Origin of the sequence: Methylobacterium litchii (assembly GCF_038442315.1) — a bacterium.
GTDB classification, from domain to species: domain Bacteria; phylum Pseudomonadota; class Alphaproteobacteria; order Rhizobiales; family Beijerinckiaceae; genus Methylobacterium; species Methylobacterium litchii.
Genome location: NZ_JBBXMY010000005.1, coordinates 56,418 through 167,598, shown reverse-complemented (window position 1 = coordinate 167,598; position 111,181 = coordinate 56,418). Strand labels below are relative to the sequence as shown.

The following is a 111,181-nucleotide window of genomic DNA, read 5'->3' as shown; positions in this document are numbered from 1 at the left end:
CGGGTCTCGGACGCGGCCATCGACGTCTCGGCGGACGCGCCGCCCATCGTGAAGGGCACCGTCACCGGCCTGATCACCGGCCGCTCCACCGCGATCCGCAACGTGACCGCCGAGGTGCGCGGCGCCGACGGGCGCTCCGTCTCCCTCTCGGACGGCAGCTTCGTGATCGCGGATGCCAACCCCGACCACGTGGTGGCGCAGATCGGCCTTCGGCTCTCCGGCGGCGCGGACGGCCTCGCCAGCGTCCTCGAATCGAAGCTGTTCAAGAGCGTGCTCAGCGCCGAGGTCGAGCCGGCGACCGTGAAGGGCAATGTCGACCTGCGCGTCGACTTCCCCCTCGACCTCAAGCACATCCCCGACCTCGCGGACATGCCGATCACCCTGTCGGGCTCGCTCACCGACCTGTCCGTGGACAAGGTCGTCGGCAAGGACCGGCTGGAGGCGGGCCGCTTCGCGGTGAGCTACGACAAGGGCGCCGTCGCCGTGAAGGGCGAGGGCCGGGTCGGCGGCGCGCCGATCACCGTCGAGATGCATCAGGCCAAGATCGGGGCACCGGGCGAGGCGGTGGTGAGCCTCGCCCTCGACGACGCCCTGCGCGTGAAGAAGGGCCTGCCGGCCGCGCCGCAACTCACCGGCACCGTGCCGGTGAAGGCGGTGATCGCCTTCGGCAAGTCGGGCGCGACCAAGACCCCCGTGCGGATCGAGGCCGACCTCACCAAGGCGGGGATCGACGGGATCCTGCCGGGCTTCACCAAGCCGTCGGGCCGGGCGGGCAAGATGGCCATGACCCTCACCGAGCGCGAGGGCGGCTACGACCTGCGCGACATCGCCGTCGATGCCGGGCAGGCCTCGGTGCGGGGCAGCGCCACGCTCTCCACCGAGGGCGGCCTGGAGCGGGCCGAACTCACCAGCGTGAAGCTCTCGCCGGGGGACGATTTGCGCGTCGTGGTCGACCGCAGCGGCAGCACCTACAAGGTGGTGGTGCGCGGCGCAGTGCTGGATGCACGACCGTTCCTGAAATCCCTCTCCGGGCCGGACGGCAAGGGCGGCAAGGAGGCGGCGCCGAAGGATATCGAGGCCGACATCCAGGTGCCGATCGTCACCGGCTTCAACGACGAGGCGATCACCAGCGCCAACTTCAAGCTTTCCTTACGCGGCCACGACCTGCGCTCGGGCACGATCTCCGGCCGCTTCCGCTCGTCGCCGCTGGTGGCGAACGTGACGCGCGGCGAGCGCGGCGCACCGACCCTCGCCGTGGAATCGGCCGATGCGGGGGCGACGCTGCGCTTCCTCGACATCTACAAGAAGATGTATGGCGGGCGCCTCGCCGCCGGGATCGGGCTGAACGACGGGCCGCAGACGGGCGTGGTGCAGATCCGCGACTTCTCCCTGCGCAACGAGCCGGCCCTGTCGAGCATCATGGCCCAGGGGCCGGACCCGGCCGAAGCCGAGCCGCCGCCGCCGACCCCGCGCGGGCGCAAGGCGGCGCCGGCCCCGGCGCCCTCCACCGGCTCCGTCACCTTCGACCGGATGCGCGCGAACTTCGTGCGCACGGGGACGCGGGTGGACTTCACCGATGCGGCGATCTCGAACGCGGCGCTGGGCTTCACCCTGTCGGGCTGGCTCGACACGGGCCGGGAGCGCACGGACATCAATGGCACCTTCGTGCCGCTCTACGGGCTGAACAACGTCGCCGCGCAACTGCCGATCGTCGGGCCCCTCCTCGGGGGCGGAAACAACGAGGGGCTGTTCGCCGTGAATTTCCGCGTGTCCGGCCGGCTGTCGAGCCCGGACGTGACCGTGAACCCCCTCTCGGCCATCGCGCCGGGCTTCCTGCGCAAGCTGTTCAGCGCGGGCGGCGGCCCCTTCGCCGAGGGCATGCCCGGCGCACCGTCCGGCGATCGCTGACGAAAAAGCCCGGCGCGATTTCTCGCACCGGGCCCGGTTCCGTCAGCGCGGGGGGCTTACTTCTCGACGAAGGCCTTCTCGATCACGAAGTGACCGGCCTCGCCGTGGTTGCCTTCCTCGTAGCCGCCATCGGCCAGGAGCTGGCGCGTGTCGCGGATCATGTCCGGCGAGCCGCAGAGCATGAAGCGGTCGGCGTCCTTCGACATCGGCGGCAGGCCGATATCCTCGAACAGCTTGCCCGACACCATCAGGTCGGTGATCCGGCCGCGGTTTCGGAACGGCTCGCGGGTCACGGTGGGGTAGTAGATCAACTGCTGCGCGATCATCTCGCCCAGGAACTCGTGCTGCGGCAGGTCCTGCGTGATGGTCTCGCCATAGGCGAGTTCCTGCACCTGCCGGCAGCCATGGACCAGCACGACCTTCTCGAACCGGTCGTAGGTCTCGGGGTCCTTGATGATCGACAGGAAGGGCGCGAGGCCGGTGCCGGTGCCGAGGAGGTAGAGGTGCCGGCCGGGCAGCAGGTTGTCGAGCACCAGGGTGCCGGTGGGCTTCTTGCCGACGATGATCGGATCGCCGACCTTGAGATGCTGGAGCTTCGAGGTGAGCGGGCCGTTCGCCACCTTGATGGAGAAGAACTCCAGCTCGTCCTCGTAATTGGCCGAGACGACCGAATAGGCGCGCAGGAGCGGCCGCCCCTCGACCTCCATGCCGATCATCGTGAATTCGCCGTTGCGGAAGCGGAAAGCGGGATCCCGCGTGGTGCGGAACGAGAACAGTGTGTCGGTCCAGTGGTGCACCGACAGCACCCGCTCTTCGTAATACTTGCTCATCGCGGCATCAGTCCCCACAGCCTGGCATGGTCTGGCGATTTCGGATTTGGCTGGCTTTTCCCGCGCTGCGGCACGCGCGTCAAGGCACGCGACGCCACACCGCGCGCAGAAGTGAACCTCCTGGAATCGTTCGAATTTCTTAACGCCGCAGGGGCTTGAGCCCTGCTTCGATGGCGGCCCGGCGCGGTTCGAGGAACGGCGGCAGGGCGAGGCGTTCGCCAAGCGTCTCCAGGGGCTCGTCGGCGGCGAAGCCCGGCCCATCGGTGGCGATCTCGAACAGGATGCCGTTCGGCTCGCGAAAATACAGGCTGCGGAAGTAGTAACGGTCCACCGGCCCGCTCGACGGGACGCGGTTCGCCCGCAGCCGGTCGGCCCAGGCGTCGTACTCGGCATCGGGGATGCGGAAGGCGACATGGTGGACGCCGCCGGCCCCCGCCCGCGCCGGAGCGGAGGTGTCGCGCAGAAGCTGGATCTCCGCCGCCGGGCCGCCGGGACCCATGGCGAAAACCTCGACCCGCCCTTCCAGCGCATCGAAGCCCCGCTCCCGGCGCATGCCCAGAACGTCGGTCAGCACGGCGCCCGTGCGCTCCGGCTGGGCCACCGCGAGGCGGATCGGCCCGAGGCCGCGAATCTGTTCGGGAGCCGGGACCGGCGAGCGGTCCCAGGGATGGGCCTCGCCCGCGCCGCCGTCGTCCACCAGGGCGAGGCGCTGGCCCTCCGGATCCTCGAAGTCGAGGGTGAGGCGTCCGTCGCGGGTCTCGGGTGCGCTGCGCGTCACGCCGGCCCGGTCGAGGCGTTCGCACCAGCCGTCCAGGCCGCCCGCCACCCGGAGGTGCGTGCGGACGATGCTGTTCGCGCCCCGCCGCTCAGGGGGCGCCGGCCAGTCGAAGAAGGTGATGTCGCTGCCGGGGCTCGCGAGCCCGTCCGCGTAGAACAGGTGGTAGGCGGAGACGTCGTCCTGGTTCACCGTCTGCTTCACGAGCCGCAGGCCGAGCACCTCCGTGTAGAAGGCGAGGTTGTCCGCCGCGCAAGCGGTGACGGCCGTCAGATGGTGGATGCCGGTGAGGTTCATGGTCTCTCGGGGTCGTGCCGAACGTCCGCCACACATGGCGGCCCGAGGCGACCTTTGCGAGTCCGCCCTACAGGTCCCCGAAGACGAGCTGCCCCTGGTTGCGGCGTCCCGTCGGGGCGGATTTCTCCTTGGCCTTGACCGGCGGCTTGGTCGAGGCGGGCTTGCGCGGCTTCGGATCGCCGCGCAGCCGGGCGACGGCTCGGTCGCGGGCCACGGCCTCGGGGGCGTGCGGATCGTCGGTGAGCCACTTGCCCCGCTTGATGACCTCGTTCACGCGGCCCTGGTTCACGCCGACCTTGAAGGCGATCTCCTGCTGGGTCATGCCCGTGCTGGCGTGAAGCTCCAGGATCGAGCGGGCGAGTTCCGGGGTCATCTTCTGCCCCGAGAGGCGCCGGGCGGGCTTCACCGTGCGGGTCGCGCGGTCGCGCTCCCGCAGGCGCTCCAGCAGCGCCAGCGCCATGTTCATGCCGTGCTCGCGCAGGGCTTCCTCGAATTCCTTGAGCGTCGCCATGGGCGCCGTCCTCCGTCGGCCCAGCCTCGTCTCAGGGAGAGAACGTGCCGGGAACGGCGAAGTTGCGCAAGGACGCCGGTCATTCATCCACCGGAAACGGCCCTGGCCCGGCGGCGCGGGCCGGGCTACAGCCCCGCCGCAGCATGACCTTCGCCTGGATTCCCCTCATCGCCGCGCCGCTCGCCGCCGCCCTCTCGGCGGGGCTGATCCTGCGGCTGATGCCGCTGCTGCGCCGCTACGCCCTCGCCCGGCCGAACGCCCGGTCGAGCCACACCGAGCCGACGCCGCAGGGCGGGGGCATCGCGGTGGTGACGGCCCTCGTGACCGTCTCGGGGCTCCTGGCCGGGGCGCCGGAGGTCGGCCCGCGCGAGGCCTGGACCTGGCTCGCGGGCTGCACCCTGGCCCTCGCCGTCCTCGGGGCGGTGGACGACCTGCGCCCGCTCCCGGCCCTGCCCCGGCTGGCGGTGCAGGTCCTCGTCGTCGGGCTGCTGGTCTCCCATCTCGACGGGCGGCTCGTGCCGGAGATCCCCCTGTGGCTGGAACGCGCCCTCGCGACGCTGGCCGGCCTGTGGTTCGTGAACCTCACGAACTTCATGGACGGGCTCGACTGGATGACGGTGGCCGAGATCGTCCCCGTCTCGGCGGCCCTCGTCCTGTTCGGCCTCGCCGGAACCCTGCCCCTGCTGCCGACCCTGGTGGCGGCCTCCCTGCTCGGGGCGATGCTCGGCTTCGCACCGTTCAACCGGCCGGTGGCGGGCCTCTTCCTCGGGGATGTCGGCTCCCTGCCCGTGGGCCTCGTGACGGCGTGGCTGCTCTGGCACCTCGCGGCGACCGGCGGCTTCGCGGCGGCGCTCCTGCTGCCGCTCGTCTACCTCGCGGATGCGAGCCTCACCCTCGCCGCCCGCGCGAGGCGGCGGGAGCGCGTCTGGGAGGCGCATCGCTCCCATTTCTACCAGCGGGCGACGGTGAACGGCCTCACCGTCCGGGGCGTGGTGGGGCGGGTGTTCCTGGCGAACCTCGCGCTGGCGGGCCTCGCGGCCGCGAGCGTGGTATGGCCGTCCTGGCCGGTCTCGCTCGCCGCCCTCGCGGCGGGGTGCGGGATCGTCGCCCTCCTGCTGCGGCGCTTCGCGGGAATTGCCTCATGACCGGTCTCGTGGCGCTCACCGGGGCGACGGGCTTCATCGGCCGCCACCTCCTCGCGGCGCTGACGGCGCGGGGCTACCGGGTGCGGGTGCTGCTGCGCCGGCCGGTCGAGGTGCCGCCGGGGGCGGCGAGCGCGGTGGTGGGCGATCTCACCCGGCCGATCAACATGGCCGCCGCCCTGTCGGACGTGGACGCGGTGGTCCATTCCGCCGGCCTCGCCCACGCCATGTCCGGCGCGCCGGAGGACGATTACCGCACCCTCAACACCGAGGCGACGGCCCGCCTCGCCCAGGCCGCCGAGCGGGCAAAGGTGCGCCGCTTCGTGTTCCTGTCCTCGATCCGCGCCCAGACGGGGGCGACCGCCCCCGGCATCGTCACGGAGGCGGACGAGCCCCGCCCCACCGACCCCTATGGCCGCTCGAAGCGCGAGGCCGAAAAGGCGCTCGCCGCCACCGGGCTCGACTGGGCGGCGCTGCGGCCGGTCCTCGTCTACGGCCCCGGCGCGAAGGGCAATCTGGAGGCGCTGCTGCGGCTCGCCGGCTCGCCCTATCCCCTGCCGCTGGGAGGCTTGGGGGCCCAGCGCTCGCTGATCTCGGTGGAGAGCCTTGCGGCGGCGGTGGATACGCTGCTGCGGACGCCGGAGCCCCTGCGGGCGCCGTTCATCGCCGCCGACCCGGACCCGCTGACCCTGCCGGAGATGATCGCCGCCCTGCGCGACGGGCTCGGCCGGCGGCCGGGGCTGCTGCCGGTGCCGGAGCCGCTGATCGGCCTCGCCTGCCGCCTCACGGGGCGTGGGGAGCTGTTCGACCGGGTGGCGGGGGGCCTCGTCGCCCGCAGCGACGGCCTCGCGCGCCTCGGCTGGCAGCCGGCCATGCCGACGCGGGAGGGGTTGGCGCGGCTGGCGCGCTCAGCCTAGGGCCACGGGCTCGGCGGCGGCGGGGATCATCGGTGAGCCGGGCAGCGCGGCGGCCTCCGCCTTCGCCGCCCCGCGCTCGCGGAAATGCGGCACCGCCTCCTCGAACACCGCATCCGCCGCCGCCCGGTCGCCGCTCTCCACGGCGGCGCGCAGGCGGGCGATCCAGGCGTCGAGGCGGGGCCGGTCGGCGAAGATCGGCTGGGCCGCCATCACGCCCTCGATGCCGGGCAGGCCGATGCGCGGCTCCTCGCGGGCGAACAGGATCTCGTTCAGCCGCTCGCCGGGCCGGGCGCCGGTATAGGCGATCTCGATCTCGGTGCCGGGCTCGAACCCCGCGAGCCGGATCATCCGCTCGGCGAGTTCGGCGATGCGCACCGGCTGGCCCATCTTCAGCACGTAGACGGCGGCCTGCTCGCCCCCGTCCGCCCGCGCCTCGCCGTCGGCATGGGAGGCGGCGGTGAGCACGAGGTCGCAGGCCTCGCGCACGGTCATGAAGTAGCGGACCATGTCCGGGTGGGTCACGGTCAACGGGCCGCCCCGGGCGATCTGCGCCTTGAACACCGGCACCACCGAGCCCGCCGAGCCGAGCACGTTGCCGAAGCGCACGGCGATCAGCCGGGTCGGGTGGCCGGGCAGGCGGGCCTGCGCCGCGTCGAGGGACTGGGCGATCATCTCCGCGAAGCGCTTGGTGACGCCGAGTTGCGAGACCGGCTCGATGGCCTTGTCGGTGGAGATCATCACCAGGGCGCGGGCGCGGGCGGCCACGGCGGCCTCGGCCACGTTGAGGGAGCCGAAGACGTTGGTCTTAATGCCCTCCTGCCAGTCCCGTTCGAGGAACGGCACCTGTTTCAGGGCGGCGGCGTGCATCACGTAATCCGGCCGGAAGGCCGCGATCACCGCGAAGGTCCGCTCCCGGTCGCGGATGTCGGCGATGACGCCCGTCACCTCCGCCGGCGCGTCGATGATCGCCGGGTGGCTGAGGATGCCGTGCAGCGCCGGCTCCGAGGATTCGAGCACCAGCACGGCGGCGGCGCCGAAGGCCACCGCCCGCAGGCAGATCTCGGAGCCGATGGAGCCCCCGCCCCCCGTCACCACCACCCGGCGGCCGGTGAGGAAGCCCTCCAGCCGGGGCCGGTCGATGGCCACGGTCGGGCGCAGCAGCAGGTCCTCGATCTCCAGCGGTGCCAGTTCCGGCCCCTGCGTGCCTTCCCCCAGCCCGACCACGCGGGCGAGGGGCAGGCCGAGGCGCCGCGCGCGGGCGATGAGGTCGTCGGGGGCGGATTCGGGGGCGAGCGCGCTCGGCGCCGCCACCAGCCGGCGGATCGGCTCGCCGCGCGCGCCGCAATCCATCACCACCCGCTCCAGCTCGGTGAAATCGCCGAGGACGGGCACGCCGCGCATGTACTGCCCGGCCTCGTCCCGGCGGGGGGACAGGATGCCCCGCGGCGCGAGCTTCTTCACCGCGCCGGATTCGATGGCGCGCAGGAGCACGTCGATGTCGGAGCCGCGCCCGAGCAGTAGGGTCGGCACCGTGGCGGCCTTGGCGTTCGATTGCCGCGAGCGCGTGTATTTCAGGTAGCGGAACGCCGCCCGCGTCCCGCCCAGCAGGAAGATCTGCAACACCCAGTAGAGGGGAATGGCGATCTTGCCGAAGAAGTAGAAGCCGTAGAGATCGGCCGAGACCAGCACCCAATCGACGACGAGGAGCACCAGGGCCAGCACGCTCGCCGCGCGGACGATTCCCGCGAGGTCCGGCAGGGAGGCGAAGCGCCACTTGGTCCGGTAGAGCCGGAACCGGGCGTAGACGACTCCCGCGACGACGAGGAACGGCGGCAGCAGCAGCGGCAGGGCGTGCAGCCGCTCGGCGAGCATCGCCCCCTGGAAGCGGAACAGGAAGGTCAGCACCACGGCCGCGGCGGTCGCCGCGAGATCGTGGGCCACCATCACCGCGGTCTTGGCGAGGCGCTGCTGCATCGGATCGGCCGGGGGTATCCGCCTCGGGGCCGGGCCTGTCAACGGAGGCGGCCGCCGCAGCCGGGCTCAGGCCGGCGCGAAGTGCCCCCTGTAGCGCGCGCCGATGCGCTCCACCGGCAGCGCCACGAACACGTCCGTGGTGCCGAACTGGCGGTCCACCACGGCGCCGTCGCCGAAGGTGGCGCCGAGCCGCAGGTAGCCTTTGATCAGCGGCGGCAGGGCCTGCAGCGCGGCCTTCGGGTCCACCGCCTCCTTCGAGAGCCGGTCCATCCGCACCGCCCGCTCCGGCAGGGCGCAGGCGCGCCACGCCTCGGGGGCGCGGGCATGGTGGTGCAGGAAGGAGAGCGGCAGGGCGAGGCGATCCGGGTCCGTCCCCTCCAGGGAGGCGCAGCCGATCAGCGCGTCGATCCGGTGGTGCAGGACGTAGGCGTAAATGCCCTGCCACAGCAATTCGACGGTGCGCTTGCCCCGGTAGGGCTTCAGCACGCAGGAGCGCCCGAGTTCGAGAAGGCGGCGGCCGCCCTGCGCGGCCAGCACGGGGGAGAGGTCGTACTCGCCCTCGGAGTAGAAGCCGTGATGGCGCTCGGCCACCTCGCCGCGCAGCAGCCGGTAGGTGCCCACCACCTTGGGCCGGGGGGCGCGGAACGGCGTCTTGGCCGGCTTCAGGATGTCGTGGTCGAGCACCAGAAGGTGATCGCACAGGGTATCGTAGGCATCCGCGTCCCGCCGGGACAGGGAGGCGAGGCCGGTCGGCACCGCCGACATCTCCTCGTAGAACACCTTGAAGCGCAGGCGCTGCGCCCGGCGGATCTCCGAGCGGCGGGTGGCGAGGCGGACCTCGAGGTTGCCGATGCGCCCGAGGCTGCGGCCCTTGAGGCCGTCCGCGCCGGGCTCCGGCAGGCGGATCGCATCCGCCTCGGCCAGGACGTCGGCGATCTCGGCGGGGGTCGGCCGGCGCGTCAGCTTGGCGAGGGGCGCCGTGACGCCCCATTGCACGCCCCGGTGCAGCCCGGCACCCAGCGCGGCAACCGCCTCGCGGTGGAACAGATTCGCGGCCATCGCCCCCTCGCCCCGCACGCCCGACCGGACGCTGCGGGTTTCGACATCACCATGAGGTGAGCACGGCATTATGACAGTCCGGGCCGCATGAAAACGCCCCGGCCGATGGCCGGGGCGCTCCCTCACGCGGAGGTTGCGGGCGCGCTTACGCGGCCCGACGGTCGCCCTCGGAGACCTGACCCTCGATCACCGGCGCGGCGGGGCGGCGGCCCGAGGCGATTTCGATGCGGCGGGGCTTCTTGGCCTCCGGCACCTCACGGACGAGGTCGACGTGGAGCAGGCCGTTCTCGAGAACGGCGCCCGTCACCTGCACGTGGTCCGCGAGCTGAAAGCGGCGCTCGAAGGCCCGGGCAGCGATGCCCTGGTGCAGGAACTCGGCGCGCTTCTCGGCCTCGCCCTTGCGCTCGCCGCGCAGGGTCAGGGCATTCTCCCGAACCTCGATCGACAGGTCCTCATCGGTGAAGCCGGCCACCGCGACGGTGATGCGGTAGGCGTTCTCGCCCGTGCGCTCGATATTGTAGGGCGGATAGCTCGGAGCGGTTTCGGTGCTCGCGAACTGATCGAGGGCGGAGAACAGGCGGTCGAAACCGACGGTGGAGCGATAAAGGGGAGCAAGATCGAACTGACGCATGACATATCCTCTTGAAGAGCAACATGTTCGGTGGTCCGCCCAATGGGCCGGACCGGTCTCTCGTGCCGCCTAAGGGCCGGCACGGACTGGATATCGGGGCGCCGGATCGGGGTCGCAAGACCCTCCGGCGGGCCGGGAAAACGGATTTTTTCCGGGGCGTGGATCAGGCTGCCCCGGGGGCAGTGGCGGGGAGTCGGCGCGGGTGACACGGTTCGACGGCAAGGACGGGCCCAAGCCCGCGATGCTCAGCCTGCGCGACACGCCGGGCAACCCGGTCCCGCCGGGCGGGACCATCGTGGCGGTGGGTACGGGGGACGATTGCACCCTGCGCACGGCGACGTGGCGGCCGACCACGCGCAGCTGCCGGGGCACGGTCACACTGCTCCAGGGGCGGGCCGAGTTCATCGAGAAGTACTACGAGACGATCCGCGACCTGCGCGGGCGCGGCTTCGCGGTGGTGGCCTTCGACTGGCGCGGCCAGGGCGATTCCGACCGGCGGGTGGACGACCCACACAAGGGCCATGTCGACCGGTTCGACGATTACCGCCTCGACATCCTGGCCGTCGCGGATTCGGTGCTGACGACGATGCCCGGGCCGCATCTCTGCCTCGCCCATTCCATGGGCGGCTGCGTCGCCCTGACCGGCGCCCTCGACGGCTGGCTGCCGTTCAAGCGCCTCGTGACCGTGGCGCCGATGCTGTCGATCCGCATGATCCGCATGCCGCTCGCGGCCTCGATCCTGGCGCGGGGGCTGCACCGCCTCGGCTTCGGCCGCCGCTACATCCCGTTCGGCAAGCCGGTCTCGATCGCCACGAAGCCCTTCGCCGGCAATCGCCTGTGCCGGGATCCCGAGCGCTACGCCCGCAACGCCGAGGCCGCGCGGCAGGTGGGCGCCGGGGCGGTGGGCGATCCGACCATCGCGTGGCTCGCGGGGGCGTTCCGGGCCATGGCCCGCCTGCGCCATCCCCGCGCCGCGCCGCGCATCACCCTGCCGACGCTGATCGTCGCGGCGGGCGCCGACCCGGTCTGCGGCACGCCCGTCACCGAGCGCTTCGCCGCGCGGCTGAAGGCGGGCCACATCCTCGTTCTGCCGGATGCCCGCCACGAGATCCTGAGCGAGCGCGAGGCGATCCGGCAGGATTTCTGGGCGGCCTTCGACGCCTTCATGCCGGGCACCGACCTCCCGACCCATGCGGAGGTCGCGCAGCACGCGGCGCCGGTGCCGGTCTAGCCCGCGAGGGCGGGGTCGATGTCGCGGGGGCGGACGAAATGCTCCAGCCGGCCCCGGTTCGGGGCGACCCCGGCCCAGGTCTCGGCCTCGAAGTCGATCACCGCGAAGGCGGCGGTGGGGAATTCGCTCGCCAGCAGGGCGCGCAGGCCCCGGGGCCCCTGCCCCGCCAGCATCACCGCGAGGTCGCCGAGGCCGGGATTGTGGCCGACGACGATGAGCGTGCCCGCCTCGTCCGGCGCGGCGCGGATCGCGGCGAGGACGTCCTCGGCGGCGGCCTCGTAGATCTCCGGCACGGTCTCCTCGCGCGGATCGCCGAGGGCGCCCTTCACGGCGGCCCAGGTCTCGCGCGTGCGCTGTGCCGGCGAGACGAGGGCGAGGTCCGGGCGCAGGCCCTCCGCCGCGATCCGCTCGCCGACGACGGGCGCCGCCCGCTTGCCGCGCTTGTTCAGGGGCCGTTCGAGGTCCCGCACGCCCGCCGGCCGGTCGGACTTGGCATGGCGGAGGAGGATGAGGCGGCGCATCTCTCGTTTCCAATCGAGTTGTCTGACCCGTTCGTCTTCGCGAGCGGAGCGAAGCGATCCAGGGCAGCGCGAGGCTGGCGAGCGTGGCGCTGCTGGATTGCTTCGCTCCGCTCGCAATGACGACCAAATCCTTGGGGATATGTCTTAGCCGCAGCGCCCCTCGCGGCGGAGCTGGTCGAAGTCGAGCGTCCCATGGCGCCCGCTGGCCTTGCCGGCGTCCCAGCCCTGCTGCAGCCGTTCCAGCGCCTGACTGTCCCGATGCTGCGACCACAGGCGTACCGCGTCGCGAACCGCCTCGCTCGTGGACGCGTATTCACCCGCCTCGACTGCATCGCGCAGGCGTGCGGCCATCGGCTCGGGAAATACCACCGTCATCCGTCCGCGAACCGCCACTTCGAACCTCCTCCGGCCGCCGTAACAGGACGAACTAACCCTTCCGCCCCTCGCGCCGGGTCATGAAGGCGAGCTTCTCGAACAGGCTGACGTCCTGCTCGTTCTTCAACAGCGCCCCGTGCAGCGGCGGGATGAGCTTGCGGCCGTCCTGCTCGCGCAGGGTCTCGGGGGCGATGTCCTCGGAGACGAGGAGCTTCAGCCAGTCGAGCAGTTCCGAGGTCGAGGGCTTTTTCTTGAGGCCCGGCACCTCGCGGGTCTCCAGGAACACCCGCAGCGCCTCCTCCACGAGGCGGTGCTTGATGCCCGGGTAATGCACCTCGACGATGGCGCGCAGCGTGTCCGCGTCGGGGAAGCGGATGTAGTGGAAGAAGCAGCGGCGCAGGAACGCGTCCGGCAGCTCCTTCTCGTTGTTCGAGGTGATGATCACCACCGGCCGGCGGACGGCCTTCACCGTCTCACCGGTCTCGTAGACGTGGAACTCCATCCGGTCGAGTTCGGTGAGGAGATCGTTCGGGAACTCGATGTCGGCCTTGTCGACCTCGTCGATCAGCAGGACCGGCCGCTCGGGGGCGGTGAAGGCCTCCCACAGCTTGCCCCGGCGGATGTAGTTGGCGATGTCCGAGACCTTCGGGTCGCCGAGCTGCGAGTCGCGCAGGCGCGAGACCGCGTCGTACTCGTACAGCCCCTGCTGCGCCTTCGTCGTGGACTTCACGTTCCACACGATGAGCGGCGCGTTCAGCCCCTTGGCGATCTCCTCGGCGAGCACGGTCTTGCCGGTGCCGGGCTCGCCCTTCACGAGGAGCGGACGCTCCAGGGTGACGGCCGCGTTCACCGCCGCCGTCAGGTCGGGGGTGGCGACGTAGGTGTCGGTGCCGGAAAATCGCATCGCGGTCTCGAAGGCTGGCCTCGTTCCGGAGTTACGCGGCGCCCGCCGCCCCCGCAAGCGCTCAGCCCTTCTCGTGCCACACGCAGTTGCGCGACAGGATCTCGAGATTCACGTCCGACTTCTGCGGCTGCGGCAGGGTCTTGCCGTCCATGGCGAGGTCGATCTTCAGCTCGACCTGTCCCTTGCTCTCGTTGGAGCGGCGGGAGAAGTAGCAATATTGCTGGTAGGGCTGCTCGGCGCCGTCCTTGAAGTTCCAGCCGGTGACGATCTGGCCGTCGAGATAGGGTACCTGCTTGAACACCGTGAAGGTGGTGTTCACCTGCGCCTTCGAGGCTGGGCTCGCCTGCTCGCCGAGTTGCGCCTTGGTCGGCGTCGGCGGGCCGCCGGTGAGCTTGGGCAGGCCCTCCAGCTTCAGGGTGTTGTCGGTGAGCGTCACCTCGCCCTTGGTCTTCAGGGTCACGTCGGCCAACGCGGCCTGCATCGCGGCGGCGATCTTCTCGGCGGCGGTGTCGAACTGGTTCATCGTCGCCCAGCCATAGGCCGCCGCGCCGACGCCCGCGCCCGTCAGGCACAGGAAGGCGCCGAGGCCCAGCGCCCGGAACAGGAAGGCGCGGGCGGCGACGTAGCTCGCATCCGCGCGCAGCCGGGTGTTCACCTGCTGCGCGAGGGCGATGTTCTCAGGCGTGCCGGAGGCGACGTAGTTCATGCGCCGGCTCCAGCGGCAGGAAGGGTCGGGCCGGGCAGGCCTTGGTTCGCCGCGGCCTGGCCGGGAAGGGTCTGGCCCGGCAGGGCCTGCGCCGCCGGACGGTTCATCGGGATGACCGACGCCTGGGACGCGGGCGCCCGCACCACCGAGGGGTTGGAGCGCAGGGCGTCGGCGATGGCGTCGAGCATGTACGGCGCCGCCTCCGGGTTCACCGCCGCGCCGAGGTCGTCCTCATCCATGAAGGTCCGGCGGGTCGAGACCGCACAGAGGGCGAGGATGGTCGAGGCGAAGGCGGCACAGAGCGCCGGCAGGAACACGAAGATGCGCAGGAAGGCGTGGACCTGCTGCTCGGTCACATCGATGGGATCGACGCCGTAGACCATGGCCGTGAAGGAGTGCAGCTGCGAGCGGTTCACCGCGTTCCGGTAGGCCTGCTCGGTGTCGGCGACCTTGCGGTCGGCGGCGCCCCGGTCGAGGGCGGCGCGGTCCTTGCGGGCCACCTCGAGGTCCTTCACCAGCGCGGTGCGGTCGGCGCTGGCCTTCGTCACGCCCGCCGAGAGGGCGGCGACGCGCGGATCGGTCACGCATTTCAGGTTCTGGTAGCGCATGCCCTTCGAGTTGGTGCCGAACACCCGCTCGCAGCGCTGGGCCGGCAGGCCCGCGAGCTGCTGGGCGTTGTCGGCGGCGCGCTTCTCGATCTGGTCGAGTTCGGCGGTGTACGAGGCCACCCGGTCGTCGGCCGCCTTGATGCGGTCCTCGATCGTGGCGCGGTCGGCCTGGGCGTCCTTCAGGGCGGTCTTGGTGCGGGCCGCCTCCATCAGGCGGGGGTGGAACATCATCTCGCCGAGCTGCGAGACCGACTTCGTGGTGACGCCCGCCGCGAAGATGATGCCGAGGATCGCAAGACCCCGGATGAAATACGAGCGCTGGGTGCGCGCCAGGATGCCCAGCGGCACCCGGCACAGCTCCACCGCCGCGTAGACCAGCGGCGCCAGCAGCATGAAGTAGAAGGCGTGCCAGTCCCCGTCGCTGTAGACCCCCGCGAAGAGCCATGCGCCGGCGAGCGAGGCGCCGATCACCATGAACTCCACCAGATAGGCGATGGCGACGTAGCCCCACTTGATGCGGTAGCCCTTCTCGACGTGCCGCTGGTGGGTCCACCGGTCGGATTCGAGCCGCCACTCCCGGCGCTCGCGGGCGACCTCGCGGCTCGGCGGCCCGTTCGGGGACCGCCCGGCCCGTGAGAAGATCGACTTCAGCGAATTCATCGGCCTCGTCACTGTCAGGGCTCGGTCCGGGTCGAGCGTAAGGCTCTCTTAAATGTTTCCGTATCCCGGCATTGTGCCCATTTTACGCCTCCGCGCGGCTCTCCACCGGAACCTCGGGCGAGCGGGCGCAAATGTCTCAGGCGATAGCGCATCGGTCCCCGGCCCGGGTACGATTCAACCAGTATGACGGTTGCCGTATCGAGTCCGTGCCCTCATGATCGCGGCTCACCCGATTCCAAGATAGCGCGAGGTTAGAGCCGCCGCCGATGCCAGATGTCCATGCCGGCTCCTACAAGGAAGCGATCCTGTTCCTCGTGACGGCGGGGATCGTGGTCCCGCTCTTCCACCGGCTGCGAATCTCCCCGGTGCTCGGCTTCATCGGGGCGGGGGCCCTGCTCGGCCCGTTCGGACTGGGGCGCCTGGCCAACCAATGGCCGACCGTCCACCTCTTCACCATCGGCAACCGCACGGAGATCTCGCACCTCGCCGAGTTCGGCGTGATCTTCCTGATGTTCATGATCGGCATCGAGCTGTCGTGGGAGCGGCTGCGGACACTGCGGCGCCTCGTCTTCGGCCTCGGCTCCCTGCAGGTCGGCTGCTCGACCCTGATCCTCGGCGTCATCCTCTACGGGCTCGACGTGCCGTTGACCGGCGCGGTGATCGTCGGGATCGGCCTCGCCCTCTCCTCGACGGCGGTGGTGCTGCCGGTGCTCGCCGAGCAGCGGCGGCTCAACACGCCGACCGGGCGCGCGAGCTTCGCCGTGCTGCTGTTCCAGGATCTCGCGGTGGCCCCGGCCCTGTTCGCCATCGCCGTGCTCGGCCAGGACACGGGGGGCGACAAGGGCCTCGCCCTGGCGCTGGCCCTCGGGCAGGCGGCGGTGGCGCTGGTGCTGATCGTGGTGGCGGGGCGCCTCGCCCTGCGCCCGCTGTTCCAGCTCGTGGCGCGCACCCGCTCCACCGAACTCTTCATGGCGGCTTGCCTCCTCGTGATCGTCGGCACGGCGCTGACGGCGGCGGCGAGCGGCCTCTCGATGACGCTCGGCGCCTTCGTCGCCGGGCTGCTCCTGGCCGAGACCGAGTATCGCCGGGCGATCGAGGCGACGATCGACCCGTTCAAGGGCCTCCTGCTCGGGGTGTTCTTCGTCTCGGTGGGGATGAACCTCGATCCGGCGCAACTCATGGCCTCGCCCGGCGCGATCCTCGGCCTGTCGCTGGCCCTCGTCCTCATCAAGGCGGGCGTCGTGGTGATGGCCGGGCCGGTGCTCGGCCTGTCGCGGGCGGTGGCCCTGGAGACCGCGCTCCTCCTGGGGCCGGGGGGCGAGTTCGCCTTCGTGCTCATCGGCGGCGCCATGGTGACCGGGCTCGTGCCGGAGGAGGTCGGGGCCGCCGCGCTCATCGTCACCACGGTGACGATGATCCTCATCCCGGCGCTGGCCTCCCTCGGCCGCCGGATCGGCCGGCACGCGGCCACCACCGCCCGGGGGACGGTCACGGCCGAGCCCCTGCCGGAGAAGGTCGAGAACCGGGTCATCATTGCGGGCTACGGCCGGGTCGGGCGGCAGGTGGGCGAGATGCTGGCCCGCCACCGCATCCCCTATCTCGCCCTCGATTCCGACGCGGCCCGCGTCGCCGAGCAGCGCCGGACGGGAGCGCCCGTCTATTTCGGGGATTCCGGCAATGTCGAGATCCTGCGCCGCAGTGGAATCGACACGGCCCGCGCCCTGGTCGTGACCCTCGACACGCCGCGCTCCGTCGAGGAGGCGGTGATGGCGGCGCGCAGCGAGCGGCCGGACCTCACCATCGTCGCCCGCGCCCGCGACGCGCGGCACGCGACCGCGCTCTACGAACTCGGCGTGGACGACGCCGTGCCGGAGACGATCGAGGCCTCGCTGCAATTGTCGGAGGCCGTGCTGGTGGATGTCGGGGTGCCGATGGGCCTCGTGATCGCCTCGATCCACGAGCGGCGGGACGAGTACCGCACGTTGCTCAAGAAGCGCGAGAACGACGCGAAGCCGGTCTTCCGCGCCCGGCGGACCGTGGGGAAGGCCCCGCGATCCGAGCCGGAGAAGGTCCCCGCGCCGGCTCAACCGCAGGCGAGGGTCGGGAGCGCCTGAGGCGCCCCGGTCAGGGCGGCGGAGGGGCCGCCTCCTCGCGGGGAGCGGCGCCCCTGCGGGGCGCCCGCGCCCGGGCGACCGGCTCGTAGCCCTCCGCGAAGCTGCAGCGGTAGGTGATTTCGTCCGGGGCGCCGAGCCCCGTCACCAGGGGCACGGTGACGGTGTCGCCCTGGAAGCGCCAGCCGCGCGCGCCCTTGTCCCAGTAGAGCCAGACGGTGCCCGGATAGCCGCGCAGGCTGAACACCGCCGCCTTCTTCGACAGCGCTTGCACCGCCCGTGGCGCGTACATCCCCCGGTCCCGGTAGGCCGCCCGCGTCGCCTCGGGCTGCCGGTCCATGAAGGTGTTGCGCACCACTTGAATCGTCGCGCCCGGCTTCGCGAGAAACCGCTTGAACTCGGGTAAACTACGCAGGATGACCGCCACGGCAGGTCTCCTCAACACCGGCTCTCGCCCGCAGGATCGCGGACGCGCCACCGTTCGGGATGAGTTGGGGTGATTCCCGTGACGGTTTAAGTGACTGCGCGAGTCTCGCGAGGCAGGATATCAACAGGATTCGGGACTTATACCCAGATTCAGGCCTTATGAGCCGAGTCCAGCGCCGCGAAGCCCCCGCCGAAGTCTTCCGCAGCGCCGCATTCCACTTAACGCCAAGCCGTCAAGTCTCTGGCGCGATTCGCTCCGATTCGGCGATTGCGGCGCGGCGCATCGTGCGGCACCGCGGGATCGCCGGGCGCACTTGACCCCGGCGCGGGGCTCGCGCGTTGTCGCTCCATGCTGCTCCAGTTCTTCACGGCCCTGCGCGACGCGAAGGTGCCCGTCACCCTCAAGGAGTACCTCGTCCTGCTGGGCGCGCTCGAACGCGACCTGCCGGACAAGAGCGTCGAGGAATTCTATTTCCTGTCGCGCACCGCGCTCGTGAAGGACGAGGCCCATCTCGACCGGTTCGACCGGGTGTTCGGCACCGTGTTCAAGGGGCTGGAGACCGTCGGCGAGGCGGTGGAGGCGGTGCCGATCCCCGAGGAATGGCTGCGCAAGCTCGCGGAGAAGTACCTCACCGACGAGGAGAAGGCGCAGCTCAAGGCGCTGGGCTGGGACAAGCTGTTCGAAACCTTGAAGCAGCGCCTCGCCGAGCAGAAGGGCCGCCACCAGGGCGGCTCGAAATGGATCGGCACCGGGGGCACCTCCCCGTTCGGCGCCTACGGCTACAATCCGGAGGGGATCCGCATCGGGCAGGACGGCAACCGCAACTTCCGGGCGGTGAAGGTCTGGGACCGCCGCGAATTCCGCGATTTCGACGACGATGCCGAGATCGGCGCCCGCACCATGCGCCTCGCCCTGCGGCGCCTGCGCCGCTTCGCCCGCACCGGCGCAGCGGACGAGCTCGACCTCGACGGCACGATCCGGGAGAGCGCCCGCCAGGGCTATATCGACGTGCGGATGCGGCCCGAGCGGCGCAACGCGGTGAAGGTGCTGCTCTTCCTCGATGTCGGCGGCTCGATGGACTGGCACGTGGAGCAGGCGCAGGCGCTGTTCTCCGCCGCCCGGTCGGAGTTCAAGCACCTCGTCCACTTCTACTTCCACAATTGCGTCTACGAGGGCGTCTGGACGGAGAACGCGCGGCGCCACGACGGGCGCACGCCGCTCACCGACGTGATCCGCACCTACGGCAGCGACTACCGCGTCGTCTTCGTGGGCGACGCCTCCATGAGCCCCTACGAGATCGCCGCGCCGGGGGGCTCGGTGGAGCATTGGAACGAGGAGGCCGGTGCCGTGTGGCTCGGGCGGCTCCTCGACCATTTCCACAAGGCGGCGTGGCTCAACCCCGTGCCGGAGACGCACTGGGCCTACACGCCATCCATCGGGATGGTGCAGCGCCTGATGGCGGGGCGGATGTTCCCGATGACCCTCGACGGGCTCGATGCCGCCGCCCGCGCCCTGGTGCGCTGAGGGGCGGCCTCAGCCCTGCTGGGCGGGGGTCGCGACCTTCAGGCCGTCGAGGTCCGGCGTGATCTTGATCTGGCAGGACAGCCGGGAATTCTCGCGCACGTCGGTGGCGAAATCGAGCATGTCCTGCTCCATGTCCTGGGCCTTGCCCACGACGGCGATCCAGGCATCGTCGACATAGACGTGGCAGGTGGCGCAGGCGCAGGCGCCGCCGCATTCCGCGTCGATGCCGGGCACGTTGTTGCGCAGAGCCGTCTCCATCACGGTGGCGCCGACGCTGCCCTCGACGGTGCGTTCCGTCCCGGCGTGATCGACGTAGGTGATCTTGGGCATGCTCACAGGCTCCTCGTGCGCGCCGGGCCGCGTGGGGGCGGCTCGGCGGACGGCGGTGTCTGCTTGGCGGCTCGCCGACCGGAAAGCAAGCGGATCGAGGCCCCGGACGGCGACGCCGAGGGGCGACCTTTCGAAGCCTCAGGCTCCCTCGATCTCGGCCACGGCGTCCCGGATCGCCGCTGCCAGGACGGCCACGCTCTCCTCGGCCCCGGCCGTCCCCGCGCGGAGCGCCTGCTCCGCCTCCCCGGCGAGGCGCTGCACGCGGGCCGCGCCGAGCCCGGCCGCCGCGCCCCGCAGGGTGTGCGCGATATCGGCCCGCTGGATCGCCGGACGGGTCGGGTCGGTCAGCGCCGGAAGCAGGCGGCGGCACTCGCCCGCGAACAGGGCCAGCACCTCGCGGGCGAGGTCGGCATCCCCGCCGGTCTGGGCATCCAGGGCCGCGCGGTCGATTTCTGCCATCGGAGACCCCGCAATCCACATGGTATCGGCCGGGTGCCCCCACCCATCGCCTCGCGATTCCGCTCCGTCCCTGGCACGATGGCGTCGCCCCTCGGGCCGGTCGCGGTAACCATTCGGTTAATGTTACCTGGGGGCGGTCTCCCGCGCTCCTATCGAAGCAGGGTGCCGGACACTAGGCTCGGGTGGTAAACGGGAAGTTGCGTCTTCGGCATGCAAGTGCCGGACCCGTGCGTGCGAGGCGTTTCATGGCGACGGACAAGAAGCTGAAGGACCCGGCCGAGGCCGCTCTCTCAGCCATCGAGCAGGCACTGAGCCTGGACGCCCTGATGCGCGACGGCGGCGCCCGTTCGGAGCCCCGGCTCCCGGATGTCGGCGACACCGAACCGCTGCTCGAGGGCGGGCGCGACGCCTCCGGCCGCCTGCCCCCGCCCCGCCTCGACATCGAGCGCCCGCCGGGCGGCCCGATGCCCCTGACGCAGGATCCGCCCCTCGCCTCGGACCTGCCCTCCCCCGATCTCGACCGGCCCCGCCGGGAAGGCGGCCTGCTGCCGCCCGACCGTTCCCTGGTGGCCAACGACGACCGGCGCAACATCGGCATCCTGCAGCAGACCCTGCGGGTGCGTCCCTCGCGCAAGCCCTACATCGTCGCCTCGCTCGCCGGCCTCGCCTGGGTCGGGGCGCTCGGCGGCATCGTCTGGTCGCAATCGGGCGGCGACCTCGCCGGCTTCGTCGCCGGCCTGCCGCCGCTCCAGGCCATGGGCGCCGTCTCGGCGCTGCTCGGACCGGTGATCCTGTTCGTCGTCGCGGCGATGCTCGCCATGCGCGCCCAGGAGATGCGCCTCGTCGCCCGCGCCGTGGGCGAGGTCGCGGTGCGCCTCGCGGAGCCGGAGGGCTTCTCGACGGACGCCGTGCTGACCATGTCGCAGACCGTCCGCCGCGAGGTCGCGGCGGTGGGCGACGGCGTCGAGCGCGCCCTGGCCCGGGCGGGCGAACTGGAAACCCTGGTGCGCGGCGAGATCGCCACCCTGGAGCGCGCCTATTCCGACAACGAGATCCGCATCCGCTCCCTGGTCGATGAGCTGGTCGCGCAGCGCGAGGCCATCGTCACCAATGCCGAGCGGGTGCGCGGCGCCATCGCCGGCTCGCACACCAACCTCACCCAGGAACTCGACGGGGCGGCCCAGCGGATCGTCTCGGCCCTCGACGGGGCCGGCGAGCGCGTGACCGGCGCCCTCGACCAGCGGGGCCTCGCCATCACCGCCTCGCTGGGCGAGGTGGGCGAGCGCGTCACCGGCCTGATGAGCGAGCGCGGCGACACGCTGATCGAGCGCCTGTCGCAGACCGGCTTCGGCGTGCGCGAGAGCCTGGAAGGCGTCGGCGCCGACCTCGTCCGCACCTTCGAGGAGCGCACATCCGCCCTCACCGGCTCGTTCGAGGCGACGGGTCAGGCCCTCACCGGGCGGCTCGCCGAGAGCGCGGGCCAGGTCGCGGAATCCCTGGCCGAGACCGGGGCCGGCGTCGGCGCGGCCATCGCGCGGCAAGGCGAGGCGGTGCGGGAGAGCTTCGAGCGCTCCGCGTCGAGCCTGGAGAGCGCCTTCCTGAACCGGGGCACCGAACTCACCGAGCGCTTCGCCGCCACGGGCGCCGAGATTACCGGCCGCTTCTCCGAGGTCGGCGCGGCCTTCACGCAGGACCTGTCGGGCCGGGGCACGGCCCTGCGCACCGAGATCGAGACGGCGGGCCGCGACATCGTCGGCGCCATCGCCCAGAGCGGCCGGACGGCGCAGGACACCCTCGCCCAGGCGGCGGACGGCGCGGCGGCGACGCTGGCCGCCCGCGCCGACGCGGTGCGCGACGACATCGTCGCGGCCGCCGACCGGATCGGCGATGCCGTCAGCGGACGCGGCGGCGAACTCGCCGAGCGCATGGAGGGCATCGTCACCCGCCTGCACGAGACCATCGCCGTCGAGGGGGCGGGCCTGGAAAACCGCCTCGACGCGGCGGCCGAGCGGGCCAGCGGCCTCGTCGCCGGGCGGGCGCGGGAAGCCGCCGAGGGCCTGGAGGCGGCCTTCACGACCCTCGGCCGGGGCTTCGAGACCGGCGCGGGGGATGCCGTGCGCAGCCTGCGCACCAGCGTCGAGCACCTGTCGGGCGAGATCGACGGCCGCGCCAGCGAGGCGGCGGAGATCATCCGCGCGGCCGCCGCCAACGCGGGCGAGGCCGCGCAGACCCGCGTCGCCGAGGCCGCGACGCGCCTCACCGAGAGCCTGGGCCTGCTGCGCACCGCCTCGGCCGAGGTGACGGGGGCCATCGAGGCGGAATCCGCCATCCTGCTCACCCGCTTCCGCGAGGCCGCCGAGCGGGCGACCGAGGAACTGGGCGCGCGGGGCGGTGCCGCCGTCACGGAATTGCGGGTCGCCCTCGAAGGACTCGACCGGGAACTCGCCGCCCGCACCAGCGCCACGACCGGCGCCCTGGAGCGCGCTGCCGCGCAGGTCGCGTCCGACCTGTCGAACCGCCTCGGCGAGATCGAGTCCACCTTCGGCGCCCATGGCCGTGACGTGGCCGATCTGCTCTCCACCCACGCGGAGGAGACTCACGCCCGCATCGCCGGCACCGGCCGCGACATCGTGCTCGCCGTAGCCAGCCAGGGCGCGCGCATCGCCGACAGCCTCGGCCGCAGCGGCGACACCTTCGCCGAGACCGCCGACGGACGGGTCAAGGTCATCGAGGAGGTGCTGGGCAGCCGCCTCGCCGCCCTGCAGGAGACCATCGCCCGGGGCGACATCCTCGCCGACCGGATCGGCCGCGACACCGCCGCCCTCGGCGAGACCGTGGGCCACCAGCTGGACGAGGTCACGCGCCTCCTCTCCGACCGGGGCCAGGCCGTGGCCGAGACCATCGCGGGCCAGGCCCGCGAGGCCGGCAGCCTGATCGAGACTCATCTCGGCTCCCTGGAGGAGCGCTCCGCCCGGCACACGGCCGAGGTCGCCAAGCGCACCGCCGAGGTGGCCGAGGCCATGGCCACCCTGGTCGGCCAGCTCGACGGGAAGATCGGCAGCAGCGCCGCCGCCCTCACCGAGACCCTGGCCGCGCGCACCGCCGCCCTCACCGAGGCGCTGGCCACCCGCGCCGCCGCCCTGGACGAGACCTTCGCCAGCCGCGCCTCGACCCTGGACGAGTCCCTCGGCGCCCGCACCGCCGCCCTGGACGAGGCCCTGTCGGCCCGCACGGGCGAGATGGCCCGGATCGTCGAGGAAGGCGGTCGCGGCCTCGTGGAATCCGTGGATTCCCACCTCGCCGCCGCCGCCCGCGACTTCGAGGCCCGCTCCGTCGGTTTCGGGGCCGAGGTCGAGCGCCGCACCGGCGAGATCGCCCGCGCCCTGGATACCGGCGCCGAGCGGTTCGACGGCACCGTCCTGCGCCGCCTGGAGGAGATCGGCGCGACGCTGGAAGAGCGCGCCCGCCTCGTGGATGAGAGCTTCGGCTCGCAGGCCTTCGAGGCGATCCGCCTGATCGAGGCGCGCACCCGCGCCGTCGACGCGGAACTGACCCAGCGCACCCGCGACCTCGTGGAGGCGATCGAGACCCGCACCGGCGGCCTCGACGCGGCCATGGCCGAGCGCATCGCCGCCCTGACCGGCGCCGTCGAGGAGCGCACCCGCGCCCTCGACACCTCCCTCGCCGCCCGCGCGGAGGAGATCGCGGCCCTCGTGGACGAGCGCGCCACCGCCGCCGACACCGCCCTGTCGGCCCGCACCGACGCGGTGCGCGCCGCCTTCGCCGAACGCTCCGACCTGCTCGGGCGCCTCATCGACGAGCGCACCGAGGCGATGTCCAAGGAGCTGGACGAGAAGGGCCGGGCGGTGTTCGGCGTCATCGGCAACCGCATCACCGAACTCGCCCGCCTGTTCGACACCGGCAGCACCTCGCTCGCCGAACTCATCGACAACCGGGGCGAGGGCGTCCTCGCCAAGCTGCAGCAGACCATCGCCGACGCCGAGCGGATGCTCGAAGAGGGCGAGGGTCGCCTCGGCCACACGCTGGCGAGCCGCACGGGCGACATCAGCGGCCTGCTCGACGAGGGCGTGCGCACCGTGCACGGCCTGCTCGACGACCGCACCAACCAGATCCGCACCATGCTGGACGGGCATGCCCGCACCCTGGTCGAGACCCTGGACGGGCGCACGGGCCCCCTCAGCGAGGCCCTGGACGGCCGTGGCCGTGAACTCGTCACGGCGCTGGAAGGCGCGCTGACGGGAGCAGCCGGGGCGCTGGAGAGCCGCACCGAGGCCCTGGGCAACCTGTTCGACGCCCGCCTCGGCCGCCTGGAGGATCTGGTCGAGGGCCGGGGCAACCGCCTCGCCGAGACCCTGGACGCCCGCGCCGAGGGCCTTCGCAGCCTGTTCGAGGAGGCCCAGGCCACCCTCGACGCGGCGGTCGAAGGCGGCAGCGGCCGCTTCGCCGCCTCCGTGGACGAGCGCCTGCAGACCCTGCGCAGCCTGCTCGAGGAGGCCCCCGCCGCCGTGGCGGCCCTGGTCGAGACCCGCGAGCGCCAGCTCGCCGCGACCCTCGACAGCCGCACCCAGCGCCTGCGCGCCCTGTTCGAGGAGGCCCAGGACGGCCTGCGCGACCTCGTGGAGACCCGTGGCGGCGACATCGCCCAGGCGATCGCCACACAGACCGACGAGATCCGCAGCGTCCTCAACACGGCGCCCGCCGGCATGGCCGACCTGTTCGACGCCCGCCTCGCGGCCCTGCGCACCACCTTCGACGAGGCCCGCACGGCCATCGACGGGCTCCTCGACAGCCGCAGCCGCGGCCTGATCGAGGCCGCCGACGACCGGGTCGGCGCCCTCACCGAGGTGTTCGAGACCCGTCTGCGCGACCTCGACGGGGTCGTGGAAGGCCGCACGCAGGACCTCACCCGCGAGGTCGATGCCCGCGCGGATGCCTTCACCCAGCGGATCGACAGCCGCATCCAGCGCTTCGCGCATCTGGTCGGCCAGCGCGCCGACGCCCTCGCCACGGCCTTCGACGAGCGCCACGACGCCTTCGCCGGCCTCATGGACGAGCGCACCGCCGGCCTGGGCGCCGCCCTGGACGCCCGGGCGCAGGCCCATGCGGAACAGGTCGAGGCCCACACGGCGGCCCTGGCCGCGACGCTCGCCGCCCGCGAGGCGGCCCTGGCCGCCCTCATCGACCAGCGCGCCGAGGCGATGGGCATGGGCTTCGAGCGCCGGGCCAACGCCCTCGGCTCCCTGGTGGACGCCCGTGGCGAAGCCCTCGCCCGCCGCCTCGCCGAGAGCGCCGAGACCCTGGTTCGGGCCATCGAGGAGCGGGGCGGCGCCCTGCTCGACAGCCTCAACGCCAGCGGCGACAGCGTCGGCTCCGAACTCGAAGGCCACGTCTCGCGGTTCCGCGCGGCGGTGGACGGTCCGATGCGCGACCTCGCCGACGCCCTGTCCGACCGGGCGGGGACCATCGAGCGGGTTCTGGAGGAGACCGGCCTGCCGCTGGCCGAGACCCTGCGCACCAGCACCGAACGCCTCGCGATCCAGACCCGCGCCTCGGCCGACATCCTCCGCGCGGCGGTGGACGAGGGCGCGGCCCGGACGCTCGCCGACCTTGCGGAGACCAACGACCGGCTCACCCGTGAGCTGGGCGGCGTGATCGTCCGCGTCGAGAGCGCCAACGCGGCCCTGACCGGCCTCGTGGCGGGGGCGGATTCGAACCTCGGGGCCATCGAGCGCAACCTCTCCGGCCGGCTCTCGCAGATCCGCACCGAACTGGAGCGGGTCGCCGCCGAGACCAACCGGGCCGGGGCCGACGTCTCGACCCAGGTCGCGGCGCTGCGCGAGGCCTCGGAAGGGGCCCTGCGCGAGGCGAACGACCTCGCCCGCAACCTCGACGGGGCGGCGACCTCCCTCGACGCGGTCGAGACCCGTCTCTCCTCCGCCCTCACCGAGCGGGAGCGGGCGCTCGCCACCGCCATGGCCGAGTTCGAGGCCCGGGCCGAGACCCTGGAATCGCGCGGTTCGGCCTTCGCCGGCCAGATCGACAAGGTCCTGCGCGAGGCCGAGAACCGGGCGCGCGCGCTCACCGACGCCCTCGCCCGCTCCGCCGAGAGTGCGGGCGAGCAGGTAACGGGGGCCTTCGCCGGCCTGAAGGACGATGCCGGGGCGGAGGCCGAGAAGGCCGCCGCCGGGGTGCGCGAAGCCCTCGACGCCGCCTCTCGCGAGATGCGGAAAGGCCTGGAGGAGGCGCAGAGCCGGTTCGGGGAATCGGTGACGAACCTGCGCGAGATGGCCTCGTCCATCCGCAGCGAGCTCGAATCCACCCGCGCCGACCTCGCCCGCGGCGTCCTCGAACTGCCCCGCGAGACCCAGGACGCGGCCGGCGAGATGCGCCGGGTCGTGTCCGACCAGATCAAGGCCCTCAACGAGCTGTCGGCCCTGGTCGCCCGGACCGGCCGCACGGTGGACGTCGCGCAGCCCATCGCCCAGACGCAGCGGCGCGTCGCGGAGGGGGGAAGCCGCTCCCTCGCGGCGCCCGCCTCGCCGCTGCCGGCCCCGGCCGCGCCGGCTCCCACGGCCTCGGCGCCGAGCCCCGCCCCGGTGCAGGCGCCCGCGCCCGCCCCGGCGCCCCGCCCGGCCCCGGTGCGCAGCGAGACCCGTCCGGTCACGCCGCGTCCGGTCAACCCGGCCCCCGCCACGGGGGCGGGCGCCAACAAGAAGGGCTGGCTCTCCGACCTCCTCACCCGCGCCTCGCTGGATGACGACGAGGAGAACCCGGCCGCGACCGCTCCGGCCACCCCGGCCCGGACGGCACCGGCTCCGACCCCGGCGCCGGCCGCCTCCCCTGCCCCGCGCAATGGGAAGCCCGCCGCCGAGACCGGCCGGATCGCCCTCGACACGATCTCCACCGACATCGCGCGGATGATCGAGCACCGCACCGCCGTCGACCTGTGGGAGCGGTACCGCCGGGGCGAGCCGAACCTGTTCACGCCGCGCATCTACACGGCGCAGGGGCAGACGACCTTCACCGAGATCCAGCGGCGCTACCGCTCGGATCAGGAGTTCCGGCGCAGCGTGGACCGCTACGTGAGCGAGTTCGAGCGCCTGCTCGGCGACGTGGTGAAGAACGACCCCGACGCCAAGCGGACCGACGCCTACCTCACCTCCGAGACGGGCAAGGTCTACACGATGCTGGCCCATGCCAGCGGGCGCTTCGAGGGAGCCTGAGCGAGACGAGATCGCGCGCCTTCACGGGGCGCGCGATCCTAGAGAAGGCCGAGGGCGGCGAGTTCCCGGCGGAGCTTTTCCGGCATCTCGGCGACGTCGCCGCCGAGCCCCGCGCCGAGATCGGCCGGGGCGTCGCCCGGCGCGAGGTAGCGCCAGCCCTGGAACGGGCGGCAGGGCCGGGGGACCACCGGCACCAGGGGCGGCGCGAGCACGATGCGGCAGCGGGGAATGCCGTCCTCGCCGGTCAGGGGCTCGAGGGCGACGATCGCTTGGCGGCAGCACAGGCTGCCCCGGATCACCCAGTAGATCGAGCCCTTGCCCGCGATCTCCCGGTGCCGCTTGGGCAGGGTGCGCGTGACGTGGACCGGCTGGGCCGGCTGGCTCGCCTGTCGCGCGGCGAGATCGGCCATGGAGGCCGGGCCCACGCTGAGCTTGATGAGGTGCAGGGCCAAGGAACGATGGGGGCTGACGCGGTCGGGCGCCCCCTATATCGGCTCGCGCGGCCTCAAGCGAAGAGGGCGAGGCGCTTCTCGGTCGGCTCGGCATCGAGCCCGTCGAGGCTCATCGCCTCCGGCTCGGCGAGGGAGAATTCGAACAGGGCGTCGGCGGGCTCCTCTTCCGTCCAATGCGGCGGCGAGAGCTCCGGCACGGGCTCGGACTTTTGCTCCGGCTTGGGCTCCGCCTTGAGTTCCGGCGGGGTCGAGACCGGGACGAACACGATGTCCTCGTGCAGGGCCGGGCTGCCCGGCTGGGCGACGATGGCCGCCGCCGTCATGGCCGGCACCGACATGGCGATGTAGCGGTCCACGTCGATCTGGCAGAGATCCTCGTCGATGGGCAGGGCGCCCTCGGTGGTGCCCGGAGCGGGCGGGACCCGCGCGATCTCGCCGCCCCAGATCGCGATCATCGAGGCGATCCGGTCCTCCAGGTAGCGGAGGGTGTAGATGATCCGCGCGGTGCGCTGCGCGGTGAGGTCCTGGAAGGAGCAGGCCGTGTAGATCGCGGTCGCGTGGCGGTCGAGGGCTTCGCAGGTCTCCGGCTCGACGTTGCGCTCGCGCAGGGTCCAGGCCGCCTCCTGCACCGCCTCGGCGGCGCCGAGGATGTCGGAGGTCGCCTGCTCGGTGGCCCGCACGATGGCGTCGAGGGCCTGCGAGGCCGAGGTGAGGCGGGTCTGGTCGCCGTCCGGTACGCTGATCGCTGAGATCTCGGCCTTGGTCCGGCTGATCGCCTCGGCCATCTCCGCGAGGCCGCCGCGCAGGCTGCCCACCGCATCGACGGGACGCTCGGCGGTGACGCTGCGCTCCAGCCGCTCGATGGCGGTCAGCACCGTCGCCATCTCCTCGGCGCGGGCCCGGCGGGCATGCTCGGCGAGGAAGTGCTGGCCGCGCTCGCTGGCGCCGATCGTCGCCTCGATCGCCGCGTATTCCGCAGCATCGATCGCGTGGGCGCTGGGCAGACCGGACATCAACGGCGCTTCCGACAGGGGCGTCCGGCGGAGCGAAGACCCCGCGCCCGGCGCGTCCCGAACCCCTCAAGATTGACAGAAGTGGTTTAACGGGCGCTTACGACACCCTCCGTCCCACAGCCCCTTTCCCCCGTGCCCGCTTCCTCCGGCGCGCTGCGCCTGTCGCTGCTCTACGCCGTCGTCTTCACCGAGATCGGCATCGCCATGCCGTTCCTCCCCGTCTGGCTCGCCACGCTCGGGCTCGATGCCGGGGTGATCGGCCTGCTGCTGGCGCTGCCCATCGCCACGCGGATCGTCGCCACGGCGCCGCTGATGGGGCTGATCGACCGGGGGCTCGGGGCGCGGCGGCTGATCGTGGCGGGCAGCTTCGGCGTCGCGGCGACCTACGCCGCCATGGCCCCGGCCTCCGGGTTCGGCTGGCCCGCGCTCGCGGTGCTGACCGTGCTGAACGCGGTCGCCGCCGCGCCTCTCGTACCCTCCATCGACTACCTGACGCTCGCCGCCGCCCGGCGGGATCCCCGCCTCGCCTATTCGCGGATCCGCATGGCGGGCTCGATCGCGTTCCTCCTCGCCAACCTCGCGGGCGGGGCCCTGCTCGCGGCGCTCGGCGGGCGGCTCGCCGTGCCGATCCTGCTCACCGGCCTCGCCCTGATCGCCGGCTTCACCGCGCTCCTCGACCGCACACCGGCCGAGGCGCCCCGCCGCGCGGTCGGGGGCAAGGGCCCGCCCCTGCCCCGGCGGCTGTGGCTGTGCATCGGCGCCGCCGCCGCGATCCAGGCGGGGCACGCGGCGATCTACGGCTTCGGCAGCATCCACTGGACCGCGCACGGCCTCTCCGCGACGCAGGTCGGCGCCCTGTGGGCGACGGGCGTGCTGGCCGAGATCGTCCTGTTCGCGGCGGCCCCTCGCCTGCCCGCCTCCTGGCGCGGGCCGGTGCCGCTCCTCGTCCTCGGCGGGGCGGCAGGCATCCTGCGGGCGGTGGGGCTCTATCTGGTCGGGGACCGGATGGAGACGCTGGTGCCGCTGCAGGTCCTGCACGGCCTCACCTTCGGCGCGACGCAGCTCGGGGCGATGGAGGCGGTCTCGTCCCTGTCGCCGGAGGGCGCGCGGGGCCGGGCGCAGGGCACCCTCTCGGCGGTGAACGCGGGAATCGCTGTCACGGCGACGCTGGCGAGCGGACTCATCTACCGGGAGGCGGGGCCGCTGGTCTTCCTCGCCATGGCGCCGCTCTCGGCCTGCGGCGTCATTCTGGCGCTGGCCGCTGCACAAGAGAGAAAGCGTCAACCGTAATCTCGTCATAACCGTGGCGCAGCATAGCGTCTCGCGATGGCGTGTCCTCCCGCACGGACGGGGCGGGGCAAGCCTGGCCTTACGATCCGCTCCCGGCGCGGGAGCGGCAACGATCGTGCGACACGCGCCGGTGAAGGAGTACCCCCTGTTGCTGACCGAAGGGCTCGCGCCCGGCACCGCATCGCTGACGGAGGCGGCTGACGGGCGGTTGCGGCTCGGCGGTCGCTGGACCGCCGACCAGGCGCCGGCCGTGGAGGCCGCGGCCGCCCGGATCGCGGCGGGCGCGTCCTCGCGCCTTGTGGTCGACCTCGGGGAGATCGAACGGCTCGACACCCTGGGCGCCTGGGTGCTGGAACGAACCCGCGCGGAGGTCGAGGCGTCGGGCGGCGCCCTCGCCTATCTCGGCACGCGGCCCGAGCACCGGACGCTCCTCGGCGAGGTGGTGATAAGGGGCGAGCCGCCGGCCCCTGCCCCGCGCCTGCGCTTCCCCCTGTCGCTCCTCGACGGGACCGGCCGGCAGGTCGTGCGGGGGAGCAAGGAATTCGGCACCGGCATCGCCTTCCTCGGCGAGGTCGTAGCGGCCTGCGCCCGCGTCGCCCTGCGCCCGCGCAGCTTCCGGGGTACCGCCCTGGTCAACCAAGTCCAGCAGATGGCGCTGAACGGCGCGCCGATCATCGTGCTGATCTCGTTCCTCGTCGGCGGCATCGTCGCGCAGCAGGGCATCTTCCAGCTCCAACGGTTCGGAGCGCAGACCTTCGTCGTCAACCTGATCGGCCTGCTGATCCTGCGCGAACTCGGAGTGCTGCTCACGGCGATCATGGTGGCGGGCCGTTCCGGCTCGGCCATCACCGCCGAGATTGGCTCCATGCGGATGCGCGAGGAGGTCGATGCCCTGCGCGTCATGGGCCTCGACGCCACCGAAATCCTCATCGTCCCCCGCGTCCTGGCGCTGATGATCAGCCTGCCGATGCTGACCCTGCTCGGCGACCTCGCGGCGCTCGCCGGCGGCGGCCTGACGGCGATGCTCTACGGCGGGCTGACCCTCGACCAGTTCCTCGCCCGGCTGCAGGCGGCGGTGGGCGTGCACCACGTCATCGTCGGCCTCATCAAGGCGCCGTTCATGGCCCTGACCATCGGGCTCATCGCCACCATCGAGGGCTTCGCCGTCGAGGGCTCGGCCGAGTCCCTGGGGCGCCGCGTCACCGCCTCGGTGGTGAAGTCCATCTTCATGGTCATCGTCCTCGATGGCCTGTTCGCGGTGTTCTTCGCCGCCATCGACTTTTGAGTTCCGCCCGGTGAGCGACAGCCCCATCATCCGCGTGCGCGACCTCGTGGTCGGCTTCCGCGACAAGACCATCCTGAAGGGCCTCAACCTCGACATCCGCCGGGGGGAGATCCTGGGCTTCGTCGGCCCGTCCGGGCAGGGCAAATCCGTGCTCACCCGCACGATCCTCGGCCTCGTGCCGAAGCGCTCGGGCACGATCGAGGTGTTCGGCCAGGACGTGGACGGCCTCACCTATGCCGAGCGGCGGCGGATGGAGACCCGCTGGGGGGTGCTGTTCCAGCAGGGCGCCCTGTTCTCCGCCCTCACCGTGAAGCAGAACATCCAGGTGCCGATGCGCGAGCACCTGAAGCTCTCCGGCCGGCTCCTCGACGAGTTCGCCCGGCTCAAGATCGAGATGGTCGGCCTGAAGCCCGACGCCGCCGACAAGCTCCCCTCCGAACTCTCGGGCGGCATGATCAAGCGCGCCGCGCTGGCGCGCTCCCTGGCGCTGGACCCGGAGATCCTGTTCCTCGACGAGCCGACCTCGGGCCTCGACCCGATCGGCGCGGGCGAGTTCGACGACCTCGTCTCCACCCTCAAGGAGACGCTGGGCCTGACCGTGTTCATGGTCACGCACGACCTCGACAGCCTCTACACCGCCTGCGACCGCATCGCGGCGCTGGGCGACGGCCAGATCATCGCCGCCGGTACGGTGGAGGAGATGCTGGAAAACCCCCATCCCTGGTTGCGCTCATATTTCCACGGCAAGCGCGCCCGCGCCGTCGCGGGCGGGCCCTCGGCCGTGCGCGCGCCGCACCAGGACCCCCTCGTCGCAGCGACCGGAGGCTGACCTCATGGAAACCCGCGCGAACTACGCCCTGATCGGGGCCTTCACCCTCGCCGTCATCCTGGCGGGCTTCGGCTTCACCCTGTGGATCGCGGGCGGCTCGTCCCGGCAGGTGAGCGAGCAGGTGCGCATCGTCTTCTCCGGCTCGGTCGGTGGCCTGTCGCGCGGATCGAGCGTGACCTTCAACGGCATCAAGGTCGGCGAGGTGACGGACATCCATCTCGCCCCGCAGGACCCGCGCCGGGTGCTCGCCATGGTCAAGGTCGAGCCCTCGACGCCGCTCAAGTCCGACACCCGCGCGCGGCTCGATTCGGCGATGCTGACCGGCGTCTCGGTGATCGCGCTGACCGGCGGCGACGCCGACGCGCCGCCCCTGAAGCCCGGCGCCAACGGCGAGCCGGCGACGATCTTCGCCCAGACCTCCGACATGCAGGACATGATGGCGCTGGCTCGGCAGGTGGCGCAGCGGGCGGACGACATGCTCTCGCACCTCGACCGGCTGGTCGCGGGCAACGAGGGCGCGATCTCCCGGACGCTGGCCAACGTCGAGACCTTCTCGAAGACGCTCGCCGACGCGGCGCCGGCCATGTCGTCCCTGGTGAAGGCGGTGGACGGAAACCGCGTCGTCCGGGTGATCGACAACGCCGACAAGTTCTCCTCGGCGCTGGCCAATTCCGCCCCCGACATCCAGGCGGGCCTCCACGACGCCCGCTCGCTGGCGGCCAAGCTCGACGCCTCGGCCGACCGGATCGACGCCGTGCTGAAGGGCGCGGAGGGCTTCCTCGGCTCGGCCTCCGGCAAGGAGGGGACGAGCACCTTCGTAGAGATCCGCGAGGCGGCGATCTCCGTCCGCGACGCGGGCCGTGCCTTCCGCACCATGTCGGAGAACCTCGACAAGCGCACCGCCAGCATCTCCACGAGCTTCGGCCGCCTCTCGGGGAGCAGCCGCCGGGAGGTCGAGGCCCTGTCCGGCGACGGGCAGCGCACCCTCGGCACCCTCAACCGCACCGTGCGCAGCCTGGAGAAGGACCCGTCGCAGGTCATATTCGGCGGCAAGCCGTCGTTGCCCGAATACAACGGTGGTCGTTGACTTAGGCCTCAAGGCCACGTTTGTGCTGAGCCGCACTGCAGCCTTTCCCGTACGGCATAGTTTCGGTTGCATGGCTTTGGTGACCTGCCGGCTCTCGCCGGCCGGCTCGATTAGGTTGTGTGCATGATCCGTTCGGTCCTTCCGACCGCGACCCTGCTGGTGGCTGCCCTGCTCGGCGGCTGCGCCGGCGGCGCGGCGCCCCTCACCTTCGACCTCGCCGCCCTCCCGGCGGGCGGTCGGCCCGTGGCGTCGGGGCGGGCGATCGTGGTGTCGGAACCCGTGGGGATTCAGCCCTTCGAGGCGGACCGGATCATCGTGCGCCAGGGCGGCGGCTCCCTGTCCTTCCTTGGCGGCGGCCAATGGGCCGACCGCCTGCCGCGCCTTATCCAGACGCGGATCATCCAGAGCCTGGAGAATGCCGGCCGCCTTCGCTCGGTGAGCCGTCCGGGCGACAAGGTCACGGCCGATTACCAGTTGATCAGCGAGATCCGCGCCTTCGACATCCAGACCGCCACGGGCGAGGCGGTGGTGGACCTGTCGCTCAAGCTGGTGGCGGACGGCACGGGCCGCGTCGCGGCGGCGCGGATCTTCACGGCGCGCGTGCCGGTGGGATCGGTCGATGCGGGCTCCGGCGCCCGCGCCCTCGATCAGGCGCTGGTCATGGTCCTGGCCGACATCGTGCGCTGGGTGAACACCGGGCGGTAAGTCGCTGCCACTCCACGTCTTTGCGAGCGTAGCGAAGCAACCCAGGGATGCGCAATGTCCGGAAGCGGCCCGCCGCCCCTGGATTGCTTCGCTGCGCTCGCAATGACGGTGCGGGTGGGAGGAGGGTTAACCCTCACTCCATCACGGCGGCCTTCATGATCACTACCATGGTGGCCCGGCCAGGTCCCTCGGCGCAGCGCACGAGGTGCGGCCGGTCGCAGCGGTAGCGCAGGGTCTCGCCGGGCCGCGCCCGTTGGAGAGCACCGCCGACCTCGACCTCGAACACGCCTTCCGTCACCGACAGCGATTCCACCGAGCCGCGCTGGTGCGGGTCGGAATCGAGGACGCCGCCGGGATCGGCGCTGACCTCGTACCATTGCAGCCATTCGACAGTCTTGATCCAGCCGACGATGGCGAGCCGCACCTTGCCGTCCTCGGAGAGGAGGATCGGCGTGTCGGCGCGGGAGGTCTTCTCGATGAAGGGCTCCTCGTCGCCCGCCGCCAGGACGCGCTCGATGGACACGTCCAGCGCCTGGGACAGGCGCCAGATGGTGGCGAGCGTCGGGTTGGTCTCGTTGCGCTCGATCTGGCTGATGATCGACTTGGCGACGCCGGATTGCTCGGCGAGGTCCGACAGGGACAGGTTGTAGGCCTTGCGCAGGCGCTGGATCGTCTTGCCGAGCTGCCCCGACAGGACCTGTGCTCCGGTCAGCAGATCGCGCGTCCTGCCGGCCTTCTCCGGGCGGTCTGCTTGCCGTTCCACCTGATCCCGCATGGTCCTTCGATCCGCCCGGCCGTTCCGTTCATCGAACGATCGTACGCTTCTTCAAACGCAAACGGATGACGGGCGCAAGGTTTCGGCGGGGGCGATGCACATCAGCCGCGTTCGCCCCACCAGGCATGGAAGTGGTGGACCGGCCCGTGTCCGCCGCCGATGGCGAGCTCGTCGGCGGCCAGGATCGCGGCGGTAAGATAGTCCTTGGCGGCCGCGACGGCCTCCGGCAGGGGCAGGCCCCGGGCGAGGAGCGCGGCGATGGCCGCCGAGAGGGTGCAGCCGGTGCCGTGGGTGTTGCGGGTCTCGACGCGCGGCGCGGCGAGGCGCCGCTCGAAGCCCTCGGTGGTGGCGAGAAAATCCACGCTTTCCGGCCCGGTCCCGTGCCCGCCCTTCACCAGCACCGCCCGCGCCCCCAGGGCGACGAGCCGCTGCGCCAGGACGGCGCCGTCCTCCTCGCTGTCGTCGCCGAGGAGGACGGCGGCCTCGGGGAGGTTCGGCGTCACGAGATCGACCTGCGGCAGCAGCCGCTCGCGCAGCACGGCCACCGCCTCGTCGGCGATCAGCCGGTCGCCGCTGGTGGCGATCATCACCGGATCGAGCACCACCGGAATCCCGCTCGCGTGGCGCGCGAGCCCGTCGGCGACGGCGAGGATGACCTCCGGCCGGGACAGCATCCCGATCTTCACCGCGCCGATGGTCAGGTCGGAGAACACGCTCTCGATCTGCCGGGTGACGAACTCCGCCGGCACCTCGTGGATGGCCTGGACGCCGCGGGTGTTCTGCGCCGTCAGGGCGGTGACGACGCTGGCGCCGTAGACGCCGAGCGCCGAGAAGGTCTTGAGGTCGGCCTGGATGCCGGCGCCGCCGCCGGAATCCGAGCCTGCCAGGGTGACTGCGATGGCCGTCATCGGTGCGCTCCGCGCTCGGCGAGGGCGGCGTCGATCAGCCCGCGCAGGTGGCGGGCATTCTGGCGCACCGGCTCGACCCCGAACAGGGACGAGATCACGGCGACCCCGTCCGCCCCCGCCGCGATCACCTGCGCCGCGTTGTCGGCGTTGATGCCGGCGATGGCCCCGACCGGCAGGCCCGGCCCCCGCGCGAGCCGCGCCCGGAACAGGATGCGCGACAGCCCGTCGAGGCCGACCGGCGGGTCCGGGTTGTCCTTGCTCGTCGTGGCGAAGACCCCGCCGATGCAGGCGTAATCCACCGGGAGCCGGTAGAGCTCGTCCGCGTGGGCGGCCGTCTTCACGGTGAGGCCGATGATCGCCTGCGGCCCCAGCAGCCGCCGCGCGTCGGCCGGATGCAGGTCCGATTGGCCGAGATGCACCCCGTCCGCCCCCGCCGCCAGGGCGAGGTCGACGCGGTCGTTCACGAGGAGCGGCACCCGCCCGCCGATCGCGGCGCGGATCGCCCGCAGGCGCTCCACCGCCGCGCGGGCATCGGCGATGTCCTTTTCGCGGTACTGCAGCAGGGTGCAGCCGCCCGCCACCGCCTCGGCGCCGAGGCGGCCGAGCGCCGCGCTGTCGAAGCCGCTCACGCCGGTATCGAGGAGCCCGTAGAGCCGCAGGTCCACCGCCCGTGCCCCGGCCTGTGCCCTGCCCGTCATCCCGCCCGGTTCCATCCCCGCCTCCGCCAGCCCGGCCCCCGCCCCACGCGGGTGCCCTGCGGCCCGATGGTGTTTGGGTGCCGGAAGCCGGCTTGGCAAGCGGCCTTCGCCAACGGATCGGAAAGGTCGATTGCGCGCGACCGATTGCGCTCTATCATAGGTTGCGCACCGCCAATCCGGCGGGCGTCCCGCACGCCATGCGGGCGATGACAGGAGGAAGCATGGACACGCATGCGACCGGGGATCCCGGAGGCGGCGGCGCCTTCGGCCCCCACAACACGGTGACGGTGGTCGATCCGTCGCCGGTGAACTGGCTCTCCATCACCTGGAACACGATGGAGGAGGCCAACCGGGTCGATCACGAGGGGATCGGCCAGCCGAGCCTCGCCAAATCCTGGCGCTGGCTCGACGGGGAGACCCTCGAACTGACGATGCGCGAGGCCGTCTACCAGGATGGCGAGCGCTTCGATGCCGGCATGTTCAAGCTCGGCTTCGACAAGGTGCAGGAATGGACCAACCCGCATCCGCCGGGGGCCTTCCTGAATTTCGCCCGCGACGTGGCCTGCGAGGCGGTGGACGACCGCACGATCCGCATGCGCTTCCCCGGCGGCGATTCCGCCGCGCTGATGAAGCTGCGGGGCATGCACCTGCCCTCGACGCGGTTCTGGAACGAGTGGGGCTTCATCGACCCGAAGACGGGATCGGCCGAAGGCCATTGGTGAGTGATCGACGCGCCCGGTCCGTGGGGGACTGGCCCGTTCGTGCTCACCGAGGGTGTCTCGCTGATCGATTCCCGCTCCGACAGGGTCGTGATGGAGCCCAACCCGACCTACTGGAACCCGGCCCGCAGGCCGAGCGTCCGCATCGTCTACGACAACGTCATCGGCAAGGCGGAGGGCATCAAGTCGGTGGCGGCCGGTGACGGCCGCGTCGACGTGGTGTTCGACCTGACGCCGGACGAGGCGAAGGCCTTCCCGGCGAGCGACAAGGGGAAGATCCAGACCAAGAAAGCCAAGACGATCCTGACGGGCGTCTTCAACGAGAACCGGCCGGATTCGCCCTGGCGCGACCCGGCGGTGCGAAGGGCGCTCAACCTCGCCATCGACCGGCAGGCGGTGCTCGACCAGGGGGCGCACGGCTACGGCACGGTGATCCCGGCCTTCATCCAGCCCGGCCGCTACGGCGCGGATCCCGGCCTGAAACCGTTCCCGCACGATCCCCAGGCCGCGAAGGCGGTGCTGGAGAAGGCGGGGCTCGGGGGCCGGGCGCTCGTGTTCGTCGCGTCCCCCGCCTGGACGGGCGTGGTCGAGGCCATCGGCCGGAACCTCGCGGAGATCGGCCTCTCGGCGCGGTTCGTCAGCGACCGGGGCGACCTGCCGGAGGATTTCGACGTCAAGCTCGAATGGTATTTCGACTGGACGCCGCAATATCCGATCGCCTGCGTCCACCGGGAGTTCTTCGGCAAGGACGCGACCCTGCGCCAGGGCCCGGAGGATCCCGCCTTCGACGCCCTCTACGACAAGCTGCTGCACACCGCAGAGCCGGCGGCGCAAGAGGGCGTGGTGCGGGAGGTGGAGCGCTACCTGCAGGACGAGGCCAAGGCCCTGTTTCTGTACTCGCCCTTCACCCTGTTCGCGGTGTCGGACCGGGTCGAGTTCACGCCCTACGACACCTGCATGTCGGAACTGGCCGAGACCCGGATCAAGGCCTGACACGAGGCGGCGCGGGTTCGTCCCTGCGCCGCCCCTCCCATTCACGACGCGAAGTCCAAAGAAGAATGATCGTCGCGACGGCGGGGCATATCGACCACGGCAAGACGGCGCTGGTGAAGGCGCTGACCGGAATCGATGCCGACCGGTTGCCGGAGGAGAAGGCCCGAGGCATCACCCTCGATCTCGGCTTCGCCTATGCCCGCCGGGGCGCCCTCTCCCTCGGCTTCGTGGACGTGCCGGGGCACGAGCGGCTGGTGCGCACCATGGTGGCGGGGGCGACGGGGGTCGATTGCGCCCTCCTCGTGGTGGCCGCCGACGACGGCGTGATGCCCCAGACCCGCGAGCACGCCGCCATCCTCGACCTGCTGGGCCTCTCGCGCGGGATCGTCGCCCTCACCAAGGCCGACCGGGCCGGGCCGGAGCGGATCGCCGCCGTCACCGAGGCCGTGCGCGCCCTCCTCGCCGGCACCGGCCTCGCCGGAGCGCCGATCCTGCCCTGCTCCGCCCTCACCGGCGCCGGCATCCCGGAGGTGCTGGCCCGGCTGGAGGAGACCGGCGACGGGGCGGCCCCGCGCGGGGCCGAATCCGAGCGGGGCTTTCGCCTCGCCATCGACCGCTGCTTTACCCTGCCGGGCGCAGGCCTCGTGGTGACGGGGGCCGTCCATGCCGGCACGGTGCGGGTCGGCGACCGGGTGCTGGTCTCGGCAAAGGGCATCGAGGCGCGGGTGCGCGGCATCCATGCCCAGGGCGAGGTCGCGGCGGAGGGCCGGGCCGGCGAGCGCTGCGCCCTTAACCTCACCGGCCCGCGCCTGTCGCGCGACGACATCCATCGGGGCGAGTGGGCGCTCGCCCCCGCTTTGTCCGGCACGGCGACGCGCCTCGACGCGTGGATCCGCCTGCTGCCGGGGGAGGCCCGGCCCCTGCGCCACCGGGCGGCGGTGCAGGTCCATTGTGGCGCGGCCGGCGTGACCGGCCGGGTGCTCCTCGCCCCCGAGGCGCCCGCGATTCTTCCGGGGGGCGAGGCCTTCGCGCGGATCGCCCTCGACGCGCCGTTGCATGCCCTCACCGGAGACCGCCTCGTCCTACGCGAAGCCTCCGCCTCACGAACGATCGGCGGCGGCCGGGTGATCGACGCCGACGGGCCCCGCCGGGGAGCCTGGCTCCCCGCCCGCCGGGCCGTCCTCGCCGCCCTGGCCGAGCCCGAGGATGGAGCCGCCCTCGCCGCGCTGCTCGATGCGGAGCCGGCGGGGCTCGATGTCGGGCGCTTCGCCCGCCTGCGCAACATCCCGCCGCCGGCCCTCGACGGGCTGCTCACCCAGCACGCTGCGCGGGTCGTGGACACGGCGGCGGGGCGCCTCGCCTTCCCCGCCGCGCGGGTGGCGGATCTGGAGGCGCGGCTCGTCGCCCTGTTCGAGGCGCGCCACGCCGCCGAGCCCGACAATCCCGGCCTCTCGGCGGACGAGGTCGCGGCCGACCTGTCCGCCGCCGACCGGCCCCTCGCCCGCCTCGTCCTCGACGGGCTCACCCGCGCCGGGGCGCTCGCCCGGCGGGGCGCCCTGCACCACCGGCCCGGCCACGAGGCGCGCCTCGCCCCCGCCGACGCGGCGCTCTACGCGGAGATCCGCGCGGTGGTGGAGGCGGCCGGGCGCGACCAGCCGCGCCTGCATCTCCTGGCCGAACGCCTCGGGCGGGAGCCGGAGGCCGTGCGCGCCCTCCTCGACAAGGTGGGGCGCATCGGCTGGCTGCGGCGGGTCTCGAAGGCCTATTACCTCCCGCCGCCGCTGCTGGCCGACCTCGCCCGGATCGCCGAGGCGGTGGCGGGGGAGCATCCGGACGGGTTGCTCACCGTGGGGCGGTTTCGCGAGGCGGCCGGGATCGGCCGCAACATGACGATGCCGGTGCTCGAACATTTCGACGCGGTCGGCTTCACCGCCCGGATCGCGGACGGGCGGCGCCTGCGGACGGGCTGGCGCGACCTGTTCGGCGCGGATGCGCCCTGACGCGCACTGGATACCGCCGGCCCGCAGGCGTATCTCACGGGCCATCCTTGTGAACGGAAAGGTTTGGGACTCATGTCCGGCACCACCCGTACGAGCGCCGACCTCGACCCCCGCCGCCGCCGCACCCTGTTCCGGGCATGGCACCGGGGCATCCGCGAGATGGACCTGATCATGGGCCGCTTCGCCGATGCGGAGATCGGCGACCTGTCCGAGAGCGAACTCGACGAGTTCGAGGCGCTGATCGAGGTGCCCGACCGCGACCTGTTCAAGTGGCTGACCGGTGAGGCCGAGACGCCCTCGAACTACGACACGGCGGTGTGGCGGCGCCTGCGCGACTTCCACCGCCACGACGCGCCGATCCACTCGTGAGGGAGCCCGCGATGAGCGAGGAGAGCACCGTGCCGAAGGCCCCCTACGACCACCCGGCCCGCTCCATCGCCACCGAACTGGTGATGCGCGTGATGTTGGAGATGCTGGAACGCTCCGACCCGACGCTGCGCGCCGAGATCCTGCGCCAAGCCGGCAGCCGCGCCGCCGCCATGACGGAGGGCATGCCCAACGCGGAGTTCTTCCGCGGCCGGGTGGAGATGGCCCTGCAGGAGATCATGGCGAAGGAGTGAGGGCGCTCAGCCCGCGTTCTCGTTGGCCCGCATGTAATGCCGGAGGACGGCGTTGATGCGGGTCTGGTAGCCACGCCCGTCCCGGCGGAAGAAGCGCAGCACGTCGCTGTCGAGCTTGATCGAGATCGCCTCCTTCGCCGGCACCGGCGCCAGCGCCCCGTCCCAGAAATCGTTGTCCAGGGCAGGGTGGTCGGGATCCGAGGCCGCCAGGGATTCGATCTCCGCCTCGGTCAGGGCGGCGAGCTTGGCGTGATCGCTCCGGCCCTCCGTGGGCCGATAGGACCCGTCCGGCTGGCGCCGCAGCAGCGTGCCGTCCGACAGGCGGGTGAAGAGGATCTCAGAGGCGTTCGCCATAGCGTGCCCGCTCCTTCCGGTTGGCCGGCCAGGCGGTGACGAGCCACGTCACCGGCCCGCGCATCGTGTAGACGACCGTATAGACGCCGCCCAACGCCGCGCCGACCGTGACCCTTCGAACCTCGCCATAATCCCGCCGGGCATCGACCACGTCGAGCCGGTCGGGATCGGAAAACACTTCGGCCATGTCGAGCAGGTCGAGATGCCGCTCGCTCAGCAGAAGGTGGCGTTTGCCGGGATCGCAGCCGAACAGCCGTTCCATGAACACATCATCTATACCCGAATCTATACCCGCGCCAGCGATGTGGCCGCTGCGGCCCGCAGGCGCATCCGGAACCCTGGATCGGCGCGGCGCGATGGGCTAACGCCCGCCTGACCCGTGGACGCCGCCCCGGCGGACGAACATCCCGCGAACGAGCCCCGATGGCCAAGCCTCAACCGAAGCCGCAGCCGGCTGCCCCCAAACAGCAGACCGCCCGCTTCGCCCTGCCGAAATCCTCCGCCCTGGCCAAGGCCATGGACGCGCTCAAGCGCGGCGACAGCCCGACGCTCGCGGGCGTGCCGGAAGGGTTCGACGCCGTCGTGGCCGCCGACCTCGCCCGCGCCCTCGCGCCGGAGGCCAAGGGGCCGGCGGTGCTGGTCCACGTGGCGCGTGATTCGGGGCGCTCGGCCTCGTTCCAGGCGGCGCTCGGCTTCGCCGCCCCCGAACTCGACATCATGTCCCTGCCCGCCTGGGACTGCCAGCCCTACGACCGGGTCTCGCCGACGACCGGCGTCGCCGCCCAGCGGGTGACGGCGCTGGCGCGGCTCGCGCGGACGCGCTCGTCCGAAGAGCGGCCGCGCATCCTCTGCACCACCATCAACGCCCTGGTGCAGCGGGTGCCGCCCCAGTCGCACATCGCCCGCGAGACCTTCTCGGCGGCCATCGGCAACGTCGTGAAGATGGACGACATCGTCGCCTGGGTGGAGGCGAACGGCTTCCTGCGCACCGGCACCGTCCGCGATACCGGCGAATACGCCGTGCGCGGCGGCATCCTCGACCTGTCGCCGCCGGGCTTGGCCGCCCCGATCCGCCTCGACTTCTTTGGCGACACGCTGGAATCGATCCGCGCCTTCGATCCCGAGACGCAGCGCACCACCGGGCAGCTCCGCTCCCTCGACCTCGTGCCGATGAGCGAGGTGCAACTCACCACCGAGACGATCCGGCGCTTCCGGCAGAACTACATCCAGAGCTTCGGCGCGGCGACCCGCGACGACCGGCTCTACGAGACGGTGAGCGAGGGCCGCCGCTATGCCGGCCTCGAACACTGGATGCCGCTGTTCTACGACCGGCTCGACACCCTGTTCGACTATCTCGCCGGGGTGCCGCTCCTCCTCGACCCGCAGGTGGAGGAGGCGGCGGCCGAGCGCATCGCCCTGGTGCAGGATTACTTCCAGGCCCGCGAGACCGCGCTCAAGAACCCGCAGGCGGGCGTGGCGCCCTACAAGCCCCTGCCGCCCCGCGCCCTCTACCTGATGCAGAACGAACTGAAGGAGCGCTTCGCCACCGCCACGGTGGCGCGGATGACGCCCTTCGATCAGCCGGATTCGGAGGCGCGCGCCGTCATCGATTGCGGCGCCAAGCCCGGCCGGAGCTTCGCCCCCGAGCGGGCGGACGAACATGCCGCCGTTTTCGACGCGGCAGTCGCCCATATCCGCGACCTGCAGGGATCCGGTCATCACGTGATCCTGGGATCCTGGTCCGACGGCTCCCGCGACCGGCTCTGCGGCGTGCTCGCCGACCACGGCCTTAGGAAGCCCGTGGCGATCACCCGGCTCGCGGACGTCTACGCCCTCAAGCGCGGCACCGACACGGCGGTGGCGGTGTGGGGGCTGGAGGCTGGCTTCACCGTCGGTGAACTCGCGGTCGTGTCCGAGGGCGACATCCTCGGCGACCGGCTGGTGCGCCAGAAGCGCAAGGCCAAGCGCCCGCAGGACGTGATCCTGGAGGTCCAGGCCCTCCAGCCCGGCGATCTCGTCGTCCATGCCGACCACGGCATCGGCCGGTTCATCGGCCTCAAGACGATCCATGCGGCGGGCGCCCCGCACGATTGCCTCGAACTGCAATACAACGGCGGCCAATTGCTGCTGCCGGTGGAGAACATCGAGCTCCTGACCCGCTACGGCTCGGAGGATTCGGAAGTCGCCCTCGACCGGCTCGGCGGCGGCGCGTGGCAGGCCCGCAAGGCCAAGATGAAGCGCCGCATCCTCGAGATGGCGGGCGAGCTCATCAAGGTCGCGGCGCAGCGCTTCGTGAAGAAGGCCCCCGTCCTCCACGCACCGGAGGGGCTCTACGGCGAGTTCGCCGCGCGCTTCCCCTTCGAGGAGACCGAGGATCAGGCCAACGCCATCGACGCGGTGCTCGACGACCTCAATGCCGGCCGCCCGATGGACCGGCTGGTCTGCGGCGATGTCGGCTTCGGCAAGACCGAGGTCGCCCTGCGCGCCGCCTTCGCCTGCGCCATCGCCGGCAAGCAGGTGGCGGTGATCGTGCCGACGACGCTGCTCGCCCGCCAGCATTACCGGACCTTCGCCGAGCGCTTCAAAGGCCTGCCGGTGCAGGTGGCGCAGCTCTCGCGCTTCGTCTCATCGACCGACATGAAGCAGACCCGCGCCGGGCTCGCGGCGGGCACGGTCGACATCGTCGTCGGCACGCACGCGCTGCTCGCCAAGAACATCGCGTTCAAGGATCTCGGCCTGCTGATCGTGGACGAGGAGCAGCATTTCGGCGTCTCCCACAAGGAGCGGCTGAAGGCGCTGCAGGCGGACGTGCACGTCCTCACCCTCTCGGCGACGCCGATCCCGCGCACCCTGCAACTCGCCATGACCGGGGTGCGGGAACTGTCGATCATCGCGACCCCGCCGGTGGACCGGCTGGTGGTGCGCACCTTCATCACGCCGTTCGACCCGCTCTCGATCCGCGAGGCGCTGCTGCGCGAGCGGTATCGCGGCGGGCAGTCGTTCTACGTGGTGCCGCGGATCGAGGATCTGGCCGAAGTCAAGAAATTCCTCGACGCAGAGATGCCGGAGATCAAGGTCGCGGTGGCCCACGGCCAGATGGCGGCGGGGCAGCTCGAAGACGTCATGACCGCCTTCTACGAGGGCAAGTTCGACGTGCTGCTCTCGACGACCATCGTGGAATCCGGCCTCGACATCCCGACCGCCAACACGCTGATCGTGCACCGGGCAGACATGTTCGGCCTCGCCCAGCTCTACCAGTTGCGCGGGCGCGTCGGGCGCTCGAAGGCGCGGGCCTACGCCCTGTTCACGACGCCCGCCGGGCGGCAACTGACCCCGCAGGCCGAGCAGCGGCTGAAGGTGCTCCAGGGCCTCGACACGCTGGGCGCGGGCTTCCAGTTGGCGAGCCACGACCTCGACATCCGCGGCGCCGGCAACCTCTTGGGCGACGCGCAGTCCGGCCACATCAAGGAGGTCGGCTACGAACTCTACCAGCAGATGCTGGAGGATGCGGTCACGGCCCTCAAGGCGGGCATCGAGGACGTGCCGGAGGAGGCGTGGTCCCCGACCATCGCGCTCGGCGCCCCGGTCACGATCCCGGAGGAGTATGTCGAGGACCTGACGGTGCGCCTCGGCCTCTACCGGCGGCTCGCCACCATCCAGGACGATGCCGAGATGGAGGCCTTCGGCGCCGAGATGATCGACCGGTTCGGGCCGCTGCCGCCGGAGGTGGAGCAGTTGCTCAAGATCGGCACGATCAAGATCCTGTGCCTCAAGGCCAACGTGGAGAAGGTCGAGGCCGGGCCGAAGGGCGTGGTCGTCCACTTCCGCGACCGGTCCTACGCGAACCCGCAGGGCCTCGTGGCCTTCGTCGCGGAGCAGGCCTCCTTCGCGAAGGTGCGGCCGGACATGAGCGTGGTGTTCGTGCGCGACCTGCCGTCGGTCCCATCGCGGCTGAAGATCGCCACCGACGTGCTGCGCAACCTCGTGAAGATCGCCGGGCGGGGGAAGAAGGCGGCGTAGGGGACAGGGCGACGCAACGCTCTCCCCCACCCACTCCCCTCATCCTGAGGTGCCCGCGTCAGCGGGCCTCGAAGGAGGGCTCCAGGGATCGCAGTTCTGTCTGGAGGCCTCCTTCGAGGCGGCTTCGCCGCACCTCAGGATGAGGGGGTGGGTGGGAACGGGCCGAGAGACGGCGTGCTAAGCTTTTCGTCCTGTGATCGGACGAATCGGGCTATGAGCGCCTTCGTGTACATCCTGCGTTGTGCGGACGGCAGTTACTATGTCGGTTCGGCCCGTGGTGAGAGCCTTGATCGGCGCCTGAGCGAGCATCAGGCAGGGACGTACGAGGGTTACACAAGCAAACGCCGGCCTGTGACCCTCGTCTACGCCGAGCATTTCGACCGCATCACCGATGCCATTGCCGCAGAGCGGCGGCTCAAGGGATGGAGCCGCGCGAAGAAAGAGGCCCTGATCGCAGGCAATTGGGGCACTCTCCAAACGCTGGCCAAACGCTCAGCCGCACGACGCCATTCCCTAACACCCACCTCATCCTGAGGCGCAGCGCAGCAGCCTCGAAGGGCGAGGTGGGTGATGCAAGGCGCAATCTTTCCTCTTTTCTCCCCCGGCGCGACCGAACCTTCCCGGATTCGCGAGGTTCAACCCATGAGACCGGACGATACTCCCCCTGAGTATCGTCCGGGTCCGCTGCGCTTTCGCAGGGAGGAACCTCCATGTTCTATTTCGACAAGCGCCTTCAGTATCCCGTGAAGGTCGAAAACCCCGATCCGATCTACGCGCGCATGCTCCAGCAGGCGATCGGTGGAATCGAGGGTGAGATCCGGGTCTGCATGCAGTACTTCTTCCAGGGCTGGGGCGCCCGGGGGCCGTCGACCAAGTACCGCGACATGCTCCTCAACACCGCCACCGAGGAGATGGGCCATATCGAGATGCTGGCGACCGCCGTCGCCCTGAACCTCGAGAACGCCCCGACCGCCCTGCAGGAAGAGGGCGCGGCGGATGGCGTCGTCGGCGCCGTCATGGGCGGGGGCAACGCCCGCCACACCATCGAAGGCATGCTGCACCGGCACGTCCTCTCGACCGGCATGGCCGCCTTCCCCGCCAATTGCGAGGGCGTGCCCTTCGACATGAGCCACATCTACGCCAGCGGGAACCTCGCGGCGGACATGTACTGCAACGTCGCCGCCGAGAGCACCGGCCGCGTCCTGGCGGTGCGCCTCTACAACGCCGCCCACGATGCCGGCATGAAGGACATGCTGCATTACATGATCGCCCGGGACACGATGCACCAGCAGCAGTGGCTGGCGGTGATCGAGGAACTCGGCGGCCATCAGGGCGCCCTGCCGATCCCGAACTCCTTCCCGCAGGAGAAGGAGGACAGCGAGAACGCCTACAACTTCTACGTCAGTTCCGTCGACGGCACGACGCCGGAAGGACGCTGGACGCAGGGCCCGTCGCTGGACGGCAAGAGCACCTACAGCGTGTTCAAGAACAAGCCCCTGGGCGAAGAGCCCGTCCTCGGCCCGGCCCGGCCCGACAGCGGCGCCCAGACCGAGCAGATGTAAGCCCCACCCCGCCGCCCGGTGCGTGCCGGGCGGCGGCTCCGCGTCTTGTTTCAACCTATGATACGGAGGCTCGAACTTTCCGAACGGGGCGGGGATGTCGCGCGAGACCGTAGACGAGACTGTAAACGAGACCGGAGACGATATCCGGGGTGATGTGGTCGGCGACCGGATCCTGCTGAAGCGGGGCGCGGCGGCCAAGCGTCCCCTCATCCAGCGGTTGAACCGGATCGAGGGCCAGGTCCGGGGTCTGCGCAAGATGATCGAGGAGGACCGCTACTGCCTCGATGAAGTGCAGCAGATCAACGCCATGACGGCGGCGCTGCGCGAGGTCGCCATGGCGATCATCGCCCAGCATGTCACGGCCGGCGTGAAGATCGCCGCCGACCCCGAGACCTCCGAGGACGTGGCGCTCGCCGACGTCACCCGTGTCCTGCGGGCGGCGATGCGGCTCGACACTTAGCCTGACCGTTGCAACCGGAGCCTGAGTCTGGCTCTCTCCGCCCGGCGGGGGATGGTGCGATGGCGGATACGATGCGGGCCGGGACGGCGCCGGCCGACAAGCCGGGCCTGTTCGCGCCGCTCTTCACCGATATCCGCGTGGCGGCGGTGCTGGGCCTCGGCTTCGCGCAGGGGATGCCGTTCCTCCTCGTCTACGCGACGCAATCGGCGTGGCTCAGCGAGGCGAAGGTGCCGCTGGCGACCATCGGCCTGATGAGCGAACTGACCATCGCCTACAAGTTCAAGTTCCTTTGGGCCCCCTTCCTCGACCGCTACGATCCGCCCCTCCTCGGGCGCCTCCTCGGGCGGCGGCGGGGCTGGATCGTCGCCGCGCAGATCGCCGTGGCGGCCGCGCTCGCGGGCGTCGCGTTCGGGGACCCCGCCCATTGGCTCGCCTGGACGGTGGCCTTCTCCCTGGCGCTCGGCGTCGCGGGGGCGACGCAGGACATCGTGGTCGATGGCTGGCGCATCGCCGTGGCCCCGCTGGAGCGGCAGGCGCTGATGTCGTCCTGGGCCGAGATCGGCTTCCGCTGCGGCAACCTCGCGGCGGGCGCCGGGGCGCTCTACCTCGCCGATGCCTATGGCTGGCGCGTCGCCTATCTCTGCATGGCCGCGCTGATGGCGCCCGGCACCATCGCCGCGCTCCTGGCCCCCGAGCCCTCGACGGAGGGGCAGCCCACCCGCGCGGGGCTCGTCGAGACGATCTGGGCGCCGATCCGCGACCTCCTCGCCCGGCTCGGGCCGCTCGCCGTGCCGGTCCTGCTGCTGGTGGCCGGGTTCCGGATGCCCGGCTACGTCTCGAACGCCATGGCGATCCCGCTGTTCAAGCAGCTCGGCTACTCGAACACCGACATCGCCACCGTGACGAAGCTGTTCGGCTTCTGGATCGCGCTGGCCGGCACCTTCCTCGCCAGTGCGATCATCCAGCGGGTCGGGATGATGGCGAGCCTGCTGATCGGGACGGTGGCGGCCTCGGCCTCGCATCTCGCGCTGGCCTATCTCGCGTGGCACGGCGGCCATGGCGGCGCGGCCTTCTCGACCTTCGCGATGAGCGTCGGCATCGACGGGTTCGCCTACGCCTTCGCCTCCATCGTGCTCATCACCTACATGTCGCGCCTGTCGGATTCGCAGCACGCGGCGAGCCAATACGCCCTGCTCACCTCGCTCTGCGCCCTGCCCGGCAGCGTGCTCGCGGGTTTCTCGGGCTTCGTCATCGAGGAGACCGGCTTCCCGCTGTTCTTCGCGGGCACCTCGCTCATCGGCCTGCCGGTGGCCGCCCTCTGCGTGTACGTGGCGCGCCAGCACGGGCCGATGGAGGCCTGAGCGGATTCCGCTCCGGTCTTAGCCGGAGATTAACCCTGATCCCCGCTTAATCGCCACGGTTGAGTTTTCCCGAACGGGTGTTCCGGCCTGCCCGGCCGACGTGCGCGGATGCGTTCCGCGGCGACGGACGGCGGCTGCCCGACGGGGCGAGCAGGGCCCAGTCACGTCATGTCCAGCATCGCGTATGCCCGCCGCCCGCGTCATCGGCGTTCGAAGCTGCCGGCGCTCGCCTGCCTCGCCGCCGTGGCGGCGGCGGGCTGGACGGTCCTGAACCGCGCGGAGGGCGAGACCCGCCTCACCGTTCCGGCGCAGGAAGAAGCCCAAGTCCAGGCCCAGGCCCAAGCCCAGGCGCCGACGCCCGCCCCGGCCTTGCGGCTCCGGTCGGACCTCGCCTGGGTCTTCGCCCCGGCGCCGATCCTCGGAGCCGAGGCCGCCGCCGGCTTCGTCCGCGACCTGCCGGTCCTGGCCCTGAACACGAGCGCCCCGGCGAGCCTGCGCCCGTCCCTCGTTGCCGAGGCCGCGCCCGCCCGCCTCCCGACCCCCGCCGCCGTGACGCCGGTCCGCCGGGTCGCCTCAGCCGATCCGACCCTCGTGCCGCTGCCCGTCCGCCGCCCCGCCGCCCTTCCCGGTCCGGTGCAGACTCAGGCTCCAGTGCAGGCTCAGGCCCAGGCTCCGGTGCAGGCGGTCCCCCAGGCGCCGGTGCGGATCGCCGCCCGCCGCGCCCTGCCCCGCACCCGCGACGTGTTCCGGGCCGCCATCGCCGAGGAGCCCTCGTTCCTCGAACGCCTGTTCGGCGGCGGCAACGCGACTTCCTCCGGCCAGGGCGCGCCGCAGGCCCTCGCCTATGCCAACCCCGACGCGGTCGCCCCGTCGCGCGGCCGCCTCATCCCGAGCCCCTCCGTCAGCACTTCGGAGGGCACGGCGGTCTACGACATCAGCGCCAGCACGGTGACGCTGCCCAGCGGCGAGGTGCTGGAGGCCCATTCCGGCTACGGCAACCTGATGGACGACCCGCGCTACGTGCACGTGCGGATGCGCGGCGCCACGCCGCCCGGCACCTACGACATGCGGGAGCGCGAGGCACCGTTCCACGGCGTCCGGGCGATCCGCCTGACCCCCGTGGGCGGCAGCAGCGCGATCCACGGCCGCGACGGCATCCTCGCCCACACCTACATGCTGCGCGCCCAGCCCGGGGCCTCGAACGGCTGCGTCGTGTTCCGCGATTACGACCGCTTCCTGCGCGCCTACCTGCGCGGCGAAGTGCGCCGCCTCGTCGTGGTGGCCGGCAACCGCTCGCCCCGGATCGATCTCGCCGACCGGGGTCGTTAAGCCTTCTGCGCGACGCGAATGCTTAATGAATTGCGGAAACGATCAATAAAAATTCATTCCGTGCTGTGGATAGAGGTGATTTCTCACGTCATCGCACGTTCTGAGCGAAAAAGTGCTGGCCAATGTTGCCGCCGCGTTGCAGGAATGTTTCCGACGAACGCGGAAACGTGCCGTGAAGAAGATCATCCTCGCCACCGCCCTGTTCTCGCTTGCCGCCGCCGGGGCTTATGCCGAAGCGCGGATCTACGAGGGCGGGCGCACCCTCACGAGCACGGCCATCCGGCCGAAGGCCGCCACGTTCCAGCCTTCGCCGATCCCGGCGCAGTGGGTCGTGGCCGGCAACCCCGTCGCCGAGGCGGCGGAGGTGTCGCGTACCGAGGATGACGGCGCGCAGGTCTTCCTGTGGCGGGTGAGCGCCGGCACCTTCAACTGGACGCACAGGTCCGACGAGATCATCACGATCCTGAAGGGCGAGGTCTTCGTGACCGACGCGGACGGCACACGCCACCACCTGACCGTGGGGGACGTGGCGCATTTCCCGCAAGGCGCGGTGCAGACCTGGGAAGTGCCGCAGGAATTGCTGAAGTCGGCGATCCTCAAGCACCGCTCGCCCTCGACGGTCGAGGCGCCCATGCGCTGGCTGCGGCAGGTCCGCGCCCTGGTCCTCGGCTGAGGGACCGGAATCCCGCGAAGACGTGACCATTTGTAACGGCTTCGCGCCTCCGCAGGGAGATTCGGAGCCGTTTCCGCGTGGGCGGCACCGTTCATGCCGTTGCTTTCGGGAGGTCGCTGGCTATAGTCCGGCCGCTTTTCGCCGGGCCTCCCCCCTGCTCAGACGACCTCGCGTTCGGGGGCGGGCCGGCCTTCCAGACGCAGGAGATGCACGTTGATCACCCCCGCTTTCGCGCAAGGGGCCGGCGCGACCGCCGCCGGTGGAGCGGAGATCGCCTTCCAGGTGATCCCCTTCGTCCTGATCTTCGTGATCATGTACTTCCTGATCCTCCGGCCGCAGCAGAAGCGGGTCAAGGACCATCAGGCGCTGATCAAGGCCGTGCGCCGGGACGACACCGTCGTCACCAATGGCGGCCTCGTCGGCCGGGTGGTGAAGGCCCAGGACGACCAGCCCGAGATCGAGGTCGAGATCGCCCCGAACGTCCGCGTCCGGGTCGTGCGCTCGATGATCTCCGAGGTCCGCGCCAAGGGCGGCCCCGCCAAAGCTGCGTGAGGATGGCTGCGTGAGACGGGCCGCCTGAGGCGGCCGTTCCGTTCGGGCATCACATGAGGAGGCCGGTGCAAGCCGCCGGCCAATCAAGAGAAACGATTCGCCGATGTTGCGCTTCTCCCGTGCGAAGATCGCCGCGACCCTCGCGATCATCCTGGTGGGGCTGGCGCTCGCCGTGCCGAGCTTCTTCTCGCCGGAGCAGCGGAAGGGCTTCCTCGCGAGCCTGCCGCCGTGGTTCCCGCACTGGATCGTGCCGACCCGGGCCATCGTGCTCGGCCTCGACCTCCAGGGCGGTTCGCAGCTGCTCCTCGAAGTCGATCAGAACGACTTGGTCGCCTCGCAGGCCAAGTCCCTGCGCGACGACGTGCGCCGCGTCCTCCAGCAGGAGAGCGTCCGCGCCGACGGCGGCATCCAGCTGCTCCAGCGCGGCGTGCAGGTGAAGGTGACGGACGACGCGGCGCGGGCTAAGGTCCTGCCGAAGCTGCGCGACCTCGCCGCGCCCATCGCCACCGCCATCGGCCAGACCGGGGCCCGCACCCTCGACGTCACCGAGCAGCCGGGCGGCGTGGTGCGCCTGACCCTCACCGATGCCGGCATCGTCGACCGTACCCGCCGGGCCGTGAGCCAGGGCATCGAGGTCATCCGCCGCCGTCTCGATTCGACCGGCACGACCGAGCCCTCGATCCAGCAGCAGGGCGCCGAGCGCATCCTGATCCAGGTGCCGGGCGAGCAGAACCCGGAGCGGTTGGAGAAGCTCCTCGGCTCCACCGCCAAGCTCGAATTCCGCATGCTGGCCGACAGCCCCTCGGGCGACGTGGACATGCTGCCCTCCAAGGACGGCAAGGGCGCCAAGGTGCCGGTGGAGCGCCGGGTGATGGCCGACGGCAGCGAGCTGACCGACGCGCAGCCCGCCTTCGACCAGCAGAGCCACGAGCCGATGGTGAGCTTCAAGTTCAACCTGCGCGGCGCCCAGCGCTTCGGGCAGGCGACGAGCGAGAACATCGGCCGCCCGATGGCCATCGTCCTCGACAACGAGGTGGTCTCGGCCCCCGTCATCCGCTCGGCGATCACCGGCGGTTCGGGCCAGATCACCGGCAACTTCACCGTGCAGCAGGCCAACGACCTCGCGGTCCTGCTCCGGGCCGGCGCGCTGCCCGCCAAGTTCACCGTGGTGGAGCGCCGCGTCGTCGGGCCGGGGCTGGGCCGCGACTCGATCGAGGCGGGCAAGCTCGCGACGCTGGTCGCCGCCGGCCTCGTCGTCTGCTTCATGTTCGCGACCTACGGGACCTTCGGCTTCATCGCCAACATCGCCCTGATGGTCCACGTCGGGCTGATCCTCGGCCTGATGTCGGTGCTCGAGGCCACGATGACCCTGCCGGGCATCGCGGGCATCGTGCTCACCATCGGCACGGCGGTCGATTCGAACGTGCTGATCTACGAGCGCATGCGCGAGGAATCCCGCGCCGGCCGCTCGCTGATCTCGGCCCTCCAAGCCGGCTTCGACCGCGCCTTCGCGACGATCATCGACTCGAACTCGACCATGGCCATCGCGGCCCTGATCCTGTTCTTCATGGGCTCCGGCCCGGTGAAGGGCTTCGCCGTGGTGTTCATCCTCGGCATCCTCACCACCGTCATCACCGCCGTGACCCTCACGCGGATGATGATCGCCCTATGGTACAAGACGTTCAGGCCGAAGGCCCTGCCGTTCTGATTCTCGGGAAGAGGTCGCGCCCCGTGCCGGCTCGATGAGCCGGTGCCGCTGACATCCTCCGCACGTTAGGTCCGACACCATGCGCCTGCTTCGCCTCTGGCCCGATGAATCGCATTTCGACTTCATGCGATTCCGGCGCTTCACCTTCCCGCTCTCGGCGCTGCTGTCGCTGGCGACGGTGGTGCTGTTCCTCACCGTCGGTCTGAACTTCGGCATCGACTTCAAAGGCGGCACCCTGGTCGAGCTTCAGGCGAAGTCGGGCAAGGCGGATGTCGCCGCCATCCGCCACACGGCGGCCGCCTTCGGCTACGGCGAGCCCGAGGTGCAGGAACTGGGTAACCAGGGCACCGTGCTGGTGCGCCTGCCGCTGCAGAGCGGCGAGCAGGGCCAGACGGCGGTGATGAACAAGGCGCACGCCGCCTTCGACCAGGATTACGATTTCCGCCGCACCGAGACGGTCGGCCCCCGCGTCTCGGGCGAGCTCGTCCAGTCGGGCACGATCGGCGTCGTGCTCTCGGTCATCGCGGTGCTGCTCTACCTGTGGTTCCGGTTCGAGCGGGAGCTGGCGCTCGGCGCCATCGTCGGCACCCTGCACGACATCGTGCTGACGGTCGGCGTGTTCATCATCACCCGGATCGAGTTCAACATGACCTCGATCGCGGCGATCCTCACCATCGTCGGCTACTCCCTGAACGAGACGGTGGTGGTGTTCGACCGGACCCGCGAACTCATGCGGCGCTACAAGACCATCCCCACCGTCGAACTGCTCAACCTATCGATCAACTCGACCATGTCGCGCACGGTGATGACCTCGATCTCCTCGGCCCTGTCGCTGCTGGCGCTGGTGCTGTTCGGCGGCGAGGCGATCAACGGCTTCGCCGTGGTGATGCTCTGCGGCGTTCTGATCTGCACCTATTCGGCGATCTTCATCTCGACTCCGGTGTTGATCTATCTCGGGTTGATGCTGTCGGGCGCCCGGGCGGCTTCCGAGCGGTCCGGCCTCCCGCAACCGGCGGAGTAGTCCTCAAGGGCATGGCAGAGCAGGCGCCTCCGGCAAATTTCGATTCCGGCTTCGTGCCGGGGCGGCACATCATCGACACCTACGGCAATGGCGGCTTCCGCTTCGCCGGGATGTCGCATCGCGGCTCGATCCTGCTCCTGCCCTCCGGCGTGCGCGCGTGGCCCGTGGATGCCCCCCGCGAGATCGACCGGACGTCGCTCCGTCCGGTCCAGGCCGAGGCCGGGGACATCGAGCTGCTGCTCGTCGGCACGGGGCTCGATATCGCGGCGATCGACCCCGCCCTGCGCGGCTGGCTGAAGGATGCGGGTGTCGGCCTCGACGTGATGCAGACGGGGGCCGCCGCGCGGACCTACAACATCCTGGTGGCCGAGAACCGCAAGGTTGCCGCCGCGCTGATCGCGGTCGCCTGATGGCGGAGGCGGCGCGGGATCAGGCAACGACGGCCGAGACCGGGCTGCCCTTCGCGCAGAGCCATTGCGAGGCACTAGTGCGCGAGGGCGACCCTGATCGCTACCTCGCCACCCTCTTCGCGCCCGCCGCCGCCCGGCCGCATCTCTTCGCCCTCTATGCCTTCAGCCTCACCGTCGCGCGGGTGCGCGAGGCCGCCTCGAACCCGATGGCGGGGGAGATCCGCCTGCAATGGTGGCGCGACGCCCTGCAGGGCGAGGCGCGGGGCGACGTGAAGGCCAACCCCGTCGCGGCGGCGTTGGAGGAGGCGATCAAGGCCAACCGCCTGAGCCGCCAGCCCTTCGTCGACCTGATCGACGCCCGCGTCTTCGACCTCTACGAGGACCCGATGCCCCGGGTGAACGACCTTGAGGGCTATTGCGGCGAGACCGCTTCGGCGCTGTTCCGCATCGCGAGCCTGATCATCGGCGGCGGCGCCGAGCCCGGCGGCGCGGCGGCGGCCGGGCATGCCGGCGTCGCCTACGGCATCACCGGCCTGCTGCGCGCCCTGCCCTGGCATTCCCGCGCGGGGCAGGTCTACCTCCCCGCCGACATCCTCGGCCGCCACGGCGTGACCCGCGAGGACATCGTGACCGGACGCGGCGGCCCCGGCCTGCGCGGCGCCTGCGCGGACCTGCGCGACCTCGCCCGCCGACACCTCGCCGCCTACGAGGCCGGTCGCCCGACCATCGCCCCCGCCGCCCGCACGGCCTTCCTGCCCATGGCGCTGGTGGAGCCCTACCTCACGGCGATGGACCGGACCTCCTACGACCCTCTCAACACCGCCGTGGACCTGCCGCGCTGGCGCCGGGTGTGGCGCCTGTGGCGGGCCTCGCGGACGATCCGGTAAGGGGCCGCAGGGCGCTGCCCTGCACCCGCCAAAGGGCGCGGCCCTTTGGGAACCCCGGACTTTCAGAGCACCCGCGCCAGCCCCGGCATCAGGGTGGCGAGGCGCAGCGCCGGGCCGGTCTCACGCGTTCCGTCCGCCGCGACCACGGCGAGGCGGCATTGGCCGTCCACGGTCAGGCCGGTGACGAGGTGGCCGCCCGGTTCCAGGGCCGCGAGCCAGTGCTCCGGCACCGCCTCCACGCAGCCGTTGACGAGGATGCGGTCGAACCCGCCATCCGGCAGGGACGGCGCCAGGGCGTCGGCCTGGACGACATGGACCCCGGGCAGGTCCGCGAGGCGCGCGGCGGCATCCTCCGCGAGGGTGCGGTAGCGCTCCAGGCTCAGCACCGCCCCCGCCCCGAGGCGGTCGAGGAGCGCCGTGACGTAGCCGGAGCCCGCGCCGATCTCCATCACCCGCTGGCCGGGTTCGAGCTTGAGCCGCGTCAGCATCGCCGCCACCGACGAGGGGGCCGTCATGGTGGCGCCGCAGGGCAGCGGCAGGGCGATGTCCCACCGCGCCTGCTCCCGGTGCGCCGCCGGGGCGAAGGTCCCGCGCGGTACCCGCTCCATCGCCCGCAGCACGGCGATGTCCCGGAGGCCCTTCTCGCGCAGCGCGAGGACGAAGGCGGCGTCGCCGATGGAGCCCGCCTCGTCCCGCGCCGTGGTCATTCCGCGAAGGCCTGGGCGAAGCGGGTGAGCGTCGGCTCGTCGGTGAGGTCGAGGCGCAGCGGCGTCACCGAGATGCGCTTCTCCGCGATGGCCTTCAAATCCGAGCCGTGGCCCGGCTCGAACCGCGCCTTGGCGAAGGCCAGCCAGAAATACGGGTTGCCGCGCCCATCGACGCGGGCGTCGATGGAGAGCAGCGCCTGATTGCGGAAGCCCTGCGCGGCCACGGCGATGCCCTGCACCTCGTCCGGCTCGCAATCGGGGAAGTTCACGTTGACGAGGATGCCCGGCTCGATCCCCGTGTCGAGGATCTTGCGCACCACCTTCGCCCCGTGGCTCCTGGCGCAATCCCATTTCAGGGCCTGCCGCCCGCCCGCGCCGTAGGCCTGGCTCAGGGCGATGGAGCGCACGCCGAGGATCGTCCCCTCCATGGCCGCCGCGATGGTGCCTGAATAGGTCACGTCCTCGGCGACGTTCTGGCCCCGGTTCACGCCCGAGAGCACGAGGTCCGGCCCCTTCTCCGCCAGGATGTGGCGGATGCCGAGGATCACGCAATCGGAGGGCGTGCCCTTCACCGCGAAGCGCTGTTCCCCCGCCTGCCGCAGCCGGAGCGGGTCGTTCAGCGAGAGCGAGTGCGAGACGCCGGATTGGTCGCTCTCCGGCGCCACCACCCAGACGTCGTCCGAGAGTTCGCGGGCGATCTCCTCCAGGGTGGCGAGCCCCGGGGCGTGGATGCCGTCGTCGTTGGTGACGAGGATGCGCATCAGCGGGGTCCTTCGATCCGGTGGAGGCCGCCCATGTAGGGCACGAGCACGGACGGGACCGTGACGCTCCCGTCGGGGTTCTGGTAGTTCTCGAGGACGGCGATGAGCGCGCGGCCGACCGCCACGCCCGAGCCGTTGAGGGTGTGCACGAAGGCGGGCTTGCCGTCCTTGCCCCGGTAGCGGGCGTTCATCCGCCGGGCCTGGAAATCGCCGCAGACCGAGCAGGACGAGATCTCCCGGTAGGTCCGCTGGCCCGGCACCCAGACCTCGATGTCGTAGGTCTTCTGGGACGCGAAGCCCATGTCGCCGGTGCAGAGGGTCATCACCCGGTAGGGCAGATCGAGCTTCTTCAGGACCGCCTCGGCAGAGGTGAGCATCCGCTCGTGCTCGTCGGCGGAGTTTTCGGGGGTCGTGATCGAGACCAGCTCGACCTTGTTGAACTGGTGCTGGCGCAGCATCCCGCGCGTGTCCCGCCCCGCCGCCCCGGCCTCGGCCCGGAAGCACGGGGTGAGCGCGGTGAAGCGCAGGGGCAGTTCCTCCTCGCGCAGGATCGACTCGCGGACGAGGTTGGTCAGCGGGACTTCCGCCGTGGGGACGAGCCAGCGCCGGGGCTGCTCGCCGGTAGCGGCCCCACGCAGGGCCTCGCCATCGAGCACCGCGAACTGGTCGTCCTCGAACTTCGGCAGTTGCGCCGTGCCGAACATCGCCTCGTCGCGCACCATGATCGGCGGGGCGACCTCGGTGTAGCCGTGCTCCTGCGTGTGCAGGTCGAGCATGAACTGGCCGAGCGCCCGCTCCAGCCGGGCGAGCTGGCCCTTGAGCACCACGAAGCGCGAGCCGGAGAGCTTGGCAGCAGTCTCGAAATCCATGAGGCCCATGGCCTCGCCGAGTTCGAAATGCTCCTTGCCCTCGCTCAGCCGCTCGCGGGTCGAGGCGTGGCTGCGGTACTCGACGTTGCCGTGCTCGTCGGCGCCCTCCGGCACGTCCGCCTTGGGGCGGTTGGGGATGGCGGCGAGGCGCACGTCCAGCGCCTTGGCGGCCTCGCCCTGCGCGGCGTCGAGGTCCGGCCCGGCCTCCTTGAGGGCGGCGACCTCTGCCATCAGCGCGGCGGCGCGCGCCTCGTCCTTGGCCTTCTTGGCGCCGCCGATCTCCTTGGCCAGCGCGTTGCGGCGCTCCTGGTTCGCCTGGGCGGCTGAGACCGCACCCTTGCGCGCCTCGTCCAGGGCGATCAGCTCAGCCGAAAGGGGGCTCAGGCCCCGGCGGGCGAGGTCGCGGTCGAAGGCGTCCGGGTTCTCCCGGATGGCGCGGATGTCGTGCATCGGATCGGCTCGGGTGGGGTCACTGGAATGTGGCCCGCGCTGGCCCCGCTTTGCCGCATCGCGCCGGGCGGGACAAGCGGGCGTGCCTTTCGGTGGCCGCCGCCTTATGGAGGCGGGACCTCCGCACGATCCCGACCGACATCATGACAAGCCCTACCTCGCTCGACGCCCTGATGCCCCTGTTGGAGCGCATCGCCACCGCCCTGGAGCGCGCCGCGCCCCCTGCCCCGCCGGCCTTCGATCCGGACGCGGCGGATGCCTTCCTCTGGGGGCCGGAGCGGCGGCTGGTGCCGGTGCCGCAGGTGGCCCATGTCGACATGGCGCTGCTCACCGGCATCGACCGGGCGCGGGAGATCCTGGTCGAGAACACCGAGCGCTTCGCCCGGGGCCTGCCGGCCAACAACGCCCTCCTCTGGGGCGCGCGCGGCATGGGCAAGTCCTCCCTGGTGAAGGCGGCCCATGCCGACATCAACGCCCGCCGCCCGGCGGGCGCGCGGCCGATGAAGCTCGTGGAGATCCACCGGGAGGACATCGAGGCCCTGCCCGACCTGATGGCCCTACTCCGGCCCGATCCGCACCGCTGGCTGGTCTATTGCGACGACATGTCGTTCGATGCCGACGACACCTCCTACAAGTCCCTGAAGACCGCGCTCGACGGCGGCATCGAGGGCCGCCCGGCCAACGTGCTGTTCTACGCCACCTCGAACCGCCGCCACCTTCTGGCGCGGGACATGGTGGAGAACGAGCGCTCGACGGCGATCAACCCCGGCGAGGCGGTGGAGGAGAAGGTCTCCCTCTCCGACCGGTTCGGCCTCTGGCTCGGCTTCCACAAGTGCAGCCAGGACGAGTACCTCGCGATGATCGACGCCTATGTCGCCCGCTACGGCCTGGAGGTCGCCCCCGAGCGCCTGCGCGCCGAGGCGTTGGAATGGGCCACCACCCGGGGCCATCGCTCCGGCCGGACGGCGTTCCAGTACATCCAGGATCTGGCGGGGCGTCTCGGCCAGGCGCTGGACTGAGACGGGGCCGGAGGGCGAGCCCTCCGGCGGGTGCGGGGCTCAAGCCCTGCGTCTTCCAGGGGCTTTGCCCCTGGACCCCACCAAAGGACGGGGTCCTTTGGGATCCTCCTATCGGCCGCTCGAGCCGAAACCGCCGGTGCCGCGCCCGGAGCCCGACGTCTCGTCGCCGTCGAGCATCGTGAGGGCGGGGCGGGCGATGCGCGTGAAGACCAGTTGCGCGATGCGCTCGCCGGGTTCGATCCGCACCGGCGCGCCCGCGCGGTTCCAAGCCGAGACCATCAGCGGCCCCTCGTAATCGGCGTCGATCACCCCCGTGCCGTTGCCGAGGATCAGCCCGTCGCGGTGGCCCCGGCCGGAGCGGGGGAGCACGAGGCCGCACCAATCGGGGTCGCGGATCAGCACGGAAAAGCCCGCCGGGATCAGGGCGGCGGGGGCGCCGGGGTCGAGGGTGAGCGGCGCGTCGAGGCAGGCGTGCAGATCGAGGCCGGCGGCGCTGGCCGAGCCCCATCGCGGAAAGCCCCAGCCGGAGAGCCTGTCGTCGAGGAGGCGGATCCCGACGGAGGGCAGATCGCCCATCGGCTCAGGCGCCGAGCCGATCGATGGCCTCGGCCATGGCGATGAGCCGCCGCGCCGCCTCGACATGCAGCCGCTCGACCATCCGCCCCTCGATGGCGACGACGCCGAGCCCGTGGTTCTCCGGCGCGTCGAACACGGTGGCGATGCGGCGGGCCAGGGCCAATTCCTCCGGATCGGGGGCGAAGGCGGCGTTGGCCGGGCCGATCTGGCTCGGGTGGATCAGCATCTTGCCGTCGAAGCCCAGCTCCCGGCCCTGGCGGCACTCGGCTTCGAAGCCGGCCTCGTCCTTGAAGTTCGTGTAGACGCCGTCGATCGCCTCGATCTCGTAGGCGCGGGCGGCGGCGAGCACCTGCATCAGCCACGGCACCAGGGCGGCGCGGCCCGGCGGCGGGATGCGCCCGGCCTTCAGGAGGTCGTTCGGGCCCACCACCAGCGCCGAGAGCCGCGCATCCACGTCGCGGGCGGCGCTGGCGATCTCGGCGGCGTTCACCACCGCCATCGGCGTCTCGATCATCGCCCAGACGCGGGTGGAGGCCGGCGCCCCGAGCCGGCGCAGGCGTGAGCCCACCGCGATCAGCGCATCGGAGGTCTTCACCTTGGGCACCAGCACCGCGTCGGGCGCGGCGGCGGCAAGCGCGGCGAGGTCGGCTTCGCCGTCCTCCGTCTCGGGCGGGTTGATCCGCACCACCACCTCGCGGGCGCCGAAGCCCCGGGCGGCGACCGCTGCCGCCACCGATTCGCGCGCCGCCGCCTTCGCGGCGGGGGCGGTGCCGTCCTCCAGGTCGATCAGGATGACGTCGGCGGGGAGGGAGCGGGCCTTCTCCAGGGCCCGTGCGTTGGCGCCGGGCATGGCGAGGACGCTGCGGCGCGGACGGATCTCGCTCATGATGGATCTCCCCCGACGGACGGCCCCGTCCAGTCGGGCGCATAGCGGGCGCGTCCGCTTCGGGCAAGGAGGGGGCACCGGAATGGCGCGGTGGATCGCGGGTCTCGACGGGTGCCGGGGGGCCTGGGCGGGGGCGCTGATGGATTGCGACGACCCGGAGCGCTTCCGCTGCGGGCTGTTCGACTCGGTTGCGGCGCTCCTCGACGGGCCGGAGGTGCCCTGCATCGCCGGGATCGACGTGCCCATCGGCCTGCCGGAGCGCATCCTCGGCGGCGGGCGAGGCGCCGACCGCGCGGCCCGCGCCCGCCTCGGGCCCGCCCGCGCCTCGGTCTTCCCGATGCCGCCGCGCGTGGCGGTCTATGCGCCGGATTACGAGACCGCCAAGGCCCTGTCGCGGGCGGGCAGCGAGCCGCCCTTCGCCCCCTCGATCCAGGGCTGGAACATATTCCGCTATGTCCGCGAGGTGGATACGCTCCTGCGCGACCGGCCGGACCTGCGGGAGCGGCTGCACGAGGTCCACCCGGAGGTGGCCTTCCACGCCCTCAACGGCTTGCGCCCCCTCGGCCTGCCGAAGAAGGGGCCGCGCCGGCACGAGGGCCTCGCGCTCCGCCGCAGGCTCCTCGCGGAAGCCGGCCTGCCGGAGGTGCTGATCGCGGCGCGTTCGCCGGGCGTGCCCGCCGACGACCATCTCGATGCCCTCGCCAGCCTCGTCACCGCCCGCGACATCCTCCTCAGCCGGGCGCAGCCCCTCCCCGATCCGCCGGAACGCGATGCGTTCGGCCTGCCGGTGGTCATCTGGGCGCCGGCTCCGGTGACGGGGGCAAGCGTCGCCCTAGATCGTCCCGCATGAGCCTGCCCATCCGCCACATCGCCCGCGCCATCGTCCTCGATCCCGCCGACCGGGTGCTGCTGATCGAGTACGTCTCCGTCCACGCCAAGGGGCCGGACGGGGGGCCGCTCCATTTCTGGTTCATGCCCGGCGGCGGGCTGGAGCCGGGGGAGGACCACGTCACCGCCTGCGCCCGCGAACTCGGCGAGGAGATCGGCCGGGACGACGCCACGATCGGACCGCAGGTCGCCTCCTGCGACGGGCCGTTCCACCTGTTCAAGCAATCCCGCGACGCCCGGGAGCGCTACTTCGTCGTTCGCCTGCCCGATGACCGGGTCGACACGAGCCGGCTGGCCGAGACCGAGGACAATCCCCTGGTCGGCACCCGCTGGTGGACCCTCGCCGAACTCGAGGCCACCGACCAGCGGATCGAGCCGGCGGGCCTTGCGGGTGTCGTCGCGCACCTGGTGTCCGGGATGACTCCGCCGGTTTCGCGCGTTCTGAACTGGCACAACCGCTGATTTCGCAGTCGCAGCAAATTAACTCATGAGAAGAGGAGAGCCCATGTTCCCCCACAACCTCACCGAAGGTTACCGCTCGTTCCTGTCGGGTCGTTTCCCGGAGGAGCGCCGCCGCTTCAAGGAGCTGGCCACGAGCCAAGCCCCCGAGGTTCTGGTGATCAGCTGTTGCGACAGCCGCGTCGCCCCGGAGGCGGTCTTCGACGCCGGGCCGGGCGAATTGTTCGTCATCCGCAACGTGGCCAACATCGTGCCCGTCTACGAGACCGGCGGCGATTACCACGGCACCTCGGCGGCCATCGAGTTCGCGGTGGTGGGGCTGAAGGTGAAGCACATCGTCGTGCTCGGCCACGCCACCTGCGGTGGCATCAAAGCCTACGCCACGAAGGCGGAGCCGCTGTCGAAGGGCAACTTCATCGGCAAGTGGACCTCCCTCGTCGCCCCGGCCGAGGCCAAGGCCGGCGATTCGAGCGCGCCCGACTACCTCACCCGCCTGGAGCACGCGATGGTGAGCCAGAGCATCGAGAACCTGCTGACCTTCCCCTTCGTGAAGGAGGCGGTGGAGACCGGCGAGCTGACCCTCCACGGGGCGCATTTCGGCATCGCCAATGGCGTGCTGCTGGTGCGCGATCCGGAGACCGGCGATTTTGGCCCGGCGACCGACGGGACGGGCCGGGCGCTGCGCCCCTCCGACACCATCGCCTGCAACTGAGAGTACGAGAGAGGGGGGCGGCTTCGGCCGCTCCCCCGTTTTTGTGTCACGACGCAAAAAAAGGGCGGTGGGTCTTTCGACCCACCGCCCTCTCCTGGTCAGCCCTAGGCTGGATTACATGGCGCCCGGCATCCGCTGCAGCATGCCGTAATGCTCCTGCAGCGACGGCAGAACCTGCTGGGCGTAGGTGCGCAGCGCCGGGTTCGGGCCGCTCTGCGCGTAGGCCTGGGTCATGCCGATCGCCATCTGGTGCGACTGGACCTGCTGGCTGACGTAGAGGCGGTCGAAGCGCGGGCCGGCCGGGGTGGCCGAAAGCTCGGCGAGCATCGCCTGCTGCTGCTGGTTCGGGGGCACCATCGTGCCGGCGCCGGTGTTCTCCATCATCGCGCCGCCGCCGAAGCGGCTGCCCGCCGCCGCGCCCTGCGCCGCGCCGTTGCCCACGCCCTGGAGGCCGCCGACCGGGCCGCCCGACAGGGTGCCGCCCACGGCGCCCGTCGCGGCACCGAGACCCGCGCCGACCGCACCGCCGGCGACGGCGAGCGGAGCGCCGATCAGGCCACCGATCGGGCCGCCATCGGCCATCGCACCCATGGAGCCGGTCGCGCCGCCCGACAGGGCCACGTTGGCAGCCCGGTGGTCACGGAGCGCATCCTTGGCGTAGGTACGGATCCGCGCGTTGCGGGTCTTCTGCAGGGCGATCTGCGCCGACTGCACCTCGAAGGCGTTCGACTGCATCGACTCCATGCGGAAGTCGTTCATCTGGGCGAAGGCGGGGGTGGCCAGGGCCAGGACCATCGCGGAAGCGACAACGGTATTCTTCAGCATCTAGGAACCTCGTAGCAAGAGAACACTGACGCATGACGACGCCACCCGCGCCGGATCCTCACGGACCCCACGGCACTTGGCGACCCATCGTGCGCCGATTCAGTGGGTCAACCGAGACTTTCGGAGATTGTTCCAGATGTCGTTGCCTGGAATCAGGGCAGTGAACAGGCGCCGCGCGGGCTTTCCGTGGGAAAGACTGCTCTGATGCTGGTCTTCGTCCAAGTCCTGCGGGCTGTCGCGGCGACGATGGTGGTCTGGCATCATGCCCGGCACGAGACCGGACTGCTGGCCGCGCGCGGCGCCGGGGCGGCCCTGGCGCCGGAGACGCTGCTGCCGTGGTGGGCCGGCGTCGACCTGTTCTTCGTGATCTCGGGCCTCGTCATCGTGCTGGCGAGCCGGTCGCTCGCCGGGGCCCCGGGCGGGCGGGGGCGCTTCCTCGCGCACCGGATCGCGCGGGTGGTGCCGCTCTACTGGCTCACCACCGCGCTCTACCTCGCCCTGGCGCTGGCGGCGCCGGGACTGCTCGGTGAGGCGGGGGCGCTGGGGCGCGATCCGGCCTTCGTCGCCGCCTCCTTCCTCTTCTGGCCGATGGCACGGCCGGACGGCAGCCTCCAGCCCCTCTACGGGCTCGGCTGGACGCTCAACTACGAGATGGCCTTCTACGCCCTCTTCGCCCTCGGGCTCGGCTTCGGCCTGCGGGGGGCGGTGGCGTGGCTCGTTGGGGTGCTCGTCGCCCTGGTGGCCCTCGGCAGCCTCCTCGCGCCACCCCCGCCGCTCGCCTTCTGGGCGGACCCGATCGTCCTCGAATTCGCCCTCGGCGCGGGGCTCGGCCTCGCCCGCCTCGCGGGCCTGCGCCTGCCCGCCGGCGCGCGGATCGCCCTCGCGCTCCTCGGGCTCGCCGGGATGCTCGGCGCGGCGTGGCATCTCGGCGGCGAGGGCGAGGTGCCGGGCTTCGCGCGGCCCCTCCTCGTCGGGCTGCCGGCGGGGCTCCTCGTGGCGGGCGCCGCCCTCGGCCCCGGCCTCGGCCGGGGCGGGATCGCCGCCCTGCCGGCCCCTCTGCGCGCCCTCGCCGTCCTCGGGGATGCCTCCTACGCGCTCTATCTCACCCATCCCTTCGCCCTGCGCGCCGGGCGGGAGGCGCTGCTGCGGCTCGGCCTCGCCCCGGCCCTGCATCCCTGGGGCGCCATGGCCGCGATGACCGGCCTCGCCCTCCTCGCGGCGGTGGCGGTGCATCGCCTCGTGGAGCGTCCCCTCACCCGGCGCGTGCGCGGGTTCCTCGAAAACCGTGTGGGGGCGTCGCGCCGCCCGGTTTTCATAGGCCGAGAGGATCGCTAGCCTCCGCCCGATCCAAGACGTCAGCCCCGAGGACGGCACGATGAAGACCCTGCTCGTACCTGTGGCGATGCACGACGCCCTGCCCTCCGTGTTCGAGACGACGCGGCTGGCCGCCTCGCGCTTCGGCAGCCTGATCGAGGGCGTCTCTCTGCGCCCGGCGCTGGCCGAATACGTCCCCGTCGACATGGTCGGCGGCATGACGTGGCTGCGCGACGAGGAGGCCGACATCGCGGAGGCGGAGGAGGCGGGCTCGCGCTTCGTCGCCGCGATGGACGCCGCCGGCATCCCCCGCCATCCGCGCGACGGCCAGTGCAACCCCGCCAAGGTGATGGAGGCCGGGCCGCGCTACCGATGGCGCCCGGACGTGCCGACCGGCGACGCCTTCCTCGGCCAATATGCCCGGCTGTTCTCGGCCACCGTGGTGGGGCGGCCGGGGACCGGCGACAACGCCCCGCGCATGACCACCTTCGAGACCGCCCTGTTCGAGAGCGGCCGCCCGATCCTGCTGGCGCCCCCCGCCCCGCCCGCGAGCCTCGGCGAGGCGGTGCTGATCGCCTGGAACGGCTCCACCGAGACCGCCCGCGCGGTGGCCTTCGCCATGCCCTTCCTGCGCCGGGCGGCGCGGGTGCTGGTGCTGAGCGTCGAGGGCGGCATGGTGCCGGGGCCGAGCGCGCAGGATCTCGCCCAGGCGCTGGCCTGCGAGGGCGTCGAGGTCACCCACCGTGCCCTGCCCACGGGCCGGCGCACCCCCGGCGAGACCTTCCTGGCCGAGGCCAAGGAGTTCGGCTGCGACCTTCTCATCAAGGGCGCCTACACCCAGAGCCGCCTGCGCCAGATGATCTTCGGAGGTGTCACGAGTCACGTCCTCGCCCAGGCCGACATGCCAGTGTTGATGGCCCATTGACGGGAACCCCCGCCCCACGGCCACGTTCGGCCTGGGCCTTGTCTGTTTCGGCCGGAGGTATGCCTTGGTCCGCACCCTGACCGCCCTCGCCATGCTGCTCGCCGCCGCGCCCGCCCTGGCGCAGCCGGGCAAGCCCGACCCCTCGACCCACAGCTTCCGCGGCACGGTCGAGGCCCGCCACGGCGACGACCTGACGATCGTGCGGCCGGGCGGCAGCACCGTGACGGTGCGGATGGACGCGAAGACCCAGGTCTACACCGCGATCGGTGCCCGCCTGCGCGACATCAAGCCGGAGAGCTACATCACCGTCACCGCCGCCCCCGATTCGTCGAAGGCCACGGCAGTGACGATCTATTCCCCCTCCGAGCGCGGCTTCGCCGCCGGCAGCCGCCCCTGGGACACGCAGCCCGGCGCCACCCTCACGGGAGGGTGGATCGCCGACGTGAGCGGCACGGACACGCGGCAGGTCACCCTCACCCACGGCGAAGGGCGCAGCGACTTCACGATTCCCCCCGACACGCGGGTGACGCAGGTCGCGCCGGGGGAGAAGGCCCTGCTCGTGCCCGGCGCCGCCGTCACGGTGCTCACCCAGGCGGGGCCGGATGGGGCGCACGATGCCGGCACGGTCATCGTCGGCCGCGCCGGGGCCGTGCCCACCCTGTGAACCGCCGACGGCGCGGGGACGCACGCGCCTGTTCGGCCCCGACGGCCGCGCTATAGAGACGGGATGACCGCGCCCGATTTCGTCCCCGATCCGCGCCTTTCGGCCGACACCGTGCATCTCGGCGACCTCGCCCTGTCGCGGGTGCTGCTGATGGACGATGCCCGCTTCCCCTGGCTGATCCTCGTGCCGAGGCGGGAGGGGGTGAGCGAGATCACCGACCTCGACGAGGCCGACGCGCAGACGCTCTGGCAGGAGATCCGCCTCGCCACCGGGGTGATGCGGGACCTCGCCAAGCCGGACAAGATCAACGTCGCGGCGCTCGGCAACGTCGTCGCGCAGCTCCACGTCCACGTGGTCGGGCGCTTCCGCTCCGATCCGGCCTGGCCCGGCCCCGTCTGGGGCTTCGGCACCCGCACCCCCTACCCGCTCCATGCCCGCGCCCAGCTCGCCGAGCGGGCCGGCGCCCTGTTCGCGGCGGCCTGACCCGATGCACGATCCGATCTCGACCCTGGGCTTCGTCTGCAACCGCCTGGACCGGCATTCCGCCGAGCAGCCGGAGGAGGCGGTGCCACCCCTCGACGCGCCGGACACGCGCCTGCTCATCCTCGGCGGCGACCGCTTCCTCCTGCGGGAGGGCACGGCGATCCATGTCGCCACCACGGCCCTGCTGCACGCGGTGGAGCGCACCGAGACGGTGTTCCTCGGCCACTGGGACGGGCGCCCGGTCTTCGCCGCCTCGATCCCGACCGACGAGCTACCGACCCTGGAGGGCACCGAGAACCGCAGCCTCGACCTGCGCAGCATCGCTACGGACGGCGTCGTCGCACCGGAGGAACTGGGCCTCCTCGCGGTGGCGAAGTCCATGCTCGACTGGCACGGGCGGAACCGCTTCTGCGCCAATTGCGGCGCGCCGAGCTTCACGGCGGCGGGGGGCTTCCGGCGGGAGTGCCGGGCCTGCAACGCCCACCATTTCCCCCGGGTCGATCCGGTGGTGATCATGCTGGTGCGCCGGGGCGAGACCTGCCTCCTCGGCCGGGGCCCGCATTTCCGGCCGCACATGTTCTCCTGCCTCGCGGGCTTCCTCGAACCCGGCGAGACCATCGAGGATGCCGTGCGCCGGGAGGTCTACGAGGAGACCAAGATCCGCGTCGGGGCCGTCTCCTACCGGACCTCGCAGCCCTGGCCCTTCCCCTCCTCGCTGATGCTCGGCTGCGTCGCCGAGGCGCTGGACGGGGAGATCGTCACCGATCCGACCGAGATCGAGGATGCCCGCTGGTTCGACCGGGAGGCGGTGTCCGCCATGCTCATGGGCACCCATCCCGACGGCATCCTCTCGCCGCCGCCCATGGCCATCGCGCATTTCCTGATGCGGCAGTTCGTGGAGGGCTGAGCCCTCTCACGCCGCCTCGGCCGGCTCCGGGGCCGCCAGCGACCGCAGGGCGGCGAGCCCGTAGGTGGCGACGCAGGCGTAGCAGAGGATCGGCGCCGCCAGGGCCACCTGCAGGCCGAATCGGTCGGCGAGCGCTCCCGTGACGACCGGCACCACCGCTCCGCCGACGATGGCGACGCAGACGATGCCCGCCCCCTGCGCCGTGCGGGGGCCCAGCCCCTCGATCGCCATGGCGAAGATCGTCGGGAACATGATCGAGTTGGCGAGGCCCACCGCCAGCAGGCTCCAGCCGGAGATTGTCCCGCCGGTCAGCGCGGAGAGGGTCGCGAGGCCCCCCGCCGCCAGGGCGCAGACGGCCAGCGCCGCCCCGCCCTTCACCCGCCGCAGCACGAAGCTGCCGACGACGCGGCCCGCCAGCGCGCCGCCCCAGTAGAAGCTGAGGAGATGGCCGGCGGTTTCGGGGCTCGCCGCCAGGACCTGCTTCTGTTCGAGGTAGCTCACCATCAGCGTGCCGATGGCGACCTCCGCGCCGACATAGAGGAAGATCGCCAGCGCCCCGAAGGCGAGGCGCGGCCGGGCCAGGAGATCGAGCCCGACCCCCTTGCCCCTGGCCGCTCCGCCCTCCTCCGGCAGCCAGCGCCGCAGGGTCCAGAACAGGGCGGCCAGCAGGGCGAGCCCGCCCGCGATGACCAGGAACGGCGTCTGCAGCACGGCGGCCTCGGCCTGCCGCGCGGCCGCCATCGCGGCGGGCGAGAGGGTGGCGGGATCGGCCGGCGCCGGCCCGCGCGACAGGATCGCCCAGGCGCCGATGGCCGGGCCGACCGTGGTGCCGAGGGAATTGAAGGTCTGGGCGAGGGTCAGGCGGCTCGGCGCACTCTCCGGCGCCCCGAGGCCCGTTACCAGCGGGTTGGCGGCGACCTGCAGCACCGCGATGCCGGAGGCCATCACGAAGAGCGCCGCCAGGAAAAGGGGATAGACGCCGATCTTCGCGGCCGGCGTGAACAGCAGGCCCCCCGCCGCCATCACCAGCAGCCCCAGCACGAGGCCCCGGATGTAGCCGATCCGCGCCACCACCGCCCCGGCGGGCAGGGAGACGACCGCGTAGGCCAGGAAGAAGCAGAACTGGGTGAGCGTCGCCTCGGCGTAGCTGAGGGCGAACAGCGCCTTGAGCTTGGGGGTGATGATGTCGACGAAGACCGTCACCAGCCCCCAGGTGAAGAACAGGGCCAGCATGAAGGGGAACAGCCACCCGGCCTTCGCCCCCGCCGGCCCGTCCCCGGCCCGCGCGGCGCCATCGGCCGGATTGCCCCCCAGCGCGACCATCTTACAGCCCGGCGAGGGGGAAGATCGCCAGGGCGCCGAGGAAGACGAAGCCCGTGAGCAGCGTCGTCCAGATTGCCTTCTCCCGCAGGCGCGGCGCGGCGGGTGCGCCGAGATCCTGGCCCGGCACGATGTGCTCCGGGCGCGTCTCCGCATGGTTGCGGATCGGCAGGATGGCGAAGAGCAGGGTCCACCAGATGACGAAGTAGAGGGCGATCCCGCCCCCCACCGTCAGCTTGAACAGCCCCACCCCCGCCGCGACGAAGCAGGCGACGAGGAGGGCGACCGCCGCGAGGGTCGCGGGCGTGGACCGCCCGAACACCCGCATCAGCCCGCTCATACCTGCTCCAGCTCCACGAGGGTGCCGAGGAAGTCCTTGGGGTGCAGGAACAGGACCGGCTTGCCGTGGGCGCCGATCTTCGGCTCGCCGGTGCCCAGCACCCGCGCGCCCTGCGCCTTCAGCTTGTCGCGGGCGGCGATGATGTCATCGACCTCGTAGCAGACGTGGTGGACGCCGCCGTTCGGGTTACGCTCCACGAAGGCCTCGATCGGCGAGCCCTCGCCCAGCGGCGCCATGAGCTCGACCTTGCTGTTCGGCAGCTCCACGAACACGACGGTGACGCCGTGATCCGGCTGCGGCAGCGCCTCGGACACCGTGGCGCCCAGCGTGTCGCGGTAGGTCGCGGTGGCGGCGTCGAGGTCGCGCACCGCGATGGCCACATGGTTGAGCCGGCCGATCATTCTTCTTGTCCTCCCTGGCGCGTCGTCGCGTTCGTTCGCGCTCCGTCATCGCGAGCGCAGCGAAGCGACCCAGGGCTGCGGGACATCTCAGACTGGCGCGCTGCCCTGGATTGCTTCGCTCCGCTCGCAAAGACGACGGAGCGTTCAACCGCCTATATCACACCTCCACCACCTGCACGTGGCAGGCCGGCTTCTTGCCCCACACCTCGTTGACCGCCTGCCGCACGGCGCGGTCGACGCTCTTCTCGACGCCCTCGGAATCCTTGAGCTTGCCCCGCGACAGGCTGCCCAGCGTCTGGGAGACGGCATCGACCACCGTGTCGATCAGCGCCTCGCCGGTCCGGCCCCGGTTCGGCAGGCCGATGATGTCCACCGCCGGCTCGCCCAGCACCACGCCGTCGTCGTCGATGGCGATGGCCACCGAGACGAGGCCCGCCTGCATCAGCTTGCGCCGCTCGGGGATCGCCCGGTCCTTGTCGTCGATCAGGACGTGGCCGTCCTTGTAGAGGCGCCCGGCCTTGACGTGCTCCACCACCTCCGGCTTGCCGGGGGCGAGGCGCACCATCGCGCCGTTGCGGGCCTTCACCACGTGGCCGACGCCCTGGGCGCGGGCGAAGCGGGCATGCTCGTCGAGGTGCAGCGCCTCGCCGTGGACGGGGATCGCCGTTTGCGGCCGGGTCCACTTGTACATCTCGACCATCTCGTCCCGGCGCGGGTGGCCGGAGACGTGGACCAGGGCGGTGCGGTCGGTGATGACCTCGACGCCCTGCTCGATCAGGTCGTTGATGATGGCGCCGACATCCCGCTCGTTGCCGGGGATGGCGCGCGAGGAGAAGATCACCCGATCACCCTCGGCCAGGCTGATATCCGGGTGGTCGCGGCGGGAGACGCGGGACATGGCCGCGCGGGGCTCGCCTTGCGAGCCGGTGAGCAGCGCCACCACCTTGTCGCGGGGGATGCTCTTCCACGAATCCGCCCGGCGGAAGTCCGGCAGGCCGTCGAGGTAGCCGCATTCGCGGGCGACATCGATCACCCGGTCCATGGCCCGGCCGACCGCGATCACCTCGCGCCCGCAGGCCTGCGCCGCCTCGGCCACCGCGCGGATGCGGGCGACGTTCGACGCGAAGGTCGTCACCGCCACCCGGTGGGGCGCGTCGGCGATGATGGTCTTCAGGGTCGCGGCGACCTCGGTCTCGCTCGGCGAGAAGCCCTCGCGGACCACGTTGGTCGAATCGCAGATCAGGGCGAGGATGCCCTCGTCGCCGAGCGCGGTGAACTGCTCCGGCGAGGTGACGTTGCCCGCGACCGGGGTCGGGTCGAGCTTCCAGTCGCCGGTATGGACCACGAGGCCCGCCGCCGTGCGGATGGCCACCGCGTTCGATTCGGGGATCGAGTGCGCCACCGGCACGAATTCGAGTTCGAACGGGCCGACGTTCAGCCGCTTGCCCGGCTTGACCTCACGCAGCTCGACCTTCGGCGCGCCCGGCTCCGAGAGGCGGCGCGTCTCCAGCAGGTTCTTGGCGAAGCGCGTCGCGTAGACCGGCACGCGCAGCTTCGTCCACAACTCCGAGATCGCGCCGATATGGTCCTCGTGCGCGTGCGTGATGAAGATGCCGAGAAGGTCCTTCCGGCGTTCCTCGATATAGGTGAGGTCCGGGAACATGAGATCGATGCCCGGCATCGCCTCCTCGCCCGCGAAACCCATTCCGCAATCGATCATGATCCATTTGCGGCTCTTCGGCGGCCCGAAGCCGTAAAGAGCCGCATTCATCCCGATCTCGCCCACGCCGCCGAGCGGCAGGAAGACGAGCTCCTCCTGTCCCATTGCCATCTGTCGTCGTCCAAACTCAGGCCGCCGTCGCGGCCGTTCCAAAATGCACCTCCCCGGCAGTCACGACATGCCGGGCCTCGTCGGGGCCGAGGATCACGAGCCGCCCCCCCTCGTCGATCGTGTCGAACCGGCCCCGCAGGACCCGTTCCCCGCTGGCCACCGCGATCTCGCTTCCGAGACCGGCGGCCCGCGCGAGCCAGCGCTCGCGGATGCGGGTGAATGCCTTGCCTCCGGCCCAGGCGCGCGCGTGCGCGGCCATCTCGTCGGAGAGATGTTCCAGTAACGCTTCCGGCCCGCCGACGTAACCCGCCGCCGCGAGGCTTGTCGCGGGCAGGTCCGCCGGCGCGGCGGCGACGTTGACGCCGAAACCGATCACCACCGCCCGCCGGCCACCCGGCAGAACCTCCGCTTCCAGAAGGAGCCCCGCGAGCTTGCCGGACCCGAGCAGCAGATCGTTCGGCCATTTCAGGCGAACAGATCGGGTCGGATCGCGCCGATCCCAGCCCGGCAGGGTGCCGCAGGTGGCCTCGACCGCATCGGCCAGCGCCACCCCCGCCACGAAGCCGAGCTCGGCGAGATGGTCCGGCGCCACGCCGGAGACCGGCCAGAGCACGCTCGCCGTGAGGTTGCCCGGCAGCGAGGACCACGCGTTGCCGCGCCGACCGCGCCCCGCCTCCTGACGGTGCGCGACGACCCAGAGAGGCCCGAGTTCGCCGGCCCGGGCCCGCTCCAGGGCTTCCGTGTTGGTGGAACCAAGGCGGTCGTGGACATGGAGCCTGTGCCCCGCCGCCCGCGCCGCCTGACCGAGTCGGTAGGCCAATCCTAGAAGAGCGATTTGGCCGCGTTCGCCGCAGCGGCCCGCAGCGGATCCGGCATTACGACGAACAGGATCACCACGACGCTCGACAGGGCGAGCACCACCCGCAGGCCCGGCGCCATGGGCTCGTAGCGCTCCTTCGGCTCGTCGAAATACATGATCTTCACGATGCGCAGGTAGTAGTAGGCGCCGACCACGCTGGTCACGACGCCGATCACCGCCAGCGTCACGAGGCCCGCCTTGATGGCCGCCGCGAAGACGTAGAACTTCGCGAAGAACCCGGCGAGCGGCGGGATGCCGGCCAGCGAGAACATCATCGCCGCGAGGCAGAAGGCGATCCACGGGTGGGTCCGCGACAGGCCCGACAGGTCCTCGATGGACTCGAACATCACGTCGCGTCGGCGCAGGCTGAGGACGATCGCGAAGGTGCCGAGCGTCATCGCGAGGTAGATGATCATGTAGAGGACGAGGCCCTCGATCCCCTCCTGCGAGCCCGAGGCGAGGCCGATCAGCGCGTAGCCGATGTTGGCGATGGACGAGTAGGCCATCAGGCGCTTGATCGAGCGCTGGCCGATGGCGGCGAAGGAGCCGAGCGCCATCGAGACGATGGAGACGAACACGAAGATCTGCTGCCAGACCGCCGTGACGTCCGGCAGGGCGCCGATGAACACCCGCACCGTCATCGACACCGCCGCCATCTTCGGCGCGGCGGCGAAGAAGGCCGTCACCGGCGTGGGTGAGCCTTCGTAGACGTCGGGCGTCCACATGTGGAACGGCACCGCCGACATCTTGAAGCACACGCCCGCCGCCACGAACACGATGCCGAGCACGATGCCCGCGCCCGCCTGATCGTTCAGGGCCGTGACGATGCCGGGGAACGAGACCGTGCCGGTGAAGCCGTAGATCAGCGAGGCGCCGTAGAGCAGCATGCCGGACGAGAGCGCGCCGAGCACGAAGTACTTCAGCCCGGCTTCCGTGGAGCGCACGTCGTCCCGGTGGAAGGCGGCAATGACGTAGGCGGCGAGCGACTGCAACTCCAGGCCGAGATACAGGGCGATCAGGTCGTTGGCCGAGACCATCACCATCATGCCGATGGTGCAGAGCACGATCAGCACCGGGAACTCGAACCGGTCGATCTTCTCGCGCCGGAAGAAGTCGTGCGACAGGACGATGGCCGCCGCCGAGCCGAGCAGCACCAGGGACTTCATCACCTTCGAGAAGGCGTCCGACACGAAGGCGCCGGAGAGGGTCGTCACCCGGCCGTGGGCCGGCTGCGAGATCACCACGAAGAGGGCGAACAGCAGCAGCACGAGGGCGCCGACGCTCACGGTCTCGGCGGAGCGCTCACCCCGCCACGCGCCGTAGAGGATCAGCACCAGCACCCCGATGCCGAGGATCAGCTCGGGCAGGAGCGGTGCGAGGGACGGGAGGGCGGCGTGGACGGGCGGCATCGGGACGGCCTCAGCGCGGGACCGGCAGCGCAGCCGCCGCGGTCTGGGTGTTGGCGAGCGCGGCCTTCATGCCCGTCATCAGCGCCTCGGTGGAGGGCGCGAACACGTCGAGCACGGGCGCGGGATGCACGCCGTAATAGATGGTCAGGACGACGAGGGGGGCGATGATCAGCTTCTCGCGCAGGTCGAGGTCGAGGATGCCCTGCAGGTTGGGCTTCTCCAGCTTCCCGTAGATCACCCGGGCGTACAGCCACAGGGCGTAGCCCGCCGAGAGGATGATGCCGAAGGTCGAGAAGAAGGCGACCATCGGGTTCGCCTTGAAGGCGCCCATCATCGACAGGAACTCGCCCACGAAGCCCGAGGTGCCCGGCAGGCCGACATTGGCCATGGTGAACACCATCATCGCCGCCGCGTAGAGGGGCATGCGCTTCACGAGGCCGCCATAGGCCGCGATCTCGCGGGTGTGCATCCGGTCGTACACCACGCCAACGCAGAGGAAGAGCGCGCCGGACACGATGCCGTGGGAGATCATCAGGAACAGGGCGCCCTGGATGCCCTGCTCGTTCAGGGTGAACAGGCCGAGCGTCACGAAGCCCATATGCGCCACCGACGAGTAGGCGATGAGCTTCTTGATGTCGGTCTGCATCATCGCGGTGAGCGACGTGAAGATGATTGCGACCACCGAGAGGGCGAAGACCAGCGGCGCGAAATCCTGGCTCGCCACCGGCAGCATCGGCAGCGAGATCCGGATGAAGCCGTAGCCGCCCATCTTGAGCAGGATGCCGGCCAGGATCACCGAGCCCGCCGTCGGCGCCTCGACGTGCGCGTCGGGGAGCCAGGTATGGACCGGCCACATCGGCATCTTCACCGCGAACGAGGCGAAGAAGGCGAGCCACAGCCACCATTGCATCTCCGCCGGGAAGCGGTGCTGCAGCAGGGTCGGAATGTCGGTGGTGCCGGCCTCCCAGTACATCGCCATCACGGCGAGCAGCATCAGCACCGAGCCGAGCAGGGTGTAGAGGAAGAACTTGAAGCTCGCGTAGATCCGGCGCTTCCCGCCCCAGATGCCGATGATGAGGAACATCGGGATCAGGCCAGCTTCGAAGAACAGGTAGAATAGCACGAGATCCAGCGCCTGGAACACGCCGATCATCGTGGTCTCCAGGACCAGGAACGCGACGTAGTATTCCTTCACGCGGGTCGTGATCGAGTTCCACGAGGCGCCGATGCAGAACGGCATCAGGAACGTCGTCAGCAGCACGAGCGGCATGGAGAAGCCGTCGAGGCCGAGCTTGAAGCGGATGCCCTGGGCGAGCCACGCATGGCTCTCCACGAGCTGGAAGCTCGCCGAGGTGGCATCGTAGCGCGACCACGCTACCAGGGAGAGGGCGAAGGTGACGATCGTGGTCGCCAGGGCGGCCCAGCGGCTGTTGCGCGCGACCGCCGCCTCATCGCCGTTCAGCGTGAGGATGAAGGCCGCCCCGCACAGGGGCACGATCAGCAGACCGAAGAGGATGCCGAGGCCGAGCATTTACTTCGTATTCCCCTCTGCCTGCCGCAACGAAGACCGTCGCATCAGTGGGTGCCCTTCGGCAGGCCGGTCATCAGGTACCAGCTGATCAAGCCGGCGACGCCGATGAGCATGACGAACGCGTAATGGTAGAGGTAGCCGGTCTGGAGGCGGACCACCCCGCGGGTGACGTCCACCACCCGGGCGGCGATGCCGTTCGGGCCGAACCCGTCGATGATCCGGCCGTCGCCCTCCTTCCAGAGGAACAGGCCGAACTTCTTCGCGGGCCGCACGAAGATCGCGTCGTAGATCTCGTCCACGTACCACTTGTTGAGCAGGAAGCGGTACAGGGTCGGCTGCTGCGCGGCGAGTTCGCCCGGCAGCTTCGGCTGGCGGATGTACATCCAGAAGGCCAGGACGAAGCCCCCCACCAGCATGATGAACGGCGAGTAGGAGACCAGCGCCGGGACCTCGTGGATCTCGTGCATGATATGGTTGTCCGGGCCGTGCGCCAGGGCGTGGCCCCAGAAGGCGTCCATGCCCTCGCCGATGAACTTGTTCTTGAAGATCAGGCCCGCGAACAGCGCGCCGAACGCCAGGATCGCCAGCGGGATCGTCATCACCAGCGGGCTCTCGTGCGGCGTGTGATCGCCGTGGTGCCCGTGGCCGTGATGGTCGTCCGCCACGACGTCGCTGTGGTGGGCCGGCTCGATGTCGTGACCCTTGTTGTCGTGGGCGGCGCCCTCGGTGTGACCCGGCGCACCATCGGCCTCGTGGGCCATGGCGGAATGGGCGACGGCCGGCGCGGCGTGGTGATCGTGCGCCGCGTGGACGCCCCAGCGCGCCGGACCCTCGAAGGTCATGAAGAACAGGCGCCAGGAGTAGAACGAGGTGAAGAAGGCGGCGATCACCGTGCAGAGGAACGCGAGCGTGTGGCCCGGCCGGGTCGAGGCATAGGCCGCCTCGATGATCGCGTCCTTCGAGTAGTAGCCGGAGGTGAAGGGGAAGCCGATCAGTGCGAGGGTGCCGATCGCCATCATCGCGCAGGTGAAGGGGATGTGGCGGCGCAGGTCGCCCATGTTCCGCATGTCCTGCTCGTGGTGCATCGCGTGGATGACCGAGCCGGCCCCGAGGAACAGCAGCGCCTTGAAGAAGGCGTGGGTGAACAGGTGGAACACGCCGGCCGAGTAGGCGCCGACGCCGAGCGCCACGAACATGTAGCCGAGCTGCGAGCAGGTCGAGTACGCGATCACGCGCTTGATGTCGTTCTGCACGAGGCCGACGGTCGCCGCGAAGAAGGCGGTGATGCCGCCGATGACCGTCACGACGATCAGCGCGTTCGGCGCCACCTCGAACAGGGGCGAGAGCCGGGCGACCATGAACACGCCGGCCGTCACCATCGTCGCCGCGTGGATCAGCGCCGAGACCGGGGTCGGGCCCTCCATCGCGTCCGGCAGCCACGTGTGGAGCAGGAACTGCGCCGACTTACCCATCGCGCCCATGAACAGGAGCAGGCAGGCCAGCGTCAGGGCGTTCCAGTCATAGCCGAGGAAATGGAAGCTCATCTCCTTCACGGCGTCGATCTTCGGGAAGATCCCGTCGAAGGCCACCGAGCCGAACAGCACGAAGATGAGGAAGATACCGAGCGAGAAGCCGAAATCGCCGACGCGGTTGACGATGAACGCCTTCATCGCCGCGGCGTTGGCCGAGGGCTTCTCGTACCAGAAGCCGATCAGCAGGTAGGAGGCGAGGCCGACGCCCTCCCAGCCGAAGAACATCTGTACGAGGTTGTCCGCCGTCACCAGCATCAGCATGGCGAAGGTGAACAGCGACAGGTACGCGAAGAAGCGCGGCCGGTGCGGGTCCTCGTGCATGTAGCCGATGGAGTAGAGGTGCACGAGGGTCGAGACCGAGGTCACGACCACGAGCATCACCCGCGTCAGCGTGTCGATGCGGAAGGCCCAATCGACCGTCAGGTCCCCGGCGGTGAACCACGAGGCCACCTGCACCCGTACCTCCGGCCCGCCGTCGATGAAGACGCCCCAGGCGATCAGCGCGGCGAAGGCCAGGCAGGACGTGGTGATCAGCTCGCAGGCCCGCGCGCCGAGGGAGCGCCCGAACAGGCCGGCGGTGAGGGCGCCGATGAGCGGGAAGAAGACGATCGCGTGGTACATCGGGGGAAGGCTGTCCGTCTTCGCGTCGGGCGGGGCGGGTTGGGAGCGACGAAGGGCTTACTCAGCCCTTCATCATGCTCACGTCCTCGACCGCGATCGATCCGCGGTTGCGGAAGAACACCACCAGGATGGCGAGGCCGATGGCCGACTCGGCCGCCGCAACCGTCAGCACGAACAGGGCGAAGACCTGTCCGGTGATGTCGTTCAGCTGGGTCGAGAAGGCGACGAGGTTGATGTTGACCGCGAGCAGGATCAACTCGACCGACATCAGGATGACGATGATGTTCTTGCGGTTGATGAAGATGCCGAGCACGCCGAGCGTGAACAGGATCGCCGCGACGGTGAGGTAGTGGCTGAGGCCGATCATCGTGCAATCCCTCCGGCGGGCATCAGACTTCCACGCCCTGGCGCGAAGGCACCTTGCGGGTCTCCACGGCGGTGGCCTGGGTGCGGGCGTTCTGCACCGCGATGTTCTGGCGCTTCACGCCCGGCCGGTCCCGCAGCGTCAGCACGATCGCGCCGATCATCGCCACGAGGAGGATGAGGCCGGCGATCTGGAAGAAATACGCGTAGTCCGTGTAGATCACGCGGCCCAGCGCCTGGGCGTTGGTCATGTTCTCCGCGCTCGCGACGTTGCCCAGCGGCGCCTGCACGAGGCCCGGATCGATGCTCCACGAGCCGACCACCAGCAGAATCTCGATCAGGAAGATCGCGCCGATCAGCGCGCCGACCGGAAGGTATTGCTGGAAGCCCTGGCGCAGCTCGGCGAAATCCACGTCGAGCATCATCACCACGAACAGGAACAGCACGGCGACCGCGCCCACGTAGACGACCACGAGGATCATCGCGAGGAATTCCGCGCCCATCAGCACGAACAGCCCCGCCGCGTTCACGAAGGCGAGAATCAGGAACAACACCGACGCGACGGGATTGCGGGAGGCGATCACCATGAAGCCCGACGCGACGGCGAGGCTCGCGAACAGGTAGAAGAAGGCGGCTGCTGCGGTCATGCGCTTCGTGCGTCCGGCCGCTCGCGCGGCCCCTTCTGCCTCGGTGGCGTCAGGCCGCCGCAGGCGGCCCGTCTATAGAACCCGGCCAGGGCCGGCACAACGGTCTTGCCGCAATGCGGCAGCCGACAGGCACATGCCTGTCAGCGGTAGGGCGCGTCCATCGCGATGTTGCGCGCGATCTCGCGCTCCCAGCGGTCACCATTCACGAGCAGCTTCTGCTTGTCGTAGAGCAGCTCCTCGCGGGTCTCCGTCGAGAACTCGAAGTTCGGCCCCTCCACGATGGCGTCCACCGGGCAGGCCTCCTGGCACATGCCGCAGTAGATGCACTTCACCATGTCGATGTCGTAGCGGGTGGTACGGCGCGTGCCGTCGTTCCGGCGGGGGCCCGCCTCGATGGTGATGGCCTGGGCCGGGCAGATCGCCTCGCAGAGCTTGCAGGCGATGCACCGCTCCTCGCCGTTGGGATAGCGGCGCAGGGCATGCTCGCCCCGGAAACGCGGCCCGCGATGGCCCATCTCGAACGGGTAGTTGATCGTCGCCTTCGGCTTGAAGAAGTAGCGCATGCCGAGGACCATCCCCGACACGAACTCCTTCAAGAGGAGGCTCTTGGCAACCTGATCCAGCTTCATGCCGTGATCTCCGGATGTCTTGGGGTCACGCGCCGGGCGCCAGGCCGGTGATCTTCAGGACGAAGGCCACGACCACGGCGGAGACGAGCGAAAGGGGGAGGAAGACCTTCCAGCCGAGCCGCATCAGCTGGTCGTAGCGGTAGCGCGGCACGATGGACTTCACCATCGCGAAGCCGAAGAACAGGAAGCTCGCCTTCAGCACGAACCAGATCACGCCGGGCACCCAGGTGAAGGGCGCGAACGGGATCGGCGAGAGCCAGCCGCCGAGGAACAGCACGGTGCCCAGCGCGCACATGCTCATGATCGCGACGTACTCGCCGAGCATGAACAGCAGGTACGGGGTCGAGGAGTACTCGACCATGTAGCCGGCCACGAGCTCCGATTCGGCCTCCGGCAGATCGAAGGGCGGGCGGTTCGTCTCGGCCAGCGCCGAGATGAAGAACACCACGAACATCGGGAACAGCCACAGCCAGTACCAGCCGAACAGGCCGAGGCTGGTGTCCTGCGCCGTCACGATCCGCGTGAGGTTCAGCGAGCCCGCGCACATCAGCACGCAGATGATCACGAAACCCAGCGACACCTCGTAGGAGATCATCTGCGCCGCCGAGCGCAGCGCGCCGAGGAAGGCGTATTTCGAGTTCGACGCCCAGCCGCCCATGATGACGCCGTACACGCCGAGCGACGAGATCGCGAAGATGTAGGTGACGCCGACATTGATGTCGGCGATGGCCCAGCCGTCGGCGATCGGCATCACCGCCCAGCTCGACAGGGCGAGCATGGCGAAGACGAGCGGCGCCAGCAGGTAGATCGCCTTGTTGGCGCCCGCCGGGATGACGGGCTCCTTCAGCACGAACTTGAGCAGATCCGCGAAGGACTGGAACAGCCCGTAGGGGCCGACCACGTTCGGCCCCCGGCGCAGCTGCACCGCCGCCCAGATCTTCCGGTCGGCGAGGAGCGCGTAGGCGATGAAGACGAGGAGCGCGGCGAGGAGCACGAAGCTCTTCAGCGCGATCAGGAGCACGGTCCCGACGAGTTCCAGGGGCGTCATCGGGCTCTCCTACTCGGCCGCCGCGAGGGGGGCCGGCTCTGCCGCGCGCTCGCGGGCGAGCCGCGAGCATTCGGCCAGCACGCGCGACGCGCGGGCAATCGGGTTCGTCAGGTAGAAATCACCGACCGGCGACACGAAGGCCCCGGTTCCGGTCTCGCCGCCGCGCTGCGCCAGGGCCGCCACGGCGCCAGCCACGTCACCGGCCTCCACCGTATCGACGCCGGCGAAATGCGGGTGCGCCGCGTAGAGCGCCTTGCGGAGCGCGATCAGCGAATCGAACGGCAGGCGGTGGCCCAGCACGTCCGACAGGGCGCGCAGGATCGCCCAATCCTCGCGGGCGTCGCCCGGCGGGAAGCCGGCGCGGTTGGCGACCTGCACCCGGCCTTCGAGGTTCACGAAGGTCGCGTTCTTCTCGGTATAGGCGGCGCCCGGCAGGATCACGTCGGCGCGGGAGGCGCCCCGGTCGCCGTGGGTGCCCTGGTAGATCACGAAGGCGCCGGGGGCGACCTCGCACTCGTCCGCGCCGAGGTTGAACAGCACGTCCACCCCGCCGGCGGCGATCATCTGCGCGAAGGTCAGGCCGCCCTCCCCCGGCACGAAGCCGAGATCGAGCGCGCCGACCCGCGCCGCCGCATGGTGCAGCACGCCGAAGCCGGGCTTGCCCTCGGCAGTCGCGCCGATCTCCTGCGCCAGCGTGGCGGCGGCGGCCATCACGCCGGGGGCGACGTTCGCGCCGACGACGATGAGCGGAGCCTTCGCCTCCTTGAGCACGTCGAGGAAGCTGTGCTCGCCCCGCGCCAGGGCGGCCAGCGACTCGGAGCCGGCGCCGAGGTAGTGGCTCGGATAGGTCAGGTCGATCTGCTCGCCGATCACGCCCACCGCCAGCGGGGCCATGCGCCAGCGCTTGCGGATGCGGACGTTCAGCATCGACGCTTCGGTGCGCGGGTTGGCGCCGACGATCAGGATCGCGTCCGCCGCCTCGATGCCCGGGATCGTCGGGTTGAACAGGTAGCTCGCCCGCCCGAGCGACGGGTCGAGGCCCGCGCCGGTCTGGCGGCAATCGAGGTTGGCCGAACCGAGGCTGCGGATCAGCTCACGGAGCGCGAACGTCTCCTCCACGGCGGCGAGGTCGCCGACGATGGCGCCGATGCGCTTCCCATCGGTACCCTTCACCTTGGCGGCGATCGCCTGGAACGCCTCGCCCCAGGAGGCCGAGCGCAGGCGGCCGTTCTCGCGCAGGTACGGCCGGTCGAGGCGCTGCATCCGCAGCCCGTCCACGACGTGGCGGGTCTTGTCGGAGATCCACTCCTCGTTGATGTCCTCGTTGACCCGCGGCTCGATCTGCATGACCTCGCGGCCACGGGTGTCGACGCGGATCGCCGAGCCGACCGCGTCCATCACGTCGACCGATTCGGTCTTGGACAGCTCCCACGGGCGGACGTTGTAGCTCTGCGGCTTGTGGACCAGCGCGCCCACCGGGCACAGGTCGGCGACGTTGCCCTGAAGCTCCGAGGCCATCGACTGTTCGAGGTAGCTGGTGATCTCCATGTCCTCGCCGCGCCCGATGGCGCCGAGGTCCGGCACGCCGGCCACCTCCGCCAGGAAGCGCACGCAGCGGGTGCAGTGGATGCAGCGGTTCATCGCCGTCCGCACCAGCGGGCCGATATGCTTCTCCTCGACCGCCCGCTTGTTCTCCTGATAGCGGGTCGAGTCGACGCCGTAGGCCATCGCCTGATCCTGCAGGTCGCAATGGCCGCCCTGGTCGCAGATCGGGCAATCGAGCGGGTGGTTGATGAGGAGGAACTCCATCACCCCCTCGCGGGCCTTCTTGGTGAGGCCCGAGCGCGTCAGCACCTCCGGCGGCTCGCCGTTCGGGCCGGGCCGGCAATCCTTCACCGCGTAGGCGCAGGAGGCCACCGGCTTCGGGGCGCCCTTCAGCTCCACGAGGCACATGCGGCAATTGCCGGCGATGGACAGCCGCTCGTGGAAGCAGAAGCGCGGGATCTCGGCCCCCGCGATCTCGCACGCCTGGAGCAGCGTGTAGTCGGCCGGGACATCGACCTCGGTGCCGTCGACGAGGATTTTGGTCATCGGAACGTCTCGAAATCTGGCACGAACGCGGAAGGGGCCGTTCTTGCAGCCCGCGCGGGGCGAGGATGCAGGCGGGACGGCCCCATGGCGATCACTCCGCTGCCATCGGCACCGGATCGGAATGGGGGTTGGCCGAGTAGCGGTCGATCCGCTTCTCGATCTCGGGGCGGAAGTGGCGGATGAGGCCCTGGATCGGCCAGGCCGCCGCGTCGCCGAGCGCGCAGATCGTGTGGCCCTCGATCTGCTTCGTCACCTCGAACAGCATGTCGATCTCGCGCTTCTGCGCCCGGCCTTCGGCCATGCGCGTCAGCACCCGCCACATCCAGCCCGTGCCCTCGCGGCAGGGCGTGCACTGGCCGCAGGATTCGTGCTTGTAGAAGTACGAGATGCGGGCGATCGCGCCGACGATGTCGGTGGACTTGTCGAGCACGATCACCGCCGCCGTACCCAGGCCCGAGCCGAGGTTGCGCAGGGTGTCGAAGTCCATCTTGGCGTCGATGATCTGCTCCGCCGGCACCAGCGGAACCGACGATCCGCCGGGGATGGAGCAGAGGAGGTTGTCCCACCCGCCGCGCATGCCGCCGCAATGCTTGTCGATCAGCTCGCGGAAGGTGATGCCCAGCTCCTCCTCGACGTTGCACGGCGTGTTGACGTGCCCCGAGATGCAGAAGAGCTTCGTGCCGGTGTTGTTCTTGCCGCCGAGCCCGGCAAACCACGCCGCGCCGCGCCGCAGGATCGTGCCTGCCACCGCGATGGATTCGACGTTGTTCACGGTCGTGGGGCAGCCGTAGAGGCCCATATTAGCCGGGAAGGGCGGCTTCAGCCGCGGCATTCCCTTCTTGCCCTCAAGGCTCTCGATGAGGGCCGTCTCCTCGCCGCAGATATACGCGCCCGCGCCGTGGTGGACGTAGATGTCGAACGGGTAGTCGTGGACGTTGTTCGGCCCGACGAGGCGCGCCTCGTAAGCCTCGTCCACGGCCTTCTGCAGGGCGTGCTTCTCGGCGACGTACTCGCCACGGATGTAGACGTAGCAGGCATGCGCGCCCATGGCGAAGCAGGCCAGCATGCAGCCTTCGATCAGGAGATGCGGATCGTGCCGCATAATCTCCCGGTCCTTGCAGGTGCCCGGCTCCGACTCGTCGGCGTTGACCACGAGGTAATGCGGCCGCCCGTCCGACTTCTTGGGCATGAACGACCACTTGAGGCCGGTCGGGAAGCCGGCGCCGCCACGGCCGCGAAGCCCTGAGGCCTTCATCTCCTCGATGATCCAGTCGCGGCCCTGCTCCAGGAGGAACTTGGTCCCGTCCCAGGCGCCGCGCTTCTTCGCGGCGTCGAGCCCCGGCGAATGCAGCCCGTAGAGGTTGGTGAAGATGCGATCCTGATCGGCGAGCATGTCAGGCCCTCACTTCTTCTCTGGCGCGGAGTCGAGCTTCTCCTCCACCGCCTCGCTGGCGCCCGTGGCTTCCGGCGGCGGCGGGGGGATGTCGCGACCCGGCAATTCCTGGCGGCTCTCCTCGCCGGCGGCGGGCTCGCCCTCGGCAACGCGCTTGGCCGGCGAATCGAGGGCGTCCGCGTCGCCCTGGCGGGCGCCGCCATGCTTGGCGACGGATCGGCCGCGCTCGGCGGCGTCGGCCCGGTCCTCGGGCTTCACCGGCTCCTGTCCGTCGGCGGCGCGCTGGGCCGGGGCGTCGGAGGCCGTCCGCTCCACCGGGCGGCCGGCATCGGGCTTGGCGGGCCGGGGTGCGGTGGCCGCCTGCTGCGTCGCCGATTCGGCCTCGCCGGTCTTGGCGGGGGGCGTCGTCGCCTCGGCGCCCTCGCTGTCCTTCGCCTGCTCGAAGCGCTTGCGCCACGCGCCGACCCGCGACCCGTCGAACAGGGTCTCGTCGGTGAGCGTGTTGGCGCCGCCTTGCGGCTCGGAGGAGGTACGCCCGGTCTGCGAGCCGATCTGCACCGGCCGTCCGGCCGCGAGGTCGTCCATCAGCTGCGACAGCGATTCGGGGGTCAGGTCCTCGTAATAGTCCTGGTTGATCTGGACCATCGGCGCGTTGCAGCAGGCGCCCAGGCACTCGACCTCCAGCCACGAGAAGTTTCCGTCCGCCGAGACGTGGCCGGGCGGGCCGAGGCGCTTCTCCAGCATGCCCTTCAACTCGCGGGCGCCGCAGGAATCGCACGGGACCGTGCCGCAGAGCTGGATCCAGAACCGGCCCACCGGCTCAAGGGCGAACATCGTGTAGAAGGTCGCGACTTCGAGCACGCGGATCTTCGGCATGCCAAGTTCGGCCGCCACCGTCTCGATGGCCTTCTGCGGCAGCCAGCCGCCATTCTGCTCCTGCGCCTTCCACAGGAGCGGGATCACCGCGGAGGCCTGACGGCCCTCCGGGTACTTGGCGATCTGGTGCTTCGCCCATTCCGCGTTCTCTTGCGTGAAGGCGAAGCTCTCGGGCTGCTCAGAAGCCGGGGCGAGTCTGCGGTTTGCCATCGTCCTACCGTCTCAGCGGTCCACTTCGCCGAACACGATGTCCAGCGTGCCGAGCACGCAGGACACGTCGGCCAGAAGGTGCCCGCGGCACATCCAATCCATCGCCTGAAGGTGCGCGAATCCCGGAGCGCGGATCTTGCAGCGGTACGGCTTGTTGGTGCCGTCCGACACGAGATACACGCCGAACTCGCCCTTGGGCGCCTCGACCGCGGCGTAGACCTCGCCCTCGGGGACGTGGAAGCCTTCGGTGTAGAGCTTGAAGTGGTGGATGAGCGCTTCCATCGAGCGCTTCATCTCCCGGCGCGGCGGCGGTGCGAACTTGCCGTCCATGGAGGCGATCGGCCCCTGGCCGGCGGGCTCGCGCAGCTTGGCGCAGCACTGCTTCATGATCTTGGCCGATTCCCGCATCTCTTCCATGCGGATCACCTGCCGGTCGTAGGTGTCGCCGTTCTTGCCCACGGGGATGTCGAAATCCATCTCCTCGTAGCACTCGTAGGGCTGGCTCTTGCGCAGGTCCCACGGGATGCCGGAGCCGCGCACCATCACGCCCGAGAAGCCCCAGGCCATGCACTCGTCGACCGACACGATGCCGATGTCGACGTTGCGCTGCTTGAAGATGCGGCTCTCCATCACGAGCGCGTCGAGATCGTCCACCACCTGCAGGAACGGGTCGCAGAAGGCGTCGATGTCCTCGATCAGCTTCGGCGGCAGGTCCTGGTGGACGCCGCCGGGCCGGAAGTAGTTGGCGTGGAGCCGGGCGCCGGAGGCCCGCTCGTAGAAGATCATCAGCTTCTCGCGCTCCTCGAAGCCCCAGAGCGGGGGCGTGAGGGCGCCAACGTCCATCGCCTGCGTGGTGACGTTGAGGAGATGCGACAGCAGACGGCCGATCTCACAGTACAGCGTCCGGATCAGCTTGGCCCGGCGCGGCACCTCGATGCCGGCGAGCTTCTCGATCGCGAGGCAGAAGGCGTGCTCCTGGTTCATCGGCGACACGTAGTCGAGCCGGTCGAAATAGGGCGTCGCCTGGACGTAGGTCTTGTGCTCGATCAGCTTCTCGGTGCCGCGATGCAGCAGGCCGATATGCGGATCGACGCGCTCCACGACCTCGCCGTCGAGTTCGAGCACCAGCCGGAGAACCCCGTGCGCCGCAGGATGTTGCGGGCCGAAGTTGATGGCGAAGTTGCGGATGTTGTGTTCCGTCACGAAGACCTCCGCGCGTCAGGCCGACTTCTTCTCATCGCCCGGGAGCACGTAGTCGGTGCCCTCCCACGGCGAGAGGAAGTCGAAGTTCCGGAATTCCTGCGTCAGCTGGACCGGCTCGTAGACCACGCGGCCCTCGTCCTGGTCGTAGCGGACCTCGACGAAGCCGGTGAGCGGGAAGTCCTTGCGCAGGGGGTGACCCTCGAACCCGTAATCCGTCAGCAGCCGGCGCAGGTCCGGGTGGCCTGAGAACAGGATCCCGTAGAGGTCGTAGGTCTCGCGCTCGTACCAGTTGGCAGCCGGGAAGACCTCGATGATCGAGGGGACCGGCGTCACCTCGTCGGTCTGCACCTTCACCCGGATGCGGCTGTTATGGCGCAGCGACAACAGGTGGTAGACCACCTCGAACCGCTTCTCCCGCTGCGGGTAGTCGGCCCCGCACAGGTCGATGAAGCAGCGGAAGCCGCAGGCCGGGTCGTCGCGCAGGTAGGTCAGCGCGTAGACGATGTCGGAGGCCTGCACGACCAGCGTCAGCTCGCCGAAGGCGATGGCCTTCGACACGATGGCCGGACCCAGCGCCCCGGAGACGCGCTCGGCCAGGGTGGCGACGGTGTCGGCGCCGCCCTCGGCCGGGGTGTGGCTCAGGATCGAGATGCCGTTCGTCATATCAGCGCTCGATCGTCCCGATGCGGCGGATCTTCTTCTGCAGGAGCAGCACCCCGTAGAGCAGCGCCTCCGCGGTGGGCGGGCAGCCGGGCACGTAGATGTCCACCGGCACCACCCGGTCGCAGCCACGCACCACCGAGTAGGAGTAGTGATAATAGCCGCCGCCGTTGGCGCAGGAACCCATCGAGATGACGTAGCGCGGCTCCGGCATCTGGTCGTAGACCTTGCGCAAAGCCGGGGCCATCTTGTTGGTGAGCGTGCCGGCGACGATCATCACGTCGGACTGGCGTGGCGAGGCGCGCGGGGCGAAGCCGAAGCGCTCGCAATCGTAGCGCGGCATCGACATCTGCATCATCTCGACCGCGCAGCAGGCGAGCCCGAAGGTCATCCACATCAGCGAGCCGGTGCGGGCCCAGTTGATGAGCTCGTCGGCGCTGGTGAGCAGGAAGCCCCGGTCGGCCAGCTCGTCGCTGATCGACAGGAAGGTCGGGTCGTCGGCGCCGATCGGGCGGCCGGTGTTCGGATCGATGATCCCCTTCGGCTGCGGCGCGATGGCCGGGGTCCGGGGTGAGGTCTCGGTGATCAGGGCCATGCAGCGCCTCGGAATCTCAACGGTCTCGGCGGATCGCGGGGGTTAGTCCCACTCGAGGGCGCCCTTGCGCCACTCGTAGACGAACCCGACGGTCAGCACGCCGAGGAAGATCATCATCGACCAGAAGCCGTACCACCCGAGCTCCCCGAAGGTGATCGCCCAGGGGAACAGGAAGGCGACCTCGAGGTCGAAGATGATGAACAGGATGGCGACGAGATAGAAGCGCACGTCGAACTTCATGCGCGCGTCGTCGAAGGCGTTGAAGCCGCACTCGTAGGCCGACAGCTTCTCGGGATCCGGCGCCTTGAAGGCCACCAGGAAGGGCACCACCAACAGGGCGGAGGCGATGAAGAGCGCCACCCCGATGAACACGATGAGCGGAAGGTAGTCCGCCAGCAATCCGGTCATGCCCGAGCCTCACGAGACGAGGGACGGAGCGGCGCGAGGCCGGACCGGCTCCCCCGGTGGAATTGTTCTTATGCCAGGATGCGTTCGCGGGTGGCTTAGTCGAGGCGCCGTCGCATGACAATGGGCGTTCCGCGTCGCACAAACCGCGTCTCCTCATCCAAGATGGGGAACGAGGCGGCTCTGCGCAGACGGCACATCCGCACACGTGGCAGAGCGACGCCCGCGACAACCGCGATTCCGGGCCTGCCAAGCTTTCTCGCCTGGCGTGAGAATTCGGGCGCGACTCGCGCTTGACAGGGGGGGCTCCCACCCATACACCCCCCGTCGTCGCGCAGCACTGAGGTGCTCAGCAGCGGCCGCCCGCGCGGGCGTAGCTCAGTTGGTTAGAGTGCCGGCCTGTCACGCCGGAGGTCGCGGGTTCGAGCCCCGTCGCCCGCGCCACTTTCAAGCTTCCCCTCCCCCATCACCAGTTCGCCCATGCGGCGTTGTGTGCACGGTCTTCCGCCCTGCGGCGCGACTGGTATGCGCTTACCGGTTAACGCATGTTGCGGCGTCCGCTCCGGTGACGGGTAACACTTCAAGCTCTGACGCGAGTCCCCGTCTCGCGCCGTCTTCCAGCGGACCTGATGACCGAATCCGACGTCTCTCTTCTGGACGGCGATGCCGCCCCCTTTCTTCCCGATTCCGTGCGCCGGCATCTGGGCGTGCTCCTGCAGGGCGCCTACGCGGATGCGCCGAGCGAGCCCGACGGGTTCGCGGACCTGCTCGCGCGCCTGGACAAGGCGCTGGGGCAGGCCGGGCGCCTGGGCGCGGCGGACGAGGACACGTTCCGCACGGGGCTGCTCGCGAGCGTGCCGGCGCTGCGCCGGTTCGCCCTGTCGCTCGCGCGCGAGCCGGCGGCCGCCGACGACCTCGTGCAGGATGCGCTCCTGCGCGCGTGGCGCGGGCGCGGCGGCTTCGCGCCGGGCACGAACCTCGAAGCGTGGCTGTTCACGATCCTGCGGAACGTCTTCTACAGCCGGCACCGCCGCCAGACCCGCGAGGTGCCCGACAGCGACGGCGATTATGCCGGCCGACTCGCCGCCGCCCCGGAACAGGGCGGCCATCTCGACCTGCAGGACGTGCGCGCGGCCCTGGACCGCTTGGCGCCGGTGATGCGCGAGGCCCTCGTCCTCGTGGGCATCGAGAACCTGAGCTACGAGGAGGCCGCCGCCGTCATGGAATGCCAGATCGGCACGGCCAAGAGCCGGGTCTGGCGGGCGCGGGCCCAGCTCGCGCGGATGCTCGGCTATGGCGGCGCCGACATCGGCAGCGACGGCGTCACCCTCTCGGCGCTCGGCACGACGAGCGACGCCTCCGCCTGATCTAGCCCGGCAGGGTGAGGGTCGCGCGCAGGCCCCCGCTCGCCGCGCGCCCGAGGCTCAGCGCGCCGCCGTACAATTCCGCCAGTTCGAGGGTGATCGGCAGGCCGAACCCGTCGCCGGGGACGGCCTCGTCGAGGCGCCGCCCGCGCGCCATCACCGCCGTCGCCGCCTCCGGCGTCAGGCCGGGCCCGTCATCCTCGATGCGGATCTCGATCTGCGCCCCGACGCGCTGCGCGGTGACGGAGACGCGTCCGGCACACCACCGGCAGGCATTGTCGAGGAGGTTGCCCAGCATCTCGTCGCAATCCTGCTCCTCGCAGGCCAGGGCGAGGCCGTCCGGCACGGCGAGAGTGATCTCCGGCGCCTTGTCCGCGTGAATGCGCACCAGCACCGACCGCAGGTCCGTCAGGCGCGGCAGCAGGGGCGTGCGCGCCCGGCCCGGCCCCGCCAGGGCGGCGGCCCGGGCGCGGCGCAGATGGTGACGCACCCGCCGGTCCATGTCGTCCACTTGTGCGGCGAGAATCCCCTCGGGATCGCGGGCGGGGTCGCGCAGGGCCAGGGCGAGGGTCGCGAGCGGCGTCTTGAGGGCGTGGGCGAGGTTGGCGACATGGCCCCGGGCGCGGTCGAGGTTGCGCTCGTTCTCGTCCAGCAGGGCGTTCAACTCGGTGACGAGGGGGCGGACCTCCTCCGGCTGGCGAGAGGGAATGCGCGCTTGGCGGCCGGTGCGCACGGCGGCGAGATGGTCCCGCAGGCGCCGGAGGGGGGCGAGGCCGAGGCGCACCTGCGCCACCGCCCCGAAGGCGAGGACGAGGCCGAGGCCGCCGAGCGCCACGGCGAGGCTCACCAGCACGTCGCGCAGGGGGCCGTAGAGGGCGATCTGCGGCGCGCCGACGAGGATCCGCGCGGGCGGCTCCCCTGGCAGGTCGAGTTCGCGCAGCATCAGGTTCGCGGGCGGGCGGCGCTCGTCGAAGGAGTCCGAGCGGACGAGTTCGTCGCCCCTCCGCACCTCCCAGATCCAGCCGCCCGGCCGGTCGAAGGGCGGGCCGTCGAACCGCTCCGGGTGGGCGGTCAGGGTCCCCGCCTCCAGCCCGGCGCGCAGCGCCGTGATCTGCGCGTCGAGCCGCCCGTCGATCTGCGCGCGCAGGAAGCGGGTGAGGATCACGCCGATGGCGAGGCCGGCGACAACCAGCGCCACGGTCACGGCGGCGAGGGCGGCGGCGACGAGGCGCGTGCGCAGGGAGCCGAAGCGCAGGTGCATCAGGCCGCCTCGGCCGTGAGGCGGTAGCCGTGGCCGCGTATCGCCTCGATCCGCGCCGGGGCGATCTTCTTGCGCAGCCGCGCGACGATCACCTCCACCGAGTTCGAATCGACCTCCGCGTCGCCGTCGTAGACGCGCTCGATCAGATAGGTGCGCGGCACCACCGAATCCCGGTTGAGCATCAGGCAGGACAGGACCCGCCATTCGAGGCCGGTGAGGCGCAGGGGCAGCCCGTCCCGCTCGAAGGCGCCGAGGCCGGGATCGAAGCTCAAGGGGCCGCAGCTGAGGCGGCTCGCGCCGTGCCCCTGGCTCCGCCGCACCAGGGCGCGCAGGCGGATCACCAGTTCCTCCACCCGCACCGGCTTCACGAGATAGTCGTCGGCGCCCGCCTTGAACGCGGCGACCTTGTCGCTCCACCCGTCGCGGGCCGTGAGCACCAGCACGGGGAGCGTCCGCCCCGCCGCGCGCCACGCATTCAATACGGAGACGCCGTCGCCGCGCGGCAGGCCGAGATCGAGGATGCAGGCATCATAGCCCTCCGTCTCCCCGAGATGGCGGGCATCCTCGCCCGTCGCCGCCCGGTCGAGGACGAAGTTCTCCGCGCGCAAGGCGCGGTCGATCTCCGCCGCCAGCGCCGCATCGTCCTCAACCAGCAGGATCTTCACGCCCGTCCCTCCTCGGCTCCAGGTAGGTCAGGCCGTTTAACCGAGGCTGAACCGCCCGGTTCAGTTCCCGTCGCGCCCTCACCCCTAGACCTGCCGCCACGGATCGAACGGGTCCGATCAGGAAAGGCAGACACGATGAGTGAGAACAAGACGATCGACGGCACCGCCACCGAAATCCCGGCCGCGCGGCCGGAGACCGGCAAGCGCATCCCGAAGCGGACCTGGGTGGTGGGGGCGCTGGCCCTGCCCCTCGCCTTCGGGGCGATGGGCCTGTCGCTGTCCAAGAACCGCGCCGTGGCGCAAACGCCGGTCGCGCCGGTGGCGATCCAGGCCCTGGCGCCCTCCGGCGCGACGGCGATCAAGGGCGACGTCGCCGAGATCTACGGCAACAAGTTCGTGGTGCAGGACCCGACCGGCCGGGCGCTGGTCGAGACGGGCCGGGCCGGCGAAGGCGGGACCCTCGTCGCCAAGGGCGAGAGCGTCACCGTGCAGGGCCGGTTCGAGAACGGCTTCCTCCACGCCCGGCTGCTGACCCATGGCGACGGGAAGCAGGTGGTGCTCGGCCCGGCGGGCGGCCCGCCCTTCGGCACCCTCGATTGGGCGAAGGACCGGGTCGGCCTCTCCCCCGCCCCCGATGTCCCGGCCCTGACGGCGGCGGTGCAGTCGGCCGGCTACAGCGACGTGCGTGTCACCGGGCGCGGGCCGCGCCATCTCGAGGTCGCGGCCAAGGATGCGGACGGACGCGAGCGCGAACTGCATGTCGGCTTCGACGGGAAGGTCCGCGAGCGGCCGAGGCCCTGATCCTGCGGTCGGCGTGCAACCGATCGCCGTCCGGCGCGTCCTCCGCACTCTCACTGCGAGGCGGAGGACGCACCATGGAACCGATGAAGCCGATGGAACCCATGAAGCCCATGGAGCCGATGAAGCCCATGGAGGGCACCAAGCCCTGGTGGCCGGAGGATCTCGGTTCGCCCGCCACGAGCGGCGCCCAGAACGGGATGAAATACGCCTTCTTCCCCGACAAGAAGCGGCTCCTGATCGAGTCCGATGGGACGGTCTCGACCTACGACAGCGGCGACCACCGGATCGGCGGCGTCTCGCAGGCCGATGGCGGGTCGCGCTCGCTCACCTTCACGAGCCAGAACGGCGAGGTCGACCTCGGTTCGCTGAAGAAGCTCGACTGAAGCCCTTGCACCCTCCCGCCGGTCCGTTAACTCGTGAACGGATTGGAGAGGGAGCGGGCCTTGGGCGAGCGGATCGACCTCATCGCGCCGGACGGCACCACGGCGACCGTCTCGACCCACGGGGCCGAGCCGGTCTCGTGGCGGGTCGGCGGCCGCGAGTATCTGTGGAGCGGCGATCCCGCCCACTGGAACCGGCACGCCCCCTGGCTCTTCCCGGTGGTCGGCGCCTCGGCCGGCGCGGCGGTACGGGTCGATGGGCGCACCTACCCGATGGGCCAGCACGGCTTCGCCCGCGACCTGACCTTCGCCGTCATCGAGCGCAGCGACGACGCGGTGCGGCTGCGCCTGACCGACAGCGACGCGACGCGGGCTCATTATCCTTATGCCTTCCGCCTGGACGTGACGGCGCGCCTGCGCCCGGCCTGGCTCGACTTCGAGGTGATCGTCGCCAACCCGGGTGACGGCCCCCTGCCCTACGCGCTGGGTTTCCACCCTGCCTTCCCGTGGCCCTTCGCCGGGGGTGAGCGCGCGAAGGAGGGCGGCTACGCGGTGGAGTTCGAGACAGCCGAGCGGCCCTTCGCCCCCAAGGTCGGTGACGGGGGGCTCCTCCTGCGCGACGAGCAGCCGGTGCCCCTCGACGGGCGGATCCTGCCCCTCGATCCCGCGATCTTCACCGAGGCCTTCGTGTTCCAGAACGCGGCGAGCCGGGTGATGCGCTTCACCGGGCCGGGCGGGGCGGCGATCCGCATGGAGGCGGAGGACTTTCCGCATCTCGCCGTGTGGACCAAGCCTACCGCGCCGTTCCTCTCCCTCGAATGCTGGACCGGCCATGCCGATTGGGCGGGCTTCGACGGCGACCTCACGGAGCGCGATTCGCAGCGCCTCCTCGCTCCCGGTGCGCAGGCGCGCCACGGGGTGCGGCTGAGCCTGGAGGGCTAAGGATCATGCGCGTCTGGGTGGCGCGACCGGAGCCAGGGGCCTCGCGCACGGGCGCGGCGTTGGCCGGGCTCGGCCATGCCCCGGTGGTCGCGCCGGTCCTCGCCGTCCGCGCCGTGGAGACGCCCCTGCCGGCGGGGCCGTTCGACGGGATCATCCTCACCAGCGCCAACGCCGTCGCGGCGCTGGAAACCCGCCTCCGGAACGTGCCGGTCTTCGCCGTGGGCACCCGCACCGCCGAGCGTGCGCGGGAGGCCGGGTTCGGGCCCGTGACCGAGGGGCCGGGCGACGGGGCGGGTCTCGCCGCCCTGGTGGCACGCCATCTGCCGGCCGGCGGGCGCCTGCTCCACGTCGCCGGGGAAGACCGCAAGCCGGAGCCCGCCGCCGCGCTGACGGAGGCGGGTTTCCGCCTCGTGATCCACATCGCCTACCAAGCGCAGGCCGTCGCCGATCTGCCCGCGCCGGTCGGGGACGCCCTGATGGCGGGAACGCTGGAGGCCGCGTTGCACTATTCCAGCCGAAGCGCGGAAACCGCCGTGTCGCTCTGCGAGGCGGCGGGGCATGGTGGAGCTTTCCGCGCTCTGAATCATTACTGCCTGTCCGCCGATGTTGCGCGGACGCTGGAACAGGCGGGCATTCGGGTCCATTTCGTCGCGGCGCAGCCGCGCGAGACGGCGCTGCTCGATGGGTTGGTCCGGTGACGGGCGGCCCGACAAAGCCAACAGGCCGCCCTCGCCGGAACCGGCGGCGCGGTGATAGGGGAACGGGCCGCCGCGAGACCGCAGCGGCCGTGACGCCGAGAGTGGAGGACCTGCCCGTGACGTCAGCGCCCAGCGACGCAGACAAGCCCGCTTCCGGGCCGTCCGGCGCGAAGCCGGAGACGAAGCCCGACGTCAAGCCGGAGGTGAAGCCCGGTGCGGTGCCGCTTTCCGCGACGAAGCCCGTCACCCCCTCCCCGGCCGGCACCCCGCCCAAGGTCGCCGAGCCCGCGAAGCCCGCGGAGCCGGTGAAGTCCGAGGCGAGCAGGACCGAACCTCCGAAGCCCGGCGATACCAAGCCCGGCGACGGGAAGCCCGGCGAGCCGAAGAAGCCCGATCCCGTGAACACGGCCGGTCCGAGCGCCCGCCCCGGCGGTCCGGCCGGGCCAGTCGGCGGCGCGGCGGTGACGGCGGGCCCGATCCTCGACCTCAAGGCGACCCGCGTCCCCGAGGCCGCGAAGGATGCGCCCAAGGACGCCTCCAAGGATTCCGCGAAGGTGCCGCCGAAGCCCGGCGAGCCGGCCAAGCCCGCCGATCCGGTGAAGCCCTCGCCGGCATCCGCCTCGGCGAAGCCCGGCCCCACGCCCACCGCCTCGCCGGCTCCCGCCGCCTCTCCGAAGCCGGGCGTCTCGCCGGCGCCGTCCCTGTCGTCCTCCTCCGCCGTGCCCCCGGCTGCGAAGGCGCGGGGCGGGTTCGGCTCCCTGGCCGCCGCCGGCCTGATCGGTGGCGTCATCGGTGCGGGCCTGCTCTTCGCCGCCGAGAAGGCGGGCGTCGGCGGCGAGGCCGGGCGCGTCGCGGCCCTCGACCAGAAGATCGCCGGCATCGACCAGCGCCTCGGCTCCTTCGTGCCGAAGGACGCCCTCGCGCCCCTCGACAAGCGTGTCGCGACCGCCGAGGCGAGCGCCAAGCAGGCCCTCGACAAGGCCTCCGCCCCGCCGCCGGCCGCAGGCGAGGCCGCCGTCCCGCAGGATGTCGCCGCCCGGCTCGACAACCTGGACCAGCGCCTCTCGGCGCTGACCGAGGAGCCAGGCCGCGACGCGGGCGCCGCTGCCGGCATGGGCGTCGCCCAGGCCGACGGCGCCAAGCAGCTCGCCGAGCTCGATTCCCGTGTGAAGGCCCTCGAAAGCGCGGCCCCGGCTGCGGGCGCGGACGACGCCAAGGCCAAGGAGACGGCCGACGCGATCGCTGCCCTCAAGAGCGAGATGGAGTCCCGCACCAAGCAGAACGCCGATGCCGACGCGGCCCTGGGCCAGAAGCTCGCGTCGCTGCAGCAGAGCCTCGACGCCAAGGTGCAGGCCGCCACCGAGTCGGTGCAGGCGGCGACCGAGGCGAGCCGCAAGGCGGCCGAGGCCGGGCAGAGCCAGGCGGCCGAAGCGGCCAAGGCCGTCGACCGCAGGCTCGCCGAGCAGGGCGACAAGATCGCCACCCTCGACAAGGGCCTCGCCGACCGCGCCCCCACCGCCACCGTCCAGGCGGCCCTGCGGGTCGTGGTGGCCGACCGCGTCGCCTCGGCGCTCGCCAGCGGCACGCCCTATGCCGAGCCGCTGGCCACCCTGCGCAAGCTCGATCCGTCCGCGCAGGATCAGGCGGAGGCCCTCGCCCCCTTCGCGGAGAAGGGCGCGCCGACCACGGCGCAGCTCGCGGGCACGTTCCGGGGCATCGCCGACAAGATCGCCCAGGCGCGGCAGGCGGCCAAGGTGAAGGCGGCCTCCGAGAGCGGCGATTTCCGCACGAAGCTCCTCAGCATGGCCGACGGCCTCGTGCAGGTGCGCAAGGTCGAGTCCGGCGCGGCCGAGACCAACGGGGCGACGGCGGCCCCCGAGGAGGCGGTTCAGGCCGCCCTCGACCGGGGCGACCTCGCGGGCGCGGCCAAGGCGTTCGACGCCCTGCCGCCGGAGGCAAAGGCCCAGGCCGGGGATTTCGGGCAGACGCTCGCCGCGCGGGCCAAGGCGGCCGGCGCCTCGCAGACGCTCACCGCCGCCGCGTTCCAGGCCCTGCCCGCCCCCGCCGCGCAGAAATGACGGCGGCGGCCGCCCGCCACCGCCAGCCATCGGCGCAGGGTGCCAGACACCCCGCGCCATCCCGCATTCGCGCCGGCCGCCCCACGGCCGGCGCCTGGAGAGACTGACCCCATGTGGCGCGCCCTCGCCTACCTCGTCCTGCTGGCCGTGGCCGCCTTCGGGGCGGTCTGGATCGCCGACAGGCCCGGCACCGTCACGGTGGTGTGGAACGGCTACCAGATCGGCACCAGCCTCGCCCTCGCCATCGTCGGCGTGATCGCGGCGGCGGTGGTCCTCGGCATCGTCTGGGCGATCATCCGCGGCTTCATCGGCCTGCCCGAGGCGCTGGTGCGCGGCTCCTCCGAACGGCGCCGGACCAAGGGGCTTTCGGCCCTCTCGCGGGGGATGATCGCCGTGGGCTCGGGCGATCCCCTGGCGGCCAAGCGCTACGCGGGCGACGCCGAGCGGCTGCTCGGCACCGAGCCGCTGACCCTCCTGCTGAAGGCCCAAGCCGCGCAGATCTCCGGGGACCGGGAGGGCGCCGAGCGCGCCTTCCAGGCCATGGCCGACGACTCCGAGACGCGGGTGCTCGGCCTGCGCGGCCTGTTCGTGGAGGCCCGCCGCCGGGACGACGAGATCGCCGCTCGCGCCTACGCCGCCGAGGCCTCGCGCCTCGCGCCGAGCGTCACCTGGGCCAACGACGCGATGCTGGAGGCGCATTGCGCCGACACCGACTGGACCGGCGCCCTGGAGACGGTGGAGCGCCGCGCCTCCCTCGGCCTGATCGACAAGCAGGCGGCCAAGCGCCAGCGCGCCGTGCTGCTCACCGCCATCGCCCGCGACCGGGAGGCCGGCGAGCCCGAATCCGCCGCCGAGCGGGCGCTTCAGGCGGTGAAGCTGAGCCCCGGCCTCGTGCCCGCCGCCTGCATCGCGGGCCGGCTGCTCGCCCGCCGTGGCGACCTCAAGAAGGCCGCCCGCGTGATCGAGGGCGCGTGGAAGATCAACCCGCATCCCGACCTCGCCCAGGTCTATCTCGGCCTGCGCACGGGCGATTCCGTGCGCGACCGCCTCGCCCGCGCCGAGACGCTCGCCAAGATCTCGTCCTGGGATCCCGAGGCCCGCCTCGCCGTGGCCCAGGCAGCGCTGGATGCCCGCGAGTTCGGCCGTGCCCGCGAGGCGCTTCAGCCCCTCACCCTCGAAGGGCCGACGGCGCGCACCTGCCTGATGATGGCCTCCATCGAGGAGGCCGAGCACGGCGCCCAATCCGGCCGGGCCCGGGAATGGCTCTCCCGCGCCGCCCGTGCCCCGCGCGACCCGCTCTGGATCGCCGACGGTACCGCCTCGCGGACCTGGGAGCCGGTCTCGCCGGTCACCGGCCAGCTCGACGCCTTCACGTGGCAGGCCCCGCCGAACGCCCTCGGCGCCCCGGCCGAGCCCATGGATCCGGAGGAGGACGAGCCGCAGCTGCAAGTGAAGCCGCATCCGGAGCCCGCCCTCGCGGCGCCCAAGCCCGTCCCGGCGGAGCCGAAGCTTCCTGCGCAGACGGCGGATCCCGTCTCGGCGGGCATGGTGGCGGCGGTTCTGCCGGTGCAGGCCGGGTTGGGGACAAGTGTCAAACCTGTCGTGCGCGACATTCCTGCGCGCGGCGGTGAACTTGTTTCGCAATCGGAACGTAGCAATATCTAGACAACGGCTCATTCGGGGGCCGTGCGGGGCCACCGTCGAGGAGAGAGTCCGATCACCGCGCAGCTTGCCAAGCCGTCCGCACGCCGGCCGAAGCCATCGGACCTGTCCCTCGACGAGGCGGATGAGCCCCGGCGCCAAGTGGGTGTCCTGCCGATCCGCCGGGGGCGTGACGGCGGGATGAAGGTGCTGCTGGTGACGTCGCGCGAGAGCCGCCGCTGGGTGATTCCGAAGGGCTGGCCGATGAAGGGCCGCAAGCCCTTCGAGGCGGCGGCGCAGGAGGCCTACGAGGAGGCGGGCCTGCGCGGCTCGGTCGGCAAGCGCCCGCTGGGCTACTACCTCTACGAGAAGCGCCTGAAGAACCTGGAGGCCGTCACCTGCCAGGTGAAGGTGTTCCCGCTGCGCGTGCGCAAGCAGCTGAAGCATTTCCCGGAGGAGCACCAGCGGGAGCTGCGCTGGTTCACGCCGGCCGAGGCGGCGGAGGCAGTGACGGAGCCCGGTCTCGCGGCGATCATCCGCGCCGTCCTGCAACGTCCGGTTCTGCCGGAGATGCTGCCGGACGCATAACTGGCGTTGCCAAGCCCGTTTCGATCCGGTATGGCCCCTCTCGCGCGGACGTCACGGCCCAACGGCCCCCGACCCGCCCCGTATCCCCGAGGGGATGCCAGATGCTGCGGTAGCTCAGTGGTAGAGCACTTCATTGGTAATGAAGAGGTCGACAGTTCAATCCTGTCTCGCAGCACCATAGTTCGCTCAATTCTGAACTAACGCCGCATTCGTTTGTCGCATCGGAATGCCGAAGCGAAGGAGCTGACCTCGGCGCGATCCGAGGTTTCAACCGCCGCCCTGGATGTAGCGGTTGGCGATCATCGACGCCGCGGTGCGGTTCTCGACTCCGAGCTTGGCGTAGATGGCTTCGAGATGCTTCGTCACCGTCCGGTGACTGAGGCCCAGGATCTCGCCGATGTCGCGGCTCGCCTTGCCCTGGGACAGCCAGAACAGGACGTCCGCCTCGCGGGCGGTGATGGGCAGGCTCGCGCGCAGGCGGGCGAGGCTCAGCGCCGGGTCGTCCTGCGACAGGCGCAACAGGATCTCCTCGGCCGTCCCGCCCACGAAGCTGAGGCTGTGCGGTGGACCGTCCGATCCCTTCAGCGTCACGGAACCGGTGGTCGTCCCCGCGAGACAGGCCCGGAGCCACGCCACCGCCTCGGGCGGCAGGGACAGGACGCCGTCGGGCGTCGCGGCCAGGGAGGCGATGAGCTGTCCGGCCTGGGGCGTGCACCACAGGACCCGGCCGTCCGCCGCCACCGCCAGCAGGGTCCGCCCCATCGCGTCGAGGGCGGTGCGGGCGCTACGGGCAGACCGCGCCCCGGCGAGATGGGTGCGGATGCGGGCCAGCAACTCGTCCGGGACGATGGGCTTCGTCACGTAGTCGACGCCGCCCGCGTCGAGGCCCCGCACGATGTGTTCGGTCTCGCTGAGCCCGGTCATGAAGATCACCGGGACGCTGGCGAGGTGCGGCTTCGCCTTGAGGCGGCGGCAGGTCTCGAACCCGTCTAGGCCCGGCATCACCGCATCGAGCAGGATCACGTCGGGCGTGACCTCGTCCACCAGGGCGAGGGCGAGATCGCCCGCCACCGCGATCAGCACCGTCGCGCCGGAGCGTTCGATCGCCTCGGTCAGGAAGCTCAGGGTCTCGGGGGAATCGTCGACGACGAGGATCACGTCGCGGCCGGGCTCAGTCATCGCCGGCGAGCTCCTTCAGCACCGTCAGGTAGCGGCGCAGGTCGAAGCCGGCGATCAACCCGCGCATCTCCGCCACGAAGTCCGGCGGAACGGTGTCGTCCTGTTCCATCGCCGCGAGCTTCGCCTCGATGCCCCGGATATGCCCGATCCGACCGAGGCGCAGCAGGTCCCCGACATGGGCAGCGGCGGGGCGGTCCGCCCCGGGCGGGCCATCCACCTCCGCTACCGGGTGCGGCGCCGCCCCCGTCTCCGTCCAGTCGAGGCGCAGCAGGGCGCCGGTCCGGTCCAGCACGTCGCGCAGGTCGAAGGGCTTGGTGAGGATCGCATCGTGGGGCGGGCTGTCCCCCCGCACGGGGCCGAGTTCGTGGACGTTGGCGGACATCATCACGATCGGCCCGCCATGGCCCCGCGCCCGCAGCGCCGCCGCCACGTCCCAGCCGCTCAGGCCCGGCATCGCGATGTCGAGGAGGATCAGGTCGATCGCGTCCGCGTCCGTCGCCTCCGCCACGGCCGCGAGGCAGGCGGGCCCGGTCTCGGCCTCGCGCACCGTGAGCCCGCGCGGCTCCAGGATGGCCCGCATCAGGGTGCGGTGCGCGCTGTCGTCATCGACCACGAGCACGGTCCGGCGGGGGCCCGCATAGCCGGGCTCCGCGCGGGGCACGGGGGCGACCGTCGGCATCAGCGTGGGTTGGGTCACCGTGGCCAGCATCAGGCGCAGCCGGGCCTGCGTCCCGCCCCCCGGCGCCGCCGTCAGCGAAACCTCCCCGCCGAGGAGCTGCGCCAGCAGGTTGGCGATGGTGAGCCCGAGGCCGGTTCCGGGCGTGCTGCGGGCGGCGGGCGTCGAGCCGCGCTCGAACGGCTCGAAGATCCGGGCGCGGTCCGCCTCCGGGATGCCGGGGCCGGTGTCGCGGATCGTGAAGATCGCGACCTGGCTGCGGTAGCTCAGGTCGAGCGAGACGGTCCCGCGCGGCGTAAACTTGATGGCGTTCGACAGCAGGTTGAGCAGCACTTGGCGCAGGCGCTTCTCGTCGGTGGCGACGACCTGCGGCAGGGTCTCGGGGCGGGTGAAGCGGAAATCGAGCCCGGCCTCGCGGGCCTGAAGCCGGACCATGTCGGCGAGCTGATCGAGGAAATCCGAGAGCCGGATCTCGTCGCGGTTGATCTGCAGGCGGCCCGCCTCCATCCGCGAGATGTCGAGAAGCCCGTCGATCAGGCCTGAGAGGTGCTGGGCGCTGCGCCGGATGACCCGGATGCCGTTGAGGCGGGCCGGGGGAATCGTCGGGTCGGTCTCGAGGAGCTGGGCGTAGCCGAGCACGCTGGAGAGCGGGGTCCGCAACTCGTGGCTGAGGCCGACGACGTAGCGGCTCTTGGCCTGGTTGGCGGCCTCGGCCCGCTCCTTGGCCTCCTGCAGCTTCGCGTCGGTCACCTTGTGCGCCGCGATCTCGGCCTCGTAGAGGACGGTCTGGCGCCGCGTCTCGGCCTGGGCGACCCGCCGGCTTTCCTGCGCGAGCACGAACAGCCACGCGACGACCCCGAGGATGACCACGAGGATGAAGAACACGCTGGTCAGCGCCGCGCGCAGGACCTCGCGGTGGTCCGGGTGGGCGATGCTCGCGCCCGCATGCACCACGCCGAGGATCAGCCCGATCACCGCGCAGAGCGTCAGCATCACCGCCAGATAGCGGCCGAGCGGCGCGCCGATCCAGGCGGCCGTGCGGCGCGGCAGGATGCGCGCGAGGGCGTCCTGCGCCTGGACCTCCAGACGGCCGTGGGGCTTGCAGAGGTCGCCGCAGCGGGCGTCGAGGGAGCAGCAGAGCGAGCAGATCGGCGCGTCGTAGGCCGGGCAATGGGCCATGTCCTCGCCCTCGAAGGGCAATTCGCAGACCCGGCAGGTGATCTCGCCGGCCCCCCAGTCCCGGCGCGGCGCCCGGGCGAGATACCAGCGCCCTCCCGTCGCCCAGGCCAGCGCGGGCGCCGCGCCGAACGCGATGGCCAGCGTCAGCATCGGGGCGAAGGCCTGGGGCGTGGGGCCCAGGAGGCCGAGGTAGAGCAGGCAGCTCGCCGCCAGGGCCAGCAGCATCGCCCCGGTGCCGACCGGGTTGACCGCGTAGAGATGCGCCCGCTTGAACTCGATGCCGGGCGGGGACAGGCCGAGCGGCTTGTTGACGGCGAGGTCGGCGGCCAGCGCCCCGACCCAGGCCGAGACGACGCAGGCATAGAGCGGCAGGGTGCTCTCGATGGTCTTGTCGATGCCGAGCATCATCAGCAGCACGGCGATGGCGACGTTGAAGACGAGCCAGACCACCCGGCCCGGATGGCTGTGCGTGAGGCGCGAGAAGAAGTTCGACCACGCGATCGAGCCGGCATAGGCGTTGGTCAGGTTGATCTTGAGCTGCGAGACGAGGACGAAGGCCCCCATCAGCAGGAGCGCCGCCTGTCCGTTCCCGCCGGTCACGTAGCCGAAGGCGACGCGGTACATCTGGGTCGGTTCGGCGGCCTGATCGGGTGGGACGCCGTGGGACAGGGCGAGGACCGCGAGGCCGGCGCCGAGCAGGATCTTGGCCATGCCGGGCAGGATCCATCCGGCGCCGCCGGCCAGCACCGCCAGCCACCACGTCCGGTCGCGCGCGGAGGTCGGCTCGGGCACGAAGCGCAGGAAATCCACCTGCTCGCCCACCTGGGCCAGCAGGGCCAGCAACACCCCGGTGGCGGTGCCGAACCGCGCGAGGTCGAAGCCGTCGCCCCGCCCGTCGAGGCCGGGGAAGGCGGCGAGCGCGGGCAGCGCGGCGGGATCCCGGACGGCGATGAAGACGAGGGGCAGCAGGCCGAGGGCGAGCCAGAGGGGCTGCGTCCAGATCTGGATCCGGCTGATCAGGCGGATGCCGTAGGCCACGAGGGGGATCACCGCGCTCGCGCAGACGAGATAGCCGATCCAGAGCGGCAGCCCGAGGCAGAGCTGCAGCGCCAGCGCCATGATCGCCGCCTCGATGGCGAAGAACAGGAAGGTGAAGCTCGCGTAGATCAGCGACGTCACCGTCGAGCCGAGATAGCCGAAGCCCGCGCCGCGGGTGAGCAGATCCATGTCCACGCCGTAGCGGGCGGCGTAGGTGGTGATCGGCGCGGCGGTGGCGAAGATGATGAGGCCGACGGCGAGGATCGCCGCCAGGGCGTTCACGAAGCCCGCCGTGAGGACGAGCGTGCCGCCGATCGCCTCCAGCGCCAGGAACGACACCGAGCCGAGTGCCGTCTGCGCGACCGCGAAGCCCGACCAGCGCCGCGCCTTCTTGGCCGTGAAGCGGAGGGCGTAATCCTCCAGGGTCTCGTCCGCGACGAAGCGGTTGTAGTCGCGCCGGATCGGGATGATGCGCTGCGGGCCGCTCATCGGTCGCCGACCGGGCATGCGGGGGCGACCGCGCGCGATCCAGGCTGCACGGCACAAGGCGCTCCCGCGCAACGTGGATTCCCGATCCTGAGCGCCATCGGTCCCTGGACTAGCCGGGTCGACGGTGCCCCAGAGGCAAGAGCCCGGCCATACGCAAAACAGCGTATATGCTGCGCTGCGGCGACCGCCCTAGCCTGCACCGGTCGATCCGAGGGCCGCCTCTCAAGGCCCCGGACGCAACCGGGGCAGGGCAATGGCAGACGACACCGATTCCGGCGCGGATCACGGCTTGCGGTCGCCGTTGCGGCGCAGGCTGCTCATGGGGTTGGCCGGCGCGCCGGCCCTGGCGATGATGCCGGGGCGCGCCTTCGCGGCGGCCCCGACCGCCGCCGTCAACACCACCGGCCTCGCCGTGACCGACACCGAGGTGACGGTCGGCATCCTGCACTCGATCACCGGCACGATGGCGATCTCCGAGACGGGCGCGCAGGAAGCGGAAAAGCTCGCGATCCAGCAGATCAACGAGGCCGGCGGCGTGCTCGGCCGCAAGATCAAGATCATCCAGGAGGACGGCGCCTCCGACTGGCCGACCTTCGCCGAGAAGGCCAAGAAGCTCCTCGTCAACGACCATTGCGCGGCTGTGATGGGCTGCTGGACCTCGGCCTCGCGCAAGGCAGTGCTGCCGGTCTTCGAGCAGTATAACGGGCTCCTGTACTACCCGACTTTCTACGAGGGTTTGGAGCAGTCCAAGAACGTCTTCTACACCGGCCAGGAGGCGACGCAGCAGATCCTCGCCGGGCTCGACTGGGTGCACAAGGAGAAGGGCGGCGATACCTTCTACTTCATCGGCTCTGATTACATCTGGCCGCGCACCTCGAACAAGATCGCCCGCAAGCATGTCGAGAACGTGCTGAAGGGCAAGGTGGTTGGCGAGGAATACTTCCCGCTCGGCCACACGCAGTTCAACTCGGTCATCAACAAGATCAAGCTGACGAAGCCGAAGGTGATCTTCGCCGACGTGGTCGGCGGGTCGAACGTGGCGTTCTACAAGCAGCTGAAGGCGGCGGGCATCGACCTGTCGAAGCAGGTGCTGATGACGATCTCGGTCACGGAAGACGAGATCGACGGCATCGGCGGCGAGAACATCGCCGGGGCCTATGCCTGCATGAAGTACTTCCAGTCGATCGAGAACGAGAACAACAAGGCGCTCGTCGCGGCCTTCAAGAAGATGTGGGGCGAGAAGACCGTCATCGGCGACGTGACCCAGGCGGCCTATCTCGGGCCCTTCCTCTGGAAGATGGCCTGCGAGAAGGCCGGCTCGTTCGACGTGGACAAGGTCGTGGCGGCCTCGCCCGGCATCGAGTTCAAGGGCGCGCCCGAAGGCTATGTCAGGATCGATCCGAACCATCACCTCTGGTCGAAGACCCGGGTCGGCCGGGCCAAGACCGATGGCCAGTTCGAGATCGTCTACACCAGCCCCGAGCTGATCAAGCCGGACCCGTTCCCGAAGGGTTACCAGTAGGCGCGCCGATCCCGCCCCCGGAAGCGGGGGCGGGACATGAAACGTCGTCCCCATCGCGCGAGAGTCCACAGATGTTCGGCGATTATTCCCTCGGCGATCTCGGCGCGATCTTCGCGATGCAGGGCTTCGCCGGCCTGATCCTGTTCTCGGTCTACCTGCTGATGGCGCTGGGGCTGGCGATCATCTTCGGGCAGATGGGCGTCATCAATATGGCCCACGGGGAGTTCATGATCCTCGGCGCCTACGTCACCTATCTCTGCTCGACGTTCTTCCAGACCTACCTGCCGGCCCTCTTCCCAATCTACTTCTTCATCGCGATGGGGCTGGCCTTCCTCGCCTCCGGGGCGCTCGGGATGCTGGTGGAGTGGAGCCTGATCCGGTTCCTCTACAAGCGCCCGCTCGACACCCTGCTCGCCACCTGGGGCCTCTCGCTGATCCTGCAGCAGGCCTACCGTTCGATCTTCGGCGCCCGCGAGGTCGGCGTCGAGCTGCCCTCCTGGCTGATCGGCTCGGTGCAGGTCACCGACACGATCGAGATCCCGATCAACGGCCTGTTCGTCATGGCCGTCACCATCCTCATCACCGTGAGCGTCGCGCTCCTGATCTTCCGCTCGCGCTTCGGCCAGCAGGTCCGCGCGGTCATGGCGAACCGCGCCATGGCCGGCGCGGTCGGCATCGATACCGAGAAGGTCGACAGGTACACGTTCGGCCTCGGCTGCGGCATCGCGGGCATCGCCGGCTCGGCCTTCACGATGATCGGCTCCACGGGGCCGACCTCCGGCCAGCTCTACATCGTCGACACCTTCCTGATCGTCGTGTTCGGCGGCGCGGCGAGCCTTCTCGGCACCATCGCCTCGGCCTTCTCGATCTCGCAGACGCAATCGACCCTGGAATTCTTCCTCTCCGGCTCGATGGCCAAGGTGATCACCCTCCTCGCGGTGGTCGGCATCCTGATGCTGCGGCCGCAGGGGCTCTTCACCCTCAAGGTCCGGCGCTGAGGAGTTTTCGGCCATGACGAACCCGGTCCAGACCTTCACCAAATCCATCACCGTCAACGACAACCCGTTCATGAAGCCGGTGGAGTGGCTGAGCTTGGCGTTGCTGGCTGGGGTGATCCTCGTCGTCCTGCCGCTGATGCTCGACGGCTTCCGCCTCAACCTCGTCGGCAAGTACCTCACCTACGCCTTCGTGGCGCTCGGCCTCGTGATCTGCTGGGGCTACGCCGGCATCCTGTCGCTGGGCCAGGGCGTCTTCTTCGGGCTCGGTGGCTACTGCATGGCGATGTACTTGAAGCTGGAAGCTTCCAGCGTCGCCAACACAAAAATCCAGTCGACGCCGGGCATTCCGGATTTCATGGACTGGAACCAGATCACCGCCCTCCCCTGGTTCTGGCAGCCGTTCAAGAGCTTCCCGCTCACGGTGCTGCTGGTGGTGGCGGTCCCGGTCCTGTTCGCGATGCTGATCTCCTTCGCGATGTTCAAGCGCCGGGTCGGCGGCACCTACTTCGCCATCATCACCCAGGCCATCGCCGCCATCCTGACGATCCTGATCGTCGGCCAGCAGGGCTATACCGGCGGCATCAACGGCATCACCGACCTGCGCACCCTCCACGGCTGGGACATCCGCACCGATCACGCCAAGGTCATCCTGTACTTCATCAACGGCGGCCTGCTCCTCGCCTGCATCCTGGCGGCGCAATACGTGAAGAAGTCGAAGCTCGGCCGCATCCTCGTCGCCATGCGCGACAAGGAGGACCGGGTGCGGTTCTCCGGCTACTCGGTGGCGGGGTTCAAGGTCTTCGCCTTCAGCCTGGCCGCCGCCTTCGCGGCGATCGGCGGGGCGATGTTCACCCTGCAGGTCGGGTTCATGTCGCCCTCGTTCGTCGGCATCGTGCCCTCGATCGAGATGGTGATCTACGCCGCGGTCGGCGGGCGCCTGTCCCTGTTCGGCGCGGTCTGGGGCACGCTGCTGGTCAACTGGGCCAAGACCACCTTCTCCGAGAGCTTCCCGGATCTCTGGCTGTTCGGCCTCGGCGCCCTGTTCATCGCCGTGGTGCTGGCCTTCCCGAACGGTCTCGCCGGCATCTGGCGGGAGCACATCGAGCCCCGCCTCACCCGCCGGGTGAAGGGCCTGCGCGCCCCGCCGCCCGCCATCGTCCCGCCTCAGAATGCGCCCGCCGGCGCCCCCGCCGAGTGAGGACCCCATGAACGCCGCGATCCTCTCCTCCCCCGTGGTCGGCGCCGAATCCGCCCCGCCCGACCACCTCCTCGCCGTCGAGGCGCTGACGGTCTCCTTCGACGGGTTCAAGGCGGTGAACGACGTGTCGTTCTACGTCGAGCCCGACGAGATCCGGGTGATCATCGGCCCGAACGGCGCCGGCAAGACCACGGTGCTCGACCTGATCTGCGGGCGCACCCGCGCCAGCGCCGGCTCCATCAAGTACAAGGGTCAGGAGCTGACGAAGCTCTCCGAGAGCGCCATCGTCCAGGCCGGCGTCGGCCGCAAGTTCCAGACGCCGTCGATCTACGACGACCTGACGGTGTTCGAGAATCTCGAAATCTCGTTCCCCCGGGGCCGCTCGGTGTTCGGCGCCCTGACCTTCAAGCGCGACGCCGAGGTCCGCGACCGCATCCACGCCATCGCCGAGACGATCTTCCTGAAGGACCAGCTCAAGGAGCGGGCCGAGTTCCTGAGCCACGGCCAGAAGCAGTGGCTGGAGATCGGCATGCTGCTGATCCAGGACCCGGAACTCTTGATGCTCGACGAGCCGGTGGCCGGGATGAGCGTCGGCGAGCGGATCAAGACCGCCGAACTGCTCAACCAGATCATCAAGGGCCGCTCGGTGCTGGTGATCGAGCACGACATGAAGTTCGTCGAGGACATCGCCCACCGGGTGACGGTCCTGCACCAGGGCAAGGTGCTCTCCGAAGGCTCGATGGAGCGGGTCAAGACCGACCCGAAGGTCATCGAAGTGTATCTGGGACATTGACGATGGCGTCGCTTCAGATCGCGCATCCCCCTGGGATCCAGGCGCCCCCGCTCGCCGCGATCCCGTCCGCCACCCCGGCGCTCGCCATCGAGGACCTGCACGCGGCCTACGGCCAGAGCGAGGTCCTGCACGGGCTCACCTTCGCGGTGGCCCCCGGCGAGATCGTCGCCGTGATGGGCCGCAACGGCATGGGCAAGACCACGCTGATGAAGACCCTGATGGGCCTCGTGCCCGTCAAGGCCGGGTCGATCCGGGTCGAGGGCGCGGATGTGGCCGCGCTCAAGAGCCACGCCCGGGTCGCCAAGGGCCTCGCCTACGTGCCGCAGGGCCGGATGATCTTCTCGACCATGACGGTGCAGGAGAACATCGAGACCGGCCTGACGGTGACCGGTGCCCGCACGGTGCCGCAGGACCTCTACGAGATGTTCCCAGTCCTGCTGGAGATGAAGGGCCGCCGGGGCGGCAACCTCTCGGGCGGGCAGCAGCAGCAGCTCGCCATCGCCCGGGCGCTCGCGAGCCGCCCCAAGGTGCTGCTGCTCGACGAGCCCACGGAGGGCATCCAGCCCTCGATCATCCGCGAGATGGGACGAACATTGAAAAAAATCCGCGACGAGCGCGGCCTGTCCATCGTGGTCTCGGAGCAGGTGCTGAGCTTCGCCCTCGACGTCGCCGACCGGGTCGTCGTGCTGGAGAACGGCGCCATCGTCCACGAGGCCCCGCGGGCCGGCATCGACGAGGCGGCCGTCGCCCGGTTCCTGTCGGTCTGACCGGCCGGCCCCCGCCCCGAAGACCCGACACTCACCATCGCAGCAGGGAGTCGTAAAAAATGCCCGAGACGCTGATCAAGGTCGATCTCACGCAGTCGGCCTACGACAACGACATGGTGCACAACCGCTGGCACCCGGACATTCCGATGGTCGCCACCGTGAAGCCGGGCGCGGACTTCATCGTCGAGACCTACGACTGGACCGGCGGCTTCATCAAGAACAACGATTCCGCCGACGACGTGCGCGACATCGACCTGTCGATCGTCCACTTCCTCTCGGGGCCTATCGGCGTCGAGGGCGCCGAGCCCGGCGACCTGCTGGTGGTCGATCTCCTCGACATCGGCGCCAAGCCGGAGAGCCAATGGGGCTTCAACGGCTTCTTCTCGAAGAAGAACGGCGGCGGCTTCCTCGACGAGCACTTCCCGCAGGCCCAGAAGTCGATCTGGGACTTCGAGGGCATGTTCACCAAGTCGCGCCACGTCCCCGGCGTGCGCTTCCCCGGCCTGATCCATCCCGGCCTGATCGGCTGCCTGCCCGATCCCACCATGCTGGAGACGTGGAACACCCGCGAGAAGGCCCTCTACGACACCAACCCGGACCGCGTCCCGGCGCTGGCCACCCTGCCCTTCGGCCCGACCGCCCATATGGGCCGCCTGAAGGGCGAGGCGAAGGACGCGGCCGCCGCCACCGGCGCCCGGACGGTCCCGCCCCGCGAGCATGGCGGCAATTGCGACATCAAGGATCTGTCGCGCGGTTCGAAGATCTACTTCCCGGTCTACGTGCCGGGCGCGGGCCTCTCCATGGGCGACCTGCACTTCAGCCAGGGCGACGGCGAGATCACCTTCTGCGGCGCCATCGAGATGGCCGGCTGGGTGCATCTCAAGGTCGACCTGATCAAGGGCGGCATGGCCAAGTACGGGATCAAGAACCCGATCTTCAAGCCGTCGCCGATCACCCCGAAGTTCGACGATCACCTGATCTTCGAGGGCATCTCCGTCGACGAGCACGGCGGCCAGCATTACCTCGATGTGCACATCGCTTACCGGCAGGCGTGCCTCAACGCGATCGAATACCTGAAGAAGTTCGGCTATTCGGGCGCGCAGGCCTACTCGATCCTCGGCACGGCGCCGGTCCAGGGGCACATCTCGGGGGTGGTCGACATCCCGAACGCCTGCGCGACCCTCTGGATTCCGACCAAGATCTTCGAGTTCGACATTAATCCCGGCGCGGACGGGCCGACCCAATTCCTCGACGGCTCGATCCAGATGCCGCTCTCGCCGGATCTCTGAGATGCCCGTCTACGACTATGCCTGCGAGGCCTGCGGGCCCTTCACGATCATGCGCCCGATGGCGGAGTTCCGCGAGCCGCATGACTGCCCGGATTGCGGGAGGACGAGCCCACGGGCCTTCCTCACCGCCCCCCGCATCGCCGGGATGGAGGCGGGGCTGCGAGCGGCCCACGCCACCAACGAGCGCAGCCGCCACGCCCCCCGCCGCTCGGGCGCCCATGGGGCGGGCTGCGGCTGCTGCGCGCCGAAGAAGGCGGCCGCGGCCCCGGCCGCCGCCAAGAGCTTTCCCGGCGCGCGGCCCTGGATGATCAGCCACTGAGCCGACCGCGTAGACCTCCCGGAGGATAAGACGCCATGATGCACGGAGACATCTCGTCCAGCCAGGACAGCGTCGGCGTCGCCGTCGTGAACTACAAGATGCCGCGCCTGCACACCCGCGCGGAGGTGCTGGAGAACGCCAAGGCGATCGGCCGGATGATCGTCGGCATGAAGTCCGGCCTGCCGGGCCTCGACCTCGTGATCTTCCCCGAATACTCGACCCACGGCATCATGTACGACGCCGCCGAGATGTACGAGACCGCCGCGACGGTTCCCGGCGCCGAGACCGAGGTGTTCGCCGCCGCTTGCCGGGAGGCGAAGGTCTGGGGCGTGTTCTCGCTCACCGGCGAGCGCCACGAGGAGCACCCGCACAAGGCGCCCTACAACACCCTGATCCTGATGAACGACCAGGGCGAGATCGTCCAGAAGTACCGCAAGATCATGCCCTGGACGCCGATCGAGGGCTGGTATCCGGGGGACCGCACCTACGTCTCGGACGGGCCGAAGGGCCTCAAGATCAGCCTGATCATCTGCGACGACGGCAACTACCCGGAAATCTGGCGCGACTGCGCCATGCGCGGCGCCGAACTGATCATCCGCTGCCAGGGTTACATGTATCCGGCCAAGGAACAGCAGATCGTCATCTCGAAGGCGATGGCATTCGCCAACAACACCTACGTCGCGGTGTCGAACGCGGCCGGGTTCGACGGGGTCTACACGTATTTCGGCCACTCGGCGATCATCGGCTTCGACGGCCGCACCCTCGGCGAATGCGGCGAGGAGGAGATGGGGATCCAGTACGCCGCCCTGTCGAAGTTCCTCATCCGCGACTTCCGCGCCCACGGCCAGTCGGAGAACCACCTCTTCAAGCTCCTGCACCGTGGCTACACGGGCATGATCAACTCGAAGGAGAACCGGCACGGGATGTCGGAATGCCCCTACGACTTCTACCGGCGCTGGATCGAGGATCCCGACGGGACCCGCGACGCGGTGCGGGCCATCACCCGCCAGAGCGTCGGCACGGAGGAATGCCCGATCGAGGGCATCCCCTTCATCGGCCGGGGCGACGCGCCGCCCGATCCCTGACCGGTGCGGCCGCGCGCCGAAGGAGAATATCGGCCGATGACGAGAATTTTGACGTTATCGGCCAATCTCCGCCCGTCCTTCGACCAGGGGGCGCCCATTTGCGCAAGCTTTGCGCCGTCCTGCGCCCTCTTTGATCTTCCGGTCGTCCGGAAGGCCGGCAATGATACGGCCGCTTGTCCAAGGGGGCTTCGGGATCGATGGCACATCTCACGCGGCGAAGCTTCGTCGGGGCGGCGTCCTTGCTCGCCTCCCCCGCCCTGATCCGGCCGGCCTTCGCGGCCGACACCGTCAAGCTCGGCTGCCTGTTCTCCTCCTCCGGCACGATGGCCAACCTCGAGGGCCGGCTGAACCACGTCGTCCGCATGGCCGCCGACGAGATCAACGGCCGGGGCGGCGTCAACGGCCGCCAGATCGAGGTGCTGACCTCCGATCCCGCCTCGGATTGGCCGCTCTATGCCCAGGTCGGCCGGCAGATGCTGCAGCAGGAGAAGGTCGCGGCCCTGTTCGGCTGCTGGACCTCGGTGTCGCGCAAATCCGTCCTGCCGGTCGTCGAGCAGAACGACGGGCTGCTGTTCTACCCGCTGCATTTCGAGGGCGACGAGAATTCGAAGAACGTCGTCTACGTGAACTCGCCCCCCGCCAGCTCCGTGCTGCCGGCGGTGGATTACCTGATGGGCCAGGACGGGGTCGGGGCGAAGCGGTTCTTCATGATCGGCTCGGACTACGTCTGGCCCCGGACGATCAACAAGCAGCTCAAGGGCTATTGGAAGAGCAAGGGCATCCCCGAGAGCGCGTGGCGCGAGGAATACGTGCCCTTCGGCTTCTCGAACTTCCAGACGCTGGTGAACCAGGTCCGCAGCTTCGCCAGCCAGCCCGGCGGGCAGGCGATCGTGGTGCTCACCGTCGTCGGATCCTCGATCCCCGACTTCCTGCGCGAATTCGCCAACCAGGGCATCACCGCCACCGA

The 111,181-nt window shown here is 70.9% G+C and carries 105 protein-coding genes and 2 tRNA genes (2 of these 107 only partly in view); 57 read left to right on the top strand and 50 right to left on the bottom strand.

All coding sequences use genetic code 11. From position 1 onward, the window contains the following. Positions 1-1,908 carry the 3' portion of a YhdP family protein gene (locus tag AAHF99_RS11855; protein WP_342164518.1) on the top strand. It extends 1,479 nt beyond the left edge of the window, so the window shows 1,908 of its 3,387 coding nt (coding positions 1,480-3,387); the start codon falls outside the window, past its left edge; it ends in the stop codon at positions 1,906-1,908. A gap of 56 nt (positions 1,909-1,964) precedes the next feature. Here the strand turns inward: AAHF99_RS11855 and AAHF99_RS11850 are convergent, their stop codons facing one another. From AAHF99_RS11850 to AAHF99_RS11840, 3 genes are all read right to left on the bottom strand, one after another. Continuing rightward, positions 1,965-2,738: a ferredoxin--NADP reductase gene (locus AAHF99_RS11850; protein WP_342164517.1), complete on the bottom strand. Its 774-nt coding sequence runs from the start codon at positions 2,736-2,738 to the stop codon at positions 1,965-1,967. A gap of 139 nt (positions 2,739-2,877) precedes the next feature. Beyond that, positions 2,878-3,810 (bottom strand): ring-cleaving dioxygenase, encoded by a 933-nt coding sequence (locus AAHF99_RS11845; RefSeq protein ID WP_342164516.1) that lies wholly within the window; start codon positions 3,808-3,810, stop codon positions 2,878-2,880. Between the two features lie 67 nt (positions 3,811-3,877). Next, complete coding sequence (locus AAHF99_RS11840) at positions 3,878-4,321, bottom strand: RNA polymerase subunit sigma-70 (protein WP_342164515.1); 444 nt, start codon at positions 4,319-4,321, stop codon at positions 3,878-3,880. Between the two features lie 143 nt (positions 4,322-4,464). On the opposite strand from AAHF99_RS11840, the gene AAHF99_RS11835 reads away from it, so the two are divergent. Next, positions 4,465-5,466 (top strand): MraY family glycosyltransferase, encoded by a 1,002-nt coding sequence (locus AAHF99_RS11835; RefSeq protein ID WP_342164514.1) that lies wholly within the window; start codon positions 4,465-4,467, stop codon positions 5,464-5,466. Further along, positions 5,463-6,380, top strand: a complete 918-nt coding sequence (locus AAHF99_RS11830; RefSeq protein WP_342164513.1) for an NAD-dependent epimerase/dehydratase family protein — start codon at positions 5,463-5,465, stop codon at positions 6,378-6,380. The genes AAHF99_RS11835 and AAHF99_RS11830 overlap by 4 nt, the downstream gene beginning before the upstream one ends. Here the strand turns inward: AAHF99_RS11830 and AAHF99_RS11825 are convergent. The 3 genes from AAHF99_RS11825 to AAHF99_RS11815 all read right to left on the bottom strand — a co-directional run bounded on the left by AAHF99_RS11825 (position 6,372) and on the right by AAHF99_RS11815 (position 10,044). Continuing rightward, the gene (locus AAHF99_RS11825) at positions 6,372-8,354 is read right to left on the bottom strand and encodes an SDR family NAD(P)-dependent oxidoreductase (protein ID WP_342164512.1); all 1,983 of its coding nucleotides are present in this window, start codon (positions 8,352-8,354) and stop codon (positions 6,372-6,374) included. The genes AAHF99_RS11830 and AAHF99_RS11825 overlap by 9 nt on opposite strands. A gap of 66 nt (positions 8,355-8,420) precedes the next feature. Beyond that, positions 8,421-9,413 carry a l-ornithine N(alpha)-acyltransferase gene (gene olsB / locus AAHF99_RS11820; RefSeq protein ID WP_342164511.1) on the bottom strand — a complete coding sequence of 331 codons (993 nt, stop codon included), beginning with the start codon at positions 9,411-9,413 and terminating at the stop codon, positions 8,421-8,423. 145 nt (positions 9,414-9,558) lie between these two features. Further along, entirely contained in the window at positions 9,559-10,044 is a 486-nt protein-coding gene (locus AAHF99_RS11815) for an Hsp20 family protein (protein WP_342164510.1), read from the bottom strand. Between the two features lie 241 nt (positions 10,045-10,285). Here AAHF99_RS11815 and AAHF99_RS11810 point away from each other — a divergent pair, with 241 nt between their 5' ends. Further along, positions 10,286-11,275, top strand: coding sequence for an alpha/beta hydrolase (locus tag AAHF99_RS11810; protein ID WP_342164703.1), 990 nt, complete (start codon positions 10,286-10,288; stop codon positions 11,273-11,275). Here the strand turns inward: AAHF99_RS11810 and AAHF99_RS11805 are convergent. The 5 genes from AAHF99_RS11805 to AAHF99_RS11785 all read right to left on the bottom strand — a co-directional run bounded on the left by AAHF99_RS11805 (position 11,272) and on the right by AAHF99_RS11785 (position 15,049). Further along, positions 11,272-11,796 (bottom strand): SixA phosphatase family protein, encoded by a 525-nt coding sequence (locus AAHF99_RS11805; RefSeq protein WP_342164508.1) that lies wholly within the window; start codon positions 11,794-11,796, stop codon positions 11,272-11,274. The genes AAHF99_RS11810 and AAHF99_RS11805 overlap by 4 nt on opposite strands. A gap of 144 nt (positions 11,797-11,940) precedes the next feature. Next, positions 11,941-12,171 carry a ribbon-helix-helix domain-containing protein gene (locus AAHF99_RS11800; RefSeq protein ID WP_342164507.1) on the bottom strand — a complete coding sequence of 77 codons (231 nt, stop codon included), beginning with the start codon at positions 12,169-12,171 and terminating at the stop codon, positions 11,941-11,943. 52 nt (positions 12,172-12,223) lie between these two features. Further along, positions 12,224-13,075, bottom strand: coding sequence for an AAA family ATPase (locus AAHF99_RS11795; protein ID WP_342164506.1), 852 nt, complete (start codon positions 13,073-13,075; stop codon positions 12,224-12,226). 61 nt (positions 13,076-13,136) lie between these two features. Beyond that, positions 13,137-13,781 (bottom strand): hypothetical protein, encoded by a 645-nt coding sequence (locus AAHF99_RS11790; RefSeq protein WP_342164505.1) that lies wholly within the window; start codon positions 13,779-13,781, stop codon positions 13,137-13,139. Next, positions 13,778-15,049 carry an ATPase gene (locus tag AAHF99_RS11785; protein ID WP_342164504.1) on the bottom strand — a complete coding sequence of 424 codons (1,272 nt, stop codon included), beginning with the start codon at positions 15,047-15,049 and terminating at the stop codon, positions 13,778-13,780. Before AAHF99_RS11785 ends, AAHF99_RS11790 begins: the two co-directional genes overlap by 4 nt. 266 nt (positions 15,050-15,315) lie before the next feature. Between AAHF99_RS11785 and AAHF99_RS11780 the strand changes: the two genes are divergently transcribed. Next, the gene (locus AAHF99_RS11780; protein WP_342164503.1) at positions 15,316-17,163 is read left to right on the top strand and encodes a cation:proton antiporter domain-containing protein; all 1,848 of its coding nucleotides are present in this window, start codon (positions 15,316-15,318) and stop codon (positions 17,161-17,163) included. Positions 17,164-17,173: 10 nt separating this feature from the next. Here the strand turns inward: AAHF99_RS11780 and AAHF99_RS11775 are convergent, their stop codons facing one another. Then, entirely contained in the window at positions 17,174-17,587 is a 414-nt protein-coding gene (locus tag AAHF99_RS11775) for a hypothetical protein (protein ID WP_342164502.1), read from the bottom strand. Between the two features lie 348 nt (positions 17,588-17,935). Here AAHF99_RS11775 and AAHF99_RS11770 point away from each other — a divergent pair, with 348 nt between their 5' ends. Continuing rightward, positions 17,936-19,111: a vWA domain-containing protein gene (locus AAHF99_RS11770; RefSeq protein WP_342164500.1), complete on the top strand. Its 1,176-nt coding sequence runs from the start codon at positions 17,936-17,938 to the stop codon at positions 19,109-19,111. A gap of 9 nt (positions 19,112-19,120) precedes the next feature. Here the strand turns inward: AAHF99_RS11770 and AAHF99_RS11765 are convergent, their stop codons facing one another. Then, positions 19,121-19,441, bottom strand: coding sequence for a 2Fe-2S iron-sulfur cluster-binding protein (locus tag AAHF99_RS11765; protein ID WP_243952894.1), 321 nt, complete (start codon positions 19,439-19,441; stop codon positions 19,121-19,123). Positions 19,442-19,579: 138 nt separating this feature from the next. Next, positions 19,580-19,900, bottom strand: a complete 321-nt coding sequence (locus AAHF99_RS11760) for an Hpt domain-containing protein (protein ID WP_342164499.1) — start codon at positions 19,898-19,900, stop codon at positions 19,580-19,582. A 245-nt stretch (positions 19,901-20,145) separates the two neighbouring features. Here AAHF99_RS11760 and AAHF99_RS11755 point away from each other — a divergent pair, with 245 nt between their 5' ends. Beyond that, positions 20,146-27,144 carry an apolipoprotein A-IV repeat region-like domain-containing protein gene (locus AAHF99_RS11755; RefSeq protein ID WP_342164498.1) on the top strand — a complete coding sequence of 2,333 codons (6,999 nt, stop codon included), beginning with the start codon at positions 20,146-20,148 and terminating at the stop codon, positions 27,142-27,144. Between the two features lie 38 nt (positions 27,145-27,182). On the opposite strand, the gene AAHF99_RS11750 is transcribed toward AAHF99_RS11755, so the two are convergent. Further along, complete coding sequence (locus tag AAHF99_RS11750) at positions 27,183-27,596, bottom strand: DUF1489 family protein (RefSeq protein ID WP_243952891.1); 414 nt, start codon at positions 27,594-27,596, stop codon at positions 27,183-27,185. A gap of 53 nt (positions 27,597-27,649) precedes the next feature. Continuing rightward, positions 27,650-28,609: a hypothetical protein gene (locus AAHF99_RS11745; protein WP_342164497.1), complete on the bottom strand. Its 960-nt coding sequence runs from the start codon at positions 28,607-28,609 to the stop codon at positions 27,650-27,652. A gap of 132 nt (positions 28,610-28,741) precedes the next feature. Here AAHF99_RS11745 and AAHF99_RS11740 point away from each other — a divergent pair, with 132 nt between their 5' ends. The 5 genes from AAHF99_RS11740 (at position 28,742) to AAHF99_RS11720 (ending at position 33,805) form a co-directional block, all read left to right on the top strand. Then, positions 28,742-29,899 (top strand): MFS transporter, encoded by a 1,158-nt coding sequence (locus AAHF99_RS11740; protein ID WP_342164495.1) that lies wholly within the window; start codon positions 28,742-28,744, stop codon positions 29,897-29,899. 145 nt (positions 29,900-30,044) lie between these two features. Then, complete coding sequence (locus tag AAHF99_RS11735) at positions 30,045-31,184, top strand: ABC transporter permease (protein ID WP_342164702.1); 1,140 nt, start codon at positions 30,045-30,047, stop codon at positions 31,182-31,184. 34 nt (positions 31,185-31,218) lie between these two features. After that, the gene (locus AAHF99_RS11730; RefSeq protein WP_243952991.1) at positions 31,219-32,013 is read left to right on the top strand and encodes an ABC transporter ATP-binding protein; all 795 of its coding nucleotides are present in this window, start codon (positions 31,219-31,221) and stop codon (positions 32,011-32,013) included. A gap of 4 nt (positions 32,014-32,017) precedes the next feature. Then, on the top strand, positions 32,018-33,100 hold the full coding sequence (locus AAHF99_RS11725; protein ID WP_342164494.1) for an MlaD family protein: 1,083 nt from the start codon (positions 32,018-32,020) through the stop codon (positions 33,098-33,100). 123 nt (positions 33,101-33,223) lie between these two features. After that, positions 33,224-33,805, top strand: coding sequence for an ABC-type transport auxiliary lipoprotein family protein (locus AAHF99_RS11720; RefSeq protein ID WP_342164493.1), 582 nt, complete (start codon positions 33,224-33,226; stop codon positions 33,803-33,805). A 133-nt stretch (positions 33,806-33,938) separates the two neighbouring features. On the opposite strand, the gene AAHF99_RS11715 is transcribed toward AAHF99_RS11720, so the two are convergent. The 3 genes from AAHF99_RS11715 to thiE form a co-directional block, all read right to left on the bottom strand. Continuing rightward, positions 33,939-34,580, bottom strand: a complete 642-nt coding sequence (locus AAHF99_RS11715) for a helix-turn-helix domain-containing protein (RefSeq protein ID WP_243952886.1) — start codon at positions 34,578-34,580, stop codon at positions 33,939-33,941. A 101-nt stretch (positions 34,581-34,681) separates the two neighbouring features. Continuing rightward, the gene (gene thiD, locus AAHF99_RS11710) at positions 34,682-35,488 is read right to left on the bottom strand and encodes a bifunctional hydroxymethylpyrimidine kinase/phosphomethylpyrimidine kinase (RefSeq protein ID WP_342164490.1); all 807 of its coding nucleotides are present in this window, start codon (positions 35,486-35,488) and stop codon (positions 34,682-34,684) included. Beyond that, a complete protein-coding gene (gene thiE, locus AAHF99_RS11705) occupies positions 35,485-36,186 on the bottom strand; it encodes a thiamine phosphate synthase (RefSeq protein WP_342164488.1) in 702 nt (233 codons plus the stop codon). The genes thiD and thiE overlap by 4 nt, the downstream gene beginning before the upstream one ends. A 221-nt stretch (positions 36,187-36,407) precedes the next feature. On the opposite strand from thiE, the gene AAHF99_RS11700 reads away from it, so the two are divergent. The 5 genes from AAHF99_RS11700 to AAHF99_RS11680 all read left to right on the top strand — a co-directional run bounded on the left by AAHF99_RS11700 (position 36,408) and on the right by AAHF99_RS11680 (position 40,518). Continuing rightward, positions 36,408-36,908, top strand: a complete 501-nt coding sequence (locus AAHF99_RS11700) for an ABC transporter substrate-binding protein (RefSeq protein ID WP_342164486.1) — start codon at positions 36,408-36,410, stop codon at positions 36,906-36,908. Further along, complete coding sequence (locus AAHF99_RS11695) at positions 36,909-37,898, top strand: ABC transporter substrate-binding protein (RefSeq protein ID WP_342164485.1); 990 nt, start codon at positions 36,909-36,911, stop codon at positions 37,896-37,898. Positions 37,899-37,963: 65 nt separating this feature from the next. Further along, positions 37,964-39,898 carry a selenocysteine-specific translation elongation factor gene (gene selB / locus AAHF99_RS11690; protein ID WP_342164483.1) on the top strand — a complete coding sequence of 645 codons (1,935 nt, stop codon included), beginning with the start codon at positions 37,964-37,966 and terminating at the stop codon, positions 39,896-39,898. 72 nt (positions 39,899-39,970) lie between these two features. Next, positions 39,971-40,267: an FAD assembly factor SdhE gene (locus tag AAHF99_RS11685; RefSeq protein WP_243952880.1), complete on the top strand. Its 297-nt coding sequence runs from the start codon at positions 39,971-39,973 to the stop codon at positions 40,265-40,267. Positions 40,268-40,278: 11 nt separating this feature from the next. After that, entirely contained in the window at positions 40,279-40,518 is a 240-nt protein-coding gene (locus AAHF99_RS11680) for a hypothetical protein (protein ID WP_342164481.1), read from the top strand. A gap of 6 nt (positions 40,519-40,524) precedes the next feature. Here the strand turns inward: AAHF99_RS11680 and AAHF99_RS11675 are convergent, their stop codons facing one another. Both AAHF99_RS11675 and AAHF99_RS11670 read right to left on the bottom strand, forming a co-directional pair. Continuing rightward, on the bottom strand, positions 40,525-40,872 hold the full coding sequence (locus tag AAHF99_RS11675; protein ID WP_342164480.1) for a BrnA antitoxin family protein: 348 nt from the start codon (positions 40,870-40,872) through the stop codon (positions 40,525-40,527). After that, positions 40,856-41,134 carry a BrnT family toxin gene (locus tag AAHF99_RS11670; protein ID WP_243952877.1) on the bottom strand — a complete coding sequence of 93 codons (279 nt, stop codon included), beginning with the start codon at positions 41,132-41,134 and terminating at the stop codon, positions 40,856-40,858. The genes AAHF99_RS11675 and AAHF99_RS11670 overlap by 17 nt, the downstream gene beginning before the upstream one ends. A 161-nt stretch (positions 41,135-41,295) precedes the next feature. On the opposite strand from AAHF99_RS11670, the gene mfd reads away from it, so the two are divergent. The 12 genes from mfd to AAHF99_RS11610 all read left to right on the top strand — a co-directional run bounded on the left by mfd (position 41,296) and on the right by AAHF99_RS11610 (position 54,855). After that, entirely contained in the window at positions 41,296-44,892 is a 3,597-nt protein-coding gene (gene mfd / locus AAHF99_RS11665; RefSeq protein ID WP_342164478.1) for a transcription-repair coupling factor, read from the top strand. A 213-nt stretch (positions 44,893-45,105) separates the two neighbouring features. Then, entirely contained in the window at positions 45,106-45,426 is a 321-nt protein-coding gene (locus AAHF99_RS11660; protein WP_342164477.1) for a GIY-YIG nuclease family protein, read from the top strand. A gap of 176 nt (positions 45,427-45,602) precedes the next feature. After that, a complete protein-coding gene (locus AAHF99_RS11655) occupies positions 45,603-46,454 on the top strand; it encodes a manganese catalase family protein (protein ID WP_342164476.1) in 852 nt (283 codons plus the stop codon). A 94-nt stretch (positions 46,455-46,548) separates the two neighbouring features. After that, positions 46,549-46,914, top strand: a complete 366-nt coding sequence (locus tag AAHF99_RS11650) for a metal-sensitive transcriptional regulator (protein ID WP_342164475.1) — start codon at positions 46,549-46,551, stop codon at positions 46,912-46,914. Positions 46,915-46,973: 59 nt separating this feature from the next. Beyond that, complete coding sequence (locus AAHF99_RS11645) at positions 46,974-48,275, top strand: AmpG family muropeptide MFS transporter (RefSeq protein ID WP_342164474.1); 1,302 nt, start codon at positions 46,974-46,976, stop codon at positions 48,273-48,275. Between the two features lie 168 nt (positions 48,276-48,443). Further along, positions 48,444-49,604, top strand: coding sequence for a tlde1 domain-containing protein (locus AAHF99_RS11640; protein ID WP_342164473.1), 1,161 nt, complete (start codon positions 48,444-48,446; stop codon positions 49,602-49,604). A gap of 172 nt (positions 49,605-49,776) precedes the next feature. Continuing rightward, positions 49,777-50,277, top strand: coding sequence for a cupin domain-containing protein (locus AAHF99_RS11635; protein ID WP_342164471.1), 501 nt, complete (start codon positions 49,777-49,779; stop codon positions 50,275-50,277). Positions 50,278-50,490: 213 nt separating this feature from the next. After that, positions 50,491-50,829, top strand: a complete 339-nt coding sequence (yajC, locus tag AAHF99_RS11630; RefSeq protein ID WP_243952871.1) for a preprotein translocase subunit YajC — start codon at positions 50,491-50,493, stop codon at positions 50,827-50,829. 103 nt (positions 50,830-50,932) lie between these two features. Further along, a complete protein-coding gene (secD, locus tag AAHF99_RS11625; protein WP_342164469.1) occupies positions 50,933-52,537 on the top strand; it encodes a protein translocase subunit SecD in 1,605 nt (534 codons plus the stop codon). 79 nt (positions 52,538-52,616) lie between these two features. Next, the gene (secF, locus tag AAHF99_RS11620) at positions 52,617-53,558 is read left to right on the top strand and encodes a protein translocase subunit SecF (protein ID WP_342164468.1); all 942 of its coding nucleotides are present in this window, start codon (positions 52,617-52,619) and stop codon (positions 53,556-53,558) included. Between the two features lie 11 nt (positions 53,559-53,569). Then, positions 53,570-53,968, top strand: a complete 399-nt coding sequence (locus tag AAHF99_RS11615; RefSeq protein ID WP_342164467.1) for an Mth938-like domain-containing protein — start codon at positions 53,570-53,572, stop codon at positions 53,966-53,968. After that, the gene (locus AAHF99_RS11610) at positions 53,968-54,855 is read left to right on the top strand and encodes a phytoene/squalene synthase family protein (RefSeq protein ID WP_342164466.1); all 888 of its coding nucleotides are present in this window, start codon (positions 53,968-53,970) and stop codon (positions 54,853-54,855) included. Before AAHF99_RS11615 ends, AAHF99_RS11610 begins: the two co-directional genes overlap by 1 nt. A gap of 62 nt (positions 54,856-54,917) precedes the next feature. Here the strand turns inward: AAHF99_RS11610 and AAHF99_RS11605 are convergent, their stop codons facing one another. From AAHF99_RS11605 to serS, 3 genes are read right to left on the bottom strand one after another with little or no spacing between them, the layout of a single operon-like run. Continuing rightward, positions 54,918-55,562, bottom strand: coding sequence for a protein-L-isoaspartate O-methyltransferase family protein (locus tag AAHF99_RS11605; protein ID WP_342164464.1), 645 nt, complete (start codon positions 55,560-55,562; stop codon positions 54,918-54,920). Further along, entirely contained in the window at positions 55,559-56,323 is a 765-nt protein-coding gene (gene surE / locus AAHF99_RS11600; RefSeq protein WP_342164463.1) for a 5'/3'-nucleotidase SurE, read from the bottom strand. Before surE ends, AAHF99_RS11605 begins: the two co-directional genes overlap by 4 nt. Continuing rightward, on the bottom strand, positions 56,323-57,642 hold the full coding sequence (gene serS, locus AAHF99_RS11595; RefSeq protein WP_342164462.1) for a serine--tRNA ligase: 1,320 nt from the start codon (positions 57,640-57,642) through the stop codon (positions 56,323-56,325). Before serS ends, surE begins: the two co-directional genes overlap by 1 nt. 143 nt (positions 57,643-57,785) lie before the next feature. Between serS and AAHF99_RS11590 the strand changes: the two genes are divergently transcribed. Beyond that, positions 57,786-58,661, top strand: a complete 876-nt coding sequence (locus tag AAHF99_RS11590; protein WP_342164461.1) for an ATP-binding protein — start codon at positions 57,786-57,788, stop codon at positions 58,659-58,661. Between the two features lie 108 nt (positions 58,662-58,769). Here AAHF99_RS11590 and dut read toward each other — a convergent pair whose 3' ends face one another. Both dut and AAHF99_RS11580 read right to left on the bottom strand, forming a co-directional pair. After that, a complete protein-coding gene (dut, locus tag AAHF99_RS11585; RefSeq protein WP_342164460.1) occupies positions 58,770-59,237 on the bottom strand; it encodes a dUTP diphosphatase in 468 nt (155 codons plus the stop codon). Positions 59,238-59,241: 4 nt separating this feature from the next. After that, positions 59,242-60,123 (bottom strand): HpcH/HpaI aldolase/citrate lyase family protein, encoded by an 882-nt coding sequence (locus AAHF99_RS11580; protein ID WP_342164459.1) that lies wholly within the window; start codon positions 60,121-60,123, stop codon positions 59,242-59,244. Positions 60,124-60,205: 82 nt separating this feature from the next. Here AAHF99_RS11580 and AAHF99_RS11575 point away from each other — a divergent pair, with 82 nt between their 5' ends. The 3 genes from AAHF99_RS11575 to AAHF99_RS11565 are packed head-to-tail and all read left to right on the top strand — an operon-like array spanning position 60,206 to position 62,182. Beyond that, the gene (locus AAHF99_RS11575; RefSeq protein ID WP_342164458.1) at positions 60,206-60,973 is read left to right on the top strand and encodes a DUF429 domain-containing protein; all 768 of its coding nucleotides are present in this window, start codon (positions 60,206-60,208) and stop codon (positions 60,971-60,973) included. After that, complete coding sequence (locus AAHF99_RS11570; protein WP_342164456.1) at positions 60,970-61,473, top strand: NUDIX hydrolase; 504 nt, start codon at positions 60,970-60,972, stop codon at positions 61,471-61,473. The genes AAHF99_RS11575 and AAHF99_RS11570 overlap by 4 nt, the downstream gene beginning before the upstream one ends. 43 nt (positions 61,474-61,516) lie before the next feature. Further along, complete coding sequence (locus AAHF99_RS11565; RefSeq protein WP_342164454.1) at positions 61,517-62,182, top strand: carbonic anhydrase; 666 nt, start codon at positions 61,517-61,519, stop codon at positions 62,180-62,182. 114 nt (positions 62,183-62,296) lie between these two features. Here AAHF99_RS11565 and AAHF99_RS11560 read toward each other — a convergent pair whose 3' ends face one another. Continuing rightward, positions 62,297-63,007 carry a DUF4142 domain-containing protein gene (locus AAHF99_RS11560; RefSeq protein WP_342164453.1) on the bottom strand — a complete coding sequence of 237 codons (711 nt, stop codon included), beginning with the start codon at positions 63,005-63,007 and terminating at the stop codon, positions 62,297-62,299. Positions 63,008-63,211: 204 nt separating this feature from the next. Between AAHF99_RS11560 and AAHF99_RS11555 the strand changes: the two genes are divergently transcribed. The 5 genes from AAHF99_RS11555 (at position 63,212) to nudC (ending at position 67,300) form a co-directional block, all read left to right on the top strand. Further along, positions 63,212-64,342, top strand: a complete 1,131-nt coding sequence (locus AAHF99_RS11555) for an acyltransferase family protein (protein WP_342164451.1) — start codon at positions 63,212-63,214, stop codon at positions 64,340-64,342. Between the two features lie 40 nt (positions 64,343-64,382). Then, a complete protein-coding gene (locus tag AAHF99_RS11550; RefSeq protein WP_342164450.1) occupies positions 64,383-65,246 on the top strand; it encodes a universal stress protein in 864 nt (287 codons plus the stop codon). A 64-nt stretch (positions 65,247-65,310) separates the two neighbouring features. Further along, the gene (locus tag AAHF99_RS11545) at positions 65,311-65,910 is read left to right on the top strand and encodes a hypothetical protein (RefSeq protein WP_342164449.1); all 600 of its coding nucleotides are present in this window, start codon (positions 65,311-65,313) and stop codon (positions 65,908-65,910) included. A gap of 63 nt (positions 65,911-65,973) precedes the next feature. Beyond that, positions 65,974-66,393, top strand: coding sequence for an HIT domain-containing protein (locus tag AAHF99_RS11540; protein ID WP_342164447.1), 420 nt, complete (start codon positions 65,974-65,976; stop codon positions 66,391-66,393). A 4-nt stretch (positions 66,394-66,397) separates the two neighbouring features. Beyond that, complete coding sequence (gene nudC, locus AAHF99_RS11535) at positions 66,398-67,300, top strand: NAD(+) diphosphatase (protein WP_342164446.1); 903 nt, start codon at positions 66,398-66,400, stop codon at positions 67,298-67,300. A gap of 6 nt (positions 67,301-67,306) precedes the next feature. Here the strand turns inward: nudC and AAHF99_RS11530 are convergent, their stop codons facing one another. The 19 genes from AAHF99_RS11530 to AAHF99_RS11440 form a co-directional block, all read right to left on the bottom strand. Next, on the bottom strand, positions 67,307-68,623 hold the full coding sequence (locus AAHF99_RS11530; RefSeq protein WP_342164444.1) for a sugar MFS transporter: 1,317 nt from the start codon (positions 68,621-68,623) through the stop codon (positions 67,307-67,309). Position 68,624: 1 nt separating this feature from the next. Then, the gene (locus AAHF99_RS11525; protein WP_342164443.1) at positions 68,625-68,960 is read right to left on the bottom strand and encodes a DUF1467 family protein; all 336 of its coding nucleotides are present in this window, start codon (positions 68,958-68,960) and stop codon (positions 68,625-68,627) included. Further along, on the bottom strand, positions 68,957-69,361 hold the full coding sequence (gene mce / locus AAHF99_RS11520; protein WP_342164442.1) for a methylmalonyl-CoA epimerase: 405 nt from the start codon (positions 69,359-69,361) through the stop codon (positions 68,957-68,959). The genes AAHF99_RS11525 and mce overlap by 4 nt, the downstream gene beginning before the upstream one ends. Positions 69,362-69,518: 157 nt before the next feature. Next, positions 69,519-71,192: a ribonuclease J gene (locus tag AAHF99_RS11515; RefSeq protein WP_342164441.1), complete on the bottom strand. Its 1,674-nt coding sequence runs from the start codon at positions 71,190-71,192 to the stop codon at positions 69,519-69,521. A gap of 16 nt (positions 71,193-71,208) precedes the next feature. Then, entirely contained in the window at positions 71,209-72,012 is an 804-nt protein-coding gene (locus tag AAHF99_RS11510) for a biotin--[acetyl-CoA-carboxylase] ligase (protein ID WP_342164440.1), read from the bottom strand. 2 nt (positions 72,013-72,014) lie between these two features. After that, positions 72,015-73,460 (bottom strand): NADH-quinone oxidoreductase subunit NuoN, encoded by a 1,446-nt coding sequence (nuoN, locus tag AAHF99_RS11505; protein ID WP_342164439.1) that lies wholly within the window; start codon positions 73,458-73,460, stop codon positions 72,015-72,017. A gap of 10 nt (positions 73,461-73,470) precedes the next feature. Then, positions 73,471-74,991, bottom strand: a complete 1,521-nt coding sequence (locus AAHF99_RS11500; protein WP_342164438.1) for an NADH-quinone oxidoreductase subunit M — start codon at positions 74,989-74,991, stop codon at positions 73,471-73,473. Between the two features lie 44 nt (positions 74,992-75,035). After that, the gene (gene nuoL / locus AAHF99_RS11495) at positions 75,036-77,144 is read right to left on the bottom strand and encodes an NADH-quinone oxidoreductase subunit L (RefSeq protein ID WP_342164437.1); all 2,109 of its coding nucleotides are present in this window, start codon (positions 77,142-77,144) and stop codon (positions 75,036-75,038) included. Positions 77,145-77,205: 61 nt separating this feature from the next. Beyond that, positions 77,206-77,511: an NADH-quinone oxidoreductase subunit NuoK gene (gene nuoK / locus AAHF99_RS11490; RefSeq protein WP_243952842.1), complete on the bottom strand. Its 306-nt coding sequence runs from the start codon at positions 77,509-77,511 to the stop codon at positions 77,206-77,208. A 22-nt stretch (positions 77,512-77,533) separates the two neighbouring features. Next, positions 77,534-78,154, bottom strand: a complete 621-nt coding sequence (locus tag AAHF99_RS11485) for an NADH-quinone oxidoreductase subunit J (protein ID WP_342164434.1) — start codon at positions 78,152-78,154, stop codon at positions 77,534-77,536. Between the two features lie 140 nt (positions 78,155-78,294). Further along, on the bottom strand, positions 78,295-78,783 hold the full coding sequence (gene nuoI, locus AAHF99_RS11480) for an NADH-quinone oxidoreductase subunit NuoI (protein WP_342164433.1): 489 nt from the start codon (positions 78,781-78,783) through the stop codon (positions 78,295-78,297). Positions 78,784-78,808: 25 nt separating this feature from the next. Next, positions 78,809-79,831: an NADH-quinone oxidoreductase subunit NuoH gene (gene nuoH / locus AAHF99_RS11475; protein WP_342164431.1), complete on the bottom strand. Its 1,023-nt coding sequence runs from the start codon at positions 79,829-79,831 to the stop codon at positions 78,809-78,811. Positions 79,832-79,840: 9 nt separating this feature from the next. Further along, complete coding sequence (gene nuoG / locus AAHF99_RS11470) at positions 79,841-81,922, bottom strand: NADH-quinone oxidoreductase subunit NuoG (protein WP_342164429.1); 2,082 nt, start codon at positions 81,920-81,922, stop codon at positions 79,841-79,843. 91 nt (positions 81,923-82,013) lie between these two features. After that, positions 82,014-83,315 (bottom strand): NADH-quinone oxidoreductase subunit NuoF, encoded by a 1,302-nt coding sequence (gene nuoF / locus AAHF99_RS11465; protein ID WP_342164428.1) that lies wholly within the window; start codon positions 83,313-83,315, stop codon positions 82,014-82,016. Between the two features lie 9 nt (positions 83,316-83,324). Further along, a complete protein-coding gene (gene nuoE / locus AAHF99_RS11460) occupies positions 83,325-84,401 on the bottom strand; it encodes an NADH-quinone oxidoreductase subunit NuoE (protein WP_342164427.1) in 1,077 nt (358 codons plus the stop codon). A 12-nt stretch (positions 84,402-84,413) separates the two neighbouring features. Continuing rightward, positions 84,414-85,604, bottom strand: a complete 1,191-nt coding sequence (locus AAHF99_RS11455; RefSeq protein ID WP_342164426.1) for an NADH-quinone oxidoreductase subunit D — start codon at positions 85,602-85,604, stop codon at positions 84,414-84,416. A gap of 15 nt (positions 85,605-85,619) precedes the next feature. Beyond that, the gene (locus tag AAHF99_RS11450) at positions 85,620-86,267 is read right to left on the bottom strand and encodes an NADH-quinone oxidoreductase subunit C (RefSeq protein WP_342164425.1); all 648 of its coding nucleotides are present in this window, start codon (positions 86,265-86,267) and stop codon (positions 85,620-85,622) included. A 1-nt stretch (position 86,268) separates the two neighbouring features. Next, complete coding sequence (locus AAHF99_RS11445; RefSeq protein ID WP_243952833.1) at positions 86,269-86,859, bottom strand: NuoB/complex I 20 kDa subunit family protein; 591 nt, start codon at positions 86,857-86,859, stop codon at positions 86,269-86,271. Positions 86,860-86,901: 42 nt separating this feature from the next. After that, complete coding sequence (locus AAHF99_RS11440; protein ID WP_243952832.1) at positions 86,902-87,267, bottom strand: NADH-quinone oxidoreductase subunit A; 366 nt, start codon at positions 87,265-87,267, stop codon at positions 86,902-86,904. A 364-nt stretch (positions 87,268-87,631) separates the two neighbouring features. On the opposite strand from AAHF99_RS11440, the gene AAHF99_RS11435 reads away from it, so the two are divergent. Both AAHF99_RS11435 and AAHF99_RS11430 read left to right on the top strand, forming a co-directional pair. After that, positions 87,632-87,708 (top strand) — tRNA-Asp (locus tag AAHF99_RS11435). Positions 87,709-87,893: 185 nt separating this feature from the next. Then, the gene (locus AAHF99_RS11430) at positions 87,894-88,631 is read left to right on the top strand and encodes a sigma-70 family RNA polymerase sigma factor (protein ID WP_342164424.1); all 738 of its coding nucleotides are present in this window, start codon (positions 87,894-87,896) and stop codon (positions 88,629-88,631) included. 1 nt (position 88,632) lies between these two features. Here AAHF99_RS11430 and AAHF99_RS11425 read toward each other — a convergent pair whose 3' ends face one another. Together AAHF99_RS11425 and AAHF99_RS11420 are read right to left on the bottom strand one after the other, a co-directional pair. Next, on the bottom strand, positions 88,633-89,889 hold the full coding sequence (locus tag AAHF99_RS11425; protein ID WP_342164423.1) for a sensor histidine kinase: 1,257 nt from the start codon (positions 89,887-89,889) through the stop codon (positions 88,633-88,635). Next, complete coding sequence (locus AAHF99_RS11420; RefSeq protein WP_243952829.1) at positions 89,889-90,554, bottom strand: response regulator; 666 nt, start codon at positions 90,552-90,554, stop codon at positions 89,889-89,891. The genes AAHF99_RS11425 and AAHF99_RS11420 overlap by 1 nt, the downstream gene beginning before the upstream one ends. A 135-nt stretch (positions 90,555-90,689) precedes the next feature. Here AAHF99_RS11420 and AAHF99_RS11415 point away from each other — a divergent pair, with 135 nt between their 5' ends. The 8 genes from AAHF99_RS11415 (at position 90,690) to AAHF99_RS11380 (ending at position 97,860) form a co-directional block, all read left to right on the top strand. Then, positions 90,690-91,355 carry a DNA-binding protein gene (locus tag AAHF99_RS11415; RefSeq protein ID WP_342164422.1) on the top strand — a complete coding sequence of 222 codons (666 nt, stop codon included), beginning with the start codon at positions 90,690-90,692 and terminating at the stop codon, positions 91,353-91,355. A 74-nt stretch (positions 91,356-91,429) separates the two neighbouring features. Further along, positions 91,430-91,738 (top strand): hypothetical protein, encoded by a 309-nt coding sequence (locus AAHF99_RS11410; protein ID WP_243952827.1) that lies wholly within the window; start codon positions 91,430-91,432, stop codon positions 91,736-91,738. A gap of 60 nt (positions 91,739-91,798) precedes the next feature. Beyond that, positions 91,799-92,677, top strand: a complete 879-nt coding sequence (locus AAHF99_RS11405) for an aldose 1-epimerase family protein (RefSeq protein ID WP_342164421.1) — start codon at positions 91,799-91,801, stop codon at positions 92,675-92,677. A gap of 5 nt (positions 92,678-92,682) precedes the next feature. Next, the gene (locus tag AAHF99_RS11400; protein WP_342164420.1) at positions 92,683-93,375 is read left to right on the top strand and encodes a uroporphyrinogen-III synthase; all 693 of its coding nucleotides are present in this window, start codon (positions 92,683-92,685) and stop codon (positions 93,373-93,375) included. 116 nt (positions 93,376-93,491) lie between these two features. After that, positions 93,492-95,453, top strand: coding sequence for a COG4223 family protein (locus AAHF99_RS11395; protein ID WP_342164419.1), 1,962 nt, complete (start codon positions 93,492-93,494; stop codon positions 95,451-95,453). 111 nt (positions 95,454-95,564) lie between these two features. Further along, positions 95,565-97,118, top strand: a complete 1,554-nt coding sequence (locus AAHF99_RS11390) for a heme biosynthesis protein HemY (RefSeq protein ID WP_342164418.1) — start codon at positions 95,565-95,567, stop codon at positions 97,116-97,118. 138 nt (positions 97,119-97,256) lie between these two features. Continuing rightward, positions 97,257-97,682 (top strand): NUDIX hydrolase, encoded by a 426-nt coding sequence (locus tag AAHF99_RS11385; protein WP_342164417.1) that lies wholly within the window; start codon positions 97,257-97,259, stop codon positions 97,680-97,682. A 103-nt stretch (positions 97,683-97,785) separates the two neighbouring features. Further along, a tRNA-Thr gene (locus AAHF99_RS11380) sits at positions 97,786-97,860 on the top strand. A gap of 89 nt (positions 97,861-97,949) precedes the next feature. Here the strand turns inward: AAHF99_RS11380 and AAHF99_RS11375 are convergent. After that, complete coding sequence (locus AAHF99_RS11375; RefSeq protein WP_342164416.1) at positions 97,950-98,861, bottom strand: DNA-binding response regulator; 912 nt, start codon at positions 98,859-98,861, stop codon at positions 97,950-97,952. Then, positions 98,854-102,243: a hybrid sensor histidine kinase/response regulator gene (locus tag AAHF99_RS11370; protein ID WP_342164415.1), complete on the bottom strand. Its 3,390-nt coding sequence runs from the start codon at positions 102,241-102,243 to the stop codon at positions 98,854-98,856. The genes AAHF99_RS11375 and AAHF99_RS11370 overlap by 8 nt, the downstream gene beginning before the upstream one ends. 253 nt (positions 102,244-102,496) lie before the next feature. Between AAHF99_RS11370 and urtA the strand changes: the two genes are divergently transcribed. The 9 genes from urtA to AAHF99_RS11325 all read left to right on the top strand — a co-directional run. Beyond that, positions 102,497-103,765, top strand: coding sequence for an urea ABC transporter substrate-binding protein (urtA, locus tag AAHF99_RS11365; protein WP_342164414.1), 1,269 nt, complete (start codon positions 102,497-102,499; stop codon positions 103,763-103,765). 71 nt (positions 103,766-103,836) lie between these two features. Then, the gene (gene urtB, locus AAHF99_RS11360; protein ID WP_342164413.1) at positions 103,837-104,763 is read left to right on the top strand and encodes an urea ABC transporter permease subunit UrtB; all 927 of its coding nucleotides are present in this window, start codon (positions 103,837-103,839) and stop codon (positions 104,761-104,763) included. A gap of 13 nt (positions 104,764-104,776) precedes the next feature. Then, positions 104,777-105,961: an urea ABC transporter permease subunit UrtC gene (gene urtC / locus AAHF99_RS11355; protein ID WP_342164412.1), complete on the top strand. Its 1,185-nt coding sequence runs from the start codon at positions 104,777-104,779 to the stop codon at positions 105,959-105,961. A 7-nt stretch (positions 105,962-105,968) separates the two neighbouring features. Then, the gene (urtD, locus tag AAHF99_RS11350) at positions 105,969-106,754 is read left to right on the top strand and encodes an urea ABC transporter ATP-binding protein UrtD (protein ID WP_342164411.1); all 786 of its coding nucleotides are present in this window, start codon (positions 105,969-105,971) and stop codon (positions 106,752-106,754) included. A gap of 2 nt (positions 106,755-106,756) precedes the next feature. Further along, entirely contained in the window at positions 106,757-107,521 is a 765-nt protein-coding gene (urtE, locus tag AAHF99_RS11345) for an urea ABC transporter ATP-binding subunit UrtE (protein WP_342164410.1), read from the top strand. 59 nt (positions 107,522-107,580) lie between these two features. Then, positions 107,581-108,810, top strand: a complete 1,230-nt coding sequence (gene fmdA / locus AAHF99_RS11340; protein ID WP_342164409.1) for a formamidase — start codon at positions 107,581-107,583, stop codon at positions 108,808-108,810. Between the two features lies 1 nt (position 108,811). After that, complete coding sequence (locus AAHF99_RS11335; protein ID WP_342164408.1) at positions 108,812-109,129, top strand: FmdB family zinc ribbon protein; 318 nt, start codon at positions 108,812-108,814, stop codon at positions 109,127-109,129. Positions 109,130-109,164: 35 nt separating this feature from the next. Beyond that, on the top strand, positions 109,165-110,214 hold the full coding sequence (locus tag AAHF99_RS11330; protein ID WP_342164407.1) for an aliphatic amidase: 1,050 nt from the start codon (positions 109,165-109,167) through the stop codon (positions 110,212-110,214). A gap of 197 nt (positions 110,215-110,411) precedes the next feature. After that, a protein-coding gene (locus tag AAHF99_RS11325; RefSeq protein WP_342164405.1) for a transporter substrate-binding protein crosses the window boundary here: on the top strand, positions 110,412-111,181 show its 5' portion. 457 nt of this gene lie beyond the right edge of the window; the window shows 770 of its 1,227 coding nt (coding positions 1-770); it begins with the start codon at positions 110,412-110,414; its stop codon lies beyond the right edge, outside the window.

Bases quoted from the DNA above. Each gene is read 5' to 3' on its own strand.
- AAHF99_RS11850 (WP_342164517.1), bottom strand. From the start codon at position 2,738: ATGAGCAAGTATTACGAAGAGCGGGTGCTGTCGGTGCACCACTGGACC.
- AAHF99_RS11845 (WP_342164516.1), bottom strand. From the start codon at position 3,810: ATGAACCTCACCGGCATCCACCATCTGACGGCCGTCACCGCTTGCGCG.
- AAHF99_RS11840 (WP_342164515.1), bottom strand. From the start codon at position 4,321: ATGGCGACGCTCAAGGAATTCGAGGAAGCCCTGCGCGAGCACGGCATG.
- AAHF99_RS11835 (WP_342164514.1), top strand. From the start codon at position 4,465: ATGACCTTCGCCTGGATTCCCCTCATCGCCGCGCCGCTCGCCGCCGCC.
- AAHF99_RS11830 (WP_342164513.1), top strand. From the start codon at position 5,463: ATGACCGGTCTCGTGGCGCTCACCGGGGCGACGGGCTTCATCGGCCGC.
- AAHF99_RS11825 (WP_342164512.1), bottom strand. From the start codon at position 8,354: ATGCAGCAGCGCCTCGCCAAGACCGCGGTGATGGTGGCCCACGATCTC.
- olsB (WP_342164511.1), bottom strand. From the start codon at position 9,413: ATGGCCGCGAATCTGTTCCACCGCGAGGCGGTTGCCGCGCTGGGTGCC.
- AAHF99_RS11815 (WP_342164510.1), bottom strand. From the start codon at position 10,044: ATGCGTCAGTTCGATCTTGCTCCCCTTTATCGCTCCACCGTCGGTTTC.
- AAHF99_RS11810 (WP_342164703.1), top strand. From the start codon at position 10,286: ATGCTCAGCCTGCGCGACACGCCGGGCAACCCGGTCCCGCCGGGCGGG.
- AAHF99_RS11805 (WP_342164508.1), bottom strand. From the start codon at position 11,796: ATGCGCCGCCTCATCCTCCTCCGCCATGCCAAGTCCGACCGGCCGGCG.
- AAHF99_RS11800 (WP_342164507.1), bottom strand. From the start codon at position 12,171: ATGACGGTGGTATTTCCCGAGCCGATGGCCGCACGCCTGCGCGATGCA.
- AAHF99_RS11795 (WP_342164506.1), bottom strand. From the start codon at position 13,075: ATGCGATTTTCCGGCACCGACACCTACGTCGCCACCCCCGACCTGACG.
- AAHF99_RS11790 (WP_342164505.1), bottom strand. From the start codon at position 13,781: ATGAACTACGTCGCCTCCGGCACGCCTGAGAACATCGCCCTCGCGCAG.
- AAHF99_RS11785 (WP_342164504.1), bottom strand. From the start codon at position 15,049: ATGAATTCGCTGAAGTCGATCTTCTCACGGGCCGGGCGGTCCCCGAAC.
- AAHF99_RS11780 (WP_342164503.1), top strand. From the start codon at position 15,316: ATGCCAGATGTCCATGCCGGCTCCTACAAGGAAGCGATCCTGTTCCTC.
- AAHF99_RS11770 (WP_342164500.1), top strand. From the start codon at position 17,936: ATGCTGCTCCAGTTCTTCACGGCCCTGCGCGACGCGAAGGTGCCCGTC.
- AAHF99_RS11765 (WP_243952894.1), bottom strand. From the start codon at position 19,441: ATGCCCAAGATCACCTACGTCGATCACGCCGGGACGGAACGCACCGTC.
- AAHF99_RS11760 (WP_342164499.1), bottom strand. From the start codon at position 19,900: ATGGCAGAAATCGACCGCGCGGCCCTGGATGCCCAGACCGGCGGGGAT.
- AAHF99_RS11755 (WP_342164498.1), top strand. From the start codon at position 20,146: ATGGCGACGGACAAGAAGCTGAAGGACCCGGCCGAGGCCGCTCTCTCA.
- AAHF99_RS11745 (WP_342164497.1), bottom strand. From the start codon at position 28,609: ATGTCCGGTCTGCCCAGCGCCCACGCGATCGATGCTGCGGAATACGCG.
- AAHF99_RS11725 (WP_342164494.1), top strand. From the start codon at position 32,018: ATGGAAACCCGCGCGAACTACGCCCTGATCGGGGCCTTCACCCTCGCC.
- AAHF99_RS11720 (WP_342164493.1), top strand. From the start codon at position 33,224: ATGATCCGTTCGGTCCTTCCGACCGCGACCCTGCTGGTGGCTGCCCTG.
- AAHF99_RS11715 (WP_243952886.1), bottom strand. From the start codon at position 34,580: ATGCGGGATCAGGTGGAACGGCAAGCAGACCGCCCGGAGAAGGCCGGC.
- thiD (WP_342164490.1), bottom strand. From the start codon at position 35,488: ATGACGGCCATCGCAGTCACCCTGGCAGGCTCGGATTCCGGCGGCGGC.
- thiE (WP_342164488.1), bottom strand. From the start codon at position 36,186: ATGACGGGCAGGGCACAGGCCGGGGCACGGGCGGTGGACCTGCGGCTC.
- AAHF99_RS11700 (WP_342164486.1), top strand. From the start codon at position 36,408: ATGGACACGCATGCGACCGGGGATCCCGGAGGCGGCGGCGCCTTCGGC.
- selB (WP_342164483.1), top strand. From the start codon at position 37,964: ATGATCGTCGCGACGGCGGGGCATATCGACCACGGCAAGACGGCGCTG.
- AAHF99_RS11685 (WP_243952880.1), top strand. From the start codon at position 39,971: ATGTCCGGCACCACCCGTACGAGCGCCGACCTCGACCCCCGCCGCCGC.
- AAHF99_RS11680 (WP_342164481.1), top strand. From the start codon at position 40,279: ATGAGCGAGGAGAGCACCGTGCCGAAGGCCCCCTACGACCACCCGGCC.
- AAHF99_RS11675 (WP_342164480.1), bottom strand. From the start codon at position 40,872: ATGGCGAACGCCTCTGAGATCCTCTTCACCCGCCTGTCGGACGGCACG.
- AAHF99_RS11670 (WP_243952877.1), bottom strand. From the start codon at position 41,134: ATGGAACGGCTGTTCGGCTGCGATCCCGGCAAACGCCACCTTCTGCTG.
- mfd (WP_342164478.1), top strand. From the start codon at position 41,296: ATGGCCAAGCCTCAACCGAAGCCGCAGCCGGCTGCCCCCAAACAGCAG.
- AAHF99_RS11660 (WP_342164477.1), top strand. From the start codon at position 45,106: ATGAGCGCCTTCGTGTACATCCTGCGTTGTGCGGACGGCAGTTACTAT.
- AAHF99_RS11655 (WP_342164476.1), top strand. From the start codon at position 45,603: ATGTTCTATTTCGACAAGCGCCTTCAGTATCCCGTGAAGGTCGAAAAC.
- AAHF99_RS11650 (WP_342164475.1), top strand. From the start codon at position 46,549: ATGTCGCGCGAGACCGTAGACGAGACTGTAAACGAGACCGGAGACGAT.
- AAHF99_RS11645 (WP_342164474.1), top strand. From the start codon at position 46,974: ATGGCGGATACGATGCGGGCCGGGACGGCGCCGGCCGACAAGCCGGGC.
- AAHF99_RS11640 (WP_342164473.1), top strand. From the start codon at position 48,444: ATGTCCAGCATCGCGTATGCCCGCCGCCCGCGTCATCGGCGTTCGAAG.
- secD (WP_342164469.1), top strand. From the start codon at position 50,933: ATGTTGCGCTTCTCCCGTGCGAAGATCGCCGCGACCCTCGCGATCATC.
- secF (WP_342164468.1), top strand. From the start codon at position 52,617: ATGCGCCTGCTTCGCCTCTGGCCCGATGAATCGCATTTCGACTTCATG.
- AAHF99_RS11615 (WP_342164467.1), top strand. From the start codon at position 53,570: ATGGCAGAGCAGGCGCCTCCGGCAAATTTCGATTCCGGCTTCGTGCCG.
- AAHF99_RS11610 (WP_342164466.1), top strand. From the start codon at position 53,968: ATGGCGGAGGCGGCGCGGGATCAGGCAACGACGGCCGAGACCGGGCTG.
- AAHF99_RS11605 (WP_342164464.1), bottom strand. From the start codon at position 55,562: ATGACCACGGCGCGGGACGAGGCGGGCTCCATCGGCGACGCCGCCTTC.
- surE (WP_342164463.1), bottom strand. From the start codon at position 56,323: ATGCGCATCCTCGTCACCAACGACGACGGCATCCACGCCCCGGGGCTC.
- serS (WP_342164462.1), bottom strand. From the start codon at position 57,642: ATGCACGACATCCGCGCCATCCGGGAGAACCCGGACGCCTTCGACCGC.
- AAHF99_RS11590 (WP_342164461.1), top strand. From the start codon at position 57,786: ATGACAAGCCCTACCTCGCTCGACGCCCTGATGCCCCTGTTGGAGCGC.
- dut (WP_342164460.1), bottom strand. From the start codon at position 59,237: ATGGGCGATCTGCCCTCCGTCGGGATCCGCCTCCTCGACGACAGGCTC.
- AAHF99_RS11580 (WP_342164459.1), bottom strand. From the start codon at position 60,123: ATGAGCGAGATCCGTCCGCGCCGCAGCGTCCTCGCCATGCCCGGCGCC.
- AAHF99_RS11575 (WP_342164458.1), top strand. From the start codon at position 60,206: ATGGCGCGGTGGATCGCGGGTCTCGACGGGTGCCGGGGGGCCTGGGCG.
- AAHF99_RS11570 (WP_342164456.1), top strand. From the start codon at position 60,970: ATGAGCCTGCCCATCCGCCACATCGCCCGCGCCATCGTCCTCGATCCC.
- AAHF99_RS11565 (WP_342164454.1), top strand. From the start codon at position 61,517: ATGTTCCCCCACAACCTCACCGAAGGTTACCGCTCGTTCCTGTCGGGT.
- AAHF99_RS11560 (WP_342164453.1), bottom strand. From the start codon at position 63,007: ATGCTGAAGAATACCGTTGTCGCTTCCGCGATGGTCCTGGCCCTGGCC.
- AAHF99_RS11555 (WP_342164451.1), top strand. From the start codon at position 63,212: ATGCTGGTCTTCGTCCAAGTCCTGCGGGCTGTCGCGGCGACGATGGTG.
- AAHF99_RS11550 (WP_342164450.1), top strand. From the start codon at position 64,383: ATGAAGACCCTGCTCGTACCTGTGGCGATGCACGACGCCCTGCCCTCC.
- AAHF99_RS11540 (WP_342164447.1), top strand. From the start codon at position 65,974: ATGACCGCGCCCGATTTCGTCCCCGATCCGCGCCTTTCGGCCGACACC.
- nudC (WP_342164446.1), top strand. From the start codon at position 66,398: ATGCACGATCCGATCTCGACCCTGGGCTTCGTCTGCAACCGCCTGGAC.
- AAHF99_RS11530 (WP_342164444.1), bottom strand. From the start codon at position 68,623: ATGGTCGCGCTGGGGGGCAATCCGGCCGATGGCGCCGCGCGGGCCGGG.
- AAHF99_RS11525 (WP_342164443.1), bottom strand. From the start codon at position 68,960: ATGAGCGGGCTGATGCGGGTGTTCGGGCGGTCCACGCCCGCGACCCTC.
- mce (WP_342164442.1), bottom strand. From the start codon at position 69,361: ATGATCGGCCGGCTCAACCATGTGGCCATCGCGGTGCGCGACCTCGAC.
- AAHF99_RS11515 (WP_342164441.1), bottom strand. From the start codon at position 71,192: ATGGCAATGGGACAGGAGGAGCTCGTCTTCCTGCCGCTCGGCGGCGTG.
- nuoN (WP_342164439.1), bottom strand. From the start codon at position 73,460: ATGCCGCCCGTCCACGCCGCCCTCCCGTCCCTCGCACCGCTCCTGCCC.
- AAHF99_RS11500 (WP_342164438.1), bottom strand. From the start codon at position 74,991: ATGCTCGGCCTCGGCATCCTCTTCGGTCTGCTGATCGTGCCCCTGTGC.
- nuoL (WP_342164437.1), bottom strand. From the start codon at position 77,144: ATGTACCACGCGATCGTCTTCTTCCCGCTCATCGGCGCCCTCACCGCC.
- nuoK (WP_243952842.1), bottom strand. From the start codon at position 77,511: ATGATCGGCCTCAGCCACTACCTCACCGTCGCGGCGATCCTGTTCACG.
- AAHF99_RS11485 (WP_342164434.1), bottom strand. From the start codon at position 78,154: ATGACCGCAGCAGCCGCCTTCTTCTACCTGTTCGCGAGCCTCGCCGTC.
- nuoI (WP_342164433.1), bottom strand. From the start codon at position 78,783: ATGAAGCTGGATCAGGTTGCCAAGAGCCTCCTCTTGAAGGAGTTCGTG.
- nuoH (WP_342164431.1), bottom strand. From the start codon at position 79,831: ATGACGCCCCTGGAACTCGTCGGGACCGTGCTCCTGATCGCGCTGAAG.
- nuoG (WP_342164429.1), bottom strand. From the start codon at position 81,922: ATGACCAAAATCCTCGTCGACGGCACCGAGGTCGATGTCCCGGCCGAC.
- nuoF (WP_342164428.1), bottom strand. From the start codon at position 83,315: ATGCTCGCCGATCAGGATCGCATCTTCACCAACCTCTACGGGCTGCAT.
- nuoE (WP_342164427.1), bottom strand. From the start codon at position 84,401: ATGGCAAACCGCAGACTCGCCCCGGCTTCTGAGCAGCCCGAGAGCTTC.
- AAHF99_RS11450 (WP_342164425.1), bottom strand. From the start codon at position 86,267: ATGACGAACGGCATCTCGATCCTGAGCCACACCCCGGCCGAGGGCGGC.
- AAHF99_RS11445 (WP_243952833.1), bottom strand. From the start codon at position 86,859: ATGGCCCTGATCACCGAGACCTCACCCCGGACCCCGGCCATCGCGCCG.
- AAHF99_RS11440 (WP_243952832.1), bottom strand. From the start codon at position 87,267: ATGACCGGATTGCTGGCGGACTACCTTCCGCTCATCGTGTTCATCGGG.
- AAHF99_RS11430 (WP_342164424.1), top strand. From the start codon at position 87,894: ATGACCGAATCCGACGTCTCTCTTCTGGACGGCGATGCCGCCCCCTTT.
- AAHF99_RS11425 (WP_342164423.1), bottom strand. From the start codon at position 89,889: ATGCACCTGCGCTTCGGCTCCCTGCGCACGCGCCTCGTCGCCGCCGCC.
- AAHF99_RS11415 (WP_342164422.1), top strand. From the start codon at position 90,690: ATGAGTGAGAACAAGACGATCGACGGCACCGCCACCGAAATCCCGGCC.
- AAHF99_RS11410 (WP_243952827.1), top strand. From the start codon at position 91,430: ATGGAACCGATGAAGCCGATGGAACCCATGAAGCCCATGGAGCCGATG.
- AAHF99_RS11400 (WP_342164420.1), top strand. From the start codon at position 92,683: ATGCGCGTCTGGGTGGCGCGACCGGAGCCAGGGGCCTCGCGCACGGGC.
- AAHF99_RS11390 (WP_342164418.1), top strand. From the start codon at position 95,565: ATGTGGCGCGCCCTCGCCTACCTCGTCCTGCTGGCCGTGGCCGCCTTC.
- AAHF99_RS11375 (WP_342164416.1), bottom strand. From the start codon at position 98,861: ATGACTGAGCCCGGCCGCGACGTGATCCTCGTCGTCGACGATTCCCCC.
- AAHF99_RS11370 (WP_342164415.1), bottom strand. From the start codon at position 102,243: ATGAGCGGCCCGCAGCGCATCATCCCGATCCGGCGCGACTACAACCGC.
- urtA (WP_342164414.1), top strand. From the start codon at position 102,497: ATGGCAGACGACACCGATTCCGGCGCGGATCACGGCTTGCGGTCGCCG.
- urtB (WP_342164413.1), top strand. From the start codon at position 103,837: ATGTTCGGCGATTATTCCCTCGGCGATCTCGGCGCGATCTTCGCGATG.
- urtC (WP_342164412.1), top strand. From the start codon at position 104,777: ATGACGAACCCGGTCCAGACCTTCACCAAATCCATCACCGTCAACGAC.
- urtD (WP_342164411.1), top strand. From the start codon at position 105,969: ATGAACGCCGCGATCCTCTCCTCCCCCGTGGTCGGCGCCGAATCCGCC.
- urtE (WP_342164410.1), top strand. From the start codon at position 106,757: ATGGCGTCGCTTCAGATCGCGCATCCCCCTGGGATCCAGGCGCCCCCG.
- fmdA (WP_342164409.1), top strand. From the start codon at position 107,581: ATGCCCGAGACGCTGATCAAGGTCGATCTCACGCAGTCGGCCTACGAC.
- AAHF99_RS11335 (WP_342164408.1), top strand. From the start codon at position 108,812: ATGCCCGTCTACGACTATGCCTGCGAGGCCTGCGGGCCCTTCACGATC.
- AAHF99_RS11330 (WP_342164407.1), top strand. From the start codon at position 109,165: ATGATGCACGGAGACATCTCGTCCAGCCAGGACAGCGTCGGCGTCGCC.